Raw genomic sequence first — 111,588 nt, forward strand, 5'->3', positions numbered from 1 at the left:
ACCGCGAGCTGCGGTCCCGGCGCACCGCGGCGGCGCCGGCTGCCGTAGATCAAGGCGCTGATCACCGAGCCGACGCAGATCGCGGCGACCAGCACACCGGCCGCGTCGCGGGCTCCGGCGCCGGTGGCGGCGGCCGGTCCGCCGACCATCACGGCACCGAACGTGAAGGCGCTCAGGATGATGACGGCCAGGATCAGCCGTACCTGCCCGGTGGCGAGCGGACCCAGGTAGTCGCGGCGCAAGCCGGTGCGGGCCGCGGGGCGGCGCCGCAGACTCGGTGTGCCGGCGAGCAGCAGCACACCGATGGTCAGGATCGCCGCCACCAGGCCGAGCACCACGATCGGGCTGGTGACCAGGAGCAGCGCGGAGACCAGGACGGGGCCACCGACGTACATCGTCTCGTTGAGCGCGCCGTCGAGCGCGAACGCGGTCTGCAGCCGTTCGGTGTCGACCAGCGACGGCCAGGTGGCCCGGGCCACCGGTCCGCTCGGCGGCGCCGTGACACCGAGCGCCGCCGCGCAGGCGATCAGCACACCGGTGTGCGCGCCGCCGAGCAGCGCCGCGGCCAGCACGGCGTAGACCGCCAGGTTCGCCACCAGCAGGCCGAGCAGGATCCGGTGGGCGCGAAAGCGGTCGATCAGCCGGGCGCTGAACGGCACACACACCGCGACCGCCACGGCGTAACCGGTCAGGGCGAGGCCGCCGGACGCGTACGAGCCACCGGCGTCGACCACCGCGAGCAGCAGGGTGAGAGTCAGCATCGGCGGGGCGAGCCGGGTCGTGACGATCGCGAGGATCAGCCGCGGCACCTCGGGAACGGCGAACAGCTCGCGGTAGGCACGCACGCGCTCACCCCCATCGTTGACGGTCGATATCGTTTACGGGGTGGCAACCTGCCGTCAAGACCCGGCTGTTACCACCCCGTTAAATCAGCGAATCCGGCGGACGAACGTCACCGTCACCGCGGAGAGCACGCCCAGCACCGCCAGGACCGTGAAGAACGCCGGGTAGTTGTCCTGCCCACTCACCGCCAGGACCGCCACCGCGACCAGCGGCGCGCCGACGTTCGGCAGCAGCGTCGCCACCTGGTAGACGCTCATCGCCTTGCCGGCGTGCGCCTCGTCCGGCACCACCTCGGCGGCGATCGCGATGTCGACGGTGAGATAGACGGCCTGGCCGATGCTCAGGATGATCCAGCCGATCAGGAACCCGGTGAGGCTCTGCGTCACGGCGGCCACGACCAGGCCGGCGGCCAGCACGATCGCGCCGATCACCACGAAGATCCGTCGGCGGCCGAGGCGGTCGGAGAGATATCCGGAGAGCAGGAAGCAGACCACCGACACGGGTGTCGAGATCGCGGTGAACGTGGCGTACCTGGCGGCCGCGTCGTCGATGCTGAGCCCGGCCGTGTCGGTGAGGTAGAAGGTGGCGTACGTCTGGGTGCCGACGTAGGCCAGGCCGATCAGCAGCCGGCTCACCCAGTTCCAGGCGAAGTCGCGGTCACCACCGGTACGCAGCCAGTAGCTGTTCAGGAAGTCGTGGACGGTGTACCGGGGAAACGGTTCCGGGGAAACTCGATCAGCGTCGCGGACCACGTACCCAAGGAAGATCGTCGCCCCGAGGGCGACCAATCCGGGGAGCGCGAGCATCGGCAGTGGCGCATCCACCAGGGCGCTTCCGAGCAGGACGCCGCTGAGCACGGCGAGCGAGACCACGAAACCGATCAGGCCGGAGAGGCGGGCGCGCAGGCGGTCCGGGACGAATTCGGGGATGAGCGGGAGGAATCCGGCGAACGCCGCGCCGGCGCCGAGGGACGCGAGAGCCCAGCCGAGCGCGACTCCGGCGACCGACGGCACGGCGCCGGCGATGGCGAGGCCGATCAGGGCGAGCGCGGCGCCGCCGATCAGCCAGGGGCGGCGGCGGCCGAACCGGCTGCGGGTGCGGTCGCTGAGCGCACCGAACAGCGGAAGCGTCGCGATCGACAGCACCGCACCGATCAGGATGACGGTGGAGAGCGCCACGGTCTTGTTGGCCGGCGCGACGTCGGCGATGCGGATGGAGAGCGTGACGATCTGCGGCGTGAGGCTGGCGAAGTAGAGGCCGAACGCGGCCAGCACCAGTGCGGGGAGGAGGAGCTTCGGCGGCGGGGCGTCGGCGTGCAGGGCCACTTCGAGGTCGGCCTCGGGGGTCTGGGTCATCATCTCTCCACGCAGGCATTCTCACTGTATGAAAGTGAGTTTCGGTGAATGTGAGGCGACTGTATGACCGCCGTCACTCACTGTCCAGAGTTTCGAACCCACAGGATGTGGCGGTTGACACAGCCGGGGCTGCGAGAAACACTCGGGTAACACGAAAAGCGGAAAACCACTTTCATAGAATGAAAGTAGAGGCACGGCATGGCACGCACGGTCTTCACCAACGGGCTGGTCTTCGACGGCAGCGGATCGGTTCCGGCACCCGGCGAAGTGATCGTCGACGGCGACCGCGTCGTCGAGGTCCGCAGCGGCTGGTCGATTTTCGACAGCGAGACAACCGATCAGATCGTCGACGCCACCGGCTGCACCGTGATGCCCGGCCTGATCGAGTCGCACGCGCACCTGACGTTCCCGTCGGCCGTCGGCCACATCGATCCGTCGTTCAACCCGCCGCTCGACGTCTCGTTCTTCCACCACATCGAGGGCCTGCCCAGCGAGCTCGCCCGCGCCGAGCGCAACGCGCGCATCCTGCTCGACGCCGGCTTCACCTCGGCGTACTCGGCCGGCTCGTTGCTGCCGATGCCGGTCGAGGTCATCCTCCGGGACAAGATCAAGGCAGGCGCGGTGCCAGGTCCGCGCATGCGCGCGGCCAGCATGGAGAGAGACAACCATCCGGTACGCCCGGACGGCCACACCGAGCCCGACTGGCAAGGCCCCGACGCCTGCCGCCGCTGGGTGCACGACATGGCCAAGCAGGGGTACGACAGTGTGAAGTTCCTGCTCAGCAACGACGACGTGTTCACACCGGGCGGGTCGCAGATCACCCAGTACAGCCAGGAGGAAGCGAACGCGGCCGGTGAGGCCGCTCGCGAAGCAGGCGTCTGGCTGAACTGCCACGCCCAGTCCGCCGAGTCGGTGAAAATGGCCGTCCGCGCCGGCTTCCGCTCCATCTACCACTGCACGTACGCCGACGAGGAGGGCCTCGACCTGCTCGAATCGGTCAAGGACACGGTCTTCGTCTCGCCGGCGCCCGGCATCATCTACGCCAACGTGCACGAGGGCGAGGAGTTCGGCATCACCCGCGAGGTCGCGCAGAAGATGGGCTCGGTCGACGCGCTGGAGGGCATGGCCGCCGTCTACCCGGAGATCCGCAAACGCGGCATCCGCGCCCTGCCCGGCGGTGACTACGGATTCCCGAACAACCCGATCGGCCGCAACGCCCGCGACCTCGAACTCTTCGTCGACGTCCTCGGCTACACACCTCTCGAAGTGCTGACCGCGGCCACCAAGCACGGCGGGGAGCTGCTCGGCCTCGGCGACATCGGCATGCTGAAGCCGAACTGGGTCGCCGACGTGCTCGTCGTTCGCGGCAACCCGGCCGAGGACGTACGCGTGCTGCAGGACCAGGCCAACCTGGTCGCCATCATGCAGGCCGGTCGTTTCCACAAGGCGCCTGCGTGATCACCGTCCACCGCGAGGTGGTCTACGCGCGGGTGCCCGGTTACCGGCCGCTCGCCCTCGACCTGTACGTGCCGGAGAAACCGGCCGCCCTCTGCCTCTATCTGCACGGCGGCGGGTGGCGGGTCGGCAGCCGTACCGTCGGGCCTGGTTCTTTCCCGTCGTTCTTCGAGCACGTGGCGGAGTCGGGCCTCGCGGTCGCCTCGATCGACTACCGGCTCAGCGGCGAGGCGCGGTTCCCGGCCCAGCTGGACGACGTGCGCGCCGCCGCCGGCTTCCTCGCCGGGCGACACGCTGATTTCGGTGTCACCACCGAGCACACCGTGGCGTGGGGTGTCTCGGCCGGCGGTCACCTGGCGGCCCTCGCCGGCCTCGGGGGCGGTTTCGAGGCGGTGGTCTGCTGGTATGCCCCCACAGATCTCGGAGCGCTGGCGGCCGACGGCGTGAGCGACCTGAGCCGCGAAACCGCGCTGGTCGGCGGTGACTCGCTGGAACGGCTGACGGCGGCGAGCCCGGTCCACCACGTGCACGCCGGCGCCCCACCGTTCCTGCTGGTGCACGGCGACGCCGACACCGCCGTCCCGTTCCGGCAGAGCACCCGGCTGGCCGGCGCGCTGCACGATCACGGTGTGCCGGCGATCGTCGAGCCGGTGCCCGGCGGCACCCACATGCTGCCCGAACTCGACACCGCAGGCACCGCCATCCTGATCAAGCAATCGGTGGACTTCCTGCTGGACGCGGCCCGGCCCACCGCCTGAGCAAACGCTGGGTTCCTCAACCACGGCTGATCCACCGCGCGCGACCGGCCCCGGCTCATCGGCTGGCCATTCCGCACGGCATGGTCGGAGGACCCCGCCGGCGGCTTCCGGATCATGGACGACGAGCCGACCTGGTGGCCGGCGCTGCTGACGATCCGCGGCGGAAAGGTGACCACGGTGTCCCACCCAGATATCCGCCACTGAACAGGACGAGGGCGACGGTAAGGGCGCTCAGAACACCGAAAACGCGCCATTGCAGCGGCCAGAAACGGGTGCCGGGCACGTAGGTGAGTTGGTGGCCGAGGTTCTGCGCGACCAGCCAGTCGCGGCATTGTTCCGGGAGTTCACCCTTGACGCTGATGTTGCATTTGGTGGCGTCGACCGGACCGGTGAATGCCTTTCCGGCCTGTGTCACAACGCTCTCTTCGATCATCCAAGCACCCGATATCCGGTCGTTGCCGGCATCAAGATGGACAGTGCCGGTATTCACGATCAGAACCATCGGCGTGTCCGCTCGCAGCGGGGTGACCGTGGTGATCGGCTGAGCCAGCAGGCGCAACATCACCGGCGTGGCGACGACTTGAACAGCCACGACGAGCAGCAGCGTCACCGCCATCGCGGTCAGCGTGCGCCGCAGCACCAGCCCGACGGCGACCCCGACCGCGAACGCCAGCACCGCCGACGCGACCGGCACGATCCCCCGGGCCAGAAACGTGATCGGCTCGACCCGGCTCGACCCCGCCGCGTCGATCGGCGCCGCCCACCGGGTCAGCACCAGACTGACCAGGCCCACGCTCAGCGCGGCGGCGATGCCGCCGACCGCCAGCTTCACCAGCAGCCATCGCCGCCTGCTCACCGTCTGACTGAAAACCATCCGGTACGTGCCGGACTCCAGCTCCCGCGCCACCAGTGGCGCACCCCAGAAGATGCCGAGCAGGGCGGGCAGAACAAGCAGCAACACCAGACCGGCAAGGTAGAGCGCCCCGGCCGACTCGTGCCCGATCGCCCGCAGGAACCGATCAGCGGCATCCCGGCACGCGACGTCGTCCCGGCAGCCGGTGAACCCGGTCTCCTCGGCAAGGGTGGTCACCCGGGTCCAGGTCAGTGCCAGCGCACCCACGAACACCAGCAGACCACCAGCGACCGACAGCGCCTGCACCCGGAACTGCCGCCACGCCAGCCAGATCATCGGGGTCCCCCACTCAGGTACGCCAGCACGACATCCTCCAGGTCAAGCCGATCCACCTGCCACGACGGGTCGTCGATCGGGGCGGTGCTGCGAACGACCAGTGTGGACTGGACGTCGGTGTGACTCTCCTCGATGACGGCCACGCTCTTTTCCAGCACCGCGAGTCCCGAGGAGTCCCGGCGGCGCCCGGCCAGCCGGTGGTGGCTGGCGAGCAGGTCGTCGACGTCGCCGGCCACGCGTACCTCGGAGGCCACCAGCACGATCAGGTAGTCACAGACCCGCTCCAGGTCGGCGACCAGGTGCGACGACATGATGACGCTGATCCCCTGGTCGGCGGTGAGCTCCATCAACCCTTGCAGGAACGTACGCCGGGCGAGCGGATCGAGTGCCGCCACCGGTTCGTCGAGCAGCAGCAGTTCCGGCCGTTTGGCGGCGGCAACGGTCAGTGCCAGCTGGGCGCGCTGCCCACCGGATAGCTTCCCGGCCTTCTGCGTGGGGTCCAGCCCGACCTGCTCGACCCGGCGGTCGGCGAGAGCCCGATCCCAGGACGGGTTGAGTCGCGCACCCAACGTGAGGTGCTCGGCGACGGTCAGGCCGGAATAGACAGGGGTGTCCTGAGCGACGAAGCCGACTTCCTTGACGCCGCTGACCGGCCTCTTCCCGAGCACCTCGAGCCGCCCCGCGGTCGGATCGAGCAGCCCGCAGGCCAGCTGAAGCAGAGTCGACTTGCCGGCGCCGTTCGGCCCGACCAGCCCGACAACCCGGCCGGCCGGGATCTCGAGGGTGCAGTCGGCGAGCGCCATGCGTCTCCCGTACCGTTTGGTGAGGTGGTGCGCGGTGAGCGCGTCAGTCATGTCCGTCCTCCGGCCCCGGCTGCCGAAAACGACCGGAACGCGCTGACCATCAACGCCTCGATGCTCTCGTCATCAAGCCCGGCCTCCCGAGCCGTGCCAAGCCATCGCTCCAGCTCAAGCCGCAGCGGCTCATGCCGGTCGAGCGACTCCCCTCCCAGGGTCCGGGTCACGAAGGTCCCCAACCCTGGCCGAGCCGAGACAAGCCCTTCGTACTCAAGCTCCCGATAGGCCTTGGACACCGTGTTCGGGTTGATGGCGACCCGAGCCACCACCTCTTTGACGGTGGGCAGCTTGTCCCCCTCATGCAGCACCCCCAGCCGAAGCGCGTGCCGAACCTGCTGGATGAGCTGCATATAGGGCGCCACCCCGGATCGCCCGTCAAGATGAAACTCAATCACCACCAGCCCCCATTCCACTAGTTACCTAGCACAATAGAGTCCATCGACCATGATCGCCACCCGGTCCGGTAGCCTCCTCCACGTGAGTACGGACAAAAGGCTCCCGGACGCCCTCCTCGAGTGGAGCGGATGGTTGACCCGGCTCGGCGCCCCGGTCGCCCCATGCCTACGGCCCGGACAGTCACCCGATAAGATCAGCGACGTTCTCGGCGCCGACCTACCCGCGGCGGTCCTCGCCTGGTTCTCCTGGTGCGACGGTGTCGACGACGCACCGGGCCAGACGATCGGCGACTGCTGGGTGATTCCGGGGTACTGGCCGGTCACCCTGGCTGAAACTCAAGATATGTGGTCGGTGGAGCCGCCGTACCCCCACTGGGTCCCGCTACTACGCGACGGCGCCACCGACCTGTACGCGGCAGCCTGGTCCACATCGGACGAGGAACCGGTGGTCGTCTCGCTCTGGGATCACGGAGACCCGGTGGTCGAGTTCCACTCCATCGCCGACCTGGTCACCGTGACCAACGCCTGCTTCGCCAGGAACGTCTATGCCCTGGATGATGACGGACTGCTGGATCTGACAGACGCCGAAGGCTACGACAAAATCTACGAAGAGGTCACCGGCCTGCCTGCGACGTGACATCCCCACGCCTGCCGGTCGCTGGCATCGCCGGTTCGCCGATCGCTTGACCATGCGGAACCGCGGATGCTGGAGCCACGAGCTGAACGGCTCGCCATCAACTACGTGATACGAGGCGACTTCACCACCGGCGACCCGCTACGGAATCTCGTGCCATCGTCCTACAACCGTCATGATCGTCCGCCGCGACAGACCCGCCAGCTCCTCCGCACCGGCAACGGACTCCGAAGCCGACACAACGGACGTTCCCGGCGCACCCGCACCGGTAGGAGCCCGTCAAGGTTGATGAGACCTCCATGGCTCAGCCCGCCGCCCGGCGATGGCCAAGAGCGTTAGCCGGAAGCACGACCCGCGCAGACGACACAAGCGGCCGCCAAGACCAGCCGAACCTATCGAATAAGAGCAGACAAGCAAGCCGGCAAGGACCAGACAAGCAAGCCGGCAAGGGCGAGTGGCGAGCAAGGGCGAGTGGCGGGCTGTCGCAGTGCGGGAGTCGCCTCGCGTGAAATACCGCAAGCAGCAATCAATGCCGGCGCGGACCCGCAAAGGCCGCCGAGTTTCCTCGACCACCCAGGCTGACCGAAAGTCGATCGAGTAGGCAAGGTTTCGGGGCGGGGATAGGCCACGCAGGGATCAAGCCTGACCGCCCTGCGTGGCCTATCCCCGCCCCAAAACCGTCCAAGCCGGCAGCAAAAAACGGCGCAGAAACGCAGAAAGCCCACCCGGATACCCGGGTGGGCTTTCATACAAGTTGAGTCCGGCGGCGTCCTACTCTCCCACACCCTCCCGAGTGCAGTACCATCGGCGCTGGAGGGCTTAGCTACCGGGTTCGGAATGTAACCGGGCGTTTCCCCTCCGCTATGACCACCGAAACACCTTTCAGCGCAGCGAAGAACCAGCAACCCGATATGCCAGCCAAAGGCCGGCAAACGAGGTGGTTGTTCGTTTGCTGTGAATCACACAGTGGACGCGTAAGCATAAAATTTAGGGTGGTTAAGCCCTCGGCCTATTAGTACCGGTCAACTCAACACGTTACCGTGCTTACATTTCCGGCCTATCAACCCAGTAGTCTACTGGGAGCCTTACCCACTCAAGGTGGTGGGATACCTCATCTCGAAGCAGGCTTCCCGCTTAGATGCTTTCAGCGGTTATCCCTTCCGAACGTAGCCAACCAGCCATGCTCCTGGCGGAACAACTGGCACACCAGAGGTTCGTCCGTCCCGGTCCTCTCGTACTAGGGACAGCCCTTCTCAAGTATCCAACGCGCACGGCGGATAGGGACCGAACTGTCTCACGACGTTCTAAACCCAGCTCGCGTACCGCTTTAATGGGCGAACAGCCCAACCCTTGGGACCTGCTACAGCCCCAGGATGCGACGAGCCGACATCGAGGTGCCAAACCATCCCGTCGATATGGACTCTTGGGGAAGATCAGCCTGTTATCCCCGGGGTACCTTTTATCCGTTGAGCGACACCGCTTCCACACGCAAGTGCCGGATCACTAGTCCCGACTTTCGTCCCTGCTCGACCCGTCAGTCTCACAGTCAAGCTCCCTTATGCACTTACACTCAACACCTGATTGCCAACCAGGCTGAGGGAACCTTTGGGCGCCTCCGTTACCCTTTAGGAGGCAACCGCCCCAGTTAAACTACCCACCAGACACTGTCCCTCGACCCGATCAGGGCCGCAAGTTAGATACCCAAACCCAACAGAGTGGTATTTCAACAATGCCTCCACCCGAACTGGCGTCCGAGCTTCACCGGCTCCCACCTATCCTACACAATTAAATTCGGATACCAATGTCAAGCTATAGTAAAGGTCCCGGGGTCTTTCCGTCCTGCCGCGCGTAACGAGCATCTTTACTCGTACTGCAATTTCGCCGGGCCTGTGGTTGAGACAGTGGGGAAGTCGTTACGCCATTCGTGCAGGTCGGAACTTACCCGACAAGGAATTTCGCTACCTTAGGATGGTTATAGTTACCACCGCCGTTTACTGGCGCTTAAGTTCTCCGCCTCGCGATTACTCGCTAACAGGTCCCCTTAACGTTCCAGCACCGGGCAGGCGTCAGTCCATATACATCGTCTTACGACTTCGCATGGACCTGTGTTTTTAGTAAACAGTCGCTTCCCCCTGCTCTCTGCGGCCATACCACGCTCCACCCGCAAGGGGCTTCACGCGTCCGGCCCCCCTTCTCCCTAAGTTACGGGGGCAATTTGCCGAGTTCCTTAACCACAGTTCACCCGTCGCCTCGGTATTCTCTACCTGACCACCTGTGTCGGTTTAGGGTACGGGCCGCTCGAAGCTCGCTAGAGGCTTTTCTCGGCAGCATAGGATCAATGACTTCACCAGAACGGCTCGGCATCACGTCTCAGCCTCATATGCACCGCGGATTTGCCTACGGTACGGCCTACACGCTTACCCCGGCACAACCACCGGCCGGGATCATCTACCTTCCTGCGTCACCCCATCGCTAAACTACTACCCACAAAGGTCCTAGTCGTCCTGCCCTTGACCCGAAGGTCGCCGGCACTTCAAGTAGTTAGTACTATGAGGTTCGTCTTGGGCGCTTCTACGCGGGTACGGGAATATCAACCCGTTATCCATCGACTACGCCTCTCGGCCTCGCCTTAGGCCCCGACTCACCCAGGGCGGATTAGCCTGCCCCTGGAACCCTTGGTCATCCGGCGGAAGGGGTTCTCACCCTTCATTCGCTACTCATGCCTGCATTCTCACTCGTATGGCGTCCACGGCTGGATCACTCCGCCGCTTCACCCGCCATACGACGCTCCCCTACCCATCCACACACCTGCACAACAAGAACACGTCTTGAAGCGAAGTTAATGTGTGAATGCCACAGCTTCGGCGGTGTGCTTGAGCCCCGCTACATTGTCGGCGCGGAACCACTTGACCAGTGAGCTATTACGCACTCTTTAAAGGGTGGCTGCTTCTAAGCCAACCTCCTGGTTGTCAATGCGATCCCACATCCTTTTCCACTTAGCACACGCTTAGGGGCCTTAGCTGGCGATCTGGGCTGTTTCCCTCTCGACTACGAAGCTTATCCCCCGCAGTCTCACTGCCGCGCTCTCACTTACCGGCATTCGGAGTTTGGCTGATTTCAGTAAGCTTGTGGGCCCCCTAGACCATCCAGTGCTCTACCTCCGGCAAGAAACACGCGACGCTGCACCTAAATGCATTTCGGGGAGAACCAGCTATCACGGAGTTTGATTGGCCTTTCACCCCTAACCACAGGTCATCCCCCAACTTTTCAACGTTGGTGGGTTCGGTCCTCCACGTAGTCTTACCCACGCTTCAACCTGCCCATGGCTAGATCACTCCGCTTCGGGTCTAGAACATGCGACTAAAGAGCGCCCTCTTCAGACTCGCTTTCGCTACGGCTACCCCACACGGGTTAACCTCGCCACATGCCACTAACTCGCAGGCTCATTCTTCAAAAGGCACGCCATCACCACTGCTAGGGTGGCTCTGACGGATTGTAGGCGAACGGTTTCAGGTACTATTTCACTCCCCTCCCGGGGTACTTTTCACCATTCCCTCACGGTACTTGTCCGCTATCGGTCACCAGGAAGTATTCAGCCTTACCAGGTGGTCCTGGCAGATTCACAGCAGATTCTAGGAGTCCGCTGCTACTCGGGAACACCACAAAGAGGTCACACACTTTCGTCTACCGGGCTCTCACCGTCTACGGCCGACTTTCCCACGTCGTTCGACTAGCATGAAACTTTGTAACTCTTCGACTGTCTGTCAGAACAATCAAGTGGGTCCCACAACCCCGAATACGCAACCCCTGACAGGTATCACACGTATCTGGTTTAGGCTAGATCCGCTTTCGCTCGCCACTACTCACGGAATCACGGTTGTTTTCTCTTCCTACGGGTACTGAGATGTTTCACTTCCCCGCGTTCCCCTCACATGCCCTATGAATTCAGGCACGGATAACACGACATGACTCGTGCTAGGTTTCCCCATTCGGACACCCTGGGATCACAGCTAGGTTGGCAGCTCCCCCAGGCCTATCGCGGCCTCCCACGTCCTTCATCGGCTCCTGGTGCCAAGGCATCCACCGTTCGCCCTTGACAACTTAACCACAAAAAACAAGATGCTCGCGTCCACTGTGCAATTCTCAACCAACGACCAACCCGCGATTCGATCCACAACCCACCAAACCCCGGAAAACCGAACGGTATGAGTTGCCGAATCACGCCTGGCATTGAAGACCAACCACAAAGGGTTGTTCTTTCAGATACCCAACAGGATGCTTGTTTTTCGCCGTCTCCCAGCCGCACCGAGAGCCCGTTCCTTCACAGCAAGCTGCGTGTACTAAGACTGATTCGGCCGTTGCCGGCAGATAACTGGCCAGTGTCTCCGCCTTTGAGCACCCCACCACCACATTCGGGCGGTGCGGGCTACTGTCCGCTTTCGCGGAAAGTTGCTCCTTAGAAAGGAGGTGATCCAGCCGCACCTTCCGGTACGGCTACCTTGTTACGACTTCGTCCCAATCGCCAGCCCCACCTTCGACGGCTCCCTCCCACAAGGGGTTAGGCCACCGGCTTCGGGTGTTGCCGACTTTCGTGACGTGACGGGCGGTGTGTACAAGGCCCGGGAACGTATTCACCGCAGCGTTGCTGATCTGCGATTACTAGCGACTCCGACTTCACGGGGTCGAGTTGCAGACCCCGATCCGAACTGAGACCGGCTTTTTGGGATTCGCTCCACCTCACGGTATCGCAGCCCTTTGTACCGGCCATTGTAGCATGCGTGAAGCCCTGGACATAAGGGGCATGATGACTTGACGTCATCCCCACCTTCCTCCGAGTTGACCCCGGCAGTCTCCCATGAGTCCCCAACTAAATGCTGGCAACATGGGACGAGGGTTGCGCTCGTTGCGGGACTTAACCCAACATCTCACGACACGAGCTGACGACAGCCATGCACCACCTGTCACCGGCCCCGAAGGACCCCGTATCTCTACGAGTTTTCCGGCGATGTCAAACCCAGGTAAGGTTCTTCGCGTTGCATCGAATTAATCCGCATGCTCCGCCGCTTGTGCGGGCCCCCGTCAATTCCTTTGAGTTTTAGCCTTGCGGCCGTACTCCCCAGGCGGGGCGCTTAATGCGTTAGCTGCGGCGCAGAAAACCGGAGAGGTCCCCCACACCTAGCGCCCAACGTTTACAGCGTGGACTACCAGGGTATCTAATCCTGTTCGCTCCCCACGCTTTCGCTCCTCAGCGTCAGTATCGGCCCAGAGACCTGCCTTCGCCATCGGTGTTCCTCCTGATATCTGCGCATTTCACCGCTACACCAGGAATTCCAGTCTCCCCTACCGAACTCTAGCCTGCCCGTATCGAATGCAAGCTCGGAGTTGAGCCCCGAGTTTTCACATTCGACGCGACAAGCCGCCTACGAGCTCTTTACGCCCAATAAATCCGGACAACGCTCGCGCCCTACGTCTTACCGCGGCTGCTGGCACGTAGTTGGCCGGCGCTTCTTCTGCAGGTACCGTCACTTGCGCTTCGTCCCTGCTGAAAGAGGTTTACAACCCGAAGGCCGTCATCCCTCACGCGGCGTCGCTGCATCAGGCTTCCGCCCATTGTGCAATATTCCCCACTGCTGCCTCCCGTAGGAGTCTGGGCCGTGTCTCAGTCCCAGTGTGGCCGGTCGCCCTCTCAGGCCGGCTACCCGTCCTCGCCTTGGTGAGCCATTACCTCACCAACAAGCTGATAGGCCGCGAGTCCATCCCAAACCGAAAAACTTTCCACCAAGCACCATGCGATGCAAAGTAATATCCGGTATTAGCCCCCGTTTCCGAGGGTTATCCCAAAGTCTGGGGCAGGTTACTCACGTGTTACTCACCCGTTCGCCGCTCGAGTACCCCGAAGGGCCTTTCCGCTCGACTTGCATGTGTTAAGCACGCCGCCAGCGTTCGTCCTGAGCCAGGATCAAACTCTCCAACAAAATCTTTGGAAAAGCGTCCCGGCAACAAACAAATGTTGCCAAAGGAATCTCCCACCCATCCCCGGTAAGAGATGGGTCGGGGTAATGCCATTATTGGCACTGGCTTATCAAGCACCCTGTTGAGTTCTCAAAGAACAACCGCACACCGATTCACCACCGCTTTCGCGGCAAGAAGCCGGGGCTTTGTTCGACCCGCAGAACGTTACACGATGAAGCACCGTGATCATTTCTTGGGGTGTCCTCCAGGCCGGCCGCGCCGGGCCTCTTTCGAGTCCCGCTCGCTCGCCCGTTTCCCTGGCGGCTTGGAAAACATTACAGCGCCCCTACGCACGCCGCCAAATCGGGGTCCAGCGAGCTGGGTCACAATGATCAGGACGCGAAAAGCCTAAGGAGCCGGCGTGGCACGCGAGCAGTCGAATTCCCTTGTCGGACGGGCGCATGAGCTGGGCGTACTCAAGGAACTTGATGGGTCTTTGATCTTGCGAGGGTCTGCGGGCGTCGGGAAGAGCGCCCTGCTCGATGCTGTCGCCACCGATGCCAGGGCGAGCGGCACGAGGGTGCTGCGTGCCGCAGGGGTGCAGGCGGAGACCGATTTTGCCTATGCCGGGCTGCATCAGCTGCTGCATCCGCTGCTCGGGCGGGCGGCGGAGATGGAGCCCGCACATCGGGCGACGCTGACCGCGGTGCTGGGTGGGATTCCGGAGCGGGCGCCGTCGGTGATGGCGCTGGGTGTGGCGGTGCTCGACCTGCTGTCGTTGGCGGGTGCCGAGACGCCGCTGCTGTTGATCGTCGATGACGGTCAGTGGTTCGACGTGCCGAGTGTGCAGGTGTGCGCGTTTGTGGCGCGGCGCCTCGACGAGCTGCCGATTCGTCTGGTGGTAGCGGTTCGGGACACGGAACCGTCGGGGTTCGACGATGCCGGGTTCACCGACTTGGTTGTCGCGCCGCTGTCGCCCGAGGATGCCGCCCAGCTGCTCGACGAGCGGTTCCCCGGGCTGAGTGCGGATGCCCGGCGACAGACTTTGGAGTACGCCGACGGTAATCCCCTGGCCCTGGTCGAGCTGCCGGCGAACAGGCAGGGAAACACCGAGGGGACGCTGTCGCTGCCCCGCCGGTTGGAGCAGATCTTCGCTGATCGGATCCGGGCGCTGCCCGATGAGGAACGCCGTGAGCTGCTGCTGATGGCTCTCGACGGTGCCGGGCGGCATCAGGATCACGGTCCGCACTACACCCCTGAGACGACGACCGCGGCACGTGCGGCCGGCCTTCTCGATGACTCCGAGCTCCATGACTCCGAGCCGGCCTTCCGTCATCCCCTGGTCGGCTCCGCCGTCGTACAGACCGCGTCGCCGAACGAACGCCGGGCGGCGCACGCTGCCCTCGCCGGGCGGTACGCCGCGGACCTGGAACGACGTGCCGTGCACCGGGCCGCAGCCGCTGTCGACCCGGACCCCGAGATCGCCGAGGAGCTGGAGCGTGCCGCGCGGTCAGCGGTACGCCGAGGAGGTGCGACCACCGCCGTGCACTGGCTGACCCGCGCCGCCGAGCTGCATCCACGGCCGAAGGAACGTGCGCGGCTGCTCGCCGACGCGGCCTATGTCGCCGGGCAGGCCGGTCTGCTGGAGCGGGCGGAGATCCTGGTGGCCGCTGCCGATCAGGCCGGCGGGCGGGTGTCGTCGCCCGATGCGGTGCTGACGGCCGCGTACATCGCGCTCTATCGCCACGGTGACGTGGCGATGCACAGTGTGGTCGCCGGGGTTCTCCGTGCCCGGCACGCGCAGCTCGACGATGTGATGCTGACCCGGCTGGTCAATCTGTTGCTGGCGCTCAGTCTGTTCGCCGCCGACCCGGCCGCGTGGGTGGTCACCGTTGAGGTGACCGAGAAGGTTCACGGCCGTCTTCCGCCGACCACTCTGCTGTGCCGCGACGCCTGGAGTGACGTGGTCCGCAGGGGTGCACCCATCAAAGATCGCCTCAGGGAGGCGGTGACCGATTTTGCCGAGCCCTGGGATCTCATGCGGCTGGGTGTCGCGGCGTTCTGGGCCGACATCCTCGCCGAGTTCCGGCCGTACCTGCGGCGGACTGCCGAGCGGGAACGGGACTCCGGCGCGGCGTCGTCGCTCATGACGATCCTGCAGCTGGTGATGTTCGACGGCATCGCCGCCGGACGGTGGGACGAGGCGGTACGCGTCGGCGAGCAGGGCCTCGCGCTCACCGAGGAACACGGGTACGACCTGTTCGGCCATCAGTTCCGGGTGTTCCTCGGCATCGTCGCCGCCCAGCGGGGTGACACCGCGCGGGCCGCCGAGCTGCAGGCGGTCGTCGACGCGTGGGCGCGGCCCCGGCGGGTCGGGTTCCTGATCCAGTTCGCCGAGGAGATCGGCCTGCTGTCCGCGTTGAGCAGCGGCGACTACGAAACCGCCTGGACGTACGCGATCGGCATCACCAGCCCCGGAACCTTCCCGCCGTTCGTTCAGCACTCGTCGCGAACGCTTTTGGATCTCGTCGAGGCGGCGCTGCACACGGGACGGGATGAGCTGGCGCGTACCCATCTGGCCGCCGCGAAGCGGGAGGGGATCGCGGAGGTCTCGCCGCGCCTGGCGTTGCTCGTGGCCGGAGCGGAGGCGATGACCGATCCTTCACAGGCGGCGTTCGGCGCGGCGGCGGGATTGCCGGCCGGGCTCGACTTCCCGTTCGAGCGGGCGCGGATCCGGCTGGCCGAGGGCGGATGGCTGCGCCGGCAGAAAATGATCAGCGAGGCGCGGGTGGCGCTGAGTGATGCGTTGGAGACGTTCGAGCGGCTCGGCGCGCACAGCTGGGCGGAGCGGGCGAGGCACGAGCTAGGTTTGGGGCGGCCCGGAGCTGTTCGTGCACAACCACTCACCACGCAGGAGCGGCTCATCGCCGATCTCGCCGCGACCGGGCTCAGCAACAAGCAGATCGGCGAGCGGTTGTTCCTGTCGCCACGGACGGTCGGCGCCCATCTGTACCGGATTTTCCCGAAGCTGGGGATCACCTCCCGGGCCGCACTGCGAGACGCGCTGGATGACCTCGATGACTGAGTCACCGGATTAGGTCGAACGACTGATTCGACGGCCATGACTGCCGAGCGATCCTTTTGTCATCGGCGAACGCCGATCGACAAAGAGGAGCTTAACGATGAACACCCCCGTCGTCTTCATCCACGGTCTCTGGCTGCACGCGTCCTCGTGGCAGCCGTGGAGCGACCTTTTCGCCGAGCGCGGTTACGACCCGATCGCGCCCGGCTGGCCCGGTGAGCCGGAAACCGTCGCCGCCGCCCGCAGCAACCCGGAGGCCGTCGCCGGATTCGGTATCGACGACGTGACAAACCATTACGCCGCGATCATCCGCGGGCTGCCCACGCCGCCGGTCATCATCGGCCATTCGTTCGGCGGCCTGATCACCCAGAAACTGCTCGGCCTCGGCCTCGGCTCGGCCGGCATCGCGATCGACCCGGCGCAGATCAAGGGCGTCAAACCGCTGCCGTTCGCGCAGCTCCGCTCCGCGTTCCCGGTCCTCTCCAACCCCGCGAACCGGCGCAAGGCCGTCTCACTCACCCTTCCGCAATTCCGGTACGGGTTCGGCAACGCGATTCCGGACGCCGAGTCGGACGAGCTGTTCAACCGCTGGACCATTCCGTCGCCGGGCCGGCCGTTGTTCGAAGGCGCATTCGCCAATTTCGCGAAGAACTCCCCGGCCGCGGTGAACACCGGCAACACCACTCGCGGGCCGCTGCTGCTGATTTCCGGGCAGCGTGACCACACCGTTCCGGACGTGGTGACCCGCGCGGCCTACAAGCTGTACGGCAACACGGCCGCGACCACCGACCTGAAGCAGTTCCCGGACCGCGGCCACTCACTGACCGTCGACGCCGGATGGCGCGGGGTCGCGGATCACACCCTGGAATGGCTGAAGCGGTAGCTGTCAGCGGACCACGGTGACGGTGCATTTGGCGTACGCGGACACGTGCTGGCTCACCGAGCCGAGAACCAGGCCGGCGAAGCCGCCGTGCCCGCGCTGGCCGACCACCAGGAGTTCCGCCGTCGCCGACTCCTCGATCAGCACCTTCGCCGGGCTGCCCTGTCTGACCACCGGCTGGACCAGCACCGGCGGCTGATCGCCGAGTTCGTCCTTGATGACCTGGAGCAACTCGTCGGTGGTGCGCTGACTCTCGTCCGGGACGAATCGCTCGGAGACGCTGACGCTGCCGGCCGGGGGCAGGAGGGTGTGCTCCCACACGTTGATCACGATCAGTTCGGTGCGATGTGCCGCCGCCTCGGAAGCGGCCCAGTTCAGCGCCTTGCGGCTGCCGGGTGAACCGTCGACGCCGACCACGATGCTTCGCCAATCACTCACCGTCGTCCCCTCTCCTCCCCTGTCAGCCTCGTCCAGATCGTGGCCGGCCGCCATCCCCGGCAATTCGCACGGATCAGCGCTTGTCGTCACGTCAAGTTGCGGGCGTGTTACAGCGGGCATAGCTTCCGCTCAATGGTCTGACGGCCGACAAGGGGGGTCCCCACATGACCACCACGCTTTCCGCCACCGTCACGACGGACGCCGAGCGCAAGCCGCTCATGTCGGGTCCTGCCCTGCTGATGATGAACCTTGGTTTCTTCGGGGTTCAGTTCAGCTTCGGCCTCACCCAGTCGGCGGTGAACCCGCTGTTCCTGCTGATCGGCGCGTCACCCGAGCAGTTGCCGATCCTGAACCTGGCCGGCCCGGTCACCGGCCTGATCATCCAGCCGCTGATCGGCGCGATCAGCGACCGGACCTGGCATCCGCGGTGGGGCCGCCGCCGCCCGTTCATCACCGCCGGGGCACTGCTCTGCGCGGTGATCCTGTTCCTGTTCCCGTTCGTCGGCATCCTGTGGCTCGCCGTGGTCTGCTTCTGGCTGCTCGACGCCGGCAACAACACGTCGATGGAGCCGTACCGGGCGTTCATCTCGGACCGGCTTCCGAAATCACAGCTGGCGCGCGGCTTCCTGACCCAGAGCATGTTCACCGGGGCGGGCGCGGTCCTGGCGAACCTGTCACTGTTCCTGCTCGAAAAGGTCGAGCCGCTCCAGAAGACCGCCGGCAACGGGATTCCCTATTGGATGTACGTCTGCTTCATGATCGGCACTTTCTGCATTCTGCTGACCGTGCTGACCGCGATGGCGCGTACCAAGGAATTGGTTCCTTCGGACGAGGACCTCGCGGAGATGCGGGCCGCGCCCAAAGGGCTCCACCATGCGGTACGCGAGATCGCGGACGCGGTACGCGTCATGCCCGTCGCGATGCACAAGATCGGCGTGGTCTTCCTTTTCCAGTGGTACGCCATGTTCATCTACTGGCAGTTCGTGGCGGTGAGCCTCGGCGAGACGGTTTTCGGCGCCACGCCTCAGGAAGGCGGGCCGGCCTGGGAAGAGGCGATCGGCTGGAGCGGGCTCCAGAACGCCTCCTACAACTTCGTCACGATGGTCTCCGCGCTGTTCCTCGTCGGCTTCGCCCGGCGGATCGGCGCGAAACGGGTGCACGCGGTGGCCCTCGGAATGGCCGCGCTGTCGCTGGTCTGGCTGGCGCGGATCGACAACCAGTTCGTGGCGCTCATTCCGATGATCGGGCTCGGTATTTTCTGGGCCAGCGCGGTCGGCGTGCCGTACCTGATGGTGGCGAGCATGGTCCCGGCCAAGCGCACCGGCGTCTACATGGGCATCCTGAACATGATGATCGTGGTCCCGATGCTGATTCAGACGGTGACATTCGGCTGGATCTTCGAGCATTTGCTCGACAGCAAGGGCAGCAACGCCATTCTGCTGGCCGGAATTCTGCTGGGCATCGGCGCTGTCGCGATGCTGTGGGTGAATCCGCCTGACGAGGCCGACGAGTCGCCCATCGTGCCGCTGGGCAGCAAGCGCAGCATCACCGTGTACGACCGGGTCGTCGTCGGGTCGGACGGGACGCCCACCAGCCTTTATGCCGTGGATCGGGCGGCTGAGGTGGCGCAGGCGGCGCAGGCTCGCCTCGTGGTGGTCACGGCGTATCGGGAGGAATCGCCGTCCCCCGCGGAAGCTGAGCCCGGGGTCCACCAGGATCTGTACGGGGTCGGCGTGGCTCGCGACGCCCTGGCGAAGTCGGTCACCGGGCTGACCAGGGAACGGGCCCGGTATATCGATCAGCGGCTGGTTGCCGGGGATCCGGCGCAGGCTCTGCTCGATGCTGTCGGCGCTGATCCGGCCAATTTGATCGTTGTCGGGAACCGGGGGCTGGGTGCCAGTCATGGGCAGTTGCTCGGTTCGGTGCCGGCCGCGGTGGTGAAGAACGCCATCTGTGACGTTCTGGTGGTGCAGACGGCGGCGCTCGATGAGGAGCGGATGTTCTCCGCTGACGATCGGGAGGCTCCGGCCGGTGATGAGTCGTCCTGAGCGCCACACCCACTGCGGATGTGGTTACACCCGCAGTGGGTGTGGGCCCAAAAAAGGAATTTGGGTCTAGAAACGGCCGCCGCCCCCGCGACGCCCGCCTCCGCCTCCGCCACCGGTTCGGCGGGCCCGTGACCCGCTCCCGCCGAACCCACCATGCCCGAAACCACCATGCCCGCCCCCGCCGCCGCGCATCGCCCCGGACAGAATTCCGCCGAGCACCGCGCCGGCAATCTGCCCGGCGTCGACGCCGCCGCCGCGCCCGTAGCCGCCGCTGCTCCAGCTGTTCACGTCCGCCTGTGCGGCATGCCCCGCCGCGGCGGCCAGCTGGCGAGCCTGCGCGACCTCCTGCGCCGCGGCGTGCGCATCGGTCGCGGCCAGCTGCTCGGCCAGCGCCAGGTGCCGCAGCGCCTCGGAGAGCCGGACTCGGGCGTCCGGCCCGACAGCGCCGCGTCGCGTACCGATGAAGTCGTTGGCCGCGGCGATCTCGGCGCGAGCGAGCGGCAGAGTCTGTGCGAGCACGGCCCGGGCGCGCGCGTCACGTTCGGCCTGGTCGACGGCTGCGGCGAGGGCGACGTCGAGCGCGGCGTCAGCGGCCTGGAGCCGCGCCACGACCGCCACCGGGTCCGGCCGGGCCGCGCCCAGCGCCTGACGGGCTTCCGCCAGGGCAAGTTCCCCACCGGCGACAGCAGCACCGAGACCGCCGGCGTCAGTACCGGCGCGTGCGCCGGCCATGGCCGCCCGACCGGCAGCGATCTCCCCGGTGATCTCGGTGATCAACGCGTCAGCGGCGGCCCGGGCAGCCGGCAGATCGGCGACCGCCTTGCCGACCGCCGTGACCAGCTGCTCCGCCTGATCGATGGCCTGCTCAGCGGCCCGCACCGCAAGCGCCGCCTCAGCCCGCCCCGCCCCGGCCCGGGCTGCCTCAGCCGGCCCTGAACCGGCCTGCCCCGCCTCAGCCGGTCCTGCCTCAGCCTGGGCTGAGGAGTCCGAAGCGGCCGAGCCGGCAAGTGCCGCCCGTGCCCGCCCCAGCGCATCGGCCGCGAACGCCAGCCGCTCCCGCGCCTGGCCGACATTGCCCGCGACACCCGTGACCGAGTCCCCGCTGTAGCGTTCCGCCAGCTCCGTGACCGCAGCACCCGCCTCGGCGAGCCCGGCCTCGATCGCCACTCGCTGCCGCTCCAGCTCGCCGGCGACCTCGGCTGCCCGCCCTTCCAGATCCCGGAGCTGGTCGAAGGCTTCCGACTCCGCGTCCAGCCGCGCGTCGGCCGCCTCACAGAGCTCGATGATCCGCAGGAGCGTGCCGCGGCGAGCGGCAGCGTCCGGTGCCGGCTCCTCCTCAAGGGTCATCCGCAGCCGGAACGCCTCCGCCACGTTCCCCCGGGCGAACGCCAGCGCCTCGTCGAACGGCTTCGTGACTGTCACCCCGTATTGCGCCGAGGCCAGCGAACCTTCGCGCTCACTGGCCCGCAGGTTGTCATCCAGTTCGATGAGCAGCGCGTTCGCCCGGGTGCTCAGCTCTTCCAGGCTGGGACCAGCGGCGACCTCCGGAACCGGGGCCGGCTTCCGGCGCCGCCGCAGCATCACCCACACCAGCGCGCCCACCAGGATCAACCCGATGAACAGCACTGCCCAGATCAGGCCGCCGCTGCCGCCTGCCGCTTCCTGAAAACCGGCCGCACCGGCAACCACCGCACCGGACCAGTCACCCTTCGCCAGCGCGGGCTCGATGTCGTTCTCGGCAACCTCCGCCAGCTCGCTGTCGCTCAGCCTCGAGTCGTCCGGAAACGAATAGGCATAGGAACGATCCACGGTGGCGACAGCCAGCAGCGCGTCCCGGTCACCCAGGTCGCTGAGCTGGGCCGTCTCGTCGGTCCACTGCTGCGCCGGCACGGCGTCGAACGACTCGACGAACACCACCCACAACTGAATCCCGGTCTCCCGCTGCAACTCGGCGAGCGCGTCGTCGATCGGCGCACGGTTGTCGACGGCGTCAGCCCGGTCGATCACCTGCATCTCCAGCCGCAGCGGCGCATCAGCGCGCGCCGCGCCAGGCCCTGCCAGCAGAGCAGCCACCAGCACCACGAACGGCGCGACCAGAACCCGCCACCTCGAAACCGTCACCACCTCAACCTAGTGTGCGCGCTCCCCGCGCGACTCCAGCCCTTCACCGCGTACGCACAAGCGCTCACCGAGAGTGAGAAAGAGACCCTGGGTTGAGTTTTGCGAATCCCTCTTGGCGCTGGTAGGGGAAGTGCGGGTACGGGGCGGTGCGGTCGCTGGCGGCGTCGAGGCGGGCGATCTGGTCGGCGGTGAGTGACCAGCCGGCCGCGCCGATGTTCTGGCGAAGCTGTTCCTCGTTGCGGGCGCCGATGATCACGGTGGCGACGGTGGGGCGCTGCAGCAGCCAGTTCACCGCGATCTGGGGCACGGCCCTGCCGGTCTCCTTCGACAGTTCGTCGAGGACGTCGACGACGCGGAACACGTGCTCGTCGTCGACCGGCGGCCCGAAGTCGGCGGTCGTGTGCAGGCGGCTTCCGGCGGGCAGCGGCGTGCCTCGGCGGATCTTGCCGGTGAGCCGTCCCCAGCCCAGCGGGCTCCAGACGACCGCGCCGACGCCCTGGTCGAGGCCGAGCGGCAGCAGTTCCCACTCGTAGTCGCGCCCGATCAGCGAGTAGTAGACCTGGTGCGCGACGTAGCGGCTGCGGTGGTCGCGGTCGGCGGTTGCGAGCGATTTCATGAGTTGCCAGCCGGCGAAGTTGGACACCCCGAGGTACCGGATCTTGCCGGCCCGCACGAGGTCGTCGAGGGCCGCGACGACCTCGCCGATCGGGGTGCCCGCGTCGAAGGCGTGCAGCTGGAACAGGTCGATGTGGTCGGTGCCGAGCCTGCGCAGCGCGGATTCGACCGAGCGCCGCAGGCGGGCGCGCGACGTTCCCCAGTCCTGCGGTCCGTCGCCGGTCGGCAGGCCGCTCTTCGTCGAGATCAGCACCTGGTCGCGCCGGCCTTTGATCGCCTGGCCGAGGACCTCCTCGGAGGCGCCGCCGGAGTAGACGTCGGCCGTGTCGAACAGGGTGATCCCGGCGTCGAGACAGATGTCGACGAGGCGGCGTGCCTCCTGCGCGCCGGTGCTGCCCCAGGCTCCGAAGAGTGGTCCGGACCCGCCGAACGTCCCGGCGCCGAAACTCAGTGCGGGCACCATCAGCCCGGACGCCCCAAGCCGTCGATGTTCCATGATTCATCCTCTCGCTAACGGGTCTATGGTTCCGTTAAGGCGAGGACTACGCTAGCAGCGTTGTCGCCTAATGAAACTGAGGTTCCGTTATGACCGTCGGCACAGTGCGGCCGGGTGGGCGGACCGCCCGGGTACGCGCCGCCGTCCTGAAAGCGGCCGCCGACGCCCTCGTCGAGCACGGCTTCGACCGCCTGGACCTGGCCGACGTGGCACGCCGGGCGGTGGTGGGCAAGACAACCGTGTACCGCCGCTGGCAGACGACCGCGAACCTGGTCGCCGACCTCCTCGAGGACATGGCCGACCAGTCGTCACCGCGTACCGACACCGGCTCGGTGACCGAGGACCTGCGTGCCAACGCCCGCCTGGTCCAGCGCACGGTGACCGATCCACGGCAGGGCCCGCTGTTCCGCGCGGTCATCGTGGCCGCGACCTGCGACGACCGCGCGGCCGAGGCGCTGCGCCGGTTCTATGCGGTCCGCATCGCGGAGTGGTCCCCGTGCGTGACGGCGGCGGTCGCGCGGGGCGAGCTGCCGCCCGGCACCGACGCCGCGGAGGTGATCCGAGCGGTGTCAGCGCCGCTGTACTACCGCCTGCTGATCAGCGGCGATCCCCTCGACGAGCAGGCGGCCGACCGCGCCGCCGCGGCAGCGGTGGCAGCGGCCCGGGCCGGCGCCTACCTCACCGTGCCGTGACGACCACGTTGTCGCGGTAGTGCCGCGTCGCCGCGTCGAACGGCCCGCCGCACGTGATCAACGTCAGCCGCACCGAGCCGTCCCGGGCGAAATACCGCTCCAGCGGAACCGCCACCTTCCGATACCGTTCGCGCGCCACCACCTCGAAATCCCGTGTCACACCCCCGGGACCCGCCAGCGTGATGACATCGCCCGCGCTCAACGAGCCGAGCCCGAAGAACACACCCTTCCCCTGGTCAGCGGCATCCACATGGCCGGCCACCACGATCGACCCCGCCTCCGCGTCGAATCCCGGCCCGAACCGGTACCACCCGACCCGGCCCACGTCCGCCGGGACCGCGAAGTCCCCGCTCCGCGCGTCGATGCCTACGGCCTCGACAGCCGCATCCACCCCGAGCGCCGGGATGCGCAGCCGGCTGGGTGCCTCCGCCGCCGCAACTGCCAGGTCACTGCCGTCATTGATGGGTACGCCCGAGCCCGGCGACGCACTCGCCGAGAAAGGGGCGCTCGCCGAGAAAGGGGCGCCGGAAAGGGCGGCGGCCGGCGCCCCGAAGTCAGCTGCCGGCCGCGACCGCACGAGCACCACGGCGAACGCCGATACCAGGACCACGCCCACGACGAGCAGGGCACGCCCCGGCCGGAACCGGGACGTGCCGCCGTGTCCGCTGATGCTCATCGCCGCCCGGCAACAGCCCGGCGTCCGGTCGCGAACCGCGCCAGACCGGCCAGCAGGAGCAGGATTCCTGCCGCCCCGACGCCGTACCACGGCAGTCCGGCACCCCGGTCGGCCTGCCCGCCGTCACCACTGGGCACCCCACCCGGCGCCGAGTGCAGCCCGCTGATCGTCTGCGCCACGATGTCGAGGGTCTTCTCCTCGGCCGAGCCGACCGCGTACACGATCGTCGCGGTACCCTCCTTCAGGTCGAGGTCGGCCGGGCCCAGCACCCGGGTGTCGGTCCCGGCAAGAACCACATCGGCCGAGACAACCCCGGCGTCCACATCGGCCTTGGCCTCCTTGGGGTTGGTCAGCCCCTCGAACACCGGCGACCCGCCCGCCCGCACGTCAACCGCCGGCGCCGCTGCCGTGTGGCGCACGATCAGCCGGGCCTTACCCGCCGCCAGCTTGGCGGTGTCGTTGACGAACGGCGTCAGCACCGGCTTGCCGTCCTCACCGAGATGCGCCACCAGACTGATGTCGGCGTCACCCGGCACGTCGGCGTCATCGACGGTGAGCAGCGCGTCGCCGATCGGCTCACCGGGCTTGGTGAGTGCGATGTCGTACTGACCGGCCGCGAGGCTGAGCGGACCGGCGACCTTGCCCGGCTCGAACCCCTCGATCGTCTTCTCGCCGTTGACGTAGACGTCCACCGGCTGCCCCGGAATGCCGTGCACCACCGAGACTTTCGCATTTGCCCTGCCGAACGCGAACGCCGGCGTGGCGGCCGTGCCGAGAGCGATCAGCACGACCGCTCCGGTTGCGGCCGCACGGCGAAGGTGAAGGATGCGCATCGGGACTCCCTCGAACAGATGGTGGGTGTGTCCAGTCCTTCGCCACGACGGCCGTCCGTGGATGCGTCCGGAAAAAACAGAATCTGGTGCATCCAGCACGGCACCGCCGAACGAACCACCAGGAGAACCTCTGTGCGGAAGGGAGGTCGATGGGCTCCGACGACGAGCTCGCCGAACGGTTACGCGACGGCGACGAGAAGGCTTTGCGGACGGCCTATGACCGGCATGGATCAGCCGTGCTCTACCTGGCCCAGCGGATGCTGGGCAACCGGGCCGACGCCGAGGACGTCACCCAGGTGACGTTCGTGGCGGCGTGGGCGGGCCGGGACACGTTCGATCCGCAGCGCGGCACGATGCTGGGCTGGCTGCTCGGTATCGCGCGGCGCAAGGCCGTCGATCGCTTGCGCTCCGCCGCGCGCGACGAGCGAGTGACAGAGACGGTACGCGCACAGCTCGCCCCACCCGACGACAAGGAAACCCCGGAACGGGTCGTCGACCGGCTCGTGGTCGCCGACGAGCTGGGCCGGCTGCCGGACGAGCAGCGGCGGACCCTGGAACTGGCGTTCTTCGACGATCTCACCCACCCACAGATAGCCGCTGTCACCGGAATGCCTCTCGGTACGGTCAAGAGTCATATCCGGCGCGGAATGGCTGTCCTGCGACGTCGCTGGGAGGTGGACGGTGCAGCATCTGGATCCCGATCGGCTGGTCCTTCTCGCGCTCTCTGAGGAGCAGTTCGACCTCGACGAGTCGGATCATCTGACTCAGTGCGCCGGCTGCCGGCACGAACTGGACGCGTTGCGCGACGTCGCCGAGATCGGCGCGGAGGTTCAGGGACTGCGGGACCTGCCTGCCCCGCCGGAGCGGGTCTGGCGGGCGATCGAGGAGGACGTCGCCGTTGCTTCGCGGCGGCCACTGCGGTCGGTTCCGGACAGTGCTTTACGCGTACCCCAGGGGGTGGAAAGGCGGAAGCGGGCCGCCTGGCGCAAGCCGGTCCTGGCTGCGGCGGCAGCCGCGGTGCTCGCGGTGGCAGGGACGGTGACCGTCACGCGGTTGCTGGACCGGCCGGCGACCGAGCAGGTGACCGCTCGGGCGACCCTGAGTCCGCTCCCGGCGGTGAACGCGGCCGCAGGTGGGAGTGTGCGCGTGCTCTCCGATGGGGTGATGCGCATCGATGTACGGAATCTGCCGCTGACCACCGGTTTTCACGAGGTGTGGCTGATCGATCCGGACGACGTCACGAAGATGGTGGCTCTTGGCACGCTGCCTGATGCCGCCGACGTGGTGCTGCCGGTACCGCCCGGCACTGATCTGAATCGGTATCGGCTGGTGGATGTCAGCGACGAGCCGCACGACGGGGACGCCACGCATTCGGGGCGGAGCCTGCTGCGCGGAACGCTGACCTATTAGGTGCATCCAGATCGGTCGGCCGGAACGAAGGACGGGGTGGTGGCGACGACGCCACCACCCCGTTTCCGGAAGGACGCACAACGATGAGGTTCAATCGAGCCACAGCCGCGATCGTCGCCTCCACCGTGGCTTCGTTCGCCGTGGCAGCCCCGGCATCACCGGCGGCCGCGCACACGACAGGCACGCGCTCGCTGGCGGCGGTGCTGACCGCCGACAAGAGCGGTTTCGACCGCAACGGCCGTGATTTCGACATCCTGACCGCGGCCGTGCAGGCCGTGCTGAAGGCGAAGCCGAACAGCGCGGTCGGTGTGCTCGCCGACGGCAAGGTGGCGCTGACCGCGTTCATCCCGAACGACCTGGCGTTCCGCAAGCTCGTCGCCGACATCCAGCACACCAGGCGGCTGCCGGGCGAGAAGAAGGCATTCACCGCGGTGGCCGGCCTCGGCATCGACACTGTCGAATCGGTGCTGCTCTACCACGTGGTGCCCGGCGCGACGATCAACCGCAAGGCCGCGCTGAAGGCCGACGGCGCCCGGCTGACGACGGCAGCCGGCTCGGCGATCAAGGTGGATGTGTACGGGCACTACTGGAAGCGGATCAAGCTGATCGACGCCGACCGCAGTGACCGCGACCCGCGAGTGATCAAGTTCGACGTGAACAAGGGCAACCGCCAGATCGCGCACGGCATCGATCGGGTGCTGCGCCCGATCGATCTCCCCTGATCCGAGGCGGACCGGACGGCGGGGCGGGCTTTCTCAGCCCGCCCCGCCCAGGTCGCTCACGGCACCGAAGGCGGCGGCGAGCAGGTCGCGCAACGGCACCGAGCCCCGCAGGCGGGTCCACTCCTCGCCGGCGGAGTCGAGGCAAGCGATGGCGGCGGCGATGACGGTGCCGGCACGCAGGTCGCCGGTCTTGAGCCGCCGCTTCACCTCGGGCAGCAGATCGGCTCGCCACTGAAGGTGTTTCTCCACGCTGCGGGCGCGCAGGGACGGTGTCCCGTACATCATCTCGGAGATCTTCAGCAGTCGCTCGTGATCGGCGGGCTCCTGATCGATCTCGGTCAGGACGGCGAGCAACGACTGCCAGACCGGCTCGTCGTCAGGCCGGCCAGCGAGAGCGGCAGCGACCCGCGCGCCGTCACCGGACAGGCCGCCGAGGACGATGTCCTCCTTCGTCCCGAAATAGCGGAACACCGATCGCCGGGAGACGCCCGCGGCGGCCGCGATGTCGTCGAACGTGGTGGCCTCGAAACCCTTGTCCAGGAACAGGTTCATCGCCACGTCGACGATCTGGGCGACGGCATCGCGGCGCGCGCGGCTCCACAGGCCTTCACTGGTCACACCCGGGATCATATCCCATGATGCCTGATTGACACTGAGTGCCAGACAGTCTTAGGGTGTCACCCATGAATCCCGTCGAATACCGCAGCGAGACCGTCCTCGTCACCGGCGCCAGCTCGGGGATCGGGGCCGAGTTCGCCCGCCGGCTCGCCGCCCGCGGCGCGCGCCTCGTCCTGGTCGCCCGCCGCCGTGACCGCCTGGCGGCCCTGGCCGCCTCGTTGCCCACCGAGGTCACCGTGATCGCGCTCGACCTCACCACGCCCGGCGCCGGCGCGCTGCTGGACAAAGAACTAACGACACGCGGCATCGAGGTCACCAGCATCGTCAACAACGCCGGTTTCGCCACCCACGGCGCGTTCCACACCGAGGATCCGCAGCGCCTCGCCGCCGAGATCGCTCTCGACGTGACAAGCGTCGTCGATATCAGCCGCACGTTCATCGAACGACTGCGCTCCCGTGGATCCGGCTTCCTGATCAACGTGGCGAGCATGGCCGCCTACCAGGCCAATCCGACGATGGCGGTCTACGGGGCGACCAAGGCGTTCGTTCTCCATTTCACCGAGGCACTCTGGTACGAGTCACGCGGCACCGGCCTGCGGGTGCTCGCCCTGTCCCCCGGTGCGACCGATACCGAGTTCTTCTCGGTCGCCGGTGAGGGCGCCGACGGCGGCACCCGGCGGATGAGAGCGGGCGACGTCGTGGAGACCGCGCTGTCCGCTCTTGATCGCCGCAACCCGCCGCCGAGCGTGGTCGCCGGCCGGCTCAACCAGATCTCGGCCGCCCTGGTCCGGCTGATCAGCCGGCGTCAGGCAACCGTGCTGATCGGGAGGCTGATGAAGGCCTGACGGGTAGATCCGCGGGCCGGGCGAAGTGATAGCCCTGGGCACAGTCCACGCCGATCTCCACGAGCCGGGCGCCCTCCGGTGACGACTCCACGCCCTCGGCGATCAGGGTCGCGCCGATCCGGCCGGCGAAATCGTTCAACGACCGGGCCAGCGCGATCTTCACCACGTCGGAGTCGATGTCGCGTACCAGGCTGATGTCCAGCTTGATGATGTCGGGCCTCAGCTTCAGCACGTGATGCAGACTCGCGTACCCCGCACCGGCATCGTCGATGCTCAGCCGGATCCCGGCCCGGCGCAGCGAGTCGAGCGCGCCGGTCAGCAGCTCGTAGTTCTCCACCTGGGTGTGCTCGGTGATCTCCACGGTGAGCCCGCCGCCGGCGTGCGCCAGCAGGGTGTCGCGGACCTCGGCGTCGAGCAGCGCCTCCGCGGAGAGATTCACCGCCAGCCACGTCCCGTCCGGCAGATCGGGCAGCCGGCCCAGTGCCTGCCGCAGCGCCAGCGACTCCAGGGCCACACCGAGTCCACATCGGGCCGCCTCCGCGAACGCGATGTCCGGGCGGGCGAACACCTCCGGATCGAACCGCGCCAACGCCTCGAACCCCACCGTCGCCCGATCACGCAATCTGATCACCGGCTGGAAGACCATCCGCACAGCTTCCCGATCAAGAACATTCTGTACGGTCCGGCGCGCCACCACCGCGGCATGACGCTGCTGCGCGACCGGGCTGCTCATGTGGTCACTGATCACGTCGGCGATCAGTCCCATGTACCGCACCGACTGGTCGTCGAGCGACGGGTCGGGATAGCGGCTGATGCAGCACAGCATGCCCGCGACATCGCCGTCCGGTCCACGCCACGGCACCCCGACATAGGAACCGATCCGCAGGTCGCGGGTGGACGCGAGATCCCGGGCCACCGGATGCCGGCGGGCGTCGTTGACCACACCGGGCAGCGTGCCGGAGAGGACCCGCTCGCAGTAGGAGTCCTTGAGATCCCGGCCCCGCCCGACCTGAACACGCATCGCCTCGACCGCCCCGGTCGCCGCACAGATCATCTGCTGGTCGGCGACGAACGCCGACACGAAGGCGACGTCAACCCCGAGATGCATCCGTACGAGACTCAGCAGGCGCTCGACCTCGGCGATGTCGGCGAGACCGGGCTGCCAGGGCGTGGTCTCGAGTGTTTGCACGGGTGCACTGTCGGCGGGGGCCGTACCTGTCTGAGGTTTTCTTGTCAGATCTTGACGCAGCCGTTCGCCGGGTCCTCGGACAATGCGATCACCGCGTCCAGGCGGTCCCGGGTACGCGTCAACCCGGCGATCTGCTCGTCGATCCGCGCCCGCTCGGCGGCCAGCCGGGCCCGCGAATCCGGCGTGTTCACCTGCGCTTCGACGCAGGGCAGCAGCTCGACGATGGTTTTGCTGGAGAGCCCGGCCTCGTACAGCATCTGTATCAGTTTCACCCGCTCGATCGCGGGCGCCCGATAGTGCCGCTGGCCGCTGTCACTGCGGCCGGCGGTGATCAGGCCCTGCTCCTCGTAGTACCGCAGCGCCCGCACGCTGACGCCGGCCTCGGACGCCAATTCACCGATACGCACTGTGACTCCCACCATAGAACTTGCCTCTGACGTCAACGTCAGGTTCTAGCGTAGCCCGCATGCAGATCAACGGAGCAAACGTCCTGGTCACCGGCGCAAACCGAGGCCTCGGACGGCAGTTCGCCCACTCCCTTGTCGCTCGCGGCGCCGCCAAGGTCTACGCCACCGCGCGCCGCCCCGAGCTGATCGACGTACCCGGTGTCATCCCGCTGCGTCTCGACATCACCGACCCGGCGTCGGTGGCGGCCGCCGCGGCCGAGGCCCCGGACGTCCAGATCCTGATCAACAACGCCGGCATCTCGACCGGCGCCAACCTGATCAGCGGCGACCTGGACACCATCCGCAGCGAGATGGACACCCACTTCTACGGCACGCTGAACGTGATCCGCGCGTTCGCACCCCAGCTGGCCGACGGCGCGATCCTCAACGTGCTGTCCGCGATCTCCTGGCTCGCCTACGACGGAGCCGGCGCCTACCACGCGGCGAAGGCGGCCGAGTGGGCGCTGACCAACGCCGCCCGCCTCGAGCTGGCAAAGCAGCGAACCCTGGTGACCGGCCTGCACCTGGGCGCCGCCGACACCGACATGATGGCCTGGTACGAGGGCGACAAAACCGCCCCGGACGTGGTGGTGAAGGCAGCCCTGGACGGCATCGAAGAGGGCCGGCCCGAGGTTCTCGCCGACGCGTGGAGCCGCCAGGTGAAGGCCTGGCAGTCCGAGGACCCGAGCGTCATCTACCGCGAGGCCGCAGCCGCCCTCACGGCGTAACGGCCCGCCCCGGCACCGGCTCTGCCGTCAGAACCCGGTGCCGATGTACAGCAGGGAGACGAGATCGTCGGCGCCCGCGCGAGAAGCAGACCCCGGTATCGGCCGGGGCACCGGCCGCGACCACCTCGGCGTACGCCGACGACTTCGCCACCAGGGAGACCGCGGTGTCGGTCGGCTCGACGGGAGGCTCCCGTTCTCGAAGACCGCGCGCACGGTCAACGCCTCGGTGTCGAGGATGTACATGCGCAACGACTCCGGCACAGGTCCACCGATTTCTTGGGAGGCCCGAACTGCCTGCTATGCCGTGCCTCCGGTCAGCTCGAACTCCGCCCGCGCCGACACCACCCCATTAACCTGCAGAGCCACCCCGTGCGGCCCCGCGTAGTAACGCCGCGTCGTGATCGGCCGGAACGAGTGCTCCCGCACGACCCGCATCTCCTCACCCGGCTCCAGCGTCCGGGTGGTCAGCTTGAACGTCTTTCCGCTCTGCGACCCGTCGGCCCTGTGGTGGTAGACCACATAGTCCACAGCGATCCGCGCCGCCTCGGTACCCGTGTTGCGCAACACGGCCGAGAAGCTCAGCACCCCGCCGACGGCAACGGTCCCCTCGCCGAGGACCGGCCCCTCGACGTCGATCGTGGCAGGAGCAAACCCGAGCGTCGCCAACGCTCCCGGGTGGCCCTTCTTCACGAGGGTACGCAGACCGCGCCGCACCACCGACGCCGTATGCGCGTCAGCCTCGGCCAGCCACCGGCCCGCCGTCTCGACGACCAGCCCGGGCTGGTCGCGGCTCAGGTCGTTGAGGTGGTTGCCGACCGAGCGCCGCACGTATTCGCTGTCGTCGCGGTACAGCGCGTCCAGGATCGGCACCGTCACGCCGGCCCGGCTGATCACCTCCGGCACCCGGATCGACCAGGGCAGATAGGGCCGGGTCCCCTCGGAGGCGAGCCGCCGCACGTCCGGGTCCCCGGACGCGGTCCAGTCCCGCACGATCGCCAGGGCCCGGTCCAGGTCGTGGCGCAGCAGCGTCCGAATCGCGAACTCGGCCGTCAGCCGCCCGGTCAGCTCCGCCAGCAGACCCATCGCGTCGTCGAAGGCCTCCGGGCCCCCGTCGGCGACCGCTTTCGCCGCGACGGCGCTGGTCACCGGCCAGATCATCCAGCCGGCGAGCAACGGCGCACTGCGCCGGACGACATCGGCGAACCGCGTGTAGTCCCCGGGCAGGTCCGCGAGCAGCGCATCCCGCAACAGGTCGGCGCGCTCCCGCAGCGCCAGCCCGTCCAGCCGGCCACCGGCTTCGGCGAGATTGCCGAGAGCAGCCGACGGCACCACACCGCGGACAGCACCGATCAAACCCTCAGCGGCCCGAGCATTGATCAGCTGATCTGCGAACGGCATGACGAAACGTCCTCCCCGCCGGATTCCGGTGACACCGCCGGATGCCCATAATGATCTCCCCTACCGCCTCGACGAAAGGCACCGACCCGTTGAGGAACGGCCTCGCCCTGCTGGGCGCCCTGCTCGCCGGCATCATCGGCGCCACCGCCGGCTCCTATGCCGGCGCTCTCAGCCCCGATCCGCTGCCGGGCGACACCGCGTCTCTCCTGCTGGCGCAAGAGATCCTCCCGGGGGTCACTCCCGCCGGTGAGCGGGATCGCCGAGATTTTCTGTACGGCTCACGGCTGGGCGACGAGGAGTACGGCCCGGGTTACGTCAGCATCGCCTACGAGCCGGACACCGACCGGCCCGACAGCGACACCGCCTGCCGCCTCGACCACACCGCCCGCACCCAGGCGGCGGCCGCCGGCTGGAATGACTTCGGCAGCCTCTCCTGGTACCCGTGCGAGAACTGGAGCGCCGAGCGCGACCACCTTCTCGTGACCTACACCCATGACGATTTCGGCCCGGTGCTGACGTTCTACCGCGCCTCCAGCCTCGCCACCGCTGCCGGAACGCTGATCGGCGCCATCCTCGGCGCCTGCGCGGGAGCAACCGCCTTCCACGCCCTGCGCCGGCGCCGCCTGCTCCTGGTGATCCTGTCGCTTCCGGGTGTGCTGCTCATCCCCGTCGCGGCGCTCTACCTGATACCCCTCATCCCCGCCGAGAGTGACGGCCCGGCCCCGCCTCTCTGGGCCGTGTGGGTAACCCTCCACCGGCTGTTCTTCTTCTACTGAGGTCCACGATTCCCTGTCTTGGTTGCCTCGGCGGCCGTGAGACGGCGGTGAGACCGGCGGTGAGGGCCGGCCGGGTTGGGGCACGGGGCGCGGTTGGTGGTGGGCTTGCCGGGGTAGCCCTGTGCCGTGTCAGCCGACCAGGAGTCCGAAACCATGTCCGGAGTGTCTTCCGAGGACCGTGAACGTCTTGACCGTGAGGATCGGGAGGAGCGGGAACTCGTCCGTGAACCCGATGTGAATCAGGAGACGAATCGGTCGGCGACCCGGCTCGAGCTCTTCTTCGACCTGGCGTTCGTGCTGTTCGTTGCCGGTTGCGCGAACATGCTGGCGAAGGACGAGACCGCTGCCGGAGGGCTGAAGTTCGCGGCGGTTCTCGGGGTGGGCTGGTGGGCGTGGGCCAGCGCCACGCTGTACGCCAACCGGTTCGACACCGACGACGCGATCTTCCGGCTGCTCACCCTGACCGGCATGGGCGGGGTGATCGTGATGGCCGCGTCGGCTGATCAAATCACCGGTGCGGCCGGCGCGTGGTTCGCCCTCGGGTACGTCACCTTGCGGATCGCGCTGGTCATCGGCTACCTGCGGGTGTGGCGGACGCTGCCGGAGACCCGGTCGGGCATCAGGCCGTACCTGATCGGCCACGCCGCCGGGGCCGGCTTCTGGCTGGTCTCGCTGATGGTGGCGGCGCCGGGCCGGTACGCCCTGTGGGCTGTAGGTGTCCTGGTCGACGTGATCGGCCCGGCCGTCGCCGCGCGGCTGCCGGACGCTCCGCCACTGCACATGGAGCACCTGCCGGAACGGTTCGGTCTCTTCGTCATCCTGCTGCTCGGTGAGTCCATCGCTGCGACCGTGCACGGCTTGCACGACGGCAAGTGGGCTGCCGGTGTGGTGTCCACCGCGCTCGCCGCGTTCCTGCTGGCCGCCGCCCTGTGGTGGTCCTACTTCGACCTGTCCGGTGGCGCCGCGAAACGCCGGCTGGTGCAGGAGGGTGACCGGACGCACGAGGGCGTACACGACTTCTATGTGTACGCCCACCTGCCGATCGCGATCAGCCTCGCCGCCGTGGCCGTCGGCCTGGAACACGCCATCGTGCACGGCGCGGAAGGCCACCTCAGTTCCGGCACCCGCTGGGTGCTCGGGGCGGGTCTGGCCGGTTACCTGGTCAGCGCCGCCCTGATCCAGGGCGTGCTCTCGCATCGGTACCGGGCTGTCCTGATCTGGCCGGGACTCGGTGTCCCGGCCATCGTACTGATCATGGTCCTTGATCTTGCGCCTGCTGTGCTGGTCGGACTCTGCGCGGCTGTGCTGATCGCCGGCGTCGCCACCGGTATCCGCCAGCACCGGCACGGCGAGATCAAGGTCGCCAAAGTTTGATCAGCGGCGGTCGCGGCCCTTGTCGCCGTCGAACTCGATCTGCTCCTTGCGGACCTGGCCGCTGACCGTCTCCTCGTCGCGGACCGTCTCGGTACCGAGGCGTACCCGCTCGACCGGCACGGCTTCGGTGTTCACGACCGGGCGCTCGGCGCGCAGGGTGACCTCGTGCTCGGCCTCGGTGATCTCCGGGCCGTCGTAGGCGTCGCCGGCGTTGGCGTCGGTGATCGGCTCACGTTCCAGGCGAACCTCCTCGCGGGCGACCGGCACGCTGACCGACTGCTGCTCGGTGACCACGTACTTGCGCAGGCGCGCCTTACCGACCTCTTCGGTACGCGTGTCGGCGACCAGCTTCTCCTCCGAGCGTGTCATCGAGCCGCTGTCGCCGGTGCTGTCGTGGTAGCTGTCGTCGTACCCCGCCGCGTGCCGGCCCTCGGCGTTGCCGCTGTCGCGCAGCCCGTAGTAGGTGTAGAGCTCCACCTCCTCGGCGGGCGAGACCGCGCCGTCGGCGTCGATCCGCGGTGCGTCCTTGATCTTGCCCTTCGGGTACGAAACGGTGATCCGGTCGCCGGAGTAACTCGCGGCCTGGAGCGGGACGAAGGTCTCCTTGGTGCCGAACAGCCCGGTCCTGACGGTGACCCACTTGGGGTCGCCGCCCTGCGCGTCGAGGTAGACCTCGCCGACCGAGCCGACCTTGTCGCCGTCGGTGTCGTACACGTCGGCGCCGGCGAGCCGGGCGATGTCGTTCTGGGTGATCACGGCAATTCCTTTCGAGGGGGAAATGATCGTGAAACAATTCCTGCTGCCTCGAAACTGCCCGTGCTTTTCGCATGCAAACGGCAACCACCACGCCATACTTCGACGCGACGGGGAATTCAGCTTTTCGGAGTCAGAAAACCGACTCCGCGTCAATTCAGGTTTATGCCTTTCCGCCCGGGGCAGGGGCGTCACCTGCTGACCACGCGCGGTGATGCACGAACGCGACGGCCTCGGCGGCGAGTTCCGGGCCGGCCGTGGTCACCGCGTTGTGGGCGGCGCGCGGCAGGGACATGCTCCGGCCGGTCGCGGCGAGCCTCGCGGCCCGCGCGATCCAGGACGGCGGGGCGATCGGGTCGTGCTCGCCGCGCAGGACCAGGACGGGCGCCGCGACCAGGGGCAGCCGCTGTGCCATCGGGTGCCGGGTGCTGTGCCGCAATGTTCGTAGCACTCGCGCGACACCGGCGTCGCGGACGTCACGGGCGATGATGCGGGCCTGTTGCGGATCCTCGTGGGCGAGGTCGCGTACCCAACGCCAGGCCTGACCCGCGGGGGTGGGCGCGTCCGGGTCGACGGTCGGACCGACCAGGACCAGCGCGGCGGCCAGTTCCGGACGCCGGACGGCGAGCTCGACGGCGACCTGGCAGCCGAAGGAGTTGCCCAGCAGGACCGCTCCGGACAGGCCTTCCGCGTCCATCAGGCCGGCCATCGCGGTCGCGTGCCCGGTCACGTCGAAGGCGCCACGCGGATTCTCGGAGAGGCCGAAACCCGGCAGGTCCGGCACGTAGACGTCGCCGGGCAGTGCCAGGGCGGTCGGCATCAGGTATCGGTGCGACACCGCGAGCCCGTGCAGCAGCACCCACGGGATGCCGGGTTCCGGCGAGCCGGTCCGGGATCGCACGTGCAGTTTCAGGCCGCCGACAGTGACCCGACGGCTGGTGAATCCGTGATCCGGCCGGGGCGCCGCCATGGCCGCCCGGGCCTCTGCCGCACTCATGCGGGCCATTCGCCGGATTCTCATGATCAGCGTTTACCCCCGTTGCCGCATCCGCACCCTGAAAAGCTCAGGCGACGGTCACCGAGATCGTGTGATGGCCGGTCGCGCCGTCCGGGTAAGGCGTGGCCCGGTCGGCGGTCTGCACCTCACCGGTGCGGTCGGTCGCGCGGACCGACAGAGAGTGCGGGCCGGACGGGGCCGGCCAGCGGTAACGCCACTGGACCCAGGTGTCGATCGACGGGCTCGGGAGCAGCTCCGCCTCGGTCCAGGCGCCGCCATCGATGCTGATCTCCACCTTGCTGATGCCTCGCTGCTGCGCCCAGGCCACGCCGGCCACGGTCACCGGGCCGGCCGGCGGCTGGGCGAACGGTTTCGGCTGGTCGATGCGGGATGCGGTCTTCACCGGGCCGCGGGCGGCCCAGCCGCGTTCCACCCAGTACGCGTCGAAGGCGTCGAACGTGGTCACCTCGAGTTCGGTGAGCCACTTGCAGGCGCCGGCGTACCCGTAGAGGCCGGGCGTGAGCATCCGCACCGGGAAGCCGTTGACCAGGGGCAGCGGTTCGCCGTTCATGCCTACCACCAGCATCGCGTCGCGGCCGTCGAGCAGCAGATCGATCGGCGTGCCGATGGTCATCCCCTCGGCCGACCGGGCGACAACCTGATCGGCGCCGGCTCGGACGCCGGCTTCCCGCAACAGCGGAGCCAGGGGTACGCCCAGCCAGCGCGCCGTCCCGGCATAGGGACCGCCGACCTCGTTCGACACGCAGTTGAGGGTGATGTCTCGTTCGATCAGAGGGCGGTCGAGGAGTTCGGCGAAGGAGAAGCCGAGTTCGTTGCCGACCATGCCGTGGATGCGCAGCCGCCAGGTGTCCAGGTCGATCCGGGGAATCGTCAATGCCGTGTCGACGCGGTAGAAGTCATCGTTGGCCGTGTAGAAATTGGCGCCGCTGAACGGTTTCGCCGGGTCGGCCGGCGCGGGCAGCCGCACCGCTTCGCGGCTGGTGCTGGCGGCGCCGGCACGAACCTCCCGCACACCGTAGACACCGCCGGCCGCTGCCGCGGTGCTCCCGGCGAAGAGCGCGGCCGCCCGCAGGAAAGCACGCCGATCGAATTCGAGACCCGATGAGTCAGCAGTCGTCGAGGAAGAAGATCGCAACAGGACCCACAACACCACCCCCGAGATGGCGGCTCCCATCAGGGCCGGCACCGCGTCGATCGTCGTGGCGGCCGGGCGGGTCAGGGCTGCTGTCGCGCCGACCACCCCGAGCAGCGCGGCTCCAGCCGCCCCGGCGACCCGCCACCGCACCGCCAGGACGCCGACCAGGGCGGTGAGCAGCGCCAGGGCCAGCACGATGCCACCGAGGAGCACCGGCTTGTCGCTGGTGCCGAATGTGCGTACCGCGAATTCCTTGACCGGAGCCGGCGCCGCGTCGATGAGCGCGCCCCCGACGGCGGTGAGCGGACCGGCCTGGGGCCGGGTCGCGGCAGCGAGCAGTTCCGCCGCCGCGACCCCGAATGCCGCGGCGAGGATCCCGCTGGCAGCGCCGATCGTGATTCCTCGCATGACGTGCCCTCCGTAAGAGGTCCGAAGCCCGGAAAGGGTCAGCTCTTCGGCATCAGGACGGAGTCGATGATGTAGACGTTGGCGTTGGCGGTCTGGACGTTGCCGCAGATCACCGCGGCGGAGCCGTCGACGGTGAAGTCCTCGCCGCTGCCGCTGACGGTCAGCTCGTCGCCCTCCAGCGTCTTGTGGGTGCCGGCCAGGTCGGCAGGGGTGAGCTTGCCCGGTACGACGTGGTAGGTCAGGACGCTGGTCAGGGTCTTCTTGTCGGCGAGGACCTTCTTCAGGTCGGCCTCCGGGATCTTGCCGAAGGCGTCGTTGGTGGGTGCGAAGACGGTCACCGCCTCGGCGGTGTTCAGCGAGTCGACCAGGTCGGCCTGCTTCACGGCGGAGACCAGAGTGCTGAGCAGCGGGTTTCCGGAGGCGGCGGTAGCGACCGGCACCTGGGCCATCGCCTGGAAGCTGCCCGCGTTCGCCGGGTCGGTGGGGACCGCGGCGCAGCCTGGGCCGAAATTGGTCATGCTGGTCATGGCCGGGGCGCTGGACGCCGCCATCGTGGGCGCCATGGTCGCCGTGGTCGCGGCCGGGGCCGCGTCGGCGTCGCTGTCACTGCTGCCGCAGGCCGTCATGGCGAGGGAAAAGAGAACAGTGGCGGAAACAGCGGCAATTTTGTACGTACGCATGATTGTGGTTCCTCTCGGTTTTTGTTCTGACACCTCCGATTCGGGGCTGGTCCGGCGGCGGATTGGTCGGATTGGCGAGAACTTCAAAAACTTCCCGGCGGCAGTGTGACCACCGTGACCATGGCTGTTACTCCTACTTGAGTTGTAGGGTTAGCGCAGCCGTAGTCAAGATCAACTGTGGGGCACCATGACGCAGAACACAGCAGCTCAGCAGCATGCCGCGTGGCAGGAGGATCGTCGTCGCGCGGTCACGTCCGCGACCGGCAACCTCGCGTTGATCGAGACCCGATGGGGCTCCGACGATCCGGACGCCGCCCTCGCCGGTCAGCCCGCCAGCGTCACCGCCACCCGGCTGTCGCGCCGCGACCCCTTCAACGGCGAGATCCAGCGCGGGGTGCGCCTGTGGGACGCCGCGTCGCCCGCCATCACGAGCTTCGAGGGCATCGACAGCTACCCGTACGACCCGGCCTGGGTGCTCGAAGCGACCTACACGGACGTGCCCGGTGATCGCCGGGTGCCGTTCCAGCACGCGCAGGACGCCGGTTTCACCCGTGACCTGCCGGTCCCCGGTGACCTGCACCTCACCGTCGGCGGACGCGACTACACACTGAGCGCCTTCGACGACGACGGACGGTTGCTGCTGGTCTTCGGCGACCCGACGAACGGCGACCCCGCCAACGGCGGCGAGACCTACGGCGCCGGCCGGTTCCTGTTCGTCGACCGTGAGCCGGGGCAGCAGAACGTCGTCCTCGACTTCAACCGCGCCTTCGTGCCGCCGTGCGGGTTCTCCGAGCACTACAACTGCCCGATGCCGCCCCCGCAGAACCGCCTGCACCTGCCGGTACGCGCCGGCGAGAAGCTCGCCGTCTTCCGCACCATCTGAATGCCTCATCCGAACCGGAGATCCCCCGTGAAAAGGCTTTTATCCACCCTCACCGTGCTCGCCCTGGCCGGCATCCTTGCCGCCTGCGGCAGCGATGAGGACAGCTCGTCGAGCGCCGCCGACAGCAGCAGCGCGGTCATTCAGGTCGGTTCGGTCTATGAGCCGCAGAACCTGGACAACACCGCGGGCGGCGGCCAGGGCGTCACCGAGGCACTGAACGGCAACGTGTACGAGGGTCTGTACAAGCTGACCGACACCGGTGCTGTCGAGCCGTTGCTCGCCAAGGACCAGAAGGTCAGCGACGACGGCCTCACCTACACGTTCACCCTGCAGCCGAACGTGAAGTTCCACTCGGGCAAGGCGCTGACCTCGGCCGACGTGAAGGCCAGCGTCGAGCGGGTGACAGCGGAGAACTCGAAGTCGGCCCGTAAGAGCAACCTCGCGGTGATCAAGACAATCGCGACGCCGGACGACGCGACTGTCGTCTTCACGCTGTCCAGCCGGTCGATCTCGTTCGTCTACAACCTCAGCTACATCTGGATCAGCAACGCGGCGGCAACCGACCTGACCACCACCGCTGACGGCACCGGCCCGTACAAGTTCGGCGAGTGGAAGCGCGGCTCGACGCTGTCGCTGACCAGGTTCGACGGGTACTGGGGCACCGCCGCGAAGAACGCCGGGGTGGTGTTCCACTACTTCACCGACGCCACCGCGCTGAACAACGCGCTGCTCACCAACGCCGTCGATGTCGTCACCAGCGAGCAGAGCCCGGACGCGCTCGCGCAGTTCAGCGGCAACGCCGGCTACCAGGTCAACGACGGCAAGGGCACCACCAAGCTGCTGCTCGCGTTCAACGACAAGGTCGCCCCGTTCGACAAGGTGGCCGTGCGGCAGGCCGTCAGCCAGGCGATCGACGACAAGAAGCTGCTCACCTCGATCTGGGGCGAGTACGGCACCGAGATCGGCTCGATGGTCCCGCCGACCGACCCGTGGTACGAGGACCTGACATCGGTCAACGCGTACAACGTGGAGAACGCCAAGAAGCTGCTGGCCGACGCCGGTTTCCCGAACGGCTTCACGTTCTCGCTGGACACCCCGAGTTACGACCCGCACCCGACAGCTGCCACGTTCATCAAGAGCGAGCTGGCGAAGGTCGGCATCACGGTGAACATCAACACGATCACCGCCGACGAGTGGTACACGAAGGTGTACCAGAAGCGGGACTTCGCGGCGACGCTGCAGGAGCACGTCAACGATCGTGACGTGGTCTGGTACGGCAACCCCGACTTCTACTGGGGCTACCACAACACGCAGGTCACCGACCTGGTCAACAAAGCGGAGCAGGCCACCACGACCGACGAGCAGACCGCACTGCTCAAGCAGGCCAACAAGATCATCGCGGAGGAGGCGGCCAGCGACTGGCTCTACCTCTACCCGCAGATCGTGGTCGCGTCGTCGAAGCTGACCGGTTACCCGGTCAACGGCCTCAACGCCCAGTTCTTCGCGTACGGGATCGTCAAGAGCTGATGATCCGCTACCTGCTGCGGCGGACCGCGATCCTTCTGGTGTCGCTGTCCGCCGCAGCAGTGGTGCTGTTCGTGCTGCTCCGGCTCCTGCCGGGCGACCCGGCCAACGCCCTGCTCCCGGTCGGCGCGACCGCCGAGCAGATCGAGGCCGCCCGCCGGGAGCTCGGCACGGATGCCCCACTGCTCTCCCAATTCTTCAGCTGGCTCGGCGACGTCGTCACGTTCGACCTGGGGAAGTCGCTGGTCAGCACGCTGCCGGTCGGTGACGAGATCGCCGCCCGGCTGCCTGTGACGGTGCCGCTGACCCTCGCCGCGTTCACCCTCGCCGTGCTGATCGCCGTGCCGGTCGGGGTGCTGGCCGCGGCCCGCGCCGACCGCTGGTACGGCCCGGTCATCAACGCTGTCGCCCAGCTCGGCATCGCGGTGCCGGCGTTCTGGGTCGGCCTGCTGCTGATCACCGTGTTCGCACTGAACCTGCAGGTCCTGCCGGCCGGTGGTTTCCCGCCTGACGGCTGGTCCGACCCGGGCGCGGCGGTCGAGGCCCTGGTCCTGCCGGTGATCACGGTCGCCCTGGTGATGTCGGCGTCGCTGATCCGGTACGTACGCAGCGCCACCCTCGACGTGCTCGGCGCCGACTATCTGCGTACCGCTCGCGCGCTCGGCGCCACCTCGTCGCAGGCGATGTGGCGGCACGGGCTGCGCAACGCCGCCGTACCGGTGATCGCCGTGCTCGCCATGGAGCTGGCCACCACGTTCCTCGGCGCGGTCGTGGTGGAGAGCGTCTTCGCCCTGCCCGGCCTGGGCGGCATGCTGGTCCGCGGGATCAGCCAGCACGACTACCCGGTGATCCAGGGGATCATGCTGGTCAGCACCGCCACCGTCCTGGTCGTCGGCTTCCTCGGCGACCTCGCCCAGCGGCTCGTCGACCCGCGCCTGCTGCACCGGAGCACTTCATGACCCGGCGTCGTTCGCTGCACCTCGCGGCCGGGCTGCTGCTGGTCGCCGTGGTGGCCGGCGGGGTGCTGCTGTCGTACCTGTGGCTGCCGTTCGCCCCGGACGACACCTCCGGTGGCCGGCTCGCGCCGCCCGGCGGTGACCACCTGCTCGGCACCGACAAGCTCGGCCGGGACCTGTTCACTCAGCTGCTGATCGGCGGTCGTATCGCGATCGGCACGGCGCTCGGCGCGGTCACCGTCGGCGGCGTGCTCGGGGTGAGCTTCGGGCTGGTCGCGGGGTTCGCCACCCGCTGGCTCGACGACGCCGCCGCGGTGCTGCTCGACATCCTGATCGCGTTCCCGACGCTGCTGCTGGCGATGCTGATCGTGGCCGGGGCCGGCGCCTCGCTCGCCACCGCCGTGATCGCCATCGGGCTGGCGATGTCCGCGGTGGTGGCCCGGCTGACCCGGGTCCTGGTGAAGCAGATCCTGGCCCGCGACTACATCACCGCGGCCCGGGTGGCGGGCATCTCCTGGCCGCGGATCGTGGTCAGCCACGTGCTGCCGAACATCGCCCCGACCGTCTCGGTCAACCTGGCCCTGCAGGCCGGGCTCGCGGTGCTGGCCGAGGCAAGCCTGTCCTATCTCGGTCTCGGCACGCCGCCGCCGAACGCCTCGTGGGGCCGGATGCTCTACCAGGCGCAGGCCACCGTGCTGGTCGCGCCGGTGGCGGCGCTCGCACCGGGCATCGCGCTGGTCGCGCTGGTGATCGGCGTGAACCTGACCGCCGACGGGTTGCGTGACTTCACCGATCCCAGGAGATCCCGATGAGCCTGCTCACCGTCGACGGCCTGACCGTCCGCAACTCCGGCGGCAGCGCTCTCGTCGACGACGTCTCGTTCAGTGTGGCGGCCGGTGACCGGACCGGGCTGATCGGCGAGTCCGGGTCCGGCAAGTCGCTGACCGCCCTGGCCGTGCTCGGCCTGCTGCCAGCGGGCCTCACCGCGACCGGCTCGATCCTGCTGGACGGCGCCGACATGATCCGCGCGCCACGCGGGCACGGCGAGGTCGCCGCGATCGTATTCCAGGAGCCGCTGACCGCACTCGACCCGCTGATGACCGCCGGGCGGCAGATCGCCGCGCCGATCCGCCGGTTCCGCGGCCTGCGCGGCGGCGCGCTGCGTGCGGCCGTCACCGAAGCGCTGCGCGAGGTCCACCTCACCGACGCCGAGCGGATCGCCCGCTCCTATCCGCATCAGCTCTCCGGCGGGCAGCGCCAGCGGGTCGCGATCGCGATGGCCCTCGCCTGCCGGCCGAAACTGCTGATCGCCGACGAGCCGACGACCGCCCTCGACGTGACAGTGCAGGCCGAGATCCTCGACCTGCTCGACCGGAGCGTCGCCACCAGGGGCACCGCACTGCTCTTCATCACCCACGATCTGCCGGTCGCCGCACGCGTCGTCCGCGACACCCACGTGATGCGCGACGGCCGGATCGTCGAGTCCGGGCCGATCACGTCGCTGATCACGTCGCCGGCACACGAATACACCCGTACGCTCGTCGACAGCGCCCGCCGCTTCGACGCCGCTCTGAAACGGACCGGCCGTGATTCTTGAGGCACGCAACATCGGTTTCGCGTACCGCTCCGGCGCCGCCGCGCTCACCGGTGTCTCGCTCGCCATCGAGCCCGGGCGCAACGTCGCCCTGGTCGGCGAGTCCGGCGCGGGCAAAACCACGCTGTTGCGCATTCTGCTCGGTCTGGCTCAGCCTTCGAGCGGAGAGCTTCGGTACGCCGGAAGCCCGCTGACCCGTCCCCGGATGCGCGACTACCGGCGGAGTGTCCAAGCGGTCTTCCAGGATCCGTACTCGTCGCTGGACCCGCGGCACCGGATCGGCCGGATCGTCGCCGAACCCCTGCGCGGGCTCGGCCTCGGTGCCGACCCGGCCCGGGTCGCGGCGGCGCTGGACGCGGTGGGGCTGCCGGCCGATGCCGCCGGACGGCACCCGCACGAGTTCTCCGGCGGGCAGCGGCAGCGGATCGCGATCGCCCGGGCCATCGTCGGCAACCCCCGCCTGCTGCTCGCCGACGAACCGGTCAGCGCTCTCGACCTCACCACCCGGGTACGCATCGTCGACCTGCTGGCGTCGCTGTGCGCCGAACGCGATCTGACCATCATGCTGGTCTCGCACGATCTCGGCGTGGTGGCGGAGTTGTGCCGGCACACCGCGGTGCTGGAGCACGGACGTCTGGTCGAGCAGGGCGACACCGACCGGGTTCTCGGGGCGCCTTCTCACCCGTACACCAGGAAATTGATCGAAAGCGTGCCGCGCCTCCCCTCGGTCTAGAGGAACGCGGCTCGCGGGTCTTGGAGGAGGCCCCTGGTGTGTTCCTGGGCGAAAGCGGCCGGGCCCAGCGCCTGGACGGCGGCGGCGCGGACTTTTGCCAGGTCGGCGGCGTCGTCGGGGTCGGGGACCTGGTAGATCGCGTGGAACGCTGCTTCGGTGACGCCGAGCATGCGCGCCGCGCCGGCGTGGTCCCCCTCGGCGGAGGAGAGCGCCGCGCCGGCCAGACAGACATAGGGTACGAAATCGGCCCATTCGTTGGCGAAGACCCGCTCGCGGATCTCGGCGAACAGCGTGCGGGCGGTGTCCAGGTTGCCGAGGCCGAGTTCGCAGAAGGCCAGGTTGTGGTACTCCGAGTTGACCGTCTCCGGCCGGCCGAGGGATTCGTTGAGCGCGATGCTCTCGCGGTAGAGATCGCGGGCTTTCGCCAGGTCACCGGACATGCGGGCGACGGCCGCCAGGACGTGACGGGGCCGTTCCTCCAGGGCCCGCTCCCCCGACTTGGTGGCGACGTCCAGGGCTTCGCGAGCGTGGGCCTCGCCCAGGTTCAGGTCGCCGCCGCGGATGGCGACGCGGGCCAGACTGTACCGAGCCTCGACCTCGCCTGCCGGGTCGCCGGCCTGCTGGGCCCGGGTGATCTCGGCCTCGCTCATCCGCACGACCGCGTCGGTCTCACCCCGCCGGAACGCCGACCGCACCCTGTCGCTGAACGTCATCCGACGACCTTACGTGCCTGGCGCAACAGCTCCGGATCGTGGGCGTTGACGATCGTGAGGCCTGGTGATGCGGTGGTCCAGAGCTGGCGCAGGTTGTCGTGGTTGGCCTTGACCCGCTGCCTGTCGCAGGCGACGACCTGTTCCATCACGGTGAGAATTCTGGGCGCTTTCTGGCCTTTCTTCAGGATCTGTGCTCGGTGGTAGAACGCGTCACCGGCGTGCAGGATCCAGCGATCGCCGGCCTCGACCGCCACGGCGGCGTGGCCGCGGGTGTGCCCGGACAGGCCGACCAGGACGACGCCGGGCAGGATCTCGGTGGCCGCCGCGAAACCCCGCCACACGTCGCCGCGCTCCGGGTCGTGTTCGACCAGGTTCGGGCGGTGCTCGCGCTGGGCGGGCAGGTACCGGCTGCGTTCGTTGGCGGTACGCGGATGCTGGGCGGCCCGCGATTCGGCGGCGGTCAGGTGCACCCGCGCGTGCGGGAAGTCGGCGAGCCCACCGGCGTGGTCGACGTCGAAGTGGGTGAGCACGATGTCGCGTACGTCGGACGGCTGGTACCCCAGCTTCTGGATCTGCCGGATCGCCGTCTCGGCGGGGTCGAGCACCGGCCGGATCAGGTGCCGGGCCGAGCCGATACGCCGGGCGGGCTCCTCGATGTCCCACAGCCCGAACCCCGAGTCGACGAGCACCAGGCCGCCGGCGGTCTCCACGAGAAGAACGTGGGCGACCAGGCTGCCGCCGGTGGCCGGGGGCCGCATGGTGCCGCAGTTGAGGTGCTGAACCGTCGGCATGTGGCCCCCTGGGGGTGTTGTCGCGTCACGGTGCCCGGCCGGGCCCCGTGGTGGCGGGGTGATTCGCCATGACGGTAGTGGAGGGGTGCCGTCACCCGACCGCCGCGTCAGGGGGGGTGACGACGCTGACGCACCGCTCAGCTGCCGGGCCCGCGCGTGTGGACATGTCCGGCTTGTGCTTGCGGTCGCGATTTCGGCGTCGACGCGACCGTGGGGACAAGCCAGCCTCGCGTGGGTCGCGCATCGGGCCGCCCGCACGACCGCGAGAGCTGCTGCCGGCTGTCGCTCATGGCTGCCGGCTGTCACACATGGCGGCCGTGGGTGACAGCCGGACCTCCGGCTGGTGCCTGCGGTCGCATTTACGGGCTCAGCGCGACCACGAGCACGAGCCGCAGTCGTGCACGCGCGGGTCTGAGGTTGATCCTGGCGGGGTCAGGGGTGGTAGTCGGTTACGGCGTAGCAGGTGCCGCCGTCGTAGGCCATTGCCTGCTGGTCGAAGCCGAACGCGAGCGGGTGGCCGTCGTGCGGGTCGCGTTGCCGGCGCAGGCGGGGGTTGTGCGGCTCCTGCTTGTCGATCCAGGTGTCAATGTCGCCGAGGGTCGGGGCCGGGAAGCCGGCGTGGGCTTCGGCCTGGTCGTTGAGCGGGGTGCTCGATCGCACCTCGCCGTTCTCCACCTCGACGCGGTAGCGAGCCTCGTAGAAGCCGCGGGTGCAGCCGGTGGTCAGGGTGAACGCGTAGCTTGGCGGCTCTGCCCACTTCGGCGTGCTCGGCACCGGCTTCGCGGGCGGCGTCGGCGGCGGGGGCGGCGTGGGCTCGGAGGACGACGGTACGGGCGTCGCCGGCTCGGAGGACGGTGGTGGTGGCGGGCTCGGAGGGTTTGCCGTTGCGCCTGCGGAGGTGCAGCCGGAGGCCACGGCCAGCAGTGTCGTGGCTGCGAGCAGGTGGGCTTTCGGCGTACCCAGGAAAGGCATGGCGTCCCCGCTTCCCGCAGCCGTTCGGCGGCGCTGGGGTTTGACGGTCTGATCGTCGCAGTGGTTCCTTCCGCACGAGTTACGCGGGCGAAAGTGCGTCGCGGCGGGGCGAGGGCTGGGACGATCGGAGGGTGACAGTACGACAGTGGGACAACGCTGCCGACGCCCATGAGTTCGCCAGCATGATCAGGTCGATCGTCTCGGGCAACAACGATCTGTGGGATGCGGTGTACGGCACGAGCTATCGGCCGCACGGCGTCTCGGACGAGGATGCCGACGAGTATCAGCTGCGGGTGAAACGGATGCTCGGCATCGCCGCGGGCTTCTTCCTGGCGGCTGCCGAGCGGCTCGCGCCTCTGGAGAAGGCCTCGGTCGAGGACATTCTTGACGCTGCCGAGAATCGGGTGGCGTCGCATCCTCCGGCGCCGCCGGGAACCTGATCTCAGCGGCTCTCCACCTCGCGGGCCATCGCCCGCAGGGTCGCCGCGAAGGCCAGCTTGCCGGGCACCGACACCAGCGGCCCGCCGTACCGGGTGATCGCGTGGGGAACGACGGTGACGTCCTCGAACCAGAGGACGCGGCACATGCCGCCCGGCACGGGCGTCACCGAGAACCAGGCTCGGCCGCGCACGACCCGGCCGAGTTTGACGATGTCACAGCGCCCGGCGGAGCCGCCCTCCGGCGGCGACCAGGCCGTCACCCGCATCGGGTCGTCGAATGCCAGCGGGCCCCACCCGGTACGCGCGACGAACTCGGCACCGACCCCGTCCGGCCGGTCCGAGACGACGCGGATCGTGGTCAGCGGCACCCAGTTGCCGTGCCGGGGCCAGTCGACCAGGGTGTTCCAGACGTCGGCGGCGGGAGCGCGGACGTCGCGGGTGACGATGAATCCAGCCATGGGTCCATTCTCCAGGCGGCGGCGCATGCCGCCGGGCGAAACATGATGGATTGATGATCAACAGTGCTGGGTATCCGGCCGCCGTGAACCGGCCTGACAACGTCGACCATGTGCATCGCACGGCCTCGGCCATGCACGACACCGCCGAGCAGATGGAGGTGGTGGAAGACGCCCTTCATACGCGTGCCGAACAGGCGCGGGACCCGGAGACCACGGCGCGGGTGCACGCCCTCGGCGACAGCGTCACCACTCAGGCGAAAGACGTCGATCGCCGCGCGGACCAGCTCGAACGCGACTGACGAGCTGCCGCCGGACCAGCTCATCCAAATTTCGACATGATCACCGTGTTCGCCGCCGTCGACAGCGAGACCCCGTCGCCGGCGGCGCGTACCCGGAGTTTCAGGTATGCGTCCTGGTCCTTGATCTTGTCGTTCGCCATGATCAGAGCGAGGGCGCACTGGATGGTGGCCCGCACCGACAGCGCCTCGGCGAACCCGGTGACCAGCTCCTCGCCGCCGGCGTCCATCGCCGGGACGTCCTCGGTGTCGCCGGGCCACGGCAGATCCGGGTCGTAAGCGGCGCAGATCCCGGCGGTCAGCGGCGCCATCGCGGACACCTCACGGCCGTACAGGTCGAGGGTGGCGATGGCTGTGCCGCTCCCGGTGAACAGCGGCACCGACACCAGGCCCAGGCCCATCTCGGCCGCGGTGTCGCGGAAACCCGGCCAGGCCATCGTCGTGTCACCGCCGGGCTCGCTGTCCGAGGCGTCCTGCGAGTCGTCCTGGGAGTCGTCCTGCGAGGCGGCCTCGACGGATTTGACCAGGTCGCCGCCGGCGGCGACGGTGCACGCCCCGTCGCCGTGGCGGGAGGCGACGGCGGCGTAGTCGACCGCGTCGATCCGGTCGGCGGCCAGCTCGGCCAGTCGTCGCAGGCGGTCGTCGACGCCGGGCACGTCGTCCGGGGTGTCGGCAAGCGCGACGATGGCGTCGGCCAGCGGCTGCCGCATGCCAGTGGGAATTTGTGCGGATCGCGGGGTCATGTCCCGGCTCCCTCCGATAGCAGGTGGCGTGGCCATGCAGGTACCCCGATGTTGACCTTTCACACGATTGTCGTGTTCCGGGCAGTCCGCCGAAGAACGCTCGCAGGTCCGCCACCAGCAGATCCGGCGTTTCCAGAGCCGGAAAATGGCCGCCGTGATCGTGTTCCGCCCGGTATCTGTCGTTCAGGGCCGGGCCGGCCGGCGGCGGCACCCCGGGAAAGGTTCCATTGATCAATTAAGCGCGCGGCGGCAGCCTGAACACCTCGACGAGGCCGCTGATCTCGATCACCTGGTAGACGTTTTCGTGGGCCTGGCCGATCGTGAATTCGCAGCCGGCCCGGGTGGCGTCGCGCCGGCAGTGCAGGAGGGTGCGGATGCCGGCCGAGTCGAGGAACGAAACCTCGCCGAGATCCATGCTGAGCCGCTGCGGACCGTCCCGGTGCAGGACTTCCCCAACGGATCGCAGCACTGTGGAGCACGAATCGCGATCGACCTCGCCGATCAGGGCAACGACGGTCGTCGAGGATTCGGCATCATGGCGGACTTCGACCCTGAGGGGGGTTTCACCGATGAAAAGATCTGATGGCATCCGACGGCCTTCCCAGCGGAACCCGACGCGGACCCTTGTGTGCCGAATACTACGCTACCGCGAGTCCCGTACCCGTGTGGTACGGCATTGGCCCTTCGGGGCCGTGCCCGATAGTGCCAGGGAAGCCGAACGGGCGGCCCGTGAGCGGGCCGCCCGGTTCCGTTGCCAGCAGTGACGTGACGTTACCTCTGCTGCGTGTCGCCTGTGCCGGTGTGCTGCTGGGCGGCGTCGACACCCTTGTCGATCTGACCCGAGTATTTTTCGCCGGTCCGCTGGTCGGCCTGGTCACCGGCCTTTTCGAGGCCGGCGTCGACCTGCTCGTCGTGTTTGTCGGCAAGGTCTTTCGCTTTGTCCAAGAAGCTCATGAAAGGACTGTGCCCACTCAGAAAGAGCCAAAACCCGGGCTACGCCTTTCGGGCACGCTCTCTTGTGTACGCGCAAACAGCCCACCACCAAAAAGTTTGCTCCCGTGATGCGCGGGTAGCCGGTGGTGTCGCAATCGCCGCTCTTGGAGGAATTCCTCAGATGAAACCCAGCAAGCCCGTCAAGGCGGTCAAGGACGCTGTGAAAGCCGCCCTCACGTCCCAGGTGCCCGGCTCGCCCGGCAGCGCACCGGCAACGCTCGAGGAGCCGACCACCCCGCGCGAGCCGCTCCCGCCGAAAGGTGAGCAGGGCGCGCCGGAGACCCGGTCGCCGACCGGCGCGGAGACCGGTTCACCGGCGCCGGTGAACAGCCAGCAGGGCGCCTACCTCACCACGGCCACCGGTGTGCGGCTGCGCGACACCGACCACTCGTTGAAGGCAGGTCCCCGGGGCCCGTCGCTGCTGCAGGACCACCACCTGCGCGAGAAGATCACGCACTTCGACCACGAGCGCATCCCGGAGCGCGTGGTGCACGCCCGGGGCACCGGGGCGCACGGCACGTTCACCGCGTACGGCACCGCCGAGTCGGTGACCCGGGCCGCGTTCCTGAAAAAGAACGCCGAGACCGAGGTCTTCGTCCGGTTCTCCACCGTGCTGGGTTCACGCGGCTCGGCGGACACCGTCCGGGACACCCGCGGTTTCGCGGTGAAGTTCTACACCGACGAAGGCAACTTCGACCTGGTCGGCAACAACATCCCGGTCTTCTTCATCCAGGACGCGATCAAGTTCCCGGACGTCATCCACGCCGCGAAGCCGCACCCGGACCGGGAGATCCCGCAGGCGCAGAGCGCGCACGACACGTTCTGGGACTTCGTCTCGCTGCACACCGAGGCGCAGCACCACACGATCTGGAACATGTCGGACCGGGGCATCCCGCGCTCGTACCGGACCATGGAGGGCTTCGGCGTCCACACGTTCCGGCTGGTCAACGAGGCCGGCGCGACGACGCTCGTGAAGTTCCACTGGAAGCCGAAGCTGGGCGTGCACTCCCTGACCTGGGAAGAGGCGCAGCTGCTCAGCGGCATCGACCCGGACTTCCACCGCCGTGACCTGTACGACGCGATCGAGGCCGGCGCCTTCCCCGAGTACGAGCTGGGCATCCAGGTCTTCCCGGACACCGCCGAGGAGGCGTTCGCCGGCATCGACCTGCTCGACCCGACGAAGATCGTCCCGGAGGAGCTCGCCCCGGTCCAGCCGATCGGCAAGCTCGTCATCGACCGGACGCCGACGAACTTCTTCGCCGAGTCCGAGCAGGTCGCCTTCCACCTGGGCACCATGCCGCCGGGCATCGACGTCACCAACGACCCGCTGCTGCAGGGCCGGCTGTTCTCGTACGTGGACACGCAGCTGTCCCGGCTGGGTGGCCCGAACTACAACCAGATCCCGATCAACCGGCCGCACGCGCCGGTCAACGACATGCTGCGTGACGGTTTCCACCAGCACGCCGTGCACGGTGGGGTGGCGCCGTACCGGCCGAACTCGCTCGACGGCGGCAACCCGTTCACCGCCGAGGACGGTTTCGTCGACGTGCCGGTGATCGTGGCGGAAGCGCCGAAGATCCGGCAGAACCCGGCGTCGTTCGACGACCACTACAGCCAGGCCCGGCTGTTCTGGCTGAGCATGACACCGGTCGAGCAGGAGCACATCATCAGCGCGTACACGTTCGAGCTCGCCAAGTGCTACGAGCAGGCGATCAAGGAACGGCAGCTGCAGGCCCTGGCGAACATCGACCCGGTGCTGTGCCGCCAGGTGGCGACCGGCCTGGGCCTGCCCGAGCCGAAGCCGACAGTGCCGCTCGCTGACGTCACGCCCAGTCCGGTGCTGTCGCAGATCGGCCACACCTGGCCCACCGACGGCCGCACCATCGGCATCGTCGTGGACCCGGACGGCGACGTGGACGCGGCGCTGAAGGTCCGTGAGGTGGTGTTCGGCGCCGGCATGACGCCGCTGCTGATCGCCCCGCACGGCGGAATGGTCGGTGGCGCGCCGGTGCAGCGGACCTTCGCCACCGCCCGCTCGGTGGAGTTCGACGCGATCCTGCTGGCCGGCGCACCGATCCCGGCCCCGGACGCGCGCCCGGCCCGCGACGCGAAAGCCGGCCGGCCCGCGGCCACCGTGGACCCGCGGGTCCTGCTGCTCGTCGACGAGTGCTGGCGGCACGCCAAGACGATCGGCGCATGGGGCGACGGCCTCACCGTGCTGCAGGAAGCCGGCGTCACCGGCACGCCGGGCGTGGTGACCGCGACCTCCGGCGAGGCCGTCTTCGGCGAGATCCAGGTGCTGCTCGGCGCCCACCGGGTCTGGGAGCGGTTCCCCGCCCTGGTCGCCTGATCCCTGGTCAGCCCTGATCAGCCCTGCGAGGCCCTGTTCCGCCACCGGCGGAGCAGGGCCTCGGCCACGTCTGCACCGCTCGCCGACTTGATATCGAATTAATTCTTTTTTCCAATTTCATGTTTAAGTCATAAAAGATCGTACGCCCGAGAAACTGACGAAAAAGATTTCATCCGACGATTAGAAGTCTTTATTGAGGAGACTCATTGTTCGAACCCAGGACAAATGTAGGAGGCACCATGAGTGACCGAACAATCGGCGCTTACTCGCCGGATCTTTCAGCGCCGGATCTTTCCACGCCCGACGACACGTCGAAGGCTGCGCAGATCGCCGGAGAGAGCAAGCAGGCCACCGCACAGGCCGCCGTCGATGTGAAGGACACCGCCAAGGAGCAGGCGCAGCGCGTCGGCGCCGAGGCCAAGGCGCAGGCGCGCACCGTCGCCGCCGACGTGCGGAACAAGGTCAGCGAGCAGGCTCGTACCCAGAACGACAATCTGGTCAGCAGCATCCGTCAGACCGCCGACCACCTCGACGAGATGCGCGGCGCCCGCCAGGACGGACCGGCCGCGGCCGTGGTGTCCCGGGTGGCTGACGGTGGCCGGCAGCTCGCCGACTACTTGGACCGCAACGGTCCCGAAGGTGTGCTCCAGGAGGTTCAGGACTTCGCCCGGCGCCGCCCGGGAGCGTTCCTGGCCACCACCCTCGCCGCCGGATTCGTCGTCGGGCGGCTGGGCAAGAGCGTCGCCAAGGCCGACCCGAGCGCGGGCACGCCCGCCGGCAGCACGGGCACCAGCACTGGCACTGGCACTGGCACTGGATTTGTCACTGCCGAGCCGCAGACCTACCCGGCGCCGGCTCCCGCCCCGGTCGCCAACGGCGTGGGCGGCACCGAGTACGCGGCCACCGGCACCGGCATCCCGGTCGTGAACAACGACCCCTACGGCTACCAGAACCCGGAGTCACGCCCGTGACGATCCCTCGTCCCCACGATGCGCCGGATCACGTCGCCGACACCTCGATCGGTGACCTGATCGGCAACATCAGCAACGACCTGTCGCAGCTGTTCCGGCAGGAGGTCGACCTCGCCAAGGTCGAGATGAAGCAGGAAGCCGCGAAGGCCGGAAAGGCCGCCGGGATGCTCGGCGTCGCCGGTTTCGCCGGATACCTCGCCGTCGTGCTGCTCAGCTTCGCCGTCGTGTTCGGCCTCGCCAACGTGATGGACGCCGGCTGGGCCGCGCTCATCGTCGCCGTCGTGTGGGCGGCCATCGGTGCCGTCCTGTTCGTGAACGGCCGCAACAAGCTCAAGACCGTCGATCCCGTGCCGCACCGCACCGTGGACACCCTCAAGGAGGATGCGCAATGGCTGAAGAACCCGACCGGCTGAAACGGCAGATCGAGGACACCCGTGCCTCGCTGACCCGGGACGTCGACCTGCTGGCCGAGAAGACCAGTCCCAGCAAGGTCGCGCAGCGGCGCTGGAATTCAATGAGGGAGAAGGTCATGGGCACCACGGACCACGCACGGCACGCGGCCGGCGACACCACGTCGACGGCGGTACGCACCGTGCAGGACAAGGCCTCGCAGGCCTCCGACGTGGCGAGCGAGAAGGCGCACGACGCGGCCGACGCCGTCCGTAACGCCCCGCAGGCCGTCGCCACGCAGACCCAGGGCAACCCGCTCGCCGCCGGGATCATCGCCTTCGGTGTCGGCATGCTCGCCGCCACCCTGATCCCGGTGACCGACGCGGAACGCCGCGCCGGCCAGCAGCTCAAGGACAACAGCGGAGACCTCACCGACAAGGTGAAAGATGTCGCCGCAGAGGTGAAGGACGACCTCGCCGGTCCGGTCCAGGACGCCGTCGCGTCGGTCAAGGAGACCGCCCAGGACGCCGCCCAGACCACCAAGGGTCAGGCACAGTCGTCGGCGCACGACGTGAAGGACCAGACTCGGCAGGCAGCACAGAACGCCTCCTGAGCGAGCTTCTCGTGTGCCGGCCCCCTGAGGGGGCCGGCACAAGCGCGTTCACCCGTACCCTCGGGTCGGGAAAGGCCGCGGCAGGCCGCGGGCCTGGCGCGTCAGCCGGCGGGATCGATGGGCGCGCGGCCGCTGCCTTCGGGCAATTCGGTGTCCGAGCGTGCCGGGGCCGGGCTGCGCCACTCGGCAAGCAGCACGGTGGCGTCGTCCTGCAGATGATCGTCCTGGTGCTGCAGGATGGCGTGCACGAGCCGGCGGGCGGTCTCCGGCAGCGGCAACCGGTCGGCGATGGCCTTGACAGCCAGGTCGATGAGCCGTTGCAGGCCGAAGTAGTCGCCGTCGGCGGACCGGGCCTCGATGATGCCGTCGGTGTAGAGCAGCACATGATCACCCGGCTCGAGGAACTCCTCGATCACCACCGGGGCTCGGATGTCGCCGAGGCTGACCGGCAGAGCGGTCGGCGTCGGCAGAACCCGCACCGCTTTGCCGTCGCGGATGACGATCCCGCTGGGATGCCCGGCGGAGATCACCCGCAACGAGCCGGTGCGCTGATCGATCTCGGCCAGAACCGCGGTGATCAGCCCTCGCCGGTCGTGGTCGCGGACCGCCTGGTCGATGTGGTGGTAGGTGGCAATGAGATCGAGCCCGGCGCGGCGGGCGTTGCGGTAACTCGCCAGAGCGAGCGAGGCGAGGATGACCGGCCGCATCCCCCCGGCGGAGCCGTGGCCGACCGCGTCGAACAACGCCAGATGCGCGACGTCACCGTTGACGGCGTAATCGAACGCGTCACCGCCCACGTCGTAACACGGCTCCAGCAGTCCACTGATCAGCAGATGGCCGGTCGAGAAGGTCAGCGGGGGCAGCTGGGCGCGCAGCATCTCCGCAGCCAGGCGCATCGGCTCGCGGCGGCGCAGCCGTTCGATGGTGTCGCTGTAGAAGGCACGGGTCACCGTCAGCTCGGCCAGCAGCGCGGCCACGGTCATGCAGTCGTCCACCGTGTCGTCACCGGCCGCCCCGGGCAGCACGACCTCCACCACACCCAGCCGCTCCGCGCCGTCGACAAGCGGCACCCACAGGGTGGTGTCGCCGGCACAGGCGACGACGGTGGAGTACGCCCGGCCGCCAAGCGTCCCGTCGATCATGAAGGGCTCCCGGGCGGGCGCGTCCCCGGCCAGCAGAGGCAGAAGCACACGCTGCTGGAGGTCGACCAGATATATGATCATGGCGGTGACGCCGAGCAGCCCGGCGGCACGCATCGCCATCTGCGGGATGTCGTCGGGCCGGGCGTGGTGCGACTGCCGCAGCAACTGCCGCAGCGCCGAGATGTCGCCCACGAAAACCCTCCTCAACGAGACTCAGAGGCAGTCTGGCGCAAACCTCCGGACGCCGCATCGTCAGCACGGAACAGCCACCCCCGTGCGGCGCGCCGGGGTCAGCCGGCGATCACGTCGCCAGGGGTGGCGTTGCCGCGTGTCAATCGTTCAGGTGGGCGCCGATCTCGGTCTCGCTGACCCTGGTGGGTTCCAGCACCCGGTGCAGGAACACCCGGGTGCGTTCCTCGCGAGGGCTGCCGAACACCTCAGCGGGCGGGCCCTGCTCGACGATGACGCCGCCGTCCATGAAGACGACCCGGTTGGCGACCTCGCGGGCGAAGGCCATCTCGTGGGTGACCACGAGCATCGTCATGCCCTCGGTGGCGAGGCCGCGCATGACCGCGAGGACCTCGCCGACCAGCTCGGGGTCGAGCGCGCTGGTCGGCTCGTCGAAGAGCATCAGCTGCGGATCCATCGCCAGGGCCCGGGCGATGGCGACGCGTTGCTGCTGGCCGCCGGAGAGCTGTGCGGGGTACGCGTCGGCCTTCTCGGCGAGCCCGACACGGTCCAGGTTCGCCGACGCGATCCGGTTGGCCTCGGCACGGCTGCGCTTGCGTACCCGGCGCTGGGCGATGGTGATGTTCTCCCGGACGGTGAGGTGACCGAAGAGGTTGAACTGCTGGAACACCATGCCGATGCCGCGCCGGACCGCGTCGATGTCGCAGTCCGGGTCGGTGACCTCGACGCCAGCCACCCGGATGGAGCCGGCGGTCGGCTCTTCGAGGAGGTTCACGCAGCGCAGCAGCGTGGACTTGCCGGAGCCGGACGGGCCGATGACGCAGACGACCTCGCCCGGCTCGACCGACAGGTTGATGCCGCGCAGCACCTCCAGCGTGCCGAACGACTTGTGCAGCTCGCTGATCTCGATGGTGGACATCGCGGTCACCTCTCCCTCGCGGCCCGGCGTTCCAGCCCCCGGACCAGCTGTGACAGCGGCAGGGTGATCACCAGGTAGAGCAGCCCAGCCACCACCAGCGGTGTCGGGTTGACCCGTGTGTTGAGTGTGTCGCCGGCGAACTTGGTCAGCTCGATCGTCGTGGGGGTGACGCCGAGGACGTAGACCAGCGAGGTGTCCTTGGTCAGCAGGATGATCTCGTTGGTCAGCGGCGGGATGACGATGCGGAACGCCTGCGGCAGCACGATGGAGACCATCGCGCGGGTGTGCGACATGCCGAGGGTACGGGCCGCTTCGAGCTGCCCCTTCGGAACGGCCTGGATGCCGGCCCGGATGGTCTCGGCCATGTACGCCGCGGCGGTCAGACCGAGACCGACCGCGACCGAACCGTAGACCCCGCCGGGAATCTCCCGGTCCGGAAAGGCCAGCGGTACGCCGTACCCGACCATGAACAGCACCAGCAGTGCCGGCAGGCCGCGGAACAGTTCGATGTAGGCGGTGGCGAACCATCGGTACGGCGCCACCGAGGACAGCCGCAGCAGCGCGAGGATCAGCCCGAGCGTCAGGCCGAACACGAACGCGAGCAGGGTGTAGGCGATGGTGTTCCGCAACGCGACGGTGATCGCTTCGGGGAACATGCTCTCGGCGATGTCACGCCGGAAGAACGCCTCGGACAGGGTGCCCCAGTCGGCGGCGCTCACCACGAGCAGGATCAGCAGAACGAATATGACGTAGCCGGCGACGCGGACGACCCGCCGCCGCCGGCGAGGGCTGAGCGTCATCAACTGGCCGGCTTCTCGCCGATCCAGGTCGCGTAGATCTTGTCGTAGGTGCCGTCGCTGCGCGCTGCCGCCAGGGCGTCGTTGACGGTCTTGAGCAGCTCGGCGTTGCCCTTCTTCACGGCGAATCCGTACTGCTCGCCGGTGTCGAAGCCGGTCGCGACGACGACCTTGCCGGGGTTGGCCTTGATGTACTCGTTCCAGACCGGCAGGTCGTTGACGGCGGCCTCGATCTGGTTGGTCGCCAGGGCCTGCTGCAGCGCGGCGAGGTCCTTGTAGGAGACCACCTCGATCTTCAGGCTCTTCTCCTTGACCTGGGCGTTGATGTACTCCTCGCCGGTGGTGCCGCCCTGCACGCCGAGGCGCTTGCCGGCGAGTTCGTCGAGGGTCTTGACCTCTTTGCCGGTGAGCACGGCGAGCGCCTGGGTGGCGTCGAAGTACGGCTCGGAGAAGTCCAGCACCTTCTTGCGCTCGTCGGTGATCGTCATGCCGGCCGCGGCTACGTCACACTTGCCGGAGTTGAGGTCGGCACCGGACTTGATGCCCTCGAACGGCGTGTCGACGATCTCCTGGGGCACGCTGAGTTTCGCGGCGACCAGATCGATGAGCGCGACGTCGAAGCCGACCACCTTGCCGGTGTCGTCCTTCGACTGGAACGGCGCGTACGGCAGGTGTGTACACGTGGTCAGAACGCCGGCTTTGACCAGTGCGACGCCGCCCTCGGTGGTGCCGCCGGTGTCTTCCTTGGCGCAGCCCGCGACGCCGGCGATCGCCAGTGCCGCGGCGGCCGCGAGTGTGGCCGTTTTACGAGCAGGTCCCAGCTTGTTCATTCAACTCTCCCGGTCATGGCCCCCCGCCCACCGCGGGGCCATGCCAGGTTATTCCATTCTCATCGATGTCTCGCGACGACTCACCTACCGGAGCGCCGGGAGTCGGGGCGCCGGGCCGGCGGTCCGGTGCGGCTGCGCGGACGCGCCGGAGGCAGCTCGGCCGGGCCGTCGACAGCGCCGGGGCTGGAGAACACCACGGGCGGGATCGCCGGGGCGGCCGGCGCCTGCGATGCGGGAGCGACCCAGTCCGGCTCGACGATCTGGGCGCCGGTGACCGGCGACGCGGGCGCGGCGCGGTCCAGCAGACGCTGCGCCAGGGCTGCGTCGACGTGGCCGTCAGCGCTGATGCGGACACCAGCAGCCTCGGCCAGTGCCACGACGTCGGTGGTGGCGAAGGCTTTGGCGCCGACGGCGCTGAGCCTGCGGGCGAACTCGTGCACAGTGATCTGCAACGACGACCTCTCGTAGGGCTGTCCACGGCGGCGGGGGTGACCCGGCCGCGGAGAATCACAACGCAATGGTGCATTACCCCGCGCTGTCACGGTCATGCCGTGCCCCCCTCACGGTGATGCGAGACGCATCAGCAAGGGTGGGATGCACTATCTTACGTGACCCCCGATCACGGCGATCGACTTCCCGACACCGACACCGATGTGCTGGCCGGCGGCGGCTCGGTGTCATCGGCCTGTCGCTGCTGGATCTGGTGCCGATCCTCGGCTTCGGCCTGGTCGTCGTCGGTGGGTTCGGTGCCGGGCGGCTGCCGGTTCGGCGTGGGCTCGCCCTCCGGGTGGCTGATCAGGTATCGGATCGCGGTGTTCAGCACGGCCAGCAGCGGGACCGCGATCAGGCCGCCGACGATCCCGGCCAGCACGATGCCGGCGGCGATCGCCAGGATCACGGCGAGCGGGTGCAGGGCCACCGCCCGGCCCATGATCAGCGGTTGCAGGACGTGGCCTTCGAGCTGCTGCACGCCGATCACGATGGCCAGCACGATCAGCGCGCTGACCGGCCCGTTGGCGACCAGCGCCACCAGGACGGCGGCCGCGCCGGCGACGGTGGCGCCGACGACCGGGATGAACGCGCCGAGGAAGACCAGCGCGGCCAGCGGCAGCGCCAGCGGCACCTTCAGGATGAACAGGCCGATTCCGATGCCGACCGCGTCGACGAAGGCGACGAGCACTGTCGCGTGCACGTACGAGACCAGCGTGTGCCAGGCGTAGTGGCCGGCCCGGGCGGTGGGCAGCCGCGCGTCGCGGGGCAGCAGCCGGCACAGGAACGACCAGATCTGGCCGCCGTCGCGCAGGAAGAAGAAGAGGGTGAACAGCACCAGGAAGAACCCGGTGAGCACCTCGCCGAGGGTGGTCGCGGTGCTCAGCGCGCCGGAGGTGACAGCGCCCTGGTTCGCGGTGATGGCCGTGCGGGCCTGCTCGACGTACTGGTCGAGCTGGCGGTCGGTGATGTGCAGCGGGCTCTGCGCGAGCCAGGCCTGCACCTCGCCGAGGCCGTCGCCGACCTGCGCGGACAGGTCGTCGAGCTGGGCGATGAAGGTCCGGATGATCAGGCCGAGGCCGCCGAAGACCAGCACCAGAGCCGCGAGCAGCACCATGCCCGCGGCGAGGGATCGGTTCACCCCGCGCCGGACCAGGGCGGCTCCGGCCGGTTGGAACAGCGCGGCGAGCAGCAACGCCACCATCACCGGGATGATCACCAGGCTGAGCAGGCCGACGACCCGCAGGAACAGATATCCGGCGAGCACGAACAAGATGAAGCGCCCGGCCCAGGCGCCGGCGGTGCGCACCGCCCGGGGCAGCACGTCGCTGTCCTGACGCGGGCCGACCACCACCACCGGCGGGCTGTCCGCTTCCAGCCCCGGCCCGGCCGTGAACGGCGGTAGGGGATTGCGGCTCGCCGCCTCGGCAAACCTGGCCCGAGCGCGTTCCCGGGCCGTACGTGTCCATGCCATGTGCTCTCCTGATGCGCTGTGGACACTCCTGGCAACGGTGGACCGGCCGGGTGTCACCGCGTGACTGCCCCGTCGCGCCCTGATTCACACACGTTCGTCCAGGCCGACGCCGTGACCGATCGGGTGGTCGCGAGTTAGACGGACAGCCGACCCTGCACGGCGGAAGCCGACGATCTTCGCGGGCGTGCCGGCGCCCGCGCACCAACTGAACATTCAGACTGTCCTCACCGTCGCCAACATCGGATCTGGAGTGCCATCGGTGTCACCTGAAAACACGCTCGCCCGCCTCGCGGACGAATTCCTCGCTGCGATGAACCGGCACGGTGTGCACATCGATCGGCCGGTCGTGGAGCAAGAGATGCGCGAGCGCATCGACGCGATCGCCGAGGTGCTCCGGCTCGACACCCAGACCGTCCTTCGTGACCACGCTCAGGACGGCTGGGGGCGGCAGATGGCAGCGGCAGCGATCGAGCAGATCCGCCAGGACCGCCTGCTCGACATCAACTGGCGCTGACCTGGCCACCCACCGGAAATCACGCGTCGATAACGGGGTCGCGGAAGAGCCGCCGGACACTTATGATCTCCGAACTCCATGATCACGAGGGATGTCCATGCGTACGTTCTCCGTGCCTGAACGGCTGGGCGGCTTCGGCATGCTCGTCGCCGTCGCGGCCACGGTGTGGCCGGCCGTCAGCGCCAGCACCGGGGCGGCTCTGCCGTGCCCGCTGCGAACGCTCACCGGCGTGCCCTGCCCGGCCTGCGGTCTGACGACCGCAGCAGTCGCGCTGGCGCACGGCGAGGCTGTCACCGCGTTGCAGGCCAATCCTCTGATCTTCGGGCTGGCGGCCCTCACGGCCGCCACCGTCCCGCTCGTGGCGCTGCGCGCCGCAGGCGTACTCGGACCCCCGCGCCCGTGGTCGTCGCACCGACGGCGGCAGGCGGGATGGATCGCAGGACTGCTCGCGTTCGCGAGCTGGCTCTTTCAACTGCACCGGCTCGACGCGAGCCGGACCTTCTAAAGGACCGGAACCATGACAGACCCCTACGCCCAGCAGTCCTACCCGGCTCCGGCCGGATACAACGCCGCTGCCCCGGCTTACGCCAGCTGGATCCAGCGCGTCGGCGCGTACCTGATCGACGGCATCATCGTCGCGCCGTTCTCGATCCTGGCCGCCACCGTCGGCCAGAGCACCGACGAGGTGACCGGGCTGACCAGCCTGAACGCGTTCTACTACGTGTTCATCCTGCTCGCGATCGCCCTGCAGGGCTACAACCGCTGGTTCCAGGCCGGCAAGACCGGCCAGAGCTGGGGCCGCAAGGCGCTCGGCATCCGCCTGGTCGGTCTCGCCGACGGCCAGCCGATCGGCGCCGGCAAGGCGTTCCTGCGCGACCTGGCGCACTTCATCGACGGCATCATCTGCTACATCGGCTTCCTGTTCCCGCTCTGGGACGCCAAGAAGCAGACCATCGCCGACAAGATCGTCAGCACGGTCGTCGTCCGCTGATCTGATTTCCCCGAAGCCCTGCCGGTTCATTGTCGGACCGGCAGGGCTTCTCCATTGTTTGCGGCTCCGTTGTTTGCCTCGACCTGACACGGGCATGTGCTTCGAAGATCTCCACGAGAGGAAGAATCGACGATGGCACCCACTGCCCGCAAAAACGCCGCCACGCCTCACTACACGGTTCCCGGATTGAAGCCGGACGCCGCCGCCGAGGTCATCACGGTGCTCCAGGACCGGCTCAACGCGCTCAACGACCTGGCGCTGACCCTCAAGCACGTGCACTGGAACGTGGTGGGCCCGACCTTCATCGCCGTGCACACCATGCTCGACCCGCAGGTCGAGGGTGTCCGCGCCATGGTCGACGCGACCGCCGAGCGGATCGCCACCCTGGGCGGTTCCCCGGTCGGCACGCCGGGCGCGCTGGTGGCCCAGCGCAGCTGGGACGACTACTCGATCGGCCGGGCCGACGCCAACTCCCACTTGGCCGCGCTTGATCTCGTCTACAGCGGCGTCCTCGAGGACCACCGCGCGGCGATCGAAAAGACCGAGGAACTCGACCCGGTCACCGAGGACCTGCTCGTCACCCAGACGGGTGGCCTGGAGCAGCACCACTGGTTCATCCGCGCTCACCTGGAGCGCCCGGACGGCACCCTGGTCACCGCCAACGCGCCCACCGAAAAGACCGCGGCCCGCAAGGCGAAGCGCTGACCGGTTCTTTGCCGCAGGGAAAGTACATCCAGTTGCGAAACACTCCGGAATTGCCTTTTCCGGGTAGTGGCCGGACCGCGGAACGATTTCGCGGTCTGGCCGCTCTCGGCCGCGCCGATCTGGTCACCGCCCGGCTCGGTGAGGGCCACGCCGACGCCATGGCGATCCGCGCGTCGCTCTGCGACGCTGATCAAAACCAGACGGACGAGCGCTGGGGCGTCTGGGCTGCGGCCCCTTCTTCGGTACGCGCGGAGCACACCGCAACGGGCTGGCAGCTGACCGGCGACCGCCCCTGGTGCTCCGGCGCCGCGTGGTGCACCCACGCCCTGGTGACCGCGGCGGCCGAGGACGGCACCCGCCTGTTCGCCGTCCGTAACACCGCACCGCACGCCGTGCCCCTCGACGGCACCTGGCCGGCGATCGGCATGGCCGGCAGCGACAGCCGCACCGTCCGCTTCACCGCCGCGCCGGCCCGCCCGGTCGGCGAACCCGGCGACTACGTGGACCGGCCCGGCTTCTGGCACGGTGGCATCGGCGTGGCCGCCTGCTGGTACGGCGGCGCCCTCGGCATCGCCGACACCCTGTACGCCGCCGCCGTCCGCAAGGACCTCGACCCGCACGGCATGGCTCACCTCGGCGCCGTCGACGCGGCGCTCGCCGCGGCCCGGGCCGTGCTGCTCGAGGCAGCCGCCACGATCGACGCCGATCCGGCCGCGGACGCCCACCGGCTGGCCCTGCGGGTCCGCGCCGTCGTCGAGGCGTCGGCCACCGAGGTGATCGACCGGGCCGGGCGGATGCTCGGCGCCGGGCCGCTCTGCCGCGACGTGGAGCACGCTCAGCGCGTCGCCGACCTGACCGTCTATCTGCGGCAGAGCCACGCGGAAGCCGACCTGGAACAACTCGGCCGCCTCGTCGCCGGCGGGGAGCAGCCGTGGTGAAGCCGATCGTCGACGAGGGCACCCCCGAACAGCGGTGGCGGGCATGGCCGGCGATGTCGGCGTGGCCGCCGCTCGCCCTCGATCCGGCCGAGCCGCCGCTGGTCGTCGCACCGCACCCGGACGACGAGATCCTCGGCGTCGCCGGTCTGATGGCGATGCTCGGCCGCGCCGATCTGGTCGCGGTGACCGACGGCGAGGCCTCGCACCCGCACTCCACCGTCCACTCCCCCACCGAGCTGGCCGCGATCCGGCGGGCCGAGACCACCGAGGCCCTGTCCCGGCTCGGCCTGCGCGGCACGGCCGTGCACCGTCTCGGCCAGCCCGACGGGGACATCCACGAGAGCATCGTGACCAAGGAACTCACCGCGCTGCTCACCCCGGGCCGCTGGTGCCTGTCCACCTGGCGGGAGGACGGCCACCCCGACCACGAGGCCGTCGGACGGGCCGCCGCGGCGGCGTGCGCGGCCACCGGGGCCCGGCTGCTGGAGTACCCGATCTGGACCTGGCACTGGGCTGCGCCGGGTGATCCGGCCGTACCCTGGCATCGGGCCCGCAGGATCGAGCTGACCGCTGAGGCGAGGTTCGCGAAAGCGGCGGCGATAGCCGCCTTCCCCAGCCAGATCGCGGCGCTGGGCCCCGCCGAGGCCGACGCGGCGATCCTCCCGCCGCACGTCCTCGCCCGCTTCACCCGGCCGTTCGAGGTGGTCTTCACATGACCACACCGGTCGGCTATTTCGAGCGGATGTACGCCGGCAGCCCGGACCCGTGGAACTTCGAATCCCGCTGGTACGACGCCCGCAAACATGCCCTGACCGCAGCCGCGCTGACCCGGCCACGATACCGGTCGGCGTTCGAGCCCGGCTGCTCCACCGGCCGGCTCACCGCCCTGCTCGCGGGCCGCTGCGATTCTCTGCTGGCCGTCGACGCGGTCGGCGCCGCTGTACGCACCGCGGCGTCCCGGGTGGCCGAGCAGCCGCACGTGACGGTCCGCGAGGCTGCGGTGCCGCACGAGTGGCCCGAGGAGTCGTTCGACCTGATCGTGCTCTCCGAGATCGGCTACTACTTCGGCGACGCCGACCTGAACGCGCTCGCCGAGCGGACGGTGGCCTCGCTGGAACCCGGCGGCGACCTGGTCGCGGTGCACTGGCGCTGGCCGGTCGAGGAACACGCCCGCTCCGGCGACGAGGTGCACGCGCTGCTCGCGGCAACGGACGGCCTCCATCGTCAGTCGCGGCTGGAGGAAGCCGACTTCCTGCTGGAGGTCTACACCCGCGGCCCTGATCCTCGCTCGGTTGCCCAGCGTGAAGGTCTGGTGTGACCCGGACAGCCGTGGTGGTGCCCGCTCACGACGAAGCCGCCTCGATCAACGCCTGCCTGCACAGCATCGCCACCGCCGCCCTGGCGGTCGCACCTGTTCCGGTCGAGGTCATCGTCGTCGCGGACGCGTGCGCCGACGACACCCCGGCTCTCGCCCGCGCGGCCGGCGCCACCGTGCTCACCACGACAGCCCGCAGCGTGGGCCGGGCCCGCGCTGCCGGGATGCGCCACGCGACGCGCCACGGCACCACCGGACTGTGGCTGGCCACCACCGACGCGGACAGCCGGGTACCGCCCGGCTGGCTGAGGTGGCAGCTGCACCACGCCGAGGCCGGCGCCGACCTGCTGGCCGGAACCGTCATCGTGCACGACTGGCAGGGCTGGCCGGCCGACCTCCAGGCCGCTTACGACACCGGCTATCGCGACGCGGTCCAGGGCACCGCGCACAGCCACGCCCACGGCGCCAACCTGGGTTCATCGGCAGCGGCGTACCAGGCGGCCGGCGGTTTCCGCCCGCTGCCGCACAGCGAGGACCGCGACCTCATCGACCGGATGCGCCACCTCGGCGCCCGCGTGGTCACCGACACCACCTGCCCGGTCATCACCAGCAGCCGCCGCCTCGCCCGCGCCCCACACGGCTTCGCCGCCCACCTGGCCACCCTTGCCACCTCTTCCCAGAAACGTCACACAACGGACGATTGCGACAACAGCCGAGCCAAGCACTGACACCCTCCGCCACAGGCACCCCGCCCCGCCCCCTGCCCTGCCCCGCCCTGCCCTGCCTCGCCCTGCCCCGCACTGCACTGCCCCGCCCTGGCCCGCCCCGACCTGGCCCGGCCCGACCTGGCCCGACCTGGCCCGACCTGGCCCGCCCTGGCCCGGCCTGGCTGGATCTTGTGGACTTCCCCGCAGACGTCTCCGCACAACTCCACAAGATCGAACAGACCCCAGCCGATCTTGTGGAATTGCACGCAAACGGTTCGCCGAACTCCACAAGATCGGCGAAGCACCGCGCCGACACCGTGAAGCACCACGTTCACCACGTCGAACTATGAAGCACCGCGCTCACCACGCCCGAACCGTGAAGTACCGCGCTCACCACGCCGAAACTATGAACACCGCGTCGGCCGAACCGTGGAAACCGGCGGGGCACTGAACACCCACGAGTCTCCAAGATCCGGCACCGTCCACCTGCCGTAGTGGCAGAGCGCCACCACAAAACACGCCAACCACCCGAAACCGACAAGCCACGGACGGCCGTCCAGCAAACTCGTGCACTCGTGGTCGATCGGCCGGCCAAACCGCACAAGATCTCCCAGCTACACCTCACACCGATAAACCGCCACGCCACCACGCCACCACACCGCCCCGAACCCGCTACCGCCCCACAAGTCGCGAAACCCGAATCCGCCTGGAAGAGCCTGGAACAGCCTGGAACAGCCAGCGAATCGCTCAACATCGCCGATCGATGACCTACCTCCAAGCGGCGGCAACGATGCGGAAGAGCCGGTTCGAGGCACACCCTCCTTCGCAGATCCAGAGCTTGTCGGGTCGGCGAGGTTCCACCTCTCAGCCGGCCAGGCGGAATCGTTCCGCATGGATTTGGGTACGCGGGACGCCCAGCTCCCCCAAAGCCTTGAGCACCGCCACCGTCAGCGCCTCCGGGCCGCAGATGAAGATGTCGCGATCGCGGATGTCCGGGACCAGCCGCCCAAGGTTCGCCGGCGCGAACGGCTGGTTCGGCGGGGATCCCTCGCCGGTGCGGCCGGTCAGCACGTGCAGCTCGGCGTTGCGCATGCCGGCCAGCGCCCGCAGCTCGGCGACCAGGACGGCCTGGCCCATCGTGGGCACCCGGTACAGCACGGTCATCGGACCGGTCAGGTCCTCCAGCAGGGCCCGGATCGGGGTGATGCCGATGCCGCCGGCGATCAGCAGGCTCGCCGGCCTGGTCCGGGCGAGGCTGGTCAGCGCGCCGTACGGGCCTTCGGCGAAGACCCGCGCGCCGACCGGCAGGTCACGCAGCCCCGTGCTGGTCCGGCCGATCGCCTTGGCGGTCAGCCGCAGCGACACCCCGTTCGGCGCGGCGGACAGCGACCACGGGTTGACCTGCCACCACGCGTTGTGCCCGGGGAACCGCCACAGCATGAACTGTCCGGCCAGCGCCGGAAGCTTGTCGAGATGCCGGCCGGTGACGTGCACCGACACCACGTCGTCGGCCTCCGGCACCACTGCGGCGACCCGGAAGCGGTGCCGCGCGTTGCGTACCAAAGGCATGCCGATCCGGCCGATCAGCAGCGCGGCGATGGCGAGGGTCCACAGCAGCCACCAGTACGCCCGGGACAGCGACGACGCGGTGAAGGTGGTGATCTCGAACATCTGGTGGATCAGCGCCAGCACGATCACGAGGTAGAGCAAGAGGTGAATGGCGTGCCAGGTCTCGTAGGAGAGGCGGCGGCGGGCGTACCGGGCGGAGACCACGGTCACCAGGCCGACGATCAGGAACGCGATCATGCCGAGCAGGACCGGGAACGATCCGGCCAGGCTGACGATCTGCACCGGCACCGGGTTGCCGTCGAGCTGGGCGAATCCGGTCACGATGAACGCCACGTGCGCGAGCAGCGTCCAGAACAGCGTGAAGCCGGTCCAGCGGTGGATCGTGGTCAGCTGATCCATGCCGAGCCGGCGATCGAGCCACGGCAGCCGGGCGATCAGCACCAGCTGGAAGATCATCACCAGGGCGACGTGCAGCCCGAGGAACCGGCCGATGGTGATCAGGACGTTCTTCTGCGGCACGTCCGCGGTGAAGAACATGACCCACACGAACAGCAGATTGAGGCCGAGGACCCCGAACAGCACCAGCCTGGCCGTCGCTCTGGGGATCTGGCTCGTGGCCGTCATGACGCTCAGCCTGCACCAGCGGGCCTGCGCCGCGCCATCCCCTGACCGTGGCGTGCGCTCCAGCGCGCACGCCACCGAGGGTCAGCTCGCCGGCGGGATGTTGTGGTTGATCCGGAACAGGTTCGCCGGGTCGAACCGGCGCTTGATGCCGGCGAGACGCTCGTAGGATTCCGGCGCGTAGGCCAGCGCCGCCGTCTGCGGGCCGGCGTCGTGGGCGAACATGAAGTTCGCATAGCGGCGGCCGGTCGACCACGGTGCGAGCGCGTCGATCAACCCCTGCTCGTAGGCGTGCAGCGCCGCGGCGTCCGGCGGGCCGCCCGCGGCGACCAGAAAGACGTTGTACAGCGTCTGGTCACGGTTGCCGACCGCGTTCGGCACTTCCGGGGTACGGCTCAGCGCGCCACCCATGTGCCGTACCTCAGCCAGCACCAGGGGCGAGTCGGCGCCCGGACCGGCGAACCGCAGGATCTCCTCGACGGCCTCCGCCGGCAGCTCCCGCAGCAACGCGCCGTGCTCGTGGAGCGGCAGCGGGTCGACCGGGTCGTTGTGCACCGCGGCGACCGCGGCATAGGGCATCGGCCCGACCGCGTCGATGATCGGCGTGCCGAGTTCGCGGAACGGCTGGACCAGCAGCGCGCCGTCGGACGGCCCACCGAGGTACGTGATCCGCAGGTGCGCGACGAGCCGGTCACGCAGCGGCTCCGGCACGAACGGCGCCGGCGGCAGGTGCAGCAGCCCGACCGAGGCGGACATCTCCTCCGGCAGGTCCTTCGTCCACTCCCGGAACAGGTGCAGCACGTCGCCGGCCAGCTCACCCGGGAAGAAGATGCCGCCGCCGTAGAACGCCTGGATCGGGAAGACGGTGAACTCGATGGCGACGACGACACCGAAGTTGCCCTTCGCGCCGCGCAGCGCCCAGAACAGGTCCGGCTCGGTCTCGGCGGTGACGTGGCGCAGCTCGCCGTCGGCGGTCACCACGTCCAGAGCGGTCACGTGGTCAGCGGCGTACCCGTGCTTGCGACCGAACGGGCCGAGGCCGCCGCCGAGGGTGTAGCCGACCACGGTCACCGTCGGCGACGAGCCGTTCAGCGCGGCCACACCGAGTTTGGCGGCCTGCTCGACGAACTCCGCCCAGCGCACACCTGCCTCGACCCGGGCGGTCCTGGCGTTCTCGTCGATGGCCAGGCCGGCAAGCCGGCGGGTGGTGATCAGCACGGCGCCGTCCGACGACACCGAGCTGCCGTGGCCGGCGCCGAGAACGGCGACCGGCAGGTCATGGGCGGCGGCGAACCGGACCGCCGCCTGCACGTCGGCGGCGCTGGTGGCGCCGACGACCACCGCCGGGGTGTGCACCACGGTCAGGTTGTAGGTGGGGATCTCCTCCGCGTAGCCCTCGTCCCCGGGCACGAGGACGGGACCGCCGACGGTCGCCGTCAGTGCGGCGATGTCGGCCGCGGAAAAGGTACCGGGAGTGCTGCTCACGTGGATCGGCCTCTCTGCAATTTCCTGGTTGTTGTGCGGCCATCAAGCACCTGCCGATGTCGACGAAGAGTTGGCGAAAAGTAGATGCGCAGCTCAGGCCGGTGGCGACGGGTCGCAGCGACCGGCTTGAATAGGGGGCATGACAACGACTCTTCGGATCTCGGTACTCGGCCCGGTGCGGGCCTGGCGAGGCGACGAGGAGCTTGATCTCGGTACGCCGCAACAGCGCGCCGTGCTGGCCGCGCTGGTGCTGCGCGAGGGCCGGCAGGCCACCACGGAAGCGCTGATCGACGCGGTCTGGGGTGACGACCCGCCGCGTACCAGCGCCTTGACCTTGCGTACCTATGTGTCCCGCCTGCGGCAGGTCCTCGGCGCCGACGTGATCGTCACGGCGGGCGGCGGCTATCTGCTGCGGCTGGAGCCCGGGACCCTGGACCTGGCGGATTTCACCGCGGCGGTGGCGCAGGCCCGCGCGGCGCGCGACCCCGGCGACGCCGCCCGGCTGCTCCACGAGGCTGAGGGTTTGTGGCAGGGGCCGGCTCTGGCCGACATTCCCGGCTCGTACGCGGCCGCGCAGCGTGTACGGCTGGAGCGGGAACGGCAGACGGCCAGTGAGCAACGCCTTGCTCTGGACGTCGCCTCCGACCGGGCGGGTGTGGCGGTGACCGAGCTGAGCGCCCTGGTCGAGGAGCAACCGCTCGATGAGAATCTGAGCGGGCTGTACATGGTGGGGCTGTCCCGGACCGGGCGGCAGGCAGCCGCCATCGCCGAATACGGGCGGATCCGGGACCGGCTCGCCGATGAGCTGGGACTCGATCCGGGTGCGGCCCTGCGCGACGTCCACCAGCGGATCCTGGTCGGCGAGCTGTCGCCGGCCGTGGTTCTGCCGCCGGCCGTGGTTCTGCCGCCGGCGATCGCCCTGCCGCCGGCCGGGGTGCCCGCGCCGGAGCAGCTGCCGCTCGGCAACCGGGACTTCGTGGGGCGTGCCGCGCTGCTCGACCAGCTCGCCGGCCTGCTGGTCACGCCGGGCGTCAGCGCGCCGGTCGTCGGCATCGTCGGGCTGGGTGGCATGGGCACCAGCACCGTTGCGATCCACCTCGCTCAGCGCGTCCGGCCGTCGTACCCGGACGGGCAGCTCTACGCCGATCTGCGCGCGGGCGGCGACGCCGGTGCGGTGCTGACCGGATTCCTGCGGGCGTTCGGCGTGCCGGCCACCGAGGTTCCGGACGCTTTGCCGGAGCGGGCGGCGTCATGGCGTACCCTCTCGTGCGGCCGGCGGCTGCTCGTCGTGCTGGACCATGTGGCAACTGCGGAGCAGTTGCGTCTGTTGCTGCCGGCCGGAACCGGCAGCGCCGCGATCATCACCGGCAGCCGGCGCATCCCCGACCTGCCGGTCACCCAGTGGGTCACCCTGCCGGCCTTCGCCCCGGAGGAGTCCGTCGAACTCTTCCGCCGCATCGCCGGCCGCGACCGTGTCAACACCGAACACGACGCCGCCTTGCGCTTCGCGGCGGCTTGCTCTCACCTGCCGCTGGCGGTACGCCGCGGCGCTGAACGCCTGGCCGCCAGGCCGACGTGGTCAGTGGCTTCGATCGGCGAACGGCTGCGGGTGGAGATGCGCCAGCCGGTGGCCCTGCACGAGGACTGTGTTCGCGTCGAGGCGCCGTTCGAACGCGATCTATCGGCGCTGCGGGCCGCTGACCCGCTGGCGGCGGTGGCGTTCGGTCTGGCTGCTCTCCCGGAGCCTGAGGAGATCACGGTGCAGGTGGCGGCCCGGCTGCTGGATCTGCCGGAGACGGAGGCGGAGCGGTTGATGGAGTTGCTTGTGGACGCGCATCTGGTCGAGCCGGCGGGTTACCAGCGGTACCGGTATCACGAGATCGTGCGCTGGTTCGCGAGGCGCAAGGCGATCGCGGCACACAGCCAGGCGTACCGCGACGCGGTCCTGGCCCGCCTCGGGCAGGCCGGAGCGTCGACGCTGCCGCAGCGAGCGCTACGCGCCGTTTGAGAAAGAGGCTGCCGGGCATGGCAGTCGTATCGGATCGCGGAAAGGACAATGATGGCAATCTCCACAAGCACACGGGTGGCTTTCCTTGTCTCCGAAGAAGGCATCGAGCAGGCCGAATTGACCGAGCCCTGGCAGGCCGTCGAAAAAGCCGGGGCGACGCCGGCGCTGGTGTCGTTGAAGCCAGGCACCGTCCAAGGCTTCCACCACCTCGACAAAGCCGACACCTTCGACGTGGACGTGACTCTGGACGACGCCCAGGCCGCCGACTACAGCGCCCTGGTCCTGCCGGGCGGCGTTCCCAACGGCGACCTCTTGCGTACGCAGAAACCAGCCGTCGAATTCGTCAAGGCGTTCGCCGCCGCCGGTAAACCCATCGCCGTGATCTGCCACGGCGGATGGGTGCTGATCGAGGCAGGCGTGGTCAAGGGCCGGACCGTCACGTCCTGGCCGTCGCTGGCGACGGACTTCACCAACGCCGGCGCGACCTGGGTGGACCAGGAGATCGTGGTGGACACCGACGGCTTCCCGCTGATCAGCAGCCGCAAGCCGGACGACCTGCCGGCCTTCACTGAGAAGCTGGTCGCCGCCCTGCCGCAGGCCTGATGCCGCATCGCACGGACGAGGGTCCCGCTCATCACGAGTGGGACCCTCGTCCGTCAGCCGCCCCATGTCCGGCCGGACAACGGGTCCGCAAGAACAACCACCCGGTCGAAAACTGGGTCGAATGCTGCTGCGCTCGACAGCGGGCAGCATCACGACGCTGGCCGGTGTTCTGCTGATCCTGCCGGGCCTGATGATGCTGCTGCCCGGGTCGCTCGCCGAGACCGTCTCGCCGTACCTGCCGAGCAACGCCGGGAGCGCGATCATGGCGCTGAACCCGTCCGACGGGTCGTTGTCGCCGTGGGCCGGACTGGCCGTGTTCAGCGGTTATGTCGTCGTGGCGCTCGGCCCGGCCGCGTACCGCCTGAAGAAGACCGGCGTCTGACAAGCGCAACCGACGAGGGTCCCGGGCGGGACCCTCGTCGTTCACTCGTCAGAGCTGGTCGAGCCACTTCAGGATCAGCTGGTTCGTCTCCTCCGGTTTTTCCTGCTGGATCCAGTGGCCGCAATCGAGGCTGACCACTTCCACGCCGGGCACGAACTCAGCGAGCCGTTCCGATTTCGCGACCAGGTCACGGTCGCCGTAAATCATCAGGGTGGGCTGCCGGATCACGGGGTCCACGCCGGCCAGCAGATGCCAGTTGCGGTCCAGGTTCCGGTACCAGTTGATGCTGCCGGTGAACCCTGTCGACGCGAAGGCGGAGACGAAGACGGCCAGTTCGCTGTCGCTCATCACGGGCTCTCCTGGTGCGGTCTCCGTTCTGGCGAGTTCGATCAACGACATCGGAGGCGCGTTCCTCCGGTACAGGTTGCGCAGGAACGGGAAGGTGTTCTCGTCGAACACGGCGTCCGCGACACCTGGCTGCCGGTTGAAGTGGACGAAATAGAAATCGCCGCCGAGCACCTCCTCCATCACCTCGATCCAGGGCTTCTCGCCACGCTCCTGGTACGGCAGGCTCAGGTTCACCACGCCGTTCACCCGGTCCGGATGCAGCAGGGTCAGGCCCCACACGACCATCGCACCCCAGTCATGGCCGACGAAGGTGGCGTCCTGGTACCCGTAGTGATCGAGAAGTGCGACGAGGTCGCCCGCCAGGTGCTCGATGTCGTACGCCGTCACCTCGGCCGGACGCGATGAGTTCCCGTATCCCCGCTGGTTCGGGACGATGACGTGATAGCCCGCTGCGGCAAGCGCCGGGATCTGATGCCGCCACGAGAAGGCCAGCTCCGGCCAGCCGTGGCAGAGCACGATGGGTCGTCCCGCATGGTGCCGGCCTGCTTCGAAGACTTCGAGTTCCACCCCGTTGACCGCGATGAGGGTGGGCTCGGGAAATTCCGGTGAGGTCATGCGGCCATCGTGCGGACCGAAACCGGTCATCCCGTGACCGCTTTCACGGGGAGTGTTGCCGGTGTGCGAGCTGACCGGCTGATGGCCCTCCTTCTTCTCCTGCAACGGCGGGAGCAGGTGACAGCGGCAGAGGTCGCCCGGGAACTGGAGATCTCCGAGCGCACCGCCCGCCGCGACCTCGACGCCCTGTCCATGGCCGGCGTGCCGGTGTACTCCCTGCAGGGCCGGGGCGGCGGCTGGCGCCTCGTCGGCGGCGCCCGCACCGACCTGTCCGGGCTGACCGCGGGTGAGGCCCGCGCGTTGTTCCTGGTCGCCGGACCGGCCTCGGCAGCGACGCCGGCCGTGAAAGCGGCGCTGCGCAAGCTGGTCCGTGCCCTGCCGGAGCCCTTCCGGGTGCAGGCCGAGGCAGCGGCGTCGTCGCTGGTCGTGGACCCGCAGCGGTGGGGGTCGAGCCGGGCCGAGCCCCGGCCGCCCCGATTTCTAGACGACCTGCAGGACGCGGTGATCCGTGGCGTGCAGGTGCGGCTCGGATACGTCGACCGCAACGGCGCCGGGACCGAGCGAACCGTCCACCCGCTGGGCATCGTCGCCAAAGGTTTGTCGTGGTATCTCGTCGCGGGAACGGAGACCGGCCGGCGGACCTTCCGGATCGACCGGGTGTCGTCCGCCGACCCGACCGGCGACCCCGTGCACCGGCCCGCCGACTTCGACCTTGCCGGGAGCTGGCGCGAGATCGCCGACGAGGTCGACCGCAAGCGAACACCCCTGGAGGCCCAGGCCTTGTGTACGCCCGGCGGGATAGGCGTGCTCCGGATGGCGTTCGGCAGCCGGCTCGACGTCGGAGGCTCCACGACCGGCGGCCGCATCCAGGTCGTGATCCGCGGCAGCGACGAGTACATCCTCGCCGGCGAACTCGCCGGGCTGGCCGCATGGATCGAGGTGACCGGACCTCCCGGTGTGCGAGGCCACCTGGCCTCGCTCGGCAGCACGCTGCTCAAGCGATACGGCTGAGAGAGATCGATATTGTTCGCGGTGCGGCTTCGCGACCTGACGAGTTCTACGACCACGCCCTCGCCGCCACCGTGCCGAGAACCCGCCGGTGCTGCCGTAGCCTCCTCGGCACGGTGAGGACCCGGCGGACTGCGGCAGCTGTGACCGGCGTGACGAGGGCCTCTGGTTCAACGAGCGCTGGCGGCTGAGCCGGATCTCGTGGTGGAGGCGCTGCTGGCGTCGTCCGGGGGCAGCCGCAAACCGCTATCGTGACCACCGTGGACAAACGCATACCCGGTTGCTGAGCACGCGCTGACGCATCCCGTCATCGCGTGCTGCCCCGTTGACGGCGCGGCACGTCCCTCTCCATCGTCAGGGGCTGTTCCGTGCTGCGTCACCGTGATTTCCGTACCTTCTGGCTCGGCCAGACCGCATCCCAGATCGGCGAGCACACCAGCCTGGTGATCCTGCCGCTGATCGCCGTCATGACACTCGGCGTGAGCGCGAACCAGCTCGGCGTGCTGCGGGCTGCCGGGCAGGCCCCGCTGCTGCTGTTCGCGTTGTTCGCCGGCGTGTGGGTGGACCGCTGGCGTACGCGTACCCTCATGGTCTGCTCCGACCTGGCCCGGGCGTCGGTGATGGCTGTCATCCGCGCGGCCGCCCTCTGGGGCGGCCTCGGCGTGCCGGTGCTGGTGGCAGGCGCTTTCGTGGTCGGCACGCTGTCGGTGTTCTTCGATGTCGCCTATCAGGCGGCGCTGGTCCGGCTGGTGTCTCGCGACCAGTTGTTGCGGGGCAACAGCATGGTGGAGGGAAGCCGGTCGGCGGCGCAGATGGGCGGCCCCGCGCTCGGTGCGTCGCTGGTGACGCGTTTCATCACCGCCAGTCCGGTGCTGCGCGCGATCTGCCTGGCGTCGGCGGCATTCCAGTTCTCGTTCGCCGCGACCATGACGGTCTACCTGCTCTTTCTGCCGCGACAGCTGGGACTGTCCGGCACGGTCATCGGCGTGGTGCTGGCCGCGACCGGCGCGGGCGCGATCGGCGGGTCACTGCTCGCGACCCGGCTGCCGAGCCGTTTCGGGTACGGTCCGGTGCTGGTCACGGCCGCGTTCGCCGGTGACGGTGTGATGCTGGTCGTGCCCGCGCTGCACGGCGATACAGCGGCGGCAGTAGCCACCCTGATCGTGATCAACCTGGTGTTCGGCGCCTTCGGCCAGCTCGTCAACGTCACGATCATGGCCGTGCGCCAGGCGGTCACACCGGCGGCGCTGCAGGGCCGGGTGGCCGCGACGATCACCTTCGCCGGCATGGGGACGACCCCGCTCGGGTCGCTCGTGGGTGGTCTTCTCGCTGCTCAATACGGCTTGGGTACGGCGCTGGCACTCACGTCCGCAGGAATGCTCCTGTCTCCGGCGCTGATCGCGGCGTCGCCGCTGGCTCGTCTGGACCATGACCCTGCGCGATATCCGTTGGTAACAGTCCGCGATTAGCGTGCAGACCAGCGCAGCTCCACCGGCGCCGCCATGATCGGAAGGGTGCCAATGAACCTCCTCCTGCTCACGGATAGCCATCTCGATGTGCTGCCGGTTCTCGACCTGCTCCCGCACGCCGTCAAGGTCGCCCCCCGCGACAGCTGGGCGGAGGCGATCAAGGAGCCTGACCTGGCCGTGGTCGTGATCGACGCCACCGGGCAGCTCAGCCAGGCCCGCGCGACCTGCCGCGCGCTCCGCGCCAGCGGCATCACCGCTCCGCTGATCGCTTTGGTACGCGACGCCGGCCTGGCCGCGATCGGCGTCGACTGGTGCATCGACGACTTCGTCCTGACCACCGCCGGCCCGGCCGAGGTGGCAGCGCGGCTGAGCCTCGTGGTGGGCCGGCGCGGGATGGAGAGCACCGCGGGCGAGGAGCTGATCCAGATCGGCGACCTCACCATCGACCCGCACAGCTACGTCACCCGGCTGCGGGGCGAGAACCTCGCACTGACGTACAAGGAGTTCGAGCTCCTGAAGTTCCTCGCCCAGCAGCCCGGCCGGGTCTTCAGCCGTGACCAGCTGCTGCGCGAGGTCTGGGGTTACGACTACTTCGGCGGCACCCGCACCGTGGACGTGCACGTGCGTCGCCTGCGTGCCAAGCTCGGGCCGCGCTGCGAGACGATGATCGGCACGGTTCGCCAGGTCGGCTACAAGTTCGTGATGCCGTCGAACGGCCGCGGCGCCCCGGCCAGGGCGTACGACGACGGCCTGACCGCCTCCGAGGCCGCGTGGGACGAGTCGCTGATCGCGATGACCGCACAGCCGTGATCGTCGTGGGCCGGGCGGTTCGCCCGGCCCACGCACCCCGTCAGCTGTAGTTCAGCGAGAAGCTGTTGACGGTGAAGTTCGACTGCCCGGCGGTGCCGGTGATCTCGAAGCCGAACTGGGCCTCGCCGATCGTCACGTCACCCCACCAGTTGTTGGTGCGCAGCCAGTTCAGCACGGCCAGGACGTCGATCGAGCCCGCGCTGGTGTTGGTCCGCACGAACGAGAAGACCGCGTTGGCGCCGTTCGAACCCCGGTAGACGTTCCAGGTGTGCCCGCCGACCGTCAGGTTACGGACGTTCGGGACAGCACCGTTCGCGTCGTACTGTTCCGCGATCGGACCCACCGCGCCGGCCTGGTTCGTCCAGATCATCACTTCGTACGCGTGATTGTTGGCCCAGATGTCGTACGCGGTCGTGTAGTCGCCGCTGCTGGGAACTGTCACGTTGAACGAGCTGCTCAGGGTGGACAGCGAGCTCAGCGTCCGGTTCAGCGTCTTGCCGGTGTTCGGGTACGACTTCACGCCGCTGGTGCGCGGGTGGCTGGCGACGACACCCCAGTTGGTGCCGGTCCGGGCCCAGATCGTCTGCGTGCCGGCACCGGCACCCCAGATGTTGTTGTAGAGCGTGTACCCGTTGTTCGTCCACGACGCCCACTGACCGGAGTCCACCCAGGCCGCGTCGGCGGGCACGCCGGTGCTGGGCTGAGTGGTGGCCGACGGGCTCGGGTTTGTCACACCCCCCGTGCAGGCGGTTCCGTTCAGCGTGAAGGCTATTGGGGCCGGGTTGCTGCTGGCGGACGACGCGCCGTTGAAGCCGAACGACGCGGTGCCGTTGGTCACGATCGACCCGTTGTACCCGGCATTACGTGCGGTAACCGTCGATCCGGATTGGGTCAGCGTGGTGTTCCACGCCTGGGTCACGGTCTGCCCGCCCGCGTAGGACCACACCAGCGCCCAGGAGCTCAGCGGGTCGCCGAGGTTCGTGATGGTGACGGAGGCGCCGAACCCGCCGGCCCATTGGCTGTTCACGGCATAGTTGACGCGGCATCCTGCGGCCGCGGCGGCCGGCATGACCGCGACCAGGGCGGTGCTTGCGGTGATGGCCGCGGTCGCGGCCAAGGACAGGGCGAGGGTACGTGTGGACATGGCTGGTCCGATCTCGTGGGGATCACTCAGTGCTCGTCGAATCGCTTCGACTGCCCGGACGGGGATTTCCCGGACAAGGGTGCGAGATTGCGTAGATGTTACGCGGGAGCGCTCCCGGACATCAAGCGATGTCTATACTTCGCCCGGCTCCGGATTGCGCCCTTAAAATCCAGGCGTGCCCGAACGCGTGCGATTCGCCAGTACCCGAGGACCCGAACTGGCCGGGCTCATCGACCCGCCCGCCGAGCCGGTGCGCGGCTGGGGCGTGTTCGCCCACGGATTCGCGCTCAGCAAGGACTCGCCGGCCGCGTCCCGGACCTGCAAGCAACTGGCATCCGAGGGCATCGGCATGCTGCGCTTCGACGCGCTCGGCCTCGGCGACTCCGACGGCGACTGGGGCGACGGCTCGTTCGACGTGAAGGTCGACGACACCGTCCGGGCCGCCGAGTTCCTGGCCGGACGCGGCACCCCGCCGGACATCCTGGTCGGCCACTCCCTCGGCGGCGCCGCGGTGATCGCCGCCGCCGGCCGCGCCCCCAGCGTCCGCGCCGTCGCCACCATCGGCGCGCCCTTCGAACCGAAGAACGTGGAACGGCACTACGAAGCACTCGTCGACCGGGTCATCGAGGACGGCCACGCCGAGTGGCTGGTCGGCGGCAAGGCGCTGATCCTCAAACGCAGCCTGGTCGAGGACTTCCGCCGCGCCGAGCTGCGCCACCACGTGATCGAGCTCGGGCTGCCCCTGCTGGTGATGCACTCCCCCACCGACAGCACCGTGGACGTGGCCAACGCCAGCCGCATCTTCCAGGCGGCGAGGCACCCCCGCAGCTTCGTGTCTCTGGAGGGCTCCGACCACCTGCTGACCGCACCCGGCCAGGCCCAGCGAGCCGCCCGCGTGATCAGCGCCTGGGCCGACCCTTACTTACCAGGTCAGAAATAGAGGACCAGCCGCGATCTTGAGCGATTACCCACCCTTCCCGGTGGACAATCACTCAAGATCGGCAGGAACCAGCTCGTGAATTGGCTCAGCGCCCGCTCCGGTGATCCGGCCGGATACGGCGGCTGCGGGTCGTGACGCGTGCCGCCACGACCACGGTGTCGGGCAGTGGCGGCCGGCAGGTCAAGATCACCTTTCCGGAACCTCCGGCTGCAAAGCTGTCGAGACCTCCTCGACAGATCGGCGGAACGGCATGCCCGCACCCATCAACGACGTGACCCTGCGCCACTCCGGCGGCGACGAAGCGCTGGAAATGCGCGAACACCTGCTCCCCATCTATGCCGCGACCCGCGCCCACCTGGCCGGCAACCCCTTCTACCAACCCGCCAACTTCTGGTCCCGCCTCGCTGGCATCCACATCAAGAGCCGCGACTTCGACCTGGTCACTGCCTGGATCAACACCACCTGCATTGGGTACGCCTTCGGCAGCCCCAGTGACGCCGACAGCACGCTCACGGCCCAGTTGACAGCCACATTCCCCGATGTTGGTCCGACCAGCCCGGTCTATGTCTTGCGCGAGTTCTCCGTCGACCCGGCTCATCAGCGGCACGGCCACGGCGCCCGCATCCACGACGAACTGCTGCGCGGACGGCCCGAGCGATTCGCCCGCCTGCTGGTGCGGGCCGACAACGAGCCCGCGAAGGCTGCCTACCGCCGATGGGGATGGGTCACCGTCGGAACGGAGCAGCCGTTCGAGAACTCCTCGCCGTTCGACGCGATGGCCCTCGACATCCGGCAGCGGATCTAGGTTTCGTCCTCCGGCTGCGCCTGCCGTTCGGCGCGCAGTGCGTCCAGCCGGGCCTGGGCACGCTGCACCGCATCGCGCGATCGTTCCAGGAACGCGTCGCTGCGGTCCAGGCGCGCGACCTCGCGCGTGAACGCTCCTTGAATCCGTTCCAGCGGATCGGGCTCGCCGGGATGGTTGTCCCGCTCGTCCAGCAGGCGCTCGCGGGCGCTGGCGTTCGACTCACGGCCGTCCGCGATCGCCTCGCGCTCGTCGGCCCGGCGACCGCGCTGTTCCGCCGCGACCTCGCGCTCCGCGACGAGCCGTTCCCGCTCCTCGACCGCGGTACGCCGAGCACCGAGCGCCGCCTCCTGGCGGGCCAGCCGCTGTTCCCTGGCCTCCAGAAGGCGTTCCCGGGCATCGAGCTTCTGTTCACGCTCGTTCAGATGGAGGTCGCGCTCGTTCCAGCGGTCATCGGGAAACACCACCTGATCGTAATTCCACCACCGCGGGATCGGTGTCCTGCCCTGGCCGCGCCTCCCCCGTAAGACCTTTGCCTCGATTAACATCAAAAGCGACAAAGGCCACTTTCTTGAGTACGGTCGAAGCGATCAGAAACGGACAGGATGTCCGCCAACCGAAGGGCCTGCTTCATGCGTACCAAAGTGATGGTGTCCGGGGTTTTGATCTTTGCCATGGCTGCCGGCGGATGTGGATCCGGCGATGACGCCACCGACGGGGCCGGCACCGCCGCGAGCAGTGCCGCGCCGCAGGGAAGTGGATCGCAAGGCGGCGGTCCCGGAGGCGGCGGTACCATGCAGACCTTCACCGCGGTCAACCTCAACACCGACGGTGACAGTGCCGGCGGGGCGAACAGCGCTGAGGTGGCCGCCGCCGCGACGGCGTTCCTGGCAACGCTCGACGCCGCGCTGCTGGCGAAGGTGCAGTACGACTTCACCGCCAACCAGGCACGCCAGACCTGGTCCAACTATCCGACCTCCACGGTTGCCCGCGAAGGTGTGCCGCTGAAGGATCTCAGCGAGGCCCAGCAGACCGCGGCGCTGGCGATGCTGAAGGTGGCGCTCAGTGACGACGGGTACCAGCAGGTGCTCGACATCCGTAAAGCCGACGACTACCTGAACAGCCTCGGCGGCGCGGGTGCGGACGGGTTCGGCGCCCTGGTCGACTACAACGTGGCCGTCTTCGGAAAGCCGTCGGCGACCACGCCGTTCATGGTGCAGTTCGGCGGGCACCACCTCGCCCGCAACCTCACCTACAACGGGGACAAGGTCAGCCAGACCCCGCAGTTCGTCGGCTCCGAGCCGATCTCCTTCGTGATCGACGGCGCGACCGTCGAGCCGGTCAAAGCCGAGTCCACCGCGGTGTTCGCGATGATCGCCGGGCTCAGCGCCGACCAGCAGAGCGCCGCGAAACTCACCTCCGGCACCTACGACGACCTGCTGATGGGACCCACCCACGACGACGGCGAGTTCCCCGCCACCGAAGGCCTCGCCGTCGCCGAGCTCAGTGCCGGCGAAAAAGACCTGGTCGTCGCGGCGATGAAGGCGTACGTCGCTGACCTCGACGACGACGCGGCGGCCAAATCCCTCGCGAAGTACGAGTCGGAACTCGGTTCCACGAAGATCGCGTGGGCGAACAACACCGGGCCCAGTGACGAGAGCAGCTACATCCGCATCGACGGCCCCAGCGTGTGGATCGAATTCATCAACACCCGCAGCCGCAGCACGCCCGACATCCACTTCCACTCGGTCTATCGGGACAAGACCAACGACTACGGCAGCACGAAGCCGTCATGAGGTTCAGCCGGCTGATCGCGTGCGTCGTCATGGCGTACGCGATCCTCGCGGCGCTCGCGCCCAGCGGCGCCGCAGCGCACCCCCTCAGCACGACCGCGATCCTGCTGGAAGCCGGGCCGCAGACGGTGACCGGCAGTGTCCAGCTGCCGATCGACCGCCTCGAAATCGCCCTGAACGAGCCGCTCACCGCCGCTGGAGTGGTGGAGCCGGCGAAACTCGGCGAGCTCCGCGATTACGTGTCCGGCCACATCTCCGCATCGTCCTCGGACGGTTCCTGGAATGTCACGCTCACCGGCGGCCGGGTGGAGCCGGTCGACGGCGCCGACCACCTCGTCTTCGACCTCGATCTCGATCCGGGTGACGGCGCGATCGGCGACTTCACGCTCACCTACGACGCGATCCTGCACCAGATCGTCTCCCACCAGGTGTTCGTCGCGATGCGGTCGTCCGGCGACGAGGCATACACGACGGTGGGCGTGCTCAACTGGCAACGGCACAGCATCACCGTGCCGGTATCCGGCGCCGCCACCACCGGGTCCGGGTTCGCCGCCGCGCTGCGTCTCGGCGTCGCACACATCGCCGAGGGAGCGGATCACCTGCTCTTCCTGATCATGCTGTTGCTGCCCGCACCGCTGCTGGCCCGGCGCGGGCGCTGGGTACCCGGCAGCGACCTGCGCCGCAGCTGCCTGCGGGTGGTGCACGTGGTGACCGCGTTCGCGATCGGGCACTCCGTCACACTGGCGCTCGCGGCGCTCGGCTACATCAGCCTGCCGACCCGGCTGGTCGAAAGCCTCATCGCGCTGTCGGTGCTGGTCTCCGGCGTGCATGCGCTCCGGCCGCTGGTACGCGGCGGCGAGGCCTGGATCGCCGCCGGTTTCGGGCTGATGCACGGCCTCGCGTTCGCCGCCCTGATCGGCGACCTCGGCCTCGGCCGTAGCAACCTGGTGGCCGATCTGCTCGGATTCAACCTCGGCATCGAGATCACCCAGCTGCTCGTGGTGGCGCTGCTCATGCCGTCACTGCTGCTGATCAGCCGGACCCGCGCGTACCCGGCCTGCCGGATCGTGCTGGCCGGGACCGGCATCGTGCTGGCCGCGGCATGGCTTGCCGAACGCACCACGCTGATCTCCGGCAATCCACTCGAACCGGTCACCCAGCAGTTGGTCGAGCACCCGCTCGCCGTGGCGGCGACATTCGCCGTGGTGGCGGTGGCGGCGTCCCGTTTCGGCCCGCCGGCGCCGGATCAGAAGACGCCGGGCCAGAGGGAGGTGGCTCAGAGGGAGGAGGCCAGGGCGGGCACTTCCTAATCTGGTTCCGCACGGCTTCAGCACCCTGGAAAGTCCACCGAGAGCAAAGCCTTGAGCACCGCGTGCTCGCGCTCAGTCATCGGTCTTGCGGCCATGCTGATCATGGTCTCGTCGGCAGGCGGAAGCGAGCACCCGCAATTGCCGCCGATCGGGCGTTGCCGGAGTTCAGGCTCGATCTTGGAGATCGGTGGGTGTTCTGACCCCCACCGATCTCCATAAAGCCAGCACGACCCGGGAACGCGTCACCTAGGACCTCGCGGACCATCCCAAAACGACCGCCACAACCGCGATCAGCCACGACGCAGGATTCACCGCCACACCGGGCGCTTGGCACTCTCCGCCGCAGACACCCAACCCCCGCGCTCTGCCCCGCTCTGCCCCGCTCTGCCCCGCTCTGCCCAGCGCTGCCCCGCTCTGCCCAGCGCTGCCCCGCTCTGCCCAGCGCTGCTCCGCTCCGTTCTCTCCCGCTCGGCCTGGATCTTGTGGACTTCCCCGCTGACGTATCCGCATGACTCCGCAAGATCGAACAGGCCCGGCCGATCTTGCGGAGTTATGCGCAAACGGTTCGCCGAACTCCACAAGATCGACGAAGCACCGCCCTCACCACGCCGAACCGTGAAGCACCGCGTCACCATGCTGAACCGTGAAGCACCGCGTCACCATGCTGAACCGTGAAGCACCGCGTCACCACGCCGAACTGTCAAGCACCGCGTCGGCCAAACCGTGGAGACCTGTGGGGCATAGAGCACCCACGAGTTTCCAAATCCGGCACCGTCGACCTGCCGTGGTGGCAGAGCGTCACCACCAAGCACGCGAAAACCCGCAACCGACACGCCATGGACGGCCGTCCCGCGAACTCGTGCACTCGTGGTCGATCAGCCGGCCGAACCGCACAAGATCTCCGAGCGGCACCTCGCACCGAGAAACCGCCATGCCGCCCCGCCCGCCCCGAACCCGCTACCGCTCCACAAATGGCGAAACCCGAGGGACGGCTGAACCGGACAAGATCTGCGGCAACGCCTCGCAGCGAGAGCTGCCGCCCCGCCCGAACCACCAGCCGGCCCGCAGGATGGCGAAACTCGAGAGGTGGCTATCACTCACGATCTCCAGCCGCGGCTATGACCCGTCCGCCGGATCGTAAGTTCATCGATGCCGTTCCGCGGCAAGTTCGGTCGCTGTCCGAGGGAGAGACGGATCAGGATTTGGGGATCGCTGGCCTGCAAAGGGGTCCGCGATGTCGGTGCGGCCACTCAACAGCCTGCCCGCCGCCGCACCGGCCACCGCGCCCCGCGACATCGGCACATTGGTCACAGACCGAGGTAGATGCGGCGGACTTGGGGTCGTGGCGTAACCGCTCGGACGTGCCGGTCATCGCGACCTCGCCGTTCTCCACCACCAGGCAGCGGCTGGTGGCTTCGAAGGTGAGTTTGGCGTTCTGCTCGACCAGCAGCATGCCGAGGCCTTCGGCGCGCAGGCGTTTCAGGACGGCGAGGATGTCCTCGACGAGTTTGGGTGACAGGCCCGTGGTCGGTTCGTCGAGCAGCAGCAGCCGCGGTTTCGACATCAGGCCGCGACCGATGGCGAGCATCTGCTGCTGCCCGCCGGAGAGCGCACCGGCGAGGCGGCCACGCATCTCGCCGAGGACCGGGAACAGTTCGTAGACCTCGGCGAGGGTGGCCCGGGTGGCGGCGTCCCACTTATGGGCGTACGCGCCGAGCAGCAGGTTCTTCTCCACCGGTTGAACAGGGTGGTCTTGCCGGATCCGTTGGGTCCGACGATGCCCCGGATCTCGCCGGCCGTGACGGTCAGCGAGATGTCGTCGAGGGCTTTCAGGCCGCGGAATTGTTTGCTGACGGCGGCCACACGCAGCACGTCGGTGGGTTCTGTGGGCTGCCGGCCGGGCTTTTGTGCGTACGGATGACGGCATCGAGCTGGCGGAACATCAGACGCTGAGCGTGGACTGGAGGCTGAGTAATACTTCCTTCAAGCGCCGCGTCCAGCGCCTTGAGCCACTTGCGATCTGGACCGGCCAGAATTTCGCGCGCACCGTCGAGCGTGTAAGGAGAAGGGGCCATCCGACAGATGATCGGGTGCTCCTCGATGGACCGTCAATAGGGCTTCACCTTTCCGGTGGATCAAGGCTGGCCGAGCCAATGAACATCCCTTCACCGAGGCGGCTGAAGCGAGACACTAGAAGGGGCCTTCTGAGCCAGCTGTCAAACAGTTCCCGGTTGTTACATCGGTTGTGGGCATAGCGACGCCCGCAGTGGGTGTAGCCCTTCTAGCAACATGTCGCTGAATCGCGACAATCTCTCTGGCATGGCTGCGCGCAGGCAACTCTTGACAACATGCAGTCTGGAGGCTGCATAATGCTGGTCATGGCCGGCGACATGGACCCGGTGTTCAAGGCGCTCGCCGACCCCACCCGCCGCCGGCTGCTGGACAGCCTGCGGCGCGAGAGTGGTCAGACGCTCGGCCAGCTCTGTGCCGGCCTGGCGATGGCGCGGCAGACCGTGACCCAGCACCTCGACGTCCTGCGCGACGCCAACCTCATCAGTGCTGTCCGCCACGGCCGGGAGAAATGGCACTACCTCAATCCGGTCCCCATTCATGAGGTGCAGCAGCGCTGGATCGCCTCGTTCGAGGAGCCCCGGCTACCGACACTCGACGCGATCCGCCGGAACGCAGATGAGCCGCACGTGACCACGGCCAAGCCCGCCTTCGTGTACGTCACCTACATCCACGCGACGCCCCAGCGGGTCTGGGACGCGTTGACGGACGCCGAGCTCACCGGCGTTTACTGGGGGCACAGCAATGTCTCCGACTGGCAGCCCGGATCCCCGTGGGAGCATCGGCGCACCGACGGCTCGGGGATCGCCGACGCCGGTGGCGAGGTGCTGGAGGCGGCTCCGCCGACCCGGCTGGTCATGACGTTCGGCGACGTGGACGCCACGGAGGCGTCCACCGTCACCTTCCTGATCGAGAAATATCATGACATCGTCCGGCTCACCGTCACCCACGTGAACCTGCGGACCGACGCCGACGTCGAGGCCGTCTCGACGGGCTGGCCTGCCGTCATGGCGAACCTGAAATCACTGCTGGAGACCGGGAGTGTGCTGCCGCAGGCGCCCTGGGAGATGCACTCGGGCCTGCGCGCCGCCCCCGGCCAGTAACGCCCGGCAGCAACCTCTGGCGGATCAGCCGGCGGTTACCTGGTCGCCGAGGGGTGTGCGCTGGTAGAGCAGCCGCCGTCCGGCGCGTGCCGCGGTTGCCAGGCCGGCGTTGCGCAGCGTCGTCAGATGGTGCGATGCCGTGCCGGTGGCCAATCCGAGCCGGGCTGCGATGTCGCCGGTGCTGTGCGGGGCGGCGAGCAGGACGAGGACCGCCGCCCGGGTCGGGCCGAGCAGCGCGGACAACCGTGGATGGGCGGCGACCGGCCGGAACGGTGCCGCGATGTTGCCGAATCCTCGTGGTGCGTACCAGAGGGTGCGTCCGGTGGGCGCGGCCGGGAGCGCGTACACCTCAGTTCCGGCGAAGCCGGTGGGCAGCAGAGTGAGGTGGTGGCCGTCGAGGGTCCACTGTCCCTGTTTGTTCGGGTACCGCAGCAGCAGTGCGGAGCCGTTCCAGTCCAGTTTCGGGTGCAGTTCGTCGACGAGCATCCGGGCGCCGTGCTCGGCTGCCGCCCTGGCTCGAGTGGCGATCTCCGCTTCGGCGGCACCGCGTAACCGCTGCCAGAGAGGATGGATCGCGGCGCTGAAATAGGCGCGGGTCTCGGCGAGGAGCACGGTGAGTGCGGACCGTGGGTCGTGGGCGAAGCGGTCGATCTCGGGTGGGGCGTCGTGTCCGATCCAGCCGGCGAGCACCTGCTCGGCGACCTGGTCGAGCGGTGTCGCGGCCACGTCGGCGAGTTCGCCGGCGAGCGTGGGCCGGCCGGTACGCGGTGGCGGGGTGAGGAAGTCCGGCGCATATCCGTGCGGGCTGTTCAGCACCGCCGTGAACGTCGGCCAGTGCGGCAACCGGGGTGCCAGCTGGGCGCGCCAGGACGCCAGCAGCCAGGCGTCGGGTCCGCTACGCAGGGCGAAGGCGCTGGCCACGACCTCGGCCATGGGCGAGTGCGCGAACCGCAGCCCGGCAAGGTCCACAGTTCCGAACTCCCACTCGATCACCGGGCCATTCGAGCACAATCGAACGATTCCCACCACGGCGCAGGCGGCTCCTAACATCGCGCGGCATGGAATACACCCGCCTGGGCCGTACCGGCCTGACCGTCAGCCGGTTGTGCGTCGGCACGATGAACTTCGGCTGGCAGATCGACGAGCAGCAGAGCCATGCGATCCTCGACCGGGCCGTGGAGCTGGGTTTCACCTTTGTGGACACCGCGAACATGTACGGCAGCAAGACCGGCGACGGGCTCAGCGAACGGTTCATCGGCAGCTGGTTCGACAAGTCCGGCCACCGCGACGACCTGGTCCTGGCCACCAAGGTGTACGCCCCGATGTCGGATCGGCCCAACGACGCCGGCCTGTCCGCCCGGCACATCATCGCGTCCTGCGAGGCGTCGCTGCGCCGCCTGCGGACCGACTGGATCGACCTGTTCCAGATGCACCACATCGAGCGCCGCACCCCGTGGGAGGAGATCTGGCAGGCGATGGAGACCCTGACGACCCAGGGCAAGGTCCGATACACCGGATCGTCGAACTTCGCCGGCTGGCACCTCAGCCGTGCACAGGCCGCCGCCGATCGTCGTCACTTCCTCGGCATCGTCTCCGAGCAGTGCAAGTACAACCTGCTCACCCGGCATGCCGAGCTGGAGGTGCTGCCCGCCGCGGCCGAACTGGGCATCGGCATCCTGCCCTACTCACCGCTGCACTTCGGCGCGCTCTCCGGCGCGCTGCGCAAACAACGCGACGGCGTGCCGGGGCGGGCGGTGCTCCACGCGCCGCAACGGGTGGAACCTCATCGGGCGGCCATCGAAGAGTACGAACGACTCTGCGACGGCCTCGGGCAGGCACCCACGACCGTCGCGATCGCCTGGTTGCTGTCCCGTCCCGAGGTCACCGCGCCGGTCCTCGGACCGCGGACTCCGGACCAGCTCGACATGCCTGTCGCCGCCCTCGACAATCCGCTCAGCGTGGACACCCGCGCAGCCCTCGAAAGGATCTTTCCGCCGATCGGCAACGGCGGGCCCGCCCCGGAAGCCTGGGCCTGGTAACGGGTTTGTCAGTAGACCTCCACCTTGCCGGTGGAACGCAGGCTCGCCGGGTCGTTGAAGAAGTACTCGCCGCGGCGGGTGAACGTGTACTGGAAGGACTCCCCCGGGTCCAGGAGCACGTCGAACAGGCCCTCGAAGAACTGGGTGACGCCGCGCGGGCCGGCGTTCTCCGGATGATTGGTGAACGTCACTGTGGCGCCCACCGGCACCCGCAGATGCCGCCGGCCTTGTACATGATGGGGCTGGAGCTGATCGCCGCGCCGGTCTGGAAGCGCCAGAGCTCGCGGCCGTGGCGGGCGTCCAGGGCGAGCAGATTACCGTCCGATCGGCGTGTCCCAGCGCGGGGTGTACAGGGCGCCACGCACGTAGTTGGGCACGGCCCGGTTCGGGTCGCCGGGGACGGTGGTGCCGAGCGGCTGGTCGACGACGCGCTGTTCGGTCCAGCCGCCCTGCACCGGGAAGGGCTGGGTGGGCCAGGTCTTCTGCCGCGGTTCCTGCGGCACCGGGCGTTCGACGACGCCGAGCGGGGCGGTGCCGTCGGTGCGGTCCAGGGTGAAGAACATGCCGGACTTGCTGCCGTAGACGACGACCTTGCGCCGGCGGCCGCGGATCCGCACGTCGGCGAGGACCGGCGACATGACGTTGTCCATGTCCCAGATGTCATGGTGAATCGATTGAAAATGCCATCGGTACGCGCCGGTGCGCATGTCCAGGGCGACAAGCGAGTTGGCGAACAGGTTCTGGCCGCCGCGCGCCGACCCGTCCTGCGACGAGTTGTTGCCGCGGGCGTTGCCGAACGTCCAGTACGTCAGATGAACGGACTAGTTAGTTATAGCGGTTCGGCACCGCAGAGCATAGGCCCGCCGAATGTTTCGCCGAGATGACAAGGCATCGATGCTTTGCAATGATGGGAGCGCTCCCAGACGCGAGAGGACTAATCATGGGTCAGAAAGCACGGAAGGCCGGGCTCGCCTTCATGGCCGCCGCCCTGGCCGTCGCCGGAGCCGTCCACGGCGTGACACGATCGGCGTCCGCCGACGTCGTGGCCCAGCTGAGCGGGCCCCAACTGGTCGCCGCCATGGGCGCCGGCTGGAATCTCGGCAACACCCTGGAGGCCAGCACCAACGGCATCCCCAGCGAGACCGCCTGGGGAAACCCCGCCGTGACTCAGGCTTTCATCGATCGGGTACGGGCGTCGGGCTTCACGACGATCCGGATCCCGGTGTCCTACCTGGGCCACATCGGCGCGGCACCGGACTACACCGTCAACGCGGCGTGGCTGAATCGGATCCAGCAGGTGGTCGACTACGCGCACGGCCGGGGCCTGTACGTGCTGATCAACATGCACGGCGACGGCTACAAGAGCGTCTCCGGTTCCTGGCTGATCTGTGACGCGTCGGCACAGACCACGATCCGGGAGAAGTACCAAAAGGTCTGGCAGCAGGTGGCGACCCGGTTCCAGAGCTACAACGAGCACCTGATCTTCGAGTCCATGAACGAGAACTTCGACGGGCAGTACGGCAACCCGACCGAGCCGTGCTACTCGAACATCAACGCGTACAACCAGATCTTCGTGGACACCGTGCGCCGCACCGGCGGGACCAACACCTCGCGGTGGCTGCTGGTGCCCGGCTGGAACACCAACATCGACTACACCGCGGGCAGCTACGGCTTCGTGATCCCGACCGACCAGTACCGCTCCGCCACGATCCCGGCCGCCGAGCAACGGCTGATGATCTCGGTGCACTACTACGACCCGTGGGACTTCACCGGAACCGAGGACGGCACCATCACCCAGTGGGGCGCCGCCGCGACCAACCCGGCGAAGAAATCAGTCTGGGGCCAGGAGGACTTCCTGGACGGCCAGCTGAAGAAGATGCACGACACCTTCGTCACCCGCGGCTATCCGGTGTTCGTCGGCGAGTACGGCTCGATCGACAAGACGACATACGACTCGACCAACAACAGGTACCGCGCGGACTACGCGCGCGCTGTGGTGACCGCCGCCAGGAAGTACGGGGCGGCCACCGCCTACTGGGACAACGGCTGGAACGGACAGCACGGCTTCGGTTTGTTCGACCGCAGCTCTGCCACGGTGACCCAGCAGGGCATCATCGACGCGATCATGAGCGGCATCGGAGGCAGCTCGCCCTCGGCTTCTCCGTCCGTGTCACCCTCGGCTTCTCCGTCCGTGCCGCCCTCGGCCAGCCCGTCGGTCCCCGCCGGCGCCTGCCGGGTCACCAGCGCCGTGAGCGCCTGGAACACCGGTCTCACGAACAGCATCACCATCACCAACACCGGCGCCACCGCCGTCAACGGCTGGAGACTGGCGTTCACCCTGGCCGCTGGACAGAGCATCACCTCCGGCTGGAGCGCCACCTACTCCCCCACCAGCGGCACGGTGACCGCCACCAACGCGAGTTACAACGGCACGCTCGCGGCCGGCGGCTCAGCCACCATCGGTTACCAGGCCGGCCACACCGGCAACGCGGCCGCCCCGACCGGCTTCACCCTCAACGGCGCCGCCTGCAACTGACCGACCCGCCACGACGGGCCGGCGACCCCGGCCCGTCACGCGTTTCGCTCGCCTTGCCCGCCGATCTTGTGGAGTTCCTCGCCAACGGTTCGGGGAGGTCCACAAGATCGGATGCGGGAGGAAGCCCGCCCGGGAAGCCGGTCAGGGTCGCCGCCGGGTCAGCAGGGAGGCGAACGCGAACCGCAGCAGCGGGCGGTAGACGCGGATCGAGTCGGTGAGGCCGCCGAAGTGCGAGGCTGCGTTGCCGTCGAGGTAGGTGGCCGGGATGACGACCTCCTCCATCGGCTGGCCGGTGCGGGCGGCGTCCAGCAGCACGTTCATCTCGTACTCGAAGCGCTCGCCCTCGACGGCGCCGAGCCGGCCGAGCAGCCCGGCGGGGTAGACCCGCAGGCCGGTCTGGGTGTCGGTCACGGCGCGGCCGGTCGCGTTGCGGAACAGCACCTGGGTCACGGTGTTGCCGAACCGGCTGCGCAACGGCATCGGATCGAACCGGCGGACGCCGAGGACGATCAGGTCGCGGCCGGACCGTTCGGCGACCCGGCGGATGTCGTCGGCGCTGTGCTGCCCGTCGCCGTCGGCGGTGACGACATCCATGCCACCGAGGGTCGTTTCGGCGTACCGGAGGCCGGTTTTGATCGCAATGCCTTTGCCCTGGTTGACCGGGTGCTGCAGGACGGGGCAGCCGAGTGCGCGCACCGCTGTCAGGGCCGGCTCGAATTCGGGGCCGCTGCCGTCGTCGACGATCACGATCCGCTCGGCGGCGGCGCCACCGGCGAGCAGGTCAGCGACGAGTTCGCGCAGGTGCGGGCCGGGGTTGTGGACCGGCAACAACACGACGACCTCGGGGTACGCGCTCACAAGATTCTCCTGACATGACCGGCGGCGGTCCCTTGTGTACCCCGGTGGACGGTGGCTCACCCGTGCTTAGTTCGGCAGCTGTGACGAGAAGGTGACCGGGCCGCGACGCGGGTTCGCCGCGGCCCGGCCGCTGATCACTTCAGGCCGAAGGCCCGGGTGATCGTCTGCTCCACCTTGTTGCCGTAGGCATCCGTGGCGGCCGCCCGCAGCGTGACGTGCTGCGCGCTCCTCGGGGCCCGCAGGTCCGTGGTCCAGCCACCCTGACCCCGGCTCAGCCGCCGGCTCACCCAGGTGACACCGTCGTCGAAGGACACATCCAGCGTGACCGACCTGATCGACGTGGTGCGAGGGGCACCGGCCAGATGCGACGGAATCACCGCGATCGCCGCCGACCGGGACGCCTGGTGCGCCAGATCGGTGTCCACCCGGTAATCAAGCTGGATCAGCGGCAACCGGGTCGTCGCCGCGTCCGACACGAAGTCCCAGGCCGTCCACGTCTTGATCGAGTACGGGAAGACCGCCGGGTCACCCTCGGTGGTGGTCACCAGTCGATACGGCAGACGACGGGGGCTCAACCCAGAATTCGAGTCGATCCAGCCCCACCCGTTCCGCTCCAGCACCGTCGTGCCCTGCGACAGCGTCACGACCTGCCCGGACGATCCCTCCGGCACCGCATCGCCGGCGTGGTCCGCACCGGAGTCACCCCAGCCGGGCACCTCGGCCACGATCCGGTCGCCGTCCCGGTACGGCAGCGTGCCCGCGTCGTTGATCCGCGGACGCTGGATCGCCGCCAGCCACTTCTCGCTGGTCCGGCTGCCCGCCGTGAACGTCCGGCTGCCGCCGCGCTGGAACGACCGCAGATCGTTCATCTCCGCCGACCAGCGGATGTCCTTGCCGGGGGTCACCCAGTCGGTACGGAACCGGTCCACCTTGATCGTCGACAGCGAGCCGACCTTCACCGGCATGTCCGGGTTGTAGTCGTAACGCCGCTCGGACAGCTCGCGATCCGTCGTGCTCTGGAAGTCGACGTCGACCCGGGCCAGGTCACGCTCCGACGGGCGGTAGACGAGCGACTTCGGCACGCCGGCCGGCCAGTACCGAACCAGGTCGTACAGGTAGTCGGTGGTCGGGTCCGACGTGACGCGCAGATCCACCCGGCCCTTGCCGAGCTGGGTGATCAGGCGGTCGCCGCCGTCCTTGGTCAGCGACACCACGGCGAGTTTCGTCCGGCTGGTCGCGTCGTACCAGCGTCCGGTCTCGCCGGTGACGATCAGCAGCATCGCCGCACCGGCCTGCTCGGCGGCTTCGACCTGCTCGTCGAGGTCGTCCTGGCGTACCACGGCGATCTTGTCTTTGACGTTGGCGGCCTTGAGTTCCGCGGCGGTGCCGGTACCGGCGAGGACCGCCTGGATCTGGCGTGTCCCCTCGGCCGGCACGGTTGATCCGGGCAGCACGATCAGGTCGTCGTAGAGGGTGCCACCGTTGGTGATCGACAGCATCGGCTCGATCTTGCGCCAGCGGGCGGTCACCGACATCTTGCCGTCGCGGGCCTTCTGACCGGGAATGACCCAGATGCTGTCGTAGTAGCGGTTCACCAGATAGGCGTCGGTGACCGAGGCCGTGCCCAGCTCGCGGTGGTAGTCAAGGCGGATCTCGGCGTTCGCGGTGAGCTTCGGGGTGATCGCCTGGATCTCGCGGGTGGAGGCGGCTTTCAACTCCACCGTGGTGTCCTTCTCGACGTTCACCGTGGGCACGCTGACCAGGGCGACACCGCGCGAGTGGGGACCGTGGACGCCTTCGACGTCACCCCACATCCACACCGAGTACCGGCCCTGCGGCACGAGCACGTCGATGGCGTGGCCGTCGTCGGTGCGGAAGAAGTAGTAGGCGCCGGCCGGGTCGCCGTCACGCAGCAACATGATCTCGCCCGGCATCGCCTCTCCATTGCGGCCGGTCGGCGTGATGACCAGGTGCCTCGGCTGGTCCTCGGTGCTGAGCCCGACGACCGTGTCGGCCAGCCTGCTGCCATCGGTGCTGGTCGCGACGACGGTGCCGGTGTACCGGCCCTTCGCCTGCACCTGGCCGAGATCCGCCGCGACCGTCACCGTCGCGGTTCCGCCGGCGGGCACCGAAACCCGGGAATCAGAGATCAAAATCAGACCATCGGGTACGCCCGGAGCATCCAGCTCAAGATCGAGGGTGACGTCGGCAGTACCGATGTTGGTGTAGGTGATCTGCTTCTCGGCCGTGCCGGTGGGCTCGTCCGCAAGCGGGTGGATGCCGAGGTAGGCGGTGCCGGTCGCGAAGACGGTGGCCGTGCTGGTCGCGGCGATGTCGACACGTCCGCTGCCACCCTCGTACGGGCCGTGCCCGGGTGTCTGCTTCGCCGTGCTGACCAGTGCGTCCTTGAGCTGCTGGCCGGTCCAGCCGGGGTGCTGCGCGGCGAGCAGGACGGCGGCGCCGGAGACGTGCGGCGTGGCCATCGAGGTGCCGCTCATTGTGCGGTACAGGCCTTCGCCCTCGGTGGAGTACTGCGACCGGGCGGCGAGGATGTCGACGCCGGGCGCGGTGATCTCCGGTTTGAGCGCGCCGTCGACCAGGCGCGGGCCGCGGCTGGAGAACTCGGCGATGTGGTCGCCGACATCCACGGCGCCAACGGTCAGGGCGGCGTCGGCGGCACCGGGCGTACCGACGGTCGTCTCGGTGGGGCCGCTGTTGCCGGCCGCGATGACGAACAGGGCGCCGGTCTCGGCGCTCAGCGCGTTGACGGCCGCGCTCATCGGGTCGGTGCCGTCGGTGGGGCTGCCGCCGAGGCTCATGCTGATGACCTTGGCCTTGCGGTCCCGGGCGGCCCATTCCATGCCGGCGATGATCCACGAGTCCTGGCCGGAGCCGCCGTTGTCGAGGACCTTGCCGATCTCCAGGTCGGCGCCGGGTGCGGCACCGCGCTCGGCCCCGCCGGATCCGGCTCCGGTGCCGGCGATCGTGGAGGCCACGTGCGTACCGTGGCCGTGTCCGTCGGTGACGTCCTCGCCGGGAACGAAGCTGGCGCTCGACTCGATCTGGCCGGCCAGATCCGGATGCGCCGCGTCGATGCCGGTGTCCAGGACGGCGACGTCGATGCCGTCGCCGGTGTTCCCGCCCGCCCACACGGCCGGTGCGCCGATCTGGGCCACGCTGTCGGCGAGCGCGGCGTGCACCTTGCCGTCCAGCCACACGGTGGAGATGCCGTGGTCGAAAGCAGCAGGGGTCTGCGCGGTCAATGACGACCAGAAGTCCTCGGCGTGATCGCGGTCCGTGGACACCACCCGGCCCTGGATGCTGGGCAGCGCGCGCACCTCGGTGCTGGCGTCGGGCAGCGTCGCGGCGCGGCGGCTCACGGCGGCGTCCCGATATCCGAGGATGACCGGCAGCCGATCGGTCGCGGCGTCGCTGTATCCCTCGCGCAGCAGGTAGGTGACGTTGAACAGCCGCTTGTCCAGGCGGCCGGCGCCGATGTAGGGCAGGACGCTGTCGGGATAGACGTAGGTGTCCGGGCCCACCGTGGTGATGTGTGCGCCGACCTGCTCGCCGTCCGGGCCCTGGACCGTGACGACGCCGGGCCGGACGGTCACCGTGTCGCCGGTGATCAGGGTGACCGTGGTGCCATCCGTTGAGCTTTTCTGATTGATCGCGGCGGCTGTTTGTGCGGTGGCGGGCGCCGGCGGGGTCACTGCCAGCGCGGTCACGGCCGCGACGATGAGCGGCGCGGACCTGCCGATGAAAGAGCGTGTCACGTAATACCTCGACTCGATCAGAGACCTGAAGTGGTGGTGACGCTACAAGCGAGTTGATCGATATCCGGGTGATCGATCTTGTCCGTTCACGGCATGGAAACCGAACGCGCGGGTGCCCGTAATCGGCCGCGCTATCGTCGCTTCTGGTGTCTCCACTGACCGCTTTCTTCGCCCTGCCCGCGCCCGGGCCCTTCGTCGGGCGCAACCGGCTGCTCGGCACGCTGCGCGCCGAACTCGCCCGGCCGTCGGCGATGGTGCTGCTCAGCGGCGAGGCCGGCGTCGGCAAGAGCCGGCTGGCGGCCGAGTCGCTTGAGGACAGTGGGCTGCCCGTGGTGGTCGCGCACTGCGACGACCTGCGGGAGCCGCAACCGCTCGGACCACTGCTCGACGGGCTGCGGGTCGCGTACGCCACCGGCACCCTGCCGGCGCTGCGGACGCCGGATCCGGAGACCGGCGTGCTGGCCCGGCTGCTGCCGCCGCTGGCCGATCAGCTTCCGCCTCCCCCGGCGGCGCTGCCCGATCCGGATGCCGAACGCGCGCGGCTGCTGCGGGCGGCGGCGGCTCTGCTCGCCGCGCTGACCCCGCTGGCGCTTGCCGTGGAAGACCTCCAGATGGCCGACCCGGCGACTCTGCAGCTGCTCGACCATCTCTGCGGTTATCCCGTACCCGGGCTGAAGGTGGTGATCACCGTGCGGGAGGCCGAGTTGCCGGCCGGGTGGCAACCAGGTCCCGCGATCCGGCGGCTGCGGGTGCCGCCGCTCACCCGCGCCGAGGTCGGCCGGCTCGCGTCCGAGCTGCTGCGGGGATCCTTGCTTCTGGAATCCGGGGCCGGCTCCTTCGCCGGGCATCTGTACGAGCGCACCGCCGGCATCCCGTTCCTCGTCGAAGAGGTCGTGCGGTCCCTGACCGACGGTGACGTGGACACCATCCGCGAGCGCCCCGGCACCCTCGCCGACGTCGCCGTCCCGGCGCTGCTGCGCGACGTCCTGGTCACCCGCCTGCAGCACGTCGACGAGGCGGCCCGCGAGATCCTCGGCGCGGCCGCCGTTCTGGGCCAGGCCGCGGACCCGCGGCAGCTCGCCGCGATCACCCAGACCAGCGACGGCACGGTCACCGCGGCGCTGCAGCAGGCCCGTGCGGCCGGGCTGCTGCACCAGCGTGACGGGCGCCTCTGGTTCCGGCACACTCTCGCCCGCCAGGTCGTTCACGAACTGCTGCCCCCGGTCACCCGCCGCCTGCTGCACCTGCGCGCCGCCCGGCTCCTGGAGGAACAGCAACCCCGTCCGTACGCCCGCCTCGCCCACCACTTCCGTGAGGCCGGCAGCCCCGCCGACCACGTCCGCAACGCCGAAACCGCCGCCGATCTGGCCGCCGCCCGCGGCGACGACGCCACCGCCGCACGGTTCCTGCTCGACGCGGTCGGGCACACCGGCCTGCCCCGGCCGGTGCGCGTACGCCTCGCCGTCAAACTGGGCCGCTCCGCCATCGAGAGCGTCGCCCAGGCCTCCGCGATCCCGGTGATGCGCGACCTGATCGCCGACCGCCGGCTGCCCCCCGGCGCCCGGGGCGAACTGGGCCTGGCGCTCGGCCGGATGCTGCGCCAACAGGGCGAGGCCCGCGCCGGATACCAGGAGATCGAACAGGCGGTGCCGTACCTGCGCCACCACGGGCGGCGAGCCCGGGCTCTGGCGGTGCTGTCCGCTCCCGACACCGTGGTCGGCCGGCACCTGAGCGAACACCTGGCACGCTGCGAGGAGGCCGCCCTCGCCGCCGCCAGGTCCGGCGAGCCGTCAGCGGTCCTCGCGGTCGAGATCGCCCGCCTGTCCCTGCTGCTGGAAAGCGGCGACCCCACCGCCGGACAGGCCATCGCCGCCACCGCGGCAAGCCTCGCCGGCCACCCCCGGGAACGTGCCCGCGCCTGCCTGAACTGGGCACAGGGCGCGCTGCACGCCGGCGACATCCCCCTGGCTGCGACGATGCTGGCGACTGGACGGCAACTGGTCGACGACACCGACTACGAACGGCTGCGGCCCGTGGTCGAGCTGACCACGTTCGGGCTGGACCTGGCGACCGATCGGCGAGCCGGATTGGAGGAGCGGCTGCTGCGATTCCTCGCCAGGCCGTACCGGCTGCCGCTGGCCATGGCCGACGCCCGGCTGTACCTCGCGCGGCTGCGGTACCGGCAGGGCAACGCCGAGGTCGCCGAGCTGGCCCTGCGCGAGGTGATCGCCGAGACCGAGCGGACCGGAGCGGCGTGGCCGCTGATCCCGGCACGGACTGCGCTGGCGGAGTTGCTGCTGGCACGCGGTTCCCGGGCCGCCGGGCTGGCCGAGGCCGCGGCGGCGCTGGCCCTGGTGGAGGGCAAGGGTTTACCGGCCTGGGGCCGCGAGGCCGCCCAGCTGATCGAAACGGCGTCCAGAACCGTGAGCGGACCCTGCTCGGTGGAGCTGCGGCAGTCCGGCAAGTGACTCAACGCCGGGGTGAGCGATCCGGCGCACTCGGGGGTGACAGTGACCGTGACGATCGCCCGGACCGGAACCCTGCACAGCGGCGACCCCACCGTCACCACCTGGACCGAGACCGGGCTCACCGCGAACGCGGCTCGTGGCCGGATCGCGCCCGGCCTCGCCCAGCCCGCCGCCGGCCTCGCGGTGGTCCTCAACTCCCGCGAGGCGCCCGGGCCGATCCGGGAGACCTCCAGGCTGCCGAGGTGCGCGTTCTTCATGTCAGGACTCCTCATAGGACAGCGATACGGACAGCTCACGGCGCGCGAGGGCCAAAGTTTCCGAGTTTGTCACGCATCTCCCCAATAAAAGCCGCGGAACGGGCCGCCACCGACCTTCCTATTGATCAATAACGGAAAGCGAGATCCATTCGTTGCGGTGAAAGCCAGTCAACCGTACGGAGGATGCGTCTGACCGGCGGCGGCTGCCACAGTAGACACCACCTCGACTGGCACTCGGGGCCATTCATCCCTGCCCAGATGCCCTTTACAGGCCGGAGGAGGATTGATGCCGGAAGAGTCCTTCAGCCTGTACGAGCCCAATCGGCCAGGCGATGGACCCCGTGACTGGCGCATCTCGTTCGACGACCGCGACCGCGTTCATGATCGTTATTTCCGAGTGCGGAACGGCACCATCCAGCTCTCCAACGAGCCGGTTCTCGTTCGCCTTTGCTTCGACTCCGGCGGCCGTCAGCAGATTGACAATGAAATCGAAATAGGACAATGGCTGAGGCTTCGTTTATCAACCAGCCGTTATCCGCAGAGCCTGAGCCGGCTGCTCGCCTTCAACCAGGACGACGGAGATCGCGCCGTCACCGTGTTCAGCTGGCGTGGCCGGCCGCTGACCGCTCTCGGTCCCAGCGACGTGCCACTCCCCGGACCGGCCCAGCTGGCCATCGCCCGCCAGATCCTCTCTGCCCTCGACGACCTGGAGAACGCCGGAATAGTGCACGGGTTCGTCGCGCCGGACACCATCCATTGGGACGGCAGCCAGGCTCACCTCGTGGACTTCCGGTGGGCCCGCCGGACCGGCGCGAAACGAAACTTCGCCCGTCGCGACGGCTGGGCCGCGCCCGAACAACACGACCACACCGGTGCCGTCCATCCCGGGAACGACGTGTACAGCGCCGCCGTCATCATCTACCAGCTGACAACCGGCGAGTTCCCGGACGAGGCGGCCATGATGCGGCAACGTCTCGCAGCTCGGCCGGGACCGTTGCAGGTGATCTTCGCGGACGCCTTCGCGGACCGGGCCGAAAGGCGCCCGTCCGCGGCAACAATGCTGGCCCGGCTGCCTGTCGACGATCTCGGGGAGCCACGGCGGGCCCGGCGGGCCCGCGGCGACCACCAGGCCCGCGAGCGGTACCGGGCACTGCGTGAGCGGCAACGTGCCTACCACGTGCAACTGCTCGAGCAGCAACGGGCGAACTCACGTCCCCGGCCGCGAGCCCCGCGTCAGCCACCGGCGGAAGAACCCCGCCCTGCGCCCGACCCGCCGGCACCGGAACAGCCGCCGGCAACGGAGACGGTGCCCGTCCGCGACGACACATGGCCGCCCATCACCTTCGATGCACCACCCCGGCAGCCCGTGGCGCGGAGTTCGTTCCTGCCGTCTGTGTCCGGCACCGTCCTGGTCTCGGCGGCGGTCGCGGTGGTCACCGTCGTCATCGCCGTGACGCTGGTCCTCAAGGGGTTCGCCTGATGACCGACGCCTACGGTTCGCGCCGCATCCGCTGCCCGCTCTGTCTGAACTGGATCGACTGGGACCGGGTGCCCTCGGTGGTGATCGACGAGACCGGTGCCGAACAGCCCGTCACCTCGCGGCCGGCCGACCCTGCCCTGGGTGCGAACGAGAAGTACGCCGCGGTCCGCCGCTGCCCCCACTCATCGCCGCCGCACTACCTGCCCGATCAGTACGGCGCCTTCGGCGAGCCGATCGTCGTGGGCGTGGTCGGCAACAGCCTGGTCGGCAAGACCCATCTACTGGCCGCAATGGTCGGGCAGATGCAGATCGTGACCAAGATGGACGCGCTGGGTCTCGAGGTCCGTCCTCTCGACCCGGGCATTCACCTCGACTTCCAGCGGAACTACCTGGAGCCGTTCCTGAACGGCCGGCGGCAACTCCGGGCCACCGCGATCGAGGATCCCAACGCCCTGACGTACGCGGTGCAGGTCTTCAGCCGCCGCAGTGGGCGCGCACACGCCCTCGCATTCTTCGACGTCTCCGGTGAGCAGCTCATCCGGGCGCAGGGCAACGCCTTCATCCAGGCCGTCGACGCCCTGCTCTTCGTGGTCGACGCGGCCAACGTGCCGCCATTCATCGGCAACGGCAACGAGGTTCCGCCGGACAGCACCTTCGAAGCTGTGCTGACCCGGCTGGAGAGGCAGTTCTTCGGCGACCAGCACGCCGGCGGTGGTTTCGTACCGCTTCCCGCGGCCCTGGTGGTGGCTAAGGCGGACCGGCTCGAGTTCGACGCGGAAGCACCGCTGCGTCGCTGGTTCTCCCACGACGACGACCTGGATCTGAGCACCGTGGAGGACGAGAGTGAGGACGTCTACGCCTTCCTGTCCACCCGGGGCGCGGGCGCCTGGCTGTCGCCGGTACACCGTTGCCTCGACGTCAGCCTGCATTACACCTCGGCTACCAACTGCGAGCCGGACGGCGACACGTTCCCGCGGGAACGCTTCCGGCAGCGGCGAGTCTTCAAACCACTGCTGACCCTTCTCGCGAAGAAGAACGTCGCGCTGGGAGAGGTGCCGTGAGCAGACCGCCGATCGGCCACGCCGACCAGATCGTGTTCCGCTGGTCGGACTACTCACTCACCGGCCGCAAGGGGGTCGGGCCGGTGGCGGCGTCGATCGGCGCCACCGAGCTGGCCCGCTGGGAAGACCTGCTTCAGCCGTATATCTGGGCCACCGACCGTGACCTCCCGGCGCAGCAGTCGGACCTCGTCCATCGAATACACGGCAACCACGCCGTTGTCCTTCACCGGCTCTGTGTTGCCGACCCGCACGGACGCCCGGGGTCCACCCTCACCCATTGTCTGATCGGCTCCCCGGACGAACTCACCCCTGCCACGGCCGTCGGCCTGCACAACTGGCCCGGCTGGGTGACCGATCCGGACCATCTGCCCACCGACGGCCGGCTGGACCCGGTCTCCGGCGCACAGCTCATCGGCCACGGCGAGAACGGCCTGCGCCGGATCCGGCAGATGCTGGCCGTGGACCGCCCGGTGGAGCTACCTCGGTTGTTCGCCGCGCTGCTGGACGACCCGTCGGCCCGGCTGGTGGTGATCGACCCGAGTGTGTCGGCGATCCTGCTGATCGGTGCGCTGGTCGAGATGTCCGCCGTTCTGCTCGCCGGGACGATGACCTTCTCGACCCGGGAGGAAAAGGAACTGCACGCCAAAGGGCTGCGCATCATCGTCGTGGACGGCCGGCTGGCCGCGCAGGCGCAGCAGGCGGGGTACCGCCGCGTGCCACCGGGACAGGCCGAGCTGCCGTTCGACCAGCTGGCCGGCCAGCTGGTCGAGACATACCTGGTCGAGGGCCTGGCCCGGCTCGAAGAACTCCGCAACACACCGCTGCCGCAGACCCGCTCCGAGGTCTTGCACTGGGTCGAACGGATCCAGCGGGCGCCGGGTGTGCTCGGGTCGATCGGCGGACTGCTCCGGCGAGCCGCCGGCAACACAACCCGGCCCGAGGAGATCGGTTATCTGACGTCGCGAGCCGGTCAGGACGCCATCCGCACGGCTCTGGACCGAGCTCTTACCGCCCAGCTCACCGAATGGACCGGTGGACGCTCCCGCGACCTGGTCCGTACCGGCGTCGTCCCCCTCATCCACGAGGAACTGCTGGTGCGCCTCTTCCGCGACGTTCGCGCGCTCGATCGGGACAAGCCCGTCGCCGCGCTCGTCGCCGCCGGCGTGGACCACCAGCGGGTGCTCACCGCCATGAGGCAAGCCTGGGAACGCTTGCACAAGGAGCACCGGCCCAGCAGCTCGGCGGTCGATCTGGTGCGGACCGCGACGAGCCTGGGACTGACCTCCGACGAACTCCGGCCGGTCGCCGACGACATGTTCGGCACATACCCGATCGGCGAACTGCTCCGGGCGGCCGCCATGTACAGCAGCATTGATCCGCAGGTGACCCGGATGCTGATGGACGCCCTGATCCGGCGCCGGCGCCGGCGCCAGGACGCCAAGGAGGCCACCCGGGTCCTGGAGGACTACGCGTGGTTCGTTCCCGTCGTCACCGCGCTGGAGCCCGATGACGAACCACAGGCCGTGGAACTCTTCCTCGAGCTGCTGCTGCTCGCCACCGGGGGTGCGCCCATCAAGAGCGCCGACCAGATCCGCCGGATCCTCACTGAGGCACATCGCCCGACGATCGCGTTCCAGGTGGCGGTCTTCCGAGCGGCCGAGTCGGACGCCGCCCAATTCATTCGTGACCTCCTGCTCGTTCAGTTCCTGGAGGACCGCGGCTTCGTCGCTCCTGCCGAACAGCAGGACCAGCCGAACAGCGGCAGCCAGCGATGGTGGAGCTGGCGGCACGGCACGGCGCAGGCCGCGGGCCGCCCGGAACCGGCGCCGGATCCCTCCGCCGCCCCGCAGACCGGTCCGACGCACTCGACGGGCGTGTGGGACAAGCCTCCTCCCGGAGCGACACCCCGCTCCCACCCCGAGACGGAAATGTGACGATGACCGCGCCAGTGAGCTCCGCGCTCAAGGAGAGCAGCAATGAGATCGTCTACGTCGCCGAGCAGGCGGGGTACGAAACCCAGCAGGTGCTCCTCCGGCTGAGCCGGCTCCTGATCGAGAAACCCGCCGGGTTCGTCGGCGTGGACCTGGCGCGGACGTACCCTCCGGAAACCCTGCTGCCCGACCGGGTGAACCGGCAGGCTGAGTTGATCAGCCGCGTGCTCGCCGGATTCCGCGACGCGCTGGTCTTTCTGCCGGTCGCTATCACCTGGTGGTTCCTCGCCACCTCGTTCGGTGACCCGATCCCGGCGGACCGAACGTTCCTCGACATCTGGGGCAAGGATCTCGCCGTCACCGCTGCAATCGTGTGCGGGGCGATCGTCGTGGTCATCCTGGTGACCCTCGGGCTGCACGCCTGGGATGACGTCGTCGAACGCCGGACGTCCCAGGCCGCCCTGCGCGACCGTCTCGGCCGTGCCCTGGTGGCGGCCACCCTCGCCTTGGCCGACGACGCCATCGAGATCCAGCCGGTGCCGGCGGCGGACATCCAGCGCCTCGGGTACTACCTCAGTACGGCCATCAGTGGACTCGAGGAGGAACTGCGGCGTACCGGTGAGGAGCTGAAGAATTCCCTGGACACCGGCCCGGCCAGCCGGTTCGCGCAGGCACTCGAGGGGTGGAGTGCGGCGGCGAGCAATTTCAGCGCCATTGCACCGTCGCTGATGGCGCCCGCCGCGATGCTCCAGGACTTCGTGCAGATCCGGAAGGATCTCACCGAGGAGAACCTCCGCCTGATGAACGTGATGAGATCGCTTGTCCTCCAGGTTCAGCAGGCCACCGAGTCGTTGTCCACCGAGGCGCAGGCCCATCACGGGGTGGCGAACCGGGTGCTTGATCTGAGCCGCGAGGTGGGTCGCACCCTGGATAGCTTCGGCGAGCAGGCCCGGTCCATCATCGAGTTCAGCGACCGTGTCTACGACGTGCTCCGAGAACAGGCCGGCTTCTCCAGCCCACAGGTCCCGCCGCAGGTCCCGCCACAGCGGCCGCCCGGATTTCCATCGGCGCCCGGCTACCCGCCGCCCCGGTCCGCGCCACCACCGTTTCCGCCGGACCAGCGCGATCCGTACTACGACCGGGGTCAGCCACAGCAGAGCCGGCCCCCCGAGCCGGATGACGAGGACCCCTTCACGCCGGATCCGCCATGGGGCAAGCCATGAGACGTCTACGCGCCGGCCGGGCCGGCGCCACCCACCTGGCCGGGTGGGTGTTCGCCGACCTGACCGTCGTGGTCCTGCTCGTCGTGCTGGTGATGACGCCCGCTCGGCCGGCGCCGAAGGTGGATCCCCCGCCCTCCTCCCCGCCGACCAGCCTGCCGACGTCCCGCCCCGCACCGACACAGGTCGAGCCGAGCCAGCCGCCGGTCCTCGAGCTCGAGGAGGTCCCCAAGATCGTGATTCAGGTGGACGGGGAGGCCCTGCTGTCCGGGGGCGCGCGCGGCCGGACCGCCGCCGACGGGCTCCGCGACGATCTCAAACAGAGAATCGCGGAGGCGGGACTGAGCGGACGGCAGGCCGGACTGCTGCTCACCTTCGGCGCCGCGCCCACCCCGGAGTTCCGCGGCAACATCGGCAAGCGGATCGCCCAGCGTGCCAATGCGGTGATCATCGGCGAGGTGCCGCTGTTCGACGACGCCCGGCGACGCGCCTACTGGACCTACGGCGCGTCTCCCAGCTTCGTGGAGATCGAGATTTTCTTCTTCCAGAAGTGAGAGGAGCCCACCGTCATGACCGAGTTGTCCTTCACCGACGCCGAGAACGCGGGCGGATACCTCCTGCTGGCCGAGATCTACCACAACCAGCCGAGCACACAGTTGATGCTGATGCGCGCCGGCATCCCGATGAACGGCTTGGCCCCGTTCGGTCAGCCCAACATCGTGGACTGGTGGCGCCAGGTGGGCCTGACCGTCGAACAGGGCGCCTTCGCCCGGGTCGGCCAGCGGCAGCTCTTCGCCGCCGCCCGGCAGCAGTACCCCGGTAACAAACTGCTGAGCCGGCTCGCCGCCGGCGAGCCGGGACACGCCTCGGTCCTGATGCTGCTCGCCAGCCCGGAGGACCGCGGCCGGATGCGTCTCGAGCTGGAGGCGCGCGCGGTCGAGTCGATCGCCCGGGAGTACCCGGACAGGCTGCGGCCACGAGTCAGTCTGGCCACCCGCCTGCGCGACCTGGAGCGCGAACTCGTCGACGCCCAGCCGCTCGACATCCTGCACTTCGCCGGGCACGGCACCGCCGACGGCCGTTTGATCTTCGACGGCCCGGGCAGCGGGCATCCCGTCGACCCTGCCGGCTTCAGTGAGCTCGTGGCGGCCGCTGGCACACCGCGCTGCGTCGTCTTCAGCTCCTGTTTCAGCGGCAACTATCTGCCCGCGCTGCGCGGCGCCGCGAAAAACGTCATCGGCAGCGAGGTGGCACTCAGCGACAAGTGCGCGGTCGTCTTCAGCAGAGCCTTCTATCGCATCCTCGCCACCGGACGGCCGGTGCCGGACGCGTACCGCTTCGCCGCGGCGGCCATGCGGGCCGAGGGGTGCGGCAGCCCGATGCGGTGCTGGCCGGAGCCGGCATGAGCACCGACGACGAACGCGCCGTGGTCCGGCGATTCCAGGAGGCACGGGAACAGGCCGAGTGGCAGACCGATGTGCAACCGGACGGCACCGCGGTCACCTCGCTGTTCTGCGAATGGATGGGCGAGCCGTGCGAGGGATGCGCGCACACCTTCCGGGAGGGGGACCGGGTACGAGTCGAACGCGACGACGACGGCTCGTTGATGTCAGTCCGCCACCTCGACCCGCTGCTCGGCTGCGCCGGCACGTCGACCGCCGCGGCCCGTACCAGCGAGCTGGTGGAGCGATTCCATGCCGCCATGGACGCCGCCCACAAGCCGCCGGAGGGTCTGCGGCTGGAGCGGTTGCTCCCCGGCGACGTGCTGCTCGAGGCCAGCGAGTTGCGACCGAGCTGCCCGCAGTGCAGCTACACGTTCCGTCCGTTCGAGGTGGTGGTCCGCTGCCCGTGCCGGGAGCCGAACTGCAACGTGTCGCTGCACCGCGACGTGGAACGCGGACTCACCTGTTTCGACGATCGGTGGCCCGATCACCGGGTCAACCACTGCCTGTTCCGCAAGCGTGCCCTGGAGGCGCGATGAGCGAACGGTTCGCGCGCCACACCGGCATTCCCGGGTGGGACCAGCCGGCTCTGGCGAAGGCCCGGGTGGTGATCGCCGGCATGGGCGCGCTCGGCAACGAGGTTGCCCGGCTGCTCGCGCTGGCCGGCGTGGGATGCCTGCTGATCTGCGATCACGACGTGGTCGAGGAGTCCAACCTCAGCCGCACCACGCTTTTCCGGACAGCCGACATCGGGCAGCCGAAAGTGCTGGCCGCGCGGCGGGCACTGGCCGATCTGGCGCCCACGACGGTCGTGGAGGCGCGGGTGGCGCCGCTGGTGAGTGGCGCCGGCATCGGCGAGCTGCGATCCGCGGACATCGTGATCAGCTGTCTGGACTCCCGGGCCGCACGACTGCAGCTGGCCCGGCGCTGTGGTCTGGCCGGAACCGGCATGCTGAACGCGGGCACCTCACCGTGGGGCGGTGAGATCTGCTGGTACGCGCCCGGCGGCGCCTGTTACTCGTGCGGGATGACGTCCGCCCAGCGTACCGAGGACGACGCGCCGATCGGGTGCGCCGTGCCGGCGCCCAGCCTGCCCGCCTCGGCGCCGATCTCCGCGATGATCGGGGCCTGGCAGGCGACGGCCGCGGTCCGGCTGCTCTGCGGCCTGCCGGTGCCCACCTCGATCACTCGGCTGGACGACGGATTCGACGTGCAGACCGTGTACCGCGCCGGGATCGATCCGACCTGCCTGTGGCATGAGCCCGTCCCGCCGGAGCAGGTACGGAGCAGCGGGCTGACAGTTGACGCGACCGCCGGTGAGCTGCTGCAGGAGGCGGGTGACGGCGTGGACGTCGTCACCCAGGAGACGTTCAGCCGTCCCGGGCAGGGGACGAGACGCACCCGGGTGCTCGCGGAAGCACCGCCCGGAGCCCGGCTGGGTGACCTGGGTGTCGCACCGGGCGAACTACTCGCGCTGGTCGGCGGCGACCGTATCGGCTACATGCAAATCAAGGGTTTCTGGTGAGGAAGCATGCCTGAAGACGAAATTTTGAAGAACGAGGTCATCAAGATCCTCGCGGAGGCGCTCAACCGATACAGCGATGCCCTGTTCTTCCTGACCAAACAATGCAAACTCGCCGCCGACCGGATCCCTCCGGAGACCGATTTCCAGGCAACGGCCTTCTGGGACAGGGTCTACCGTGAATTCGAGTTCGGTGCGACGGTGGACGGTCTGCTGAGCCTGGCACGCGCCGTGAGCGCCCGGTGGCCGGGTAACCGTACCTTCCGGCAGTTCCTGGAGGAGGAGACACAGAACGCCAAGCCGGGCCCGGACGCAAACCCGGACCCGGACCCGGAACCAGCCTCGCCACGCCCGGGCCCTCCTTCCAGGACCGAGTCTCGATCCTGGCGCAGAACCGAGAGCCGGCGCGGACCGGCACCCGGCCGGCCACCCGGGTTCAGCACCCTGGAGATCTTCGGGTCGGACAACTTCCACGTCCTGTGGCAGACCGTCCAGCAGTCCGATCCCGGCGCCGAGTGGCTCTACACGGCCGAGCGGGAGTTCGCGGCTCTCGTCTCGGACACCGGGGTGGCCGACGACGTACGCCGCCGGCTCAAGCAGCGACTGCCCGGAGAGCAGATCAACGTCGACTTCAACGTGTACGAGTTCCGGCCCTGCCTGCTGTACCGGCTGACCGTGATCGGACCGGATCACCAGCAGTTCCTGCTCAGTTCACAGCCCAGCACGACTCGGGTCTCGGAGATACCGCAGTTCGTCCTGGACCAGTACGGCGACGACCGGATCGACGGTCAGCGGGTCCGTACCGTGGTGGACCTGCTGAGCACCGGGCCGAACGGACAGGACCGTCGCCGTCTCGATCCCCGGCACACCCTGGCCGAGGCCGAGGTCCCGGACGGCGGCACCCTGCTGGTCGCCACCGAGGTGATCGCCGGTTTCTCGATGAAGGCGCAGAACGCGCTGGCCCGGGCCCGCAACCAGATCGGCCGGTTCAGCCGGTCGCACGACGAGTTCGTCCTGCTGGATCAGCGCCCGAAGGGCCTGCCCACCGAGTACGACGTCGAACTGCTGGTGCCGGGCATCGAACGGCGTGCGGACGGGCCGCCTCGAACCACCGGCAAGCACCGGATCAGTATCCAGCTGCTGGCGGACTACCCGGACAAGGCGCCGTTCGTGCAGTGGCTGACCCCGATCTACCACCCGAACGTCGGCTCTCGGCGGGTGACCGGGACGAGCGAGTCGATACGCATTCTCTGCCTGGGGTTCCTGCAGAAGTTCTACGAGCCCGGCCTCGATCTCAATTACCTGTGCCAGATGATCGTCGACGTCGCGCGATGCCGCAATTACTCACTTCCAGAGGAGTTGGATCGGGACACCCCCGGTGAATTCGACAGGGAGGCACTGACATGGTTTCTGACGCCGGATGGACAGGCCATGATCGTGAGCATCGACGGCGCCACCGTGGAGGAGCTACAAGCTCATCAGTACGAGGGGAGAGACACCCCGCGTACCAGGTCTTCGCGAATATCCAGAATTCGCTCGGATCCGTCATGACGCGCTGGCTGGAGGTTCTCCGTGGCCCCAACGGCGATTACCACGAACGGATAAACCTCGAGGAGACCCTGCTCGCGGCCGCCCGGCGGGAAATGGGGCTGACCGCGGACGTGCCGGTGGCGCTCGCCGTCGTCCAGGGCCCGGACCGGGGTCATTCGGTGCGGAACCCGGACGTCGTCAACGTGGATCCGCATTACGGCAGTGTCGTCTTCACCATGTCGGCGGATGCCGGAATCGGCCAGGCGCAGCACCGCTACTTGAGCGAGTTTCTCGGACCATACCTCCAGGAGCACCTCCGCCGGAGCGAGCCCGGGGAACAGCACTGGGAATTTCGGATCATCACCGCCGAGGGCGCTGACGACTTGCGGCGGCCCGCTCCGCTGGTCGACAAGGCCGTCGAGGTGGACATGGGAAGGCCGAGGACCAGGCAGGCCCGGATCCGCCGGGTGGAGGGTCCCGATCTGGCGGCCTTCGATCCGGCCGAGCACGATGTCGATCCGGGTGACCTCCGGGCGACGAATGTCGTGCTGACCGCAGAGACCCACCAGCAGCTGAACGAGACCCTGCCGTTGTCCGACCGTACCGAGACCGGCGGTTTCCTGGCCGGGACCGCGCACACCGTCGCCGGCCGTCCGGGCGCGCACCTGGTCCGGGTCACCAGGGTGATCCCGGCCGAGCACACCGGCGCCGGCCCGGCGCAGTTCACCTTCACCCCCGACTCCTTCGTGGCCCTGAGTGGCCTCCTCGACGAGGCGAGCGGCGAGGTGCTGCTCGGCTGGTACCACAGCCACCTGTTCTCCTCGGCCAGCCGGCTGGCCCTGTCCGGCACCGACGTCGCCCTGCACTTCCGCACGTTCCAGCGTCCGTTCCAGGTCGCCGGACTGATCAACTACACGTTCCGCGAGCGCACCGTGCGGTTCTATGCCCGCGACGGTGACCAGATGCGGGAATGCCCGCAGTGGGTGGAGGACGAGCATGCTCGATGCCGCCTTGAGCGTCCTGGCAGCGATCCGCGATGACCGGCCGCTACCCACCGCGATGATCGGTACGACAGCCGGCCTCGCCCGTCCGCCGCGAAGCGCCCGCCGGGAGGTGGGCCGGGTGGCCGCCACCGTCGCCGCCCGGATGCGGATCAGCAGCCCGCCATTCGGCGAGCCGGCGCCGGCCGGTCCCGACATCCTGGTGCTCGCCGCTCTCGTGGCGGCCCGGCGCGACCCGCTGCTGGAGCGGACCCGGCCGCTGGTCAGCCCACCCGGTTCAGCCTGGGACGTGGTGCTTCGCGACGCGCTCGTGAGCCGGGCCGCGCTCGACCCGCAGGCGGTCCCGTCGCTGCGGACCGAGTTGCGCCGGGCCTCCCCGCTGACCGGCGTGCTGGACCACCCGGACCCGATTCGCCGGGGACAGAGCCTGCTTCTGCTCACCGACCGGCTGTTGCCCGCCGCGGACGGGTACCGCCTGGTGGTGTCCTCGTGGGCGGCGCCGCCGGACGATCCGGCCCAGGCCGCGTGGCGTGGCTGGGTGCTGTCACGGTTCTGGTCCGGTGAGGACCATGTCGGCTTCGTCCTCGACGTCTACACCGCGGCACGGGTACGGCACGGCTTCGCGCACGACCGGCGGATCAGGGCCATGGAGAACAGGCTGGCCAACTCCGGACCGGACCGGGAGACCGAGGCCGTGGCTGACTTCTGGCGCCCCCTGCTCTCGCTCGAGCGGGACCGCAAGGAGCTGCTCCGCCAGTACTCCGACCTGAGGGAGTACCTCGGAGCGCTGCGCTACGTCATCACTCACGACGGCGCGTCGCTGGACGGAGGCACTCCATGACGCACCCCACGGCGCTCACCGACCGTGAAGCGACCCTGCTCGCGTACGGCCGTGACATCCGCCGGGCCGCGTCGCTGCTCAAATCCGGGCTGTCGGTGCTGATCCACTGCGACAAGGCGGTCGGGCCGCACCTGTGGGAGTCGATGGTCCATCAGGCGAACAGACGCGCGGTGCTGGTGGCCGGTCCTGGCGATCCGCAGGTCCGAGCGATGAACCCGCGCCCGCCGATGCCCGGGCTCAGGCTGGGAGCGGCCGATGATCTAGCCGAGGACACCGAGAACGCGCGAGTCGCGTTGCGTACCTTCCGCCAGCGCTACCTCGACGAGATCCGGGAGAAACTCGCCCTGCTCAAGGATGACGAGGTCCTGGTGATGCTGCATCTGGACCTGCTGGCCAGCTCGGTGGAGTCGACCTTGGCGCCAGAGGTCCGTGAGCTGGTCGAGCTACTCTACGGGCCGGGCGGGATGGAAGCGACGCTGCGGCAGGCGCCGAACGTGGAACGGGTTCTGCTCGGCTTCGTTGAGCCGACGCTGGTCATCCCTCAGGTGCTCGCCAAGCGATTCGTCGTCCCGCTGACCCTGTCCGGAATCGGTCCGACCGTCTCGCCGGAGGTCGGCGTCGAACAGCCCAGCGCGGCCGCCCTGGTCCTCGCTCAGGAGGCGAAACTCTTCGCGGGGTACAAGGCGGACGAGATGTACAAGCACCTCGCCGGCCTGCACCCGGTGCGACTGCGTCAGGCCATGAGGTACGCGTACGACCAGCACCAGGCCGATCCGCCGAGCGAGGTCGCCAAGTTGCGACAGACGCTGCGCGAGTTCAAGGCCGATACCTCGGGCAGCTTCGAACTGCCCAACGTGAGGTTCGACGACATCGGCGGTTACGACGACGTCAAGCGGGAGATGGCGGACGCGATCCGGATCCTGATGGATCCGCACGCGCCGCGTCAGGTCCGCCGGTCACTGCCGCGCGGCTACATCTTCTGCGGGCCGCCCGGCACCGGCAAGACAATGTTCGCCAAGGCTATCGCCAACGAGATGGACGCCACCATCAACGTCGTCTCCGGGCCGGAGGTGACCAGCATGTACTTCGGCGAGAGCGAGCGACGGGTCCGCGAGTTGTTCGCCGAGGCCCGCCGCAACGCGCCATCGGTGATCGTTTTCGACGAGATCGACGCTATCGCGGGACGCCGGTCGAGCCACGCTGACGGCGGGGCGCGAGCCAACAACGCCATCGTCGCGCAGATCCTGACCGAGATGGACGGCTTCCGGGAGGAACTGACCATGCTGGTGATCGGCACGACCAACCAGGTGAACCTGATCGACCGCGCGCTGCTGCGGCCGAGCCGGTTCCAGCAGGTCGAGATCGGCCTACCGGATCCGGACGCCCGGCGGAAGATCATCGAAGTGTGTGCTGCCGCCAACGAGATCACCGTCCCGCCGAAGCTGATGCCCGCGCTGGTTCAGGCGATGACCGACTGGAACGGTGACGAGATCAGGGTGGTGTTCGCCCGGGTCACCGCCGCGGCATACCGGCGGAAGGCCAAGATGAAAGCGGGCCTGCCGGTCGGACCGGAGGCGCCGATCGAGACGCTGCTCGGGAAGATCGTCGGTCAGATGCAGCGCAGCCGGCTCCAGGACCAGGCAAGCCGGCGAGAAGGCTGACGGCAATGCTCGACTCCCGGGTGATCTCTTCGGTTGATCGCTTCAACACGATCCGGCAGACGCTCAAAGCCGCATACGTCGCCCGCGACCAGGCGATCGACCTGCTCGTGCTGGGCACCATCTGCGGCGAGCACGTGCTGTTGCTCGGCCCCTCCGGCACCGCAAAGACCGACCTGGTGACCCGGTACGCCCAGCTCATCACGGCCCGCAAGTTCAGCTACTTGCTGACCCGATTCACCGAGCCCACCGAATTGTTCGGGCCGGTGGACATCAGCGAGCTGGGCAAGGGCCGATATCGGGTCCGCACCGACAACATGCTGCCCGAGGCCGAGATCGCTTTCCTGGACGAGATCTTCCACGCCGGCAGCGCCGTGCTCAACACACTGCTCAGCCTGCTCAACGAGCGCAAGTTCCACAACGGACCCGACTATCAGCCGGTGCCGCTGGTGACCATGGTGGGCGCTGCCAACGAGTTGCCGGACGATCCAGCCCTGACGCCGATCGCCGATCGGTTCCTGCTGCGTCACCTCGTGGAGCCGGTGGCCGACGCCGACATCCCCCGGCTGATCGAACTCGGCTGGGACCATCGCTGGCGGCGCGAACCCGGCACCGCAGCTGAGGCGCTCGCCACGATCG

The 111,588-nt window shown here is 68.8% G+C and carries 107 protein-coding genes, 3 rRNA genes and 1 pseudogene (2 of these 111 cut by a window edge); 62 read left to right on the plus strand and 49 right to left on the minus strand.

Features of this window, described 5'->3' with window-relative positions; all coding sequences use genetic code 11:
• Nucleotides 1-845: the 5' portion of an MFS transporter gene (locus ACQP2E_RS20295; protein WP_433824489.1), read on the minus strand. The gene continues 358 nt to the left of window position 1, outside the view; 845 of the gene's 1,203 nt are visible here — the first part of the coding sequence; its start codon is at nucleotides 843-845; the stop codon falls past the left edge of the window.
• A gap of 84 nt (nucleotides 846-929) precedes the next feature.
• On the minus strand, nucleotides 930-2,198 hold the full coding sequence (locus tag ACQP2E_RS20300; protein WP_433824490.1) for an MFS transporter: 1,269 nt from the start codon (nucleotides 2,196-2,198) through the stop codon (nucleotides 930-932).
• Between the two features lie 198 nt (nucleotides 2,199-2,396).
• Between ACQP2E_RS20300 and ACQP2E_RS20305 the strand changes: the two genes are divergently transcribed.
• Nucleotides 2,397-3,656, plus strand: a complete 1,260-nt coding sequence (locus ACQP2E_RS20305) for an amidohydrolase family protein (RefSeq protein WP_433824491.1) — start codon at nucleotides 2,397-2,399, stop codon at nucleotides 3,654-3,656.
• Complete coding sequence (locus ACQP2E_RS20310; protein ID WP_433824492.1) at nucleotides 3,653-4,411, plus strand: alpha/beta hydrolase fold domain-containing protein; 759 nt, start codon at nucleotides 3,653-3,655, stop codon at nucleotides 4,409-4,411. The genes ACQP2E_RS20305 and ACQP2E_RS20310 overlap by 4 nt, the downstream gene beginning before the upstream one ends.
• 112 nt (nucleotides 4,412-4,523) lie before the next feature.
• On the opposite strand, the gene ACQP2E_RS20315 is transcribed toward ACQP2E_RS20310, so the two are convergent.
• Genes ACQP2E_RS20315 through ACQP2E_RS20325 form a run of 3 tightly spaced genes read right to left on the minus strand, consistent with a single transcriptional unit; the run spans nucleotide 4,524 to nucleotide 6,852 of the window.
• Nucleotides 4,524-5,600 carry an ABC transporter permease subunit gene (locus ACQP2E_RS20315; RefSeq protein ID WP_433824493.1) on the minus strand — a complete coding sequence of 359 codons (1,077 nt, stop codon included), beginning with the start codon at nucleotides 5,598-5,600 and terminating at the stop codon, nucleotides 4,524-4,526.
• Nucleotides 5,597-6,454: an ABC transporter ATP-binding protein gene (locus ACQP2E_RS20320; protein WP_433824494.1), complete on the minus strand. Its 858-nt coding sequence runs from the start codon at nucleotides 6,452-6,454 to the stop codon at nucleotides 5,597-5,599. The genes ACQP2E_RS20315 and ACQP2E_RS20320 overlap by 4 nt, the downstream gene beginning before the upstream one ends.
• A complete protein-coding gene (locus ACQP2E_RS20325) occupies nucleotides 6,451-6,852 on the minus strand; it encodes a GntR family transcriptional regulator (RefSeq protein ID WP_433833989.1) in 402 nt (133 codons plus the stop codon). Before ACQP2E_RS20325 ends, ACQP2E_RS20320 begins: the two co-directional genes overlap by 4 nt.
• An 82-nt stretch (nucleotides 6,853-6,934) precedes the next feature.
• On the opposite strand from ACQP2E_RS20325, the gene ACQP2E_RS20330 reads away from it, so the two are divergent.
• On the plus strand, nucleotides 6,935-7,489 hold the full coding sequence (locus ACQP2E_RS20330) for a hypothetical protein (protein ID WP_433824495.1): 555 nt from the start codon (nucleotides 6,935-6,937) through the stop codon (nucleotides 7,487-7,489).
• Between the two features lie 755 nt (nucleotides 7,490-8,244).
• Here ACQP2E_RS20330 and rrf read toward each other — a convergent pair.
• From rrf to ACQP2E_RS20345, 3 genes are all read right to left on the minus strand, one after another.
• A 5S ribosomal RNA gene (gene rrf, locus ACQP2E_RS20335) occupies nucleotides 8,245-8,361 on the minus strand.
• A 117-nt stretch (nucleotides 8,362-8,478) separates the two neighbouring features.
• Nucleotides 8,479-11,593: ribosomal RNA gene (locus ACQP2E_RS20340) — 23S ribosomal RNA — on the minus strand.
• A 353-nt stretch (nucleotides 11,594-11,946) separates the two neighbouring features.
• Nucleotides 11,947-13,461 (minus strand): 16S ribosomal RNA (locus ACQP2E_RS20345).
• Together the 16S, 23S and 5S rRNA genes form the textbook arrangement of a ribosomal RNA operon.
• Before the next feature lie 398 nt (nucleotides 13,462-13,859).
• On the opposite strand from ACQP2E_RS20345, the gene ACQP2E_RS20350 reads away from it, so the two are divergent.
• Both ACQP2E_RS20350 and ACQP2E_RS20355 read left to right on the plus strand, forming a co-directional pair.
• A complete protein-coding gene (locus ACQP2E_RS20350; protein WP_433824496.1) occupies nucleotides 13,860-16,523 on the plus strand; it encodes an ATP-binding protein in 2,664 nt (887 codons plus the stop codon).
• A 97-nt stretch (nucleotides 16,524-16,620) separates the two neighbouring features.
• The gene (locus ACQP2E_RS20355) at nucleotides 16,621-17,403 is read left to right on the plus strand and encodes an alpha/beta hydrolase (RefSeq protein ID WP_433824497.1); all 783 of its coding nucleotides are present in this window, start codon (nucleotides 16,621-16,623) and stop codon (nucleotides 17,401-17,403) included.
• Nucleotides 17,404-17,406: 3 nt separating this feature from the next.
• Here the strand turns inward: ACQP2E_RS20355 and ACQP2E_RS20360 are convergent, their stop codons facing one another.
• Entirely contained in the window at nucleotides 17,407-17,838 is a 432-nt protein-coding gene (locus tag ACQP2E_RS20360) for a universal stress protein (RefSeq protein WP_433824498.1), read from the minus strand.
• A gap of 164 nt (nucleotides 17,839-18,002) precedes the next feature.
• On the opposite strand from ACQP2E_RS20360, the gene ACQP2E_RS20365 reads away from it, so the two are divergent.
• Entirely contained in the window at nucleotides 18,003-19,886 is a 1,884-nt protein-coding gene (locus ACQP2E_RS20365) for an MFS transporter (protein WP_433824499.1), read from the plus strand.
• A gap of 66 nt (nucleotides 19,887-19,952) precedes the next feature.
• On the opposite strand, the gene ACQP2E_RS20370 is transcribed toward ACQP2E_RS20365, so the two are convergent.
• Nucleotides 19,953-22,007 (minus strand): TPM domain-containing protein, encoded by a 2,055-nt coding sequence (locus ACQP2E_RS20370; protein ID WP_433824500.1) that lies wholly within the window; start codon nucleotides 22,005-22,007, stop codon nucleotides 19,953-19,955.
• A 64-nt stretch (nucleotides 22,008-22,071) separates the two neighbouring features.
• Nucleotides 22,072-23,118: an aldo/keto reductase gene (locus tag ACQP2E_RS20375; protein WP_433824501.1), complete on the minus strand. Its 1,047-nt coding sequence runs from the start codon at nucleotides 23,116-23,118 to the stop codon at nucleotides 22,072-22,074.
• 89 nt (nucleotides 23,119-23,207) lie between these two features.
• Here ACQP2E_RS20375 and ACQP2E_RS20380 point away from each other — a divergent pair, with 89 nt between their 5' ends.
• Nucleotides 23,208-23,810: a TetR/AcrR family transcriptional regulator C-terminal ligand-binding domain-containing protein gene (locus tag ACQP2E_RS20380; protein ID WP_433824502.1), complete on the plus strand. Its 603-nt coding sequence runs from the start codon at nucleotides 23,208-23,210 to the stop codon at nucleotides 23,808-23,810.
• Here ACQP2E_RS20380 and ACQP2E_RS20385 read toward each other — a convergent pair.
• Together ACQP2E_RS20385 and ACQP2E_RS20390 are read right to left on the minus strand one after the other, a co-directional pair.
• Nucleotides 23,797-24,486, minus strand: coding sequence for a class F sortase (locus tag ACQP2E_RS20385; protein WP_433824503.1), 690 nt, complete (start codon nucleotides 24,484-24,486; stop codon nucleotides 23,797-23,799). The genes ACQP2E_RS20380 and ACQP2E_RS20385 overlap by 14 nt on opposite strands.
• Nucleotides 24,483-25,319 (minus strand): DUF4397 domain-containing protein, encoded by an 837-nt coding sequence (locus ACQP2E_RS20390; RefSeq protein WP_433824504.1) that lies wholly within the window; start codon nucleotides 25,317-25,319, stop codon nucleotides 24,483-24,485. The genes ACQP2E_RS20385 and ACQP2E_RS20390 overlap by 4 nt, the downstream gene beginning before the upstream one ends.
• A gap of 149 nt (nucleotides 25,320-25,468) precedes the next feature.
• Here ACQP2E_RS20390 and ACQP2E_RS20395 point away from each other — a divergent pair, with 149 nt between their 5' ends.
• The 3 genes from ACQP2E_RS20395 (at nucleotide 25,469) to ACQP2E_RS20405 (ending at nucleotide 27,451) form a co-directional block, all read left to right on the plus strand.
• Nucleotides 25,469-26,047, plus strand: a complete 579-nt coding sequence (locus ACQP2E_RS20395) for an RNA polymerase sigma factor (RefSeq protein ID WP_433824505.1) — start codon at nucleotides 25,469-25,471, stop codon at nucleotides 26,045-26,047.
• Nucleotides 26,001-26,729: an anti-sigma factor gene (locus ACQP2E_RS20400; protein ID WP_433824506.1), complete on the plus strand. Its 729-nt coding sequence runs from the start codon at nucleotides 26,001-26,003 to the stop codon at nucleotides 26,727-26,729. The genes ACQP2E_RS20395 and ACQP2E_RS20400 overlap by 47 nt, the downstream gene beginning before the upstream one ends.
• A gap of 83 nt (nucleotides 26,730-26,812) precedes the next feature.
• Nucleotides 26,813-27,451, plus strand: coding sequence for a fasciclin domain-containing protein (locus tag ACQP2E_RS20405; protein ID WP_433824507.1), 639 nt, complete (start codon nucleotides 26,813-26,815; stop codon nucleotides 27,449-27,451).
• A 33-nt stretch (nucleotides 27,452-27,484) separates the two neighbouring features.
• Here the strand turns inward: ACQP2E_RS20405 and ACQP2E_RS20410 are convergent, their stop codons facing one another.
• Nucleotides 27,485-28,069, minus strand: coding sequence for a TetR/AcrR family transcriptional regulator (locus ACQP2E_RS20410; protein ID WP_433824508.1), 585 nt, complete (start codon nucleotides 28,067-28,069; stop codon nucleotides 27,485-27,487).
• A gap of 65 nt (nucleotides 28,070-28,134) precedes the next feature.
• Here ACQP2E_RS20410 and ACQP2E_RS20415 point away from each other — a divergent pair, with 65 nt between their 5' ends.
• The gene (locus ACQP2E_RS20415) at nucleotides 28,135-28,914 is read left to right on the plus strand and encodes an SDR family NAD(P)-dependent oxidoreductase (RefSeq protein ID WP_433824509.1); all 780 of its coding nucleotides are present in this window, start codon (nucleotides 28,135-28,137) and stop codon (nucleotides 28,912-28,914) included.
• On the opposite strand, the gene ACQP2E_RS20420 is transcribed toward ACQP2E_RS20415, so the two are convergent.
• Together ACQP2E_RS20420 and ACQP2E_RS20425 are read right to left on the minus strand one after the other, a co-directional pair.
• Nucleotides 28,865-30,103: a sensor domain-containing phosphodiesterase gene (locus ACQP2E_RS20420; RefSeq protein WP_433824510.1), complete on the minus strand. Its 1,239-nt coding sequence runs from the start codon at nucleotides 30,101-30,103 to the stop codon at nucleotides 28,865-28,867. The two genes, ACQP2E_RS20415 and ACQP2E_RS20420, sit on opposite strands and share 50 nt — an antisense overlap.
• A gap of 44 nt (nucleotides 30,104-30,147) precedes the next feature.
• Nucleotides 30,148-30,510, minus strand: coding sequence for a MerR family transcriptional regulator (locus tag ACQP2E_RS20425; RefSeq protein WP_433824511.1), 363 nt, complete (start codon nucleotides 30,508-30,510; stop codon nucleotides 30,148-30,150).
• Between the two features lie 59 nt (nucleotides 30,511-30,569).
• Between ACQP2E_RS20425 and ACQP2E_RS20430 the strand changes: the two genes are divergently transcribed.
• On the plus strand, nucleotides 30,570-31,277 hold the full coding sequence (locus tag ACQP2E_RS20430; protein WP_433824512.1) for an SDR family oxidoreductase: 708 nt from the start codon (nucleotides 30,570-30,572) through the stop codon (nucleotides 31,275-31,277).
• Nucleotides 31,278-31,574: 297 nt separating this feature from the next.
• Here ACQP2E_RS20430 and ACQP2E_RS20435 read toward each other — a convergent pair whose 3' ends face one another.
• Nucleotides 31,575-32,675, minus strand: coding sequence for a hypothetical protein (locus ACQP2E_RS20435; protein ID WP_433824513.1), 1,101 nt, complete (start codon nucleotides 32,673-32,675; stop codon nucleotides 31,575-31,577).
• Nucleotides 32,676-32,725: 50 nt separating this feature from the next.
• Between ACQP2E_RS20435 and ACQP2E_RS20440 the strand changes: the two genes are divergently transcribed.
• Complete coding sequence (locus tag ACQP2E_RS20440) at nucleotides 32,726-33,451, plus strand: hypothetical protein (RefSeq protein ID WP_433824514.1); 726 nt, start codon at nucleotides 32,726-32,728, stop codon at nucleotides 33,449-33,451.
• A 153-nt stretch (nucleotides 33,452-33,604) separates the two neighbouring features.
• The gene (locus ACQP2E_RS20445) at nucleotides 33,605-34,825 is read left to right on the plus strand and encodes a low temperature requirement protein A (RefSeq protein ID WP_433824515.1); all 1,221 of its coding nucleotides are present in this window, start codon (nucleotides 33,605-33,607) and stop codon (nucleotides 34,823-34,825) included.
• On the opposite strand, the gene ACQP2E_RS20450 is transcribed toward ACQP2E_RS20445, so the two are convergent.
• From ACQP2E_RS20450 to ACQP2E_RS20465, 4 genes are all read right to left on the minus strand, one after another.
• Entirely contained in the window at nucleotides 34,826-35,581 is a 756-nt protein-coding gene (locus tag ACQP2E_RS20450; RefSeq protein ID WP_433824516.1) for a DUF2382 domain-containing protein, read from the minus strand. It abuts the gene before it with no gap.
• A 160-nt stretch (nucleotides 35,582-35,741) separates the two neighbouring features.
• A complete protein-coding gene (locus ACQP2E_RS20455; RefSeq protein WP_433824517.1) occupies nucleotides 35,742-36,575 on the minus strand; it encodes an alpha/beta fold hydrolase in 834 nt (277 codons plus the stop codon).
• A gap of 67 nt (nucleotides 36,576-36,642) precedes the next feature.
• Nucleotides 36,643-38,139, minus strand: a complete 1,497-nt coding sequence (locus tag ACQP2E_RS20460) for a molybdopterin-dependent oxidoreductase (RefSeq protein ID WP_433824518.1) — start codon at nucleotides 38,137-38,139, stop codon at nucleotides 36,643-36,645.
• A gap of 38 nt (nucleotides 38,140-38,177) precedes the next feature.
• A complete protein-coding gene (locus ACQP2E_RS20465; protein ID WP_433824519.1) occupies nucleotides 38,178-38,819 on the minus strand; it encodes a fasciclin domain-containing protein in 642 nt (213 codons plus the stop codon).
• Nucleotides 38,820-39,006: 187 nt separating this feature from the next.
• On the opposite strand from ACQP2E_RS20465, the gene ACQP2E_RS20470 reads away from it, so the two are divergent.
• Genes ACQP2E_RS20470 through ACQP2E_RS20495 form a run of 6 tightly spaced genes read left to right on the plus strand, consistent with a single transcriptional unit; the run spans nucleotide 39,007 to nucleotide 44,509 of the window.
• Nucleotides 39,007-39,702, plus strand: a complete 696-nt coding sequence (locus ACQP2E_RS20470; RefSeq protein WP_433824520.1) for a DUF1684 domain-containing protein — start codon at nucleotides 39,007-39,009, stop codon at nucleotides 39,700-39,702.
• A gap of 27 nt (nucleotides 39,703-39,729) precedes the next feature.
• Nucleotides 39,730-41,229, plus strand: a complete 1,500-nt coding sequence (locus ACQP2E_RS20475) for an ABC transporter substrate-binding protein (RefSeq protein ID WP_433824521.1) — start codon at nucleotides 39,730-39,732, stop codon at nucleotides 41,227-41,229.
• On the plus strand, nucleotides 41,229-42,185 hold the full coding sequence (locus ACQP2E_RS20480; protein WP_433824522.1) for an ABC transporter permease: 957 nt from the start codon (nucleotides 41,229-41,231) through the stop codon (nucleotides 42,183-42,185). The genes ACQP2E_RS20475 and ACQP2E_RS20480 overlap by 1 nt, the downstream gene beginning before the upstream one ends.
• Entirely contained in the window at nucleotides 42,182-42,994 is an 813-nt protein-coding gene (locus tag ACQP2E_RS20485; protein ID WP_433824523.1) for an ABC transporter permease, read from the plus strand. The genes ACQP2E_RS20480 and ACQP2E_RS20485 overlap by 4 nt, the downstream gene beginning before the upstream one ends.
• Nucleotides 42,991-43,779, plus strand: coding sequence for an ATP-binding cassette domain-containing protein (locus tag ACQP2E_RS20490; RefSeq protein ID WP_433824524.1), 789 nt, complete (start codon nucleotides 42,991-42,993; stop codon nucleotides 43,777-43,779). The genes ACQP2E_RS20485 and ACQP2E_RS20490 overlap by 4 nt, the downstream gene beginning before the upstream one ends.
• Complete coding sequence (locus tag ACQP2E_RS20495) at nucleotides 43,769-44,509, plus strand: ABC transporter ATP-binding protein (RefSeq protein ID WP_433824525.1); 741 nt, start codon at nucleotides 43,769-43,771, stop codon at nucleotides 44,507-44,509. The genes ACQP2E_RS20490 and ACQP2E_RS20495 overlap by 11 nt, the downstream gene beginning before the upstream one ends.
• On the opposite strand, the gene ACQP2E_RS20500 is transcribed toward ACQP2E_RS20495, so the two are convergent.
• The 3 genes from ACQP2E_RS20500 to ACQP2E_RS20510 form a co-directional block, all read right to left on the minus strand.
• Nucleotides 44,506-45,222, minus strand: coding sequence for a tetratricopeptide repeat protein (locus ACQP2E_RS20500; RefSeq protein WP_433824526.1), 717 nt, complete (start codon nucleotides 45,220-45,222; stop codon nucleotides 44,506-44,508). The two genes, ACQP2E_RS20495 and ACQP2E_RS20500, sit on opposite strands and share 4 nt — an antisense overlap.
• Nucleotides 45,219-46,013, minus strand: coding sequence for an MBL fold metallo-hydrolase (locus tag ACQP2E_RS20505; RefSeq protein WP_433824527.1), 795 nt, complete (start codon nucleotides 46,011-46,013; stop codon nucleotides 45,219-45,221). Before ACQP2E_RS20505 ends, ACQP2E_RS20500 begins: the two co-directional genes overlap by 4 nt.
• Before the next feature lie 432 nt (nucleotides 46,014-46,445).
• Entirely contained in the window at nucleotides 46,446-46,985 is a 540-nt protein-coding gene (locus tag ACQP2E_RS20510; protein ID WP_433824528.1) for a DUF6174 domain-containing protein, read from the minus strand.
• Between the two features lie 131 nt (nucleotides 46,986-47,116).
• Between ACQP2E_RS20510 and ACQP2E_RS20515 the strand changes: the two genes are divergently transcribed.
• Nucleotides 47,117-47,425: a hypothetical protein gene (locus ACQP2E_RS20515; RefSeq protein WP_433824529.1), complete on the plus strand. Its 309-nt coding sequence runs from the start codon at nucleotides 47,117-47,119 to the stop codon at nucleotides 47,423-47,425.
• Between the two features lie 2 nt (nucleotides 47,426-47,427).
• Here ACQP2E_RS20515 and ACQP2E_RS20520 read toward each other — a convergent pair whose 3' ends face one another.
• Nucleotides 47,428-47,883, minus strand: coding sequence for an SRPBCC family protein (locus tag ACQP2E_RS20520; protein ID WP_433824530.1), 456 nt, complete (start codon nucleotides 47,881-47,883; stop codon nucleotides 47,428-47,430).
• Nucleotides 47,884-47,936: 53 nt separating this feature from the next.
• Between ACQP2E_RS20520 and ACQP2E_RS20525 the strand changes: the two genes are divergently transcribed.
• Entirely contained in the window at nucleotides 47,937-48,182 is a 246-nt protein-coding gene (locus ACQP2E_RS20525) for a hypothetical protein (protein ID WP_433824531.1), read from the plus strand.
• 20 nt (nucleotides 48,183-48,202) lie between these two features.
• Here the strand turns inward: ACQP2E_RS20525 and ACQP2E_RS20530 are convergent, their stop codons facing one another.
• The 3 genes from ACQP2E_RS20530 to ACQP2E_RS20540 all read right to left on the minus strand — a co-directional run bounded on the left by ACQP2E_RS20530 (nucleotide 48,203) and on the right by ACQP2E_RS20540 (nucleotide 49,876).
• Entirely contained in the window at nucleotides 48,203-48,922 is a 720-nt protein-coding gene (locus ACQP2E_RS20530; protein WP_433824532.1) for a hypothetical protein, read from the minus strand.
• A gap of 235 nt (nucleotides 48,923-49,157) precedes the next feature.
• Nucleotides 49,158-49,511 (minus strand): STAS domain-containing protein, encoded by a 354-nt coding sequence (locus ACQP2E_RS20535; RefSeq protein ID WP_433824533.1) that lies wholly within the window; start codon nucleotides 49,509-49,511, stop codon nucleotides 49,158-49,160.
• A gap of 182 nt (nucleotides 49,512-49,693) precedes the next feature.
• Complete coding sequence (locus ACQP2E_RS20540) at nucleotides 49,694-49,876, minus strand: antitoxin (RefSeq protein WP_433824534.1); 183 nt, start codon at nucleotides 49,874-49,876, stop codon at nucleotides 49,694-49,696.
• A gap of 160 nt (nucleotides 49,877-50,036) precedes the next feature.
• Here ACQP2E_RS20540 and ACQP2E_RS20545 point away from each other — a divergent pair, with 160 nt between their 5' ends.
• The 4 genes from ACQP2E_RS20545 to ACQP2E_RS20560 all read left to right on the plus strand — a co-directional run bounded on the left by ACQP2E_RS20545 (nucleotide 50,037) and on the right by ACQP2E_RS20560 (nucleotide 54,239).
• Nucleotides 50,037-52,265, plus strand: a complete 2,229-nt coding sequence (locus tag ACQP2E_RS20545) for a catalase (RefSeq protein WP_433824535.1) — start codon at nucleotides 50,037-50,039, stop codon at nucleotides 52,263-52,265.
• Nucleotides 52,266-52,504: 239 nt separating this feature from the next.
• Nucleotides 52,505-53,236 (plus strand): hypothetical protein, encoded by a 732-nt coding sequence (locus tag ACQP2E_RS20550; protein ID WP_433824536.1) that lies wholly within the window; start codon nucleotides 52,505-52,507, stop codon nucleotides 53,234-53,236.
• Nucleotides 53,233-53,649 carry a phage holin family protein gene (locus ACQP2E_RS20555; RefSeq protein ID WP_433824537.1) on the plus strand — a complete coding sequence of 139 codons (417 nt, stop codon included), beginning with the start codon at nucleotides 53,233-53,235 and terminating at the stop codon, nucleotides 53,647-53,649. Before ACQP2E_RS20550 ends, ACQP2E_RS20555 begins: the two co-directional genes overlap by 4 nt.
• On the plus strand, nucleotides 53,625-54,239 hold the full coding sequence (locus ACQP2E_RS20560) for a DUF3618 domain-containing protein (protein ID WP_433824538.1): 615 nt from the start codon (nucleotides 53,625-53,627) through the stop codon (nucleotides 54,237-54,239). Before ACQP2E_RS20555 ends, ACQP2E_RS20560 begins: the two co-directional genes overlap by 25 nt.
• A gap of 101 nt (nucleotides 54,240-54,340) precedes the next feature.
• Here ACQP2E_RS20560 and ACQP2E_RS20565 read toward each other — a convergent pair whose 3' ends face one another.
• The 6 genes from ACQP2E_RS20565 to ACQP2E_RS20590 form a co-directional block, all read right to left on the minus strand.
• Nucleotides 54,341-55,573, minus strand: coding sequence for a PP2C family protein-serine/threonine phosphatase (locus ACQP2E_RS20565; RefSeq protein ID WP_433824539.1), 1,233 nt, complete (start codon nucleotides 55,571-55,573; stop codon nucleotides 54,341-54,343).
• 139 nt (nucleotides 55,574-55,712) lie between these two features.
• On the minus strand, nucleotides 55,713-56,489 hold the full coding sequence (locus tag ACQP2E_RS20570) for an amino acid ABC transporter ATP-binding protein (protein WP_433824540.1): 777 nt from the start codon (nucleotides 56,487-56,489) through the stop codon (nucleotides 55,713-55,715).
• 5 nt (nucleotides 56,490-56,494) lie between these two features.
• A complete protein-coding gene (locus ACQP2E_RS20575) occupies nucleotides 56,495-57,289 on the minus strand; it encodes an amino acid ABC transporter permease (protein ID WP_433824541.1) in 795 nt (264 codons plus the stop codon).
• On the minus strand, nucleotides 57,289-58,116 hold the full coding sequence (locus ACQP2E_RS20580) for a basic amino acid ABC transporter substrate-binding protein (protein ID WP_433824542.1): 828 nt from the start codon (nucleotides 58,114-58,116) through the stop codon (nucleotides 57,289-57,291). The genes ACQP2E_RS20575 and ACQP2E_RS20580 overlap by 1 nt, the downstream gene beginning before the upstream one ends.
• 80 nt (nucleotides 58,117-58,196) lie before the next feature.
• The gene (locus ACQP2E_RS20585; RefSeq protein ID WP_433824543.1) at nucleotides 58,197-58,568 is read right to left on the minus strand and encodes a hypothetical protein; all 372 of its coding nucleotides are present in this window, start codon (nucleotides 58,566-58,568) and stop codon (nucleotides 58,197-58,199) included.
• A 167-nt stretch (nucleotides 58,569-58,735) separates the two neighbouring features.
• Nucleotides 58,736-60,079 carry an AI-2E family transporter gene (locus ACQP2E_RS20590; protein ID WP_433824544.1) on the minus strand — a complete coding sequence of 448 codons (1,344 nt, stop codon included), beginning with the start codon at nucleotides 60,077-60,079 and terminating at the stop codon, nucleotides 58,736-58,738.
• A 259-nt stretch (nucleotides 60,080-60,338) separates the two neighbouring features.
• Between ACQP2E_RS20590 and ACQP2E_RS20595 the strand changes: the two genes are divergently transcribed.
• The 8 genes from ACQP2E_RS20595 (at nucleotide 60,339) to ACQP2E_RS20630 (ending at nucleotide 65,270) form a co-directional block, all read left to right on the plus strand.
• The gene (locus ACQP2E_RS20595) at nucleotides 60,339-60,593 is read left to right on the plus strand and encodes a hypothetical protein (protein WP_433824545.1); all 255 of its coding nucleotides are present in this window, start codon (nucleotides 60,339-60,341) and stop codon (nucleotides 60,591-60,593) included.
• A 97-nt stretch (nucleotides 60,594-60,690) separates the two neighbouring features.
• Nucleotides 60,691-61,098 carry a DUF2752 domain-containing protein gene (locus ACQP2E_RS20600; protein ID WP_433824546.1) on the plus strand — a complete coding sequence of 136 codons (408 nt, stop codon included), beginning with the start codon at nucleotides 60,691-60,693 and terminating at the stop codon, nucleotides 61,096-61,098.
• Nucleotides 61,099-61,110: 12 nt separating this feature from the next.
• Nucleotides 61,111-61,584, plus strand: coding sequence for an RDD family protein (locus ACQP2E_RS20605; RefSeq protein ID WP_433824547.1), 474 nt, complete (start codon nucleotides 61,111-61,113; stop codon nucleotides 61,582-61,584).
• Between the two features lie 132 nt (nucleotides 61,585-61,716).
• A complete protein-coding gene (locus ACQP2E_RS20610; RefSeq protein ID WP_433824548.1) occupies nucleotides 61,717-62,289 on the plus strand; it encodes a Dps family protein in 573 nt (190 codons plus the stop codon).
• A 50-nt stretch (nucleotides 62,290-62,339) separates the two neighbouring features.
• Nucleotides 62,340-63,227: an acyl-CoA dehydrogenase gene (locus ACQP2E_RS20615; RefSeq protein WP_433824549.1), complete on the plus strand. Its 888-nt coding sequence runs from the start codon at nucleotides 62,340-62,342 to the stop codon at nucleotides 63,225-63,227.
• Complete coding sequence (locus ACQP2E_RS20620; protein WP_433824550.1) at nucleotides 63,221-63,943, plus strand: PIG-L deacetylase family protein; 723 nt, start codon at nucleotides 63,221-63,223, stop codon at nucleotides 63,941-63,943. Before ACQP2E_RS20615 ends, ACQP2E_RS20620 begins: the two co-directional genes overlap by 7 nt.
• Nucleotides 63,940-64,545, plus strand: a complete 606-nt coding sequence (locus tag ACQP2E_RS20625) for a class I SAM-dependent DNA methyltransferase (protein ID WP_433824551.1) — start codon at nucleotides 63,940-63,942, stop codon at nucleotides 64,543-64,545. Before ACQP2E_RS20620 ends, ACQP2E_RS20625 begins: the two co-directional genes overlap by 4 nt.
• Entirely contained in the window at nucleotides 64,542-65,270 is a 729-nt protein-coding gene (locus tag ACQP2E_RS20630) for a glycosyltransferase (protein ID WP_433824552.1), read from the plus strand. Before ACQP2E_RS20625 ends, ACQP2E_RS20630 begins: the two co-directional genes overlap by 4 nt.
• A gap of 843 nt (nucleotides 65,271-66,113) precedes the next feature.
• On the opposite strand, the gene ACQP2E_RS20635 is transcribed toward ACQP2E_RS20630, so the two are convergent.
• Both ACQP2E_RS20635 and ACQP2E_RS20640 read right to left on the minus strand, forming a co-directional pair.
• Complete coding sequence (locus ACQP2E_RS20635; RefSeq protein WP_433824553.1) at nucleotides 66,114-67,442, minus strand: ferredoxin reductase family protein; 1,329 nt, start codon at nucleotides 67,440-67,442, stop codon at nucleotides 66,114-66,116.
• Between the two features lie 81 nt (nucleotides 67,443-67,523).
• Nucleotides 67,524-68,924, minus strand: coding sequence for an FAD-binding oxidoreductase (locus ACQP2E_RS20640; protein ID WP_433824554.1), 1,401 nt, complete (start codon nucleotides 68,922-68,924; stop codon nucleotides 67,524-67,526).
• A gap of 139 nt (nucleotides 68,925-69,063) precedes the next feature.
• On the opposite strand from ACQP2E_RS20640, the gene ACQP2E_RS20645 reads away from it, so the two are divergent.
• The 3 genes from ACQP2E_RS20645 (at nucleotide 69,064) to ACQP2E_RS20655 (ending at nucleotide 71,917) form a co-directional block, all read left to right on the plus strand.
• Nucleotides 69,064-70,932 carry a BTAD domain-containing putative transcriptional regulator gene (locus ACQP2E_RS20645; RefSeq protein ID WP_433824555.1) on the plus strand — a complete coding sequence of 623 codons (1,869 nt, stop codon included), beginning with the start codon at nucleotides 69,064-69,066 and terminating at the stop codon, nucleotides 70,930-70,932.
• Between the two features lie 48 nt (nucleotides 70,933-70,980).
• Nucleotides 70,981-71,535 (plus strand): type 1 glutamine amidotransferase domain-containing protein, encoded by a 555-nt coding sequence (locus ACQP2E_RS20650; protein WP_433824556.1) that lies wholly within the window; start codon nucleotides 70,981-70,983, stop codon nucleotides 71,533-71,535.
• A gap of 121 nt (nucleotides 71,536-71,656) precedes the next feature.
• Nucleotides 71,657-71,917: a hypothetical protein gene (locus tag ACQP2E_RS20655; RefSeq protein WP_433824557.1), complete on the plus strand. Its 261-nt coding sequence runs from the start codon at nucleotides 71,657-71,659 to the stop codon at nucleotides 71,915-71,917.
• A 48-nt stretch (nucleotides 71,918-71,965) separates the two neighbouring features.
• On the opposite strand, the gene ACQP2E_RS20660 is transcribed toward ACQP2E_RS20655, so the two are convergent.
• Nucleotides 71,966-72,880, minus strand: coding sequence for an alpha/beta fold hydrolase (locus ACQP2E_RS20660; RefSeq protein ID WP_433824558.1), 915 nt, complete (start codon nucleotides 72,878-72,880; stop codon nucleotides 71,966-71,968).
• 81 nt (nucleotides 72,881-72,961) lie between these two features.
• Between ACQP2E_RS20660 and ACQP2E_RS20665 the strand changes: the two genes are divergently transcribed.
• The 3 genes from ACQP2E_RS20665 to ACQP2E_RS20675 all read left to right on the plus strand — a co-directional run bounded on the left by ACQP2E_RS20665 (nucleotide 72,962) and on the right by ACQP2E_RS20675 (nucleotide 76,167).
• Nucleotides 72,962-73,891: a helix-turn-helix transcriptional regulator gene (locus tag ACQP2E_RS20665; protein WP_433824559.1), complete on the plus strand. Its 930-nt coding sequence runs from the start codon at nucleotides 72,962-72,964 to the stop codon at nucleotides 73,889-73,891.
• Between the two features lie 365 nt (nucleotides 73,892-74,256).
• Nucleotides 74,257-75,357, plus strand: a complete 1,101-nt coding sequence (locus ACQP2E_RS20670) for an MFS transporter (RefSeq protein WP_433824560.1) — start codon at nucleotides 74,257-74,259, stop codon at nucleotides 75,355-75,357.
• Between the two features lie 45 nt (nucleotides 75,358-75,402).
• Nucleotides 75,403-76,167 (plus strand): winged helix-turn-helix domain-containing protein, encoded by a 765-nt coding sequence (locus ACQP2E_RS20675; protein ID WP_433824561.1) that lies wholly within the window; start codon nucleotides 75,403-75,405, stop codon nucleotides 76,165-76,167.
• A 40-nt stretch (nucleotides 76,168-76,207) separates the two neighbouring features.
• Here the strand turns inward: ACQP2E_RS20675 and ACQP2E_RS20680 are convergent, their stop codons facing one another.
• Entirely contained in the window at nucleotides 76,208-77,311 is a 1,104-nt protein-coding gene (locus tag ACQP2E_RS20680) for a cellulose binding domain-containing protein (protein WP_433824562.1), read from the minus strand.
• 175 nt (nucleotides 77,312-77,486) lie between these two features.
• Between ACQP2E_RS20680 and ACQP2E_RS20685 the strand changes: the two genes are divergently transcribed.
• The gene (locus tag ACQP2E_RS20685) at nucleotides 77,487-78,251 is read left to right on the plus strand and encodes an alpha/beta hydrolase family protein (RefSeq protein ID WP_433824563.1); all 765 of its coding nucleotides are present in this window, start codon (nucleotides 77,487-77,489) and stop codon (nucleotides 78,249-78,251) included.
• A 250-nt stretch (nucleotides 78,252-78,501) separates the two neighbouring features.
• Entirely contained in the window at nucleotides 78,502-79,056 is a 555-nt protein-coding gene (locus ACQP2E_RS20690) for a GNAT family N-acetyltransferase (RefSeq protein WP_433824564.1), read from the plus strand.
• Here ACQP2E_RS20690 and ACQP2E_RS20695 read toward each other — a convergent pair.
• Entirely contained in the window at nucleotides 79,053-79,517 is a 465-nt protein-coding gene (locus tag ACQP2E_RS20695; RefSeq protein WP_433824565.1) for a hypothetical protein, read from the minus strand. The two genes, ACQP2E_RS20690 and ACQP2E_RS20695, sit on opposite strands and share 4 nt — an antisense overlap.
• Before the next feature lie 330 nt (nucleotides 79,518-79,847).
• On the opposite strand from ACQP2E_RS20695, the gene ACQP2E_RS20700 reads away from it, so the two are divergent.
• A complete protein-coding gene (locus tag ACQP2E_RS20700; RefSeq protein WP_433824566.1) occupies nucleotides 79,848-80,849 on the plus strand; it encodes a DUF3500 domain-containing protein in 1,002 nt (333 codons plus the stop codon).
• Nucleotides 80,846-82,156: a HupE/UreJ family protein gene (locus tag ACQP2E_RS20705; RefSeq protein WP_433824567.1), complete on the plus strand. Its 1,311-nt coding sequence runs from the start codon at nucleotides 80,846-80,848 to the stop codon at nucleotides 82,154-82,156. Before ACQP2E_RS20700 ends, ACQP2E_RS20705 begins: the two co-directional genes overlap by 4 nt.
• Before the next feature lie 1,195 nt (nucleotides 82,157-83,351).
• Here the strand turns inward: ACQP2E_RS20705 and ACQP2E_RS20710 are convergent.
• From ACQP2E_RS20710 to ACQP2E_RS20720, 3 genes and pseudogenes are all read right to left on the minus strand, one after another.
• Nucleotides 83,352-83,891: an ABC transporter ATP-binding protein gene (locus tag ACQP2E_RS20710; protein ID WP_433824568.1), complete on the minus strand. Its 540-nt coding sequence runs from the start codon at nucleotides 83,889-83,891 to the stop codon at nucleotides 83,352-83,354.
• 41 nt (nucleotides 83,892-83,932) lie between these two features.
• Nucleotides 83,933-84,028: pseudogene (locus ACQP2E_RS20715) on the minus strand (hypothetical protein); the annotation flags it as partial.
• Nucleotides 83,986-84,231: a hypothetical protein gene (locus ACQP2E_RS20720; protein WP_433834282.1), complete on the minus strand. Its 246-nt coding sequence runs from the start codon at nucleotides 84,229-84,231 to the stop codon at nucleotides 83,986-83,988. The pseudogene ACQP2E_RS20715 and the gene ACQP2E_RS20720, both read right to left, overlap by 43 nt.
• Nucleotides 84,232-84,534: 303 nt before the next feature.
• Here ACQP2E_RS20720 and ACQP2E_RS20725 point away from each other — a divergent pair, with 303 nt between their 5' ends.
• Nucleotides 84,535-85,329 (plus strand): ArsR/SmtB family transcription factor, encoded by a 795-nt coding sequence (locus ACQP2E_RS20725; protein ID WP_433824569.1) that lies wholly within the window; start codon nucleotides 84,535-84,537, stop codon nucleotides 85,327-85,329.
• Nucleotides 85,330-85,353: 24 nt separating this feature from the next.
• Here the strand turns inward: ACQP2E_RS20725 and ACQP2E_RS20730 are convergent, their stop codons facing one another.
• Nucleotides 85,354-86,322 carry an ArsR/SmtB family transcription factor gene (locus ACQP2E_RS20730; protein WP_433824570.1) on the minus strand — a complete coding sequence of 323 codons (969 nt, stop codon included), beginning with the start codon at nucleotides 86,320-86,322 and terminating at the stop codon, nucleotides 85,354-85,356.
• A 65-nt stretch (nucleotides 86,323-86,387) separates the two neighbouring features.
• Here ACQP2E_RS20730 and ACQP2E_RS20735 point away from each other — a divergent pair, with 65 nt between their 5' ends.
• Nucleotides 86,388-87,368, plus strand: coding sequence for an aldo/keto reductase (locus tag ACQP2E_RS20735; protein WP_433824571.1), 981 nt, complete (start codon nucleotides 86,388-86,390; stop codon nucleotides 87,366-87,368).
• A gap of 8 nt (nucleotides 87,369-87,376) precedes the next feature.
• Here the strand turns inward: ACQP2E_RS20735 and ACQP2E_RS20740 are convergent, their stop codons facing one another.
• Genes ACQP2E_RS20740 through ACQP2E_RS20750 form a run of 3 tightly spaced genes read right to left on the minus strand, consistent with a single transcriptional unit; the run spans nucleotide 87,377 to nucleotide 88,018 of the window.
• Nucleotides 87,377-87,559, minus strand: a complete 183-nt coding sequence (locus ACQP2E_RS20740; protein WP_433824572.1) for a hypothetical protein — start codon at nucleotides 87,557-87,559, stop codon at nucleotides 87,377-87,379.
• Nucleotides 87,556-87,729, minus strand: coding sequence for a hypothetical protein (locus ACQP2E_RS20745; protein WP_433824573.1), 174 nt, complete (start codon nucleotides 87,727-87,729; stop codon nucleotides 87,556-87,558). The genes ACQP2E_RS20740 and ACQP2E_RS20745 overlap by 4 nt, the downstream gene beginning before the upstream one ends.
• On the minus strand, nucleotides 87,683-88,018 hold the full coding sequence (locus ACQP2E_RS20750) for a hypothetical protein (RefSeq protein ID WP_433824574.1): 336 nt from the start codon (nucleotides 88,016-88,018) through the stop codon (nucleotides 87,683-87,685). Before ACQP2E_RS20750 ends, ACQP2E_RS20745 begins: the two co-directional genes overlap by 47 nt.
• Nucleotides 88,019-88,308: 290 nt before the next feature.
• On the opposite strand from ACQP2E_RS20750, the gene ACQP2E_RS20755 reads away from it, so the two are divergent.
• Complete coding sequence (locus ACQP2E_RS20755) at nucleotides 88,309-89,904, plus strand: cellulase family glycosylhydrolase (RefSeq protein WP_433824575.1); 1,596 nt, start codon at nucleotides 88,309-88,311, stop codon at nucleotides 89,902-89,904.
• 141 nt (nucleotides 89,905-90,045) lie between these two features.
• Here ACQP2E_RS20755 and ACQP2E_RS20760 read toward each other — a convergent pair whose 3' ends face one another.
• Together ACQP2E_RS20760 and ACQP2E_RS20765 are read right to left on the minus strand one after the other, a co-directional pair.
• Nucleotides 90,046-90,762, minus strand: a complete 717-nt coding sequence (locus ACQP2E_RS20760; protein ID WP_433824576.1) for a glycosyltransferase family 2 protein — start codon at nucleotides 90,760-90,762, stop codon at nucleotides 90,046-90,048.
• A gap of 134 nt (nucleotides 90,763-90,896) precedes the next feature.
• Nucleotides 90,897-94,538, minus strand: a complete 3,642-nt coding sequence (locus ACQP2E_RS20765) for a S8 family serine peptidase (protein WP_433824577.1) — start codon at nucleotides 94,536-94,538, stop codon at nucleotides 90,897-90,899.
• Between the two features lie 146 nt (nucleotides 94,539-94,684).
• Between ACQP2E_RS20765 and ACQP2E_RS20770 the strand changes: the two genes are divergently transcribed.
• Both ACQP2E_RS20770 and ACQP2E_RS20775 read left to right on the plus strand, forming a co-directional pair.
• Nucleotides 94,685-97,006, plus strand: coding sequence for an ATP-binding protein (locus ACQP2E_RS20770; RefSeq protein WP_433824578.1), 2,322 nt, complete (start codon nucleotides 94,685-94,687; stop codon nucleotides 97,004-97,006).
• Between the two features lie 48 nt (nucleotides 97,007-97,054).
• Nucleotides 97,055-97,351, plus strand: coding sequence for a hypothetical protein (locus tag ACQP2E_RS20775; protein ID WP_433824579.1), 297 nt, complete (start codon nucleotides 97,055-97,057; stop codon nucleotides 97,349-97,351).
• A gap of 177 nt (nucleotides 97,352-97,528) precedes the next feature.
• On the opposite strand, the gene ACQP2E_RS20780 is transcribed toward ACQP2E_RS20775, so the two are convergent.
• Nucleotides 97,529-97,765, minus strand: coding sequence for a hypothetical protein (locus tag ACQP2E_RS20780; RefSeq protein ID WP_433824580.1), 237 nt, complete (start codon nucleotides 97,763-97,765; stop codon nucleotides 97,529-97,531).
• 93 nt (nucleotides 97,766-97,858) lie between these two features.
• On the opposite strand from ACQP2E_RS20780, the gene ACQP2E_RS20785 reads away from it, so the two are divergent.
• The 13 genes in view from ACQP2E_RS20785 to ACQP2E_RS20845 are tightly spaced (at most 15 nt apart) and all read left to right on the plus strand, a layout consistent with a single transcriptional unit that may run on beyond the window.
• Entirely contained in the window at nucleotides 97,859-98,743 is an 885-nt protein-coding gene (locus tag ACQP2E_RS20785; RefSeq protein ID WP_433824581.1) for a hypothetical protein, read from the plus strand.
• Nucleotides 98,743-99,804: a hypothetical protein gene (locus tag ACQP2E_RS20790; protein ID WP_433824582.1), complete on the plus strand. Its 1,062-nt coding sequence runs from the start codon at nucleotides 98,743-98,745 to the stop codon at nucleotides 99,802-99,804. Before ACQP2E_RS20785 ends, ACQP2E_RS20790 begins: the two co-directional genes overlap by 1 nt.
• Entirely contained in the window at nucleotides 99,801-101,738 is a 1,938-nt protein-coding gene (locus ACQP2E_RS20795; RefSeq protein WP_433824583.1) for a hypothetical protein, read from the plus strand. Before ACQP2E_RS20790 ends, ACQP2E_RS20795 begins: the two co-directional genes overlap by 4 nt.
• Nucleotides 101,739-101,740: 2 nt before the next feature.
• Entirely contained in the window at nucleotides 101,741-102,958 is a 1,218-nt protein-coding gene (locus ACQP2E_RS20800) for a hypothetical protein (protein ID WP_433824584.1), read from the plus strand.
• A complete protein-coding gene (locus ACQP2E_RS20805; protein WP_433824585.1) occupies nucleotides 102,955-103,509 on the plus strand; it encodes a hypothetical protein in 555 nt (184 codons plus the stop codon). Before ACQP2E_RS20800 ends, ACQP2E_RS20805 begins: the two co-directional genes overlap by 4 nt.
• Before the next feature lie 15 nt (nucleotides 103,510-103,524).
• Entirely contained in the window at nucleotides 103,525-104,361 is an 837-nt protein-coding gene (locus ACQP2E_RS20810; RefSeq protein ID WP_433824586.1) for a CHAT domain-containing protein, read from the plus strand.
• Entirely contained in the window at nucleotides 104,358-104,936 is a 579-nt protein-coding gene (locus ACQP2E_RS20815; RefSeq protein ID WP_433824587.1) for a hypothetical protein, read from the plus strand. The genes ACQP2E_RS20810 and ACQP2E_RS20815 overlap by 4 nt, the downstream gene beginning before the upstream one ends.
• Nucleotides 104,933-105,922 (plus strand): HesA/MoeB/ThiF family protein, encoded by a 990-nt coding sequence (locus tag ACQP2E_RS20820; RefSeq protein ID WP_433824588.1) that lies wholly within the window; start codon nucleotides 104,933-104,935, stop codon nucleotides 105,920-105,922. Before ACQP2E_RS20815 ends, ACQP2E_RS20820 begins: the two co-directional genes overlap by 4 nt.
• Before the next feature lie 6 nt (nucleotides 105,923-105,928).
• Nucleotides 105,929-107,470, plus strand: a complete 1,542-nt coding sequence (locus ACQP2E_RS20825; protein ID WP_433824589.1) for a hypothetical protein — start codon at nucleotides 105,929-105,931, stop codon at nucleotides 107,468-107,470.
• A complete protein-coding gene (locus ACQP2E_RS20830) occupies nucleotides 107,467-108,489 on the plus strand; it encodes a JAB N-terminal domain-containing protein (protein ID WP_433824590.1) in 1,023 nt (340 codons plus the stop codon). The genes ACQP2E_RS20825 and ACQP2E_RS20830 overlap by 4 nt, the downstream gene beginning before the upstream one ends.
• A complete protein-coding gene (locus ACQP2E_RS20835; protein WP_433824591.1) occupies nucleotides 108,446-109,291 on the plus strand; it encodes a hypothetical protein in 846 nt (281 codons plus the stop codon). The genes ACQP2E_RS20830 and ACQP2E_RS20835 overlap by 44 nt, the downstream gene beginning before the upstream one ends.
• Nucleotides 109,288-110,952, plus strand: coding sequence for an ATP-binding protein (locus ACQP2E_RS20840; protein ID WP_433824592.1), 1,665 nt, complete (start codon nucleotides 109,288-109,290; stop codon nucleotides 110,950-110,952). Before ACQP2E_RS20835 ends, ACQP2E_RS20840 begins: the two co-directional genes overlap by 4 nt.
• A gap of 5 nt (nucleotides 110,953-110,957) precedes the next feature.
• A protein-coding gene (locus ACQP2E_RS20845) for an AAA family ATPase (RefSeq protein ID WP_433824593.1) crosses the window boundary here: on the plus strand, nucleotides 110,958-111,588 show its 5' portion. 530 nt of this gene lie beyond the right edge of the window; 631 of the gene's 1,161 nt are visible here — the first part of the coding sequence; its start codon is at nucleotides 110,958-110,960; its stop codon lies off the right edge, out of view.

The sequence above is a fragment of the Actinoplanes sp. CA-015351 genome (assembly GCF_050955685.1).
Taxonomy (GTDB): Bacteria; Actinomycetota; Actinomycetes; order Mycobacteriales; family Micromonosporaceae; genus Actinoplanes.

What these genes read in the sequence shown, in the direction of transcription:
- ACQP2E_RS20300 (WP_433824490.1), bottom strand. Translation starts at nt 2,198, where the DNA reads ATGACCCAGACCCCCGAGGCCGACCTCGAAGTGGCCCTGCACGCCGAC.
- ACQP2E_RS20305 (WP_433824491.1), top strand. Translation starts at nt 2,397, where the DNA reads ATGGCACGCACGGTCTTCACCAACGGGCTGGTCTTCGACGGCAGCGGA.
- ACQP2E_RS20315 (WP_433824493.1), bottom strand. Translation starts at nt 5,600, where the DNA reads ATGATCTGGCTGGCGTGGCGGCAGTTCCGGGTGCAGGCGCTGTCGGTC.
- ACQP2E_RS20320 (WP_433824494.1), bottom strand. Translation starts at nt 6,454, where the DNA reads ATGACTGACGCGCTCACCGCGCACCACCTCACCAAACGGTACGGGAGA.
- ACQP2E_RS20355 (WP_433824497.1), top strand. Translation starts at nt 16,621, where the DNA reads ATGAACACCCCCGTCGTCTTCATCCACGGTCTCTGGCTGCACGCGTCC.
- ACQP2E_RS20365 (WP_433824499.1), top strand. Translation starts at nt 18,003, where the DNA reads ATGACCACCACGCTTTCCGCCACCGTCACGACGGACGCCGAGCGCAAG.
- ACQP2E_RS20375 (WP_433824501.1), bottom strand. Translation starts at nt 23,118, where the DNA reads ATGGAACATCGACGGCTTGGGGCGTCCGGGCTGATGGTGCCCGCACTG.
- ACQP2E_RS20380 (WP_433824502.1), top strand. Translation starts at nt 23,208, where the DNA reads ATGACCGTCGGCACAGTGCGGCCGGGTGGGCGGACCGCCCGGGTACGC.
- ACQP2E_RS20385 (WP_433824503.1), bottom strand. Translation starts at nt 24,486, where the DNA reads ATGAGCATCAGCGGACACGGCGGCACGTCCCGGTTCCGGCCGGGGCGT.
- ACQP2E_RS20390 (WP_433824504.1), bottom strand. Translation starts at nt 25,319, where the DNA reads ATGCGCATCCTTCACCTTCGCCGTGCGGCCGCAACCGGAGCGGTCGTG.
- ACQP2E_RS20395 (WP_433824505.1), top strand. Translation starts at nt 25,469, where the DNA reads ATGGGCTCCGACGACGAGCTCGCCGAACGGTTACGCGACGGCGACGAG.
- ACQP2E_RS20405 (WP_433824507.1), top strand. Translation starts at nt 26,813, where the DNA reads ATGAGGTTCAATCGAGCCACAGCCGCGATCGTCGCCTCCACCGTGGCT.
- ACQP2E_RS20415 (WP_433824509.1), top strand. Translation starts at nt 28,135, where the DNA reads ATGAATCCCGTCGAATACCGCAGCGAGACCGTCCTCGTCACCGGCGCC.
- ACQP2E_RS20430 (WP_433824512.1), top strand. Translation starts at nt 30,570, where the DNA reads ATGCAGATCAACGGAGCAAACGTCCTGGTCACCGGCGCAAACCGAGGC.
- ACQP2E_RS20435 (WP_433824513.1), bottom strand. Translation starts at nt 32,675, where the DNA reads ATGCCGTTCGCAGATCAGCTGATCAATGCTCGGGCCGCTGAGGGTTTG.
- ACQP2E_RS20440 (WP_433824514.1), top strand. Translation starts at nt 32,726, where the DNA reads ATGATCTCCCCTACCGCCTCGACGAAAGGCACCGACCCGTTGAGGAAC.
- ACQP2E_RS20445 (WP_433824515.1), top strand. Translation starts at nt 33,605, where the DNA reads ATGTCCGGAGTGTCTTCCGAGGACCGTGAACGTCTTGACCGTGAGGAT.
- ACQP2E_RS20455 (WP_433824517.1), bottom strand. Translation starts at nt 36,575, where the DNA reads ATGAGTGCGGCAGAGGCCCGGGCGGCCATGGCGGCGCCCCGGCCGGAT.
- ACQP2E_RS20460 (WP_433824518.1), bottom strand. Translation starts at nt 38,139, where the DNA reads ATGCGAGGAATCACGATCGGCGCTGCCAGCGGGATCCTCGCCGCGGCA.
- ACQP2E_RS20465 (WP_433824519.1), bottom strand. Translation starts at nt 38,819, where the DNA reads ATGCGTACGTACAAAATTGCCGCTGTTTCCGCCACTGTTCTCTTTTCC.
- ACQP2E_RS20470 (WP_433824520.1), top strand. Translation starts at nt 39,007, where the DNA reads ATGACGCAGAACACAGCAGCTCAGCAGCATGCCGCGTGGCAGGAGGAT.
- ACQP2E_RS20480 (WP_433824522.1), top strand. Translation starts at nt 41,229, where the DNA reads ATGATCCGCTACCTGCTGCGGCGGACCGCGATCCTTCTGGTGTCGCTG.
- ACQP2E_RS20485 (WP_433824523.1), top strand. Translation starts at nt 42,182, where the DNA reads ATGACCCGGCGTCGTTCGCTGCACCTCGCGGCCGGGCTGCTGCTGGTC.
- ACQP2E_RS20490 (WP_433824524.1), top strand. Translation starts at nt 42,991, where the DNA reads ATGAGCCTGCTCACCGTCGACGGCCTGACCGTCCGCAACTCCGGCGGC.
- ACQP2E_RS20500 (WP_433824526.1), bottom strand. Translation starts at nt 45,222, where the DNA reads ATGACGTTCAGCGACAGGGTGCGGTCGGCGTTCCGGCGGGGTGAGACC.
- ACQP2E_RS20505 (WP_433824527.1), bottom strand. Translation starts at nt 46,013, where the DNA reads ATGCCGACGGTTCAGCACCTCAACTGCGGCACCATGCGGCCCCCGGCC.
- ACQP2E_RS20510 (WP_433824528.1), bottom strand. Translation starts at nt 46,985, where the DNA reads ATGCCTTTCCTGGGTACGCCGAAAGCCCACCTGCTCGCAGCCACGACA.
- ACQP2E_RS20520 (WP_433824530.1), bottom strand. Translation starts at nt 47,883, where the DNA reads ATGGCTGGATTCATCGTCACCCGCGACGTCCGCGCTCCCGCCGCCGAC.
- ACQP2E_RS20525 (WP_433824531.1), top strand. Translation starts at nt 47,937, where the DNA reads ATGATCAACAGTGCTGGGTATCCGGCCGCCGTGAACCGGCCTGACAAC.
- ACQP2E_RS20530 (WP_433824532.1), bottom strand. Translation starts at nt 48,922, where the DNA reads ATGACCCCGCGATCCGCACAAATTCCCACTGGCATGCGGCAGCCGCTG.
- ACQP2E_RS20535 (WP_433824533.1), bottom strand. Translation starts at nt 49,511, where the DNA reads ATGCCATCAGATCTTTTCATCGGTGAAACCCCCCTCAGGGTCGAAGTC.
- ACQP2E_RS20540 (WP_433824534.1), bottom strand. Translation starts at nt 49,876, where the DNA reads ATGAGCTTCTTGGACAAAGCGAAAGACCTTGCCGACAAACACGACGAG.
- ACQP2E_RS20545 (WP_433824535.1), top strand. Translation starts at nt 50,037, where the DNA reads ATGAAACCCAGCAAGCCCGTCAAGGCGGTCAAGGACGCTGTGAAAGCC.
- ACQP2E_RS20550 (WP_433824536.1), top strand. Translation starts at nt 52,505, where the DNA reads ATGAGTGACCGAACAATCGGCGCTTACTCGCCGGATCTTTCAGCGCCG.
- ACQP2E_RS20560 (WP_433824538.1), top strand. Translation starts at nt 53,625, where the DNA reads ATGGCTGAAGAACCCGACCGGCTGAAACGGCAGATCGAGGACACCCGT.
- ACQP2E_RS20570 (WP_433824540.1), bottom strand. Translation starts at nt 56,489, where the DNA reads ATGTCCACCATCGAGATCAGCGAGCTGCACAAGTCGTTCGGCACGCTG.
- ACQP2E_RS20575 (WP_433824541.1), bottom strand. Translation starts at nt 57,289, where the DNA reads ATGACGCTCAGCCCTCGCCGGCGGCGGCGGGTCGTCCGCGTCGCCGGC.
- ACQP2E_RS20580 (WP_433824542.1), bottom strand. Translation starts at nt 58,116, where the DNA reads ATGAACAAGCTGGGACCTGCTCGTAAAACGGCCACACTCGCGGCCGCC.
- ACQP2E_RS20590 (WP_433824544.1), bottom strand. Translation starts at nt 60,079, where the DNA reads ATGGCATGGACACGTACGGCCCGGGAACGCGCTCGGGCCAGGTTTGCC.
- ACQP2E_RS20600 (WP_433824546.1), top strand. Translation starts at nt 60,691, where the DNA reads ATGCGTACGTTCTCCGTGCCTGAACGGCTGGGCGGCTTCGGCATGCTC.
- ACQP2E_RS20605 (WP_433824547.1), top strand. Translation starts at nt 61,111, where the DNA reads ATGACAGACCCCTACGCCCAGCAGTCCTACCCGGCTCCGGCCGGATAC.
- ACQP2E_RS20610 (WP_433824548.1), top strand. Translation starts at nt 61,717, where the DNA reads ATGGCACCCACTGCCCGCAAAAACGCCGCCACGCCTCACTACACGGTT.
- ACQP2E_RS20625 (WP_433824551.1), top strand. Translation starts at nt 63,940, where the DNA reads ATGACCACACCGGTCGGCTATTTCGAGCGGATGTACGCCGGCAGCCCG.
- ACQP2E_RS20635 (WP_433824553.1), bottom strand. Translation starts at nt 67,442, where the DNA reads ATGACGGCCACGAGCCAGATCCCCAGAGCGACGGCCAGGCTGGTGCTG.
- ACQP2E_RS20645 (WP_433824555.1), top strand. Translation starts at nt 69,064, where the DNA reads ATGACAACGACTCTTCGGATCTCGGTACTCGGCCCGGTGCGGGCCTGG.
- ACQP2E_RS20650 (WP_433824556.1), top strand. Translation starts at nt 70,981, where the DNA reads ATGATGGCAATCTCCACAAGCACACGGGTGGCTTTCCTTGTCTCCGAA.
- ACQP2E_RS20655 (WP_433824557.1), top strand. Translation starts at nt 71,657, where the DNA reads ATGCTGCTGCGCTCGACAGCGGGCAGCATCACGACGCTGGCCGGTGTT.
- ACQP2E_RS20660 (WP_433824558.1), bottom strand. Translation starts at nt 72,880, where the DNA reads ATGACCTCACCGGAATTTCCCGAGCCCACCCTCATCGCGGTCAACGGG.
- ACQP2E_RS20665 (WP_433824559.1), top strand. Translation starts at nt 72,962, where the DNA reads ATGGCCCTCCTTCTTCTCCTGCAACGGCGGGAGCAGGTGACAGCGGCA.
- ACQP2E_RS20680 (WP_433824562.1), bottom strand. Translation starts at nt 77,311, where the DNA reads ATGTCCACACGTACCCTCGCCCTGTCCTTGGCCGCGACCGCGGCCATC.
- ACQP2E_RS20690 (WP_433824564.1), top strand. Translation starts at nt 78,502, where the DNA reads ATGCCCGCACCCATCAACGACGTGACCCTGCGCCACTCCGGCGGCGAC.
- ACQP2E_RS20700 (WP_433824566.1), top strand. Translation starts at nt 79,848, where the DNA reads ATGCAGACCTTCACCGCGGTCAACCTCAACACCGACGGTGACAGTGCC.
- ACQP2E_RS20705 (WP_433824567.1), top strand. Translation starts at nt 80,846, where the DNA reads ATGAGGTTCAGCCGGCTGATCGCGTGCGTCGTCATGGCGTACGCGATC.
- ACQP2E_RS20720 (WP_433834282.1), bottom strand. Translation starts at nt 84,231, where the DNA reads ATGGCCCCTTCTCCTTACACGCTCGACGGTGCGCGCGAAATTCTGGCC.
- ACQP2E_RS20725 (WP_433824569.1), top strand. Translation starts at nt 84,535, where the DNA reads ATGGCCGGCGACATGGACCCGGTGTTCAAGGCGCTCGCCGACCCCACC.
- ACQP2E_RS20735 (WP_433824571.1), top strand. Translation starts at nt 86,388, where the DNA reads ATGGAATACACCCGCCTGGGCCGTACCGGCCTGACCGTCAGCCGGTTG.
- ACQP2E_RS20750 (WP_433824574.1), bottom strand. Translation starts at nt 88,018, where the DNA reads ATGGACAACGTCATGTCGCCGGTCCTCGCCGACGTGCGGATCCGCGGC.
- ACQP2E_RS20755 (WP_433824575.1), top strand. Translation starts at nt 88,309, where the DNA reads ATGGGTCAGAAAGCACGGAAGGCCGGGCTCGCCTTCATGGCCGCCGCC.
- ACQP2E_RS20790 (WP_433824582.1), top strand. Translation starts at nt 98,743, where the DNA reads ATGACCGACGCCTACGGTTCGCGCCGCATCCGCTGCCCGCTCTGTCTG.
- ACQP2E_RS20800 (WP_433824584.1), top strand. Translation starts at nt 101,741, where the DNA reads ATGACCGCGCCAGTGAGCTCCGCGCTCAAGGAGAGCAGCAATGAGATC.
- ACQP2E_RS20805 (WP_433824585.1), top strand. Translation starts at nt 102,955, where the DNA reads ATGAGACGTCTACGCGCCGGCCGGGCCGGCGCCACCCACCTGGCCGGG.
- ACQP2E_RS20810 (WP_433824586.1), top strand. Translation starts at nt 103,525, where the DNA reads ATGACCGAGTTGTCCTTCACCGACGCCGAGAACGCGGGCGGATACCTC.
- ACQP2E_RS20815 (WP_433824587.1), top strand. Translation starts at nt 104,358, where the DNA reads ATGAGCACCGACGACGAACGCGCCGTGGTCCGGCGATTCCAGGAGGCA.
- ACQP2E_RS20820 (WP_433824588.1), top strand. Translation starts at nt 104,933, where the DNA reads ATGAGCGAACGGTTCGCGCGCCACACCGGCATTCCCGGGTGGGACCAG.
- ACQP2E_RS20825 (WP_433824589.1), top strand. Translation starts at nt 105,929, where the DNA reads ATGCCTGAAGACGAAATTTTGAAGAACGAGGTCATCAAGATCCTCGCG.
- ACQP2E_RS20830 (WP_433824590.1), top strand. Translation starts at nt 107,467, where the DNA reads ATGACGCGCTGGCTGGAGGTTCTCCGTGGCCCCAACGGCGATTACCAC.
- ACQP2E_RS20835 (WP_433824591.1), top strand. Translation starts at nt 108,446, where the DNA reads ATGCTCGATGCCGCCTTGAGCGTCCTGGCAGCGATCCGCGATGACCGG.
- ACQP2E_RS20840 (WP_433824592.1), top strand. Translation starts at nt 109,288, where the DNA reads ATGACGCACCCCACGGCGCTCACCGACCGTGAAGCGACCCTGCTCGCG.